Here is a 113,102-nt window from a genome sequence, read left to right as displayed (position 1 = left end):
GCATCTTCTTCTCGACATCCTTCTGGACATAGAGCACGCGCAGCGCCGAGCAGCGCTGGCCCGCACTCTGGAAGGCGGAGGCGAGGATGTCGCGCACCGCCTGTTCAGGCAGCGCCGTGGAATCGACGATCATGGCGTTCAGCCCGCCCGTCTCGGCGATCAGCATGGCGTCGGGCGGCGCGGTCTCGGCGAGTTGCTTCTCGATGAGCTTGGCGACCTCGGTCGAGCCGGTGAAGCAGACGCCGGCAATGCGCGGGTCGGCGGCGAGCGGCGCGCCGACCGAAGGGCCGTCGCCCGGCAGAAGCTGGATGACGTCCTCCGGCACGCCGGCCTCGCGCAGCATCTCGACGGCGCGGAAGGCGATCAGCGGCGTCTGCTCGGCGGGCTTGGCGATCACCGAATTGCCGGTGACGAGCGCCGCGGCGATCTGGCCGGTGAAGATCGCCAGCGGAAAATTCCACGGCGAGATGCAGACGATCGCGCCGCGCGCTTGCGTGCCCGCTTCGGCATTTGCCGCCTCGGCCGTGTAGTAGCGCAGGAAGTCGACCGCCTCGCGCACCTCGGCGACGCCGTCGGCCAGCGACTTGCCGGCCTCGCGGGTGGCTAAAGCGAAGAACTCGGCGGCATTGGCCTCGTAGAGGTCGGCGGCGCGGTTGAGGATCGCGCCGCGCTCGCCAACCGGACGTTTCGCCCAGCCCGGCTGCGCCTCGACGGCGATCCGCACGGCGGTGGCCACCTGCTTGGCCGCCGCCTCATGCACGGTGCCGACGACTTCGTCGGGCTTGGCCGGATTGACGATCTGGCGCTGCTTGCCGTAGCCGGCGGCGCGCGTGACCGGCTTGGCATGCCAGCGATCCGCCCCGGCAAATTCCGCCCTCGCCTTGTCGATGGCTGCAAGCGTGACCGGATCGGTGATGTCGAAACCCTTGGAATTGCGCCGGTTGGCGCCGAAGATCGCGGCTGGGCGCGCGATTGCCGGATTGGAGGCCGGGCCTTGTCTTTCCACCGTCTCAAGCGGGTCGCGCGCGATCTCCTCCGGCTCGACCTCCTCGTCGGTCAACTGATGGACGAAGGAGGAGTTGGCGCCGTTTTCCAGGAGCCGCCGCACCAGGTAGGCGAGTAGGTCGGAATGCGCGCCGACCGGCGCATAGATGCGGCAGCGCGTCCCTTCAGCCTTGCGCACCGTCTCGTGCAGGGATTCGCCCATGCCGTGCAGGCGCTGGAACTCGAAGGAATCGCGGTCCTTCGCCATCGACAGGATCGCCGCTACTGTATGCGCGTTGTGGGTGGCGAATTGCGGGTAGATGCGGTCGGTCATCGACAGCAGTTTTCGCGCGCAGGCGAGATACGAGACGTCGGTGTTGGTCTTGCGGGTGAAGACCGGATAGCCGGCAAGACCGAGCGTCTGCGCCCGCTTGATCTCGGTGTCCCAATAGGCGCCCTTCACCAGCCGCACCATGATCTTGCGGTCGTATTTTTTCGCCAAGGCGTGGAGCCAGTCGACGACGAAGGCCGCGCGCGGGCCATAGGCCTGGACGACGACGCCAAAACCGTCCCAGCCGGCGAGTTCCGGCTCGGCCAGCACGCGTTCGATGACGTCGAGCGACAGATCGAGCCGGTCGGCCTCCTCGGCATCGATGTTGAGGCCCATGCGCGAATGCCGCGCCGCGAGCGCCAGCGACAGGAGCCGGTCGGCCATCACCGGCAGCATCTTGTCCTTCTGCGCCACCTCGTAGCGTGGATGCAGTGCCGAAAGCTTGACCGAAATGCCGTGATTGTAGCGAATGTCGGGTCCGTTCGAGCCGGCGTCGAGCGAGGAAATCGCATCCGCGTAGGCGCGGTGGTAGCGCAATGCATCGGCCTCGGTGCGAGCCGCCTCGCCCAGCATGTCGAAGGAATAGAGATAGCCTTTCTGCGTCATCGGACGGCCGCGCTTGACCGCCTCGGCGATGGTGCGGCCGAGCACGAACTGTTCGCCCATCTCGCGCATGGCCGCCGCCACGGCCTTGCGGATGACCGGTTCGCCGAGCCTGCGCACCATGGCGCGCAGAGTGCCTTCGATGCCGCCCTCGCCTTCGTCGAGCACGCGGCCGGTCAGCATCAGCGCCCAGGTCGAGGCGTTGACGAAGATGGAGCTCGAACTGCCCGAATGCGCCGACCAGTCATGCGGCGCGATCTTGTCGGCGATGAGATCGTCCATCGTCTCGGCATCCGGCACGCGCAGCAGCGCCTCGGCGAGGCACATGAGCGCCACGCCTTCCTTGGTCGACAGGCCGTAAGCCGAGAGGAAAACCTCCATAAGCCTCGGATCGGTCGAGCCGCGCACCGCGCGCACCAGATCGGCCGCGCGGGCCGAGATCGCCTTGCGCTCCTCGGCCGAAAGCCCGGCCGCCTCGGAGAGACGCTTCACCGCCTCGTCTTCGTCGGGCAAATAATCGGCGCGGATCTGCTGGCGGATGGCATCGAGCGGCATGTCGGGTCCATGAAAGCAAGCGTTAGCGTGCGGTCTGGCGGTCACCGGACCGATTGGCGCAAGCTAGCATAGCCAGGGGCGCAGGTCGGCCCAAAGAAATCGGCAGCACAGTCCATTTGGACTATGATATAGGTCAATTCCGATCATTTTGACCACGATATCGATGACCGAAGACCAATTGGACCGCATAGATCGCAACATCCTGTCCGCGCTCGGACGCGACGGCAGGCTTTCCATGTCCGAACTGGCAGCCAAGGTCGGCCTGTCGAAGACGCCGGTGCAAGCGCGGGTGAAGCGGCTGGAGAAGGACGGCTACATAAGAGGCTATCGTGCCATCATCGACCGCGAGCGCATGGGCGAAGGCCATGTCGCCTTCGTCCAGGTGAAGCTTTCGGATACGCGCTCGGCAGCGCTCGACGCCTTCAACCGCGCCGTTCAGGGTGTGCCCGAAATCGAGCAATGCCACATGATGGCATCGAGCTTCGACTATCTGCTGAAGGTCCGGACCACCGACATCGCCGCCTATCGCCGTGTGCTGGGCGAGCGCATTTCGGCCCTTCCCCACGTAGCGCAAACCTCGACCTTCGTGGCGATGGAAACGGTGAAGGACCGCTAGATCACTCAGAAAGCGTCTTCAGGAAAGCCACCAGCGCCGCCCGCTCACGATCGGAGAGATCGAGCGGATGCACCTCCGAAACGCCCTCGACAGCAGCCGGCGCTTTCGAATAATGCGCGACCACTTCGTCGAGTGACGAAAACTGCCCGGCATGCATGTAGGGCGCACGCGTGGCCGCGCCCCGCAGCGACGGAGTCTTGTAAGCGCGCACCAGCTGCTGCCCATCTTTCACCATGAAACGCAGCTCGCGGCAGGCGCTGGCCTCGCCGTCGCGGAACTTGCCGAAGCAGTTGAACGGATCGGCCTGGACTTGAGCCACCGCATCGACACGGCCGCGATCCGGCGGCAGGTCCTTGACCGGCGGCACGCCGGTGTTGTGGAAAGCATTGTCGGTGAAGCGCGGCCCGTTGTGACAGGTCACGCAATTGGCCTTGCCGATGAACAGCTTCAGCCCGAGGGTCTCTTCTGGCGAGAAAGCGGCATCGTCTTGCGGCTCGGCGCCGGTCGCGAGGTCGATGGCGAAGCGGTCGAAACGCGTCTGTTGCGGCTCGATCGAGCGCTCGAAGGCAGCGATCGCCTTGCCGATATTGGCAAAGACGCGGTTGACATCGTCGGCCTGGCTGGCCGGCATGGCGTTCCACGCTGCTTTCTCGGCATCGGTGCCGAGCGGGCTGGCATTGGCCGGCACGGTGGAAAGATCGGGAAGCGGTCCGAAGATGCGCTCATAGCGCTCGCCGAACCGGTTCTTGATGTAATGCGCGAAAGCGGCGCGATTGCCGGCTTGCTCAAGCGGGTTTTCGAGCGGCGTCAGCGCTTGCGCCCAAAGGCTGTCGCGCCGCCCGTCCCAGAAGAACCAGGGATCGCGCGCCACGCCGGCCAAAGGCATGGTGCGACGGTTGGCGCGGCCGACGCCGACCGCCTGCGGCAGGTCGTCCTGGAACTGGCGGTCGATCTTGTGGCAGGTCGAGCAGGACACCGTGCCGTCGCGGCTCATGCCGACATCGAAGAACAGCGTCGATCCGAGCGCCGCCGCGGCCGGCACGTCGGCATATTGGTTCATGGTGTCCGCTTTAAGCGCCGGCAGCGTGTTCAGCGCCAGCGAGGCGATGTTCTTCTTCTCGGCGTCGCTGAACTGAGGCTTGCCGCAGCCGCCAAGCAAGGCGAGCGCGGCCAGAGTGGCCAGGCTTGCGACGCGGGCGAGACGCCTCATTGGCCGCTCACAGCACGATGTTGAAGACGACGGAATCGGACCCCGCCGCCGCCGAGATGGCGAAGCGCAGTTGCCACCAGCCGCTCATGGTGAATTTGACGCCGTCGATGCGATAGCGTCCGTCGCCGAGATAGTCGGTCGCCTGCGGGCTGGTCGGCAGGCCGTGATTGTGTTGCGGCATGCCGCCGAAAACGGTGATCGCAGCACCCTCCACCGGGGCGCCGGCGGCGGTTTTCAGCGTCAGCAGCCAGGACTGCAGCTCGCCTTGCCGGATGACGCCGCGTTCCGGCTCGAAGCTGGCGACGAACAGGCCGCTCGCCGTCTTCTTCGAGCGCGACATGTCGGGACCCGGCGCCGAGTGCGGCGCCGTCAGATAGACGACTGCCAGGATGCCGACCAAAAGGGCAGCGAGACCGAGACCCGCAAGAACGTAACGCCATATCGATGCCAAACCGGTTCCTCTTCGGCTGATAACGTCACGGGCTGCGCGCAGCATCCCGCCCCGCCTGTGGGAAATCGCTTCTGGCGCAAAATTCCGCCTGCGCCAAGCATGGCGCTGCCGGTTGCAAAAAGCTACAGCAGCATCGTTTCAGGAGGAACGAGCCCCATGACCGCCAATGGTATTGCTTCGATCGGCGAATGCATGCTCGAACTGTCGGGTCAGGCAGGACCGAACTGGCGCATGGGCTTCGCCGGCGACACCTTCAACACGCTATGGGCGCTGCATGCACTGAGCCCGGAGCGGCCGGCGACTTATATCTCGGCCTTCGGCGATGATCCCTTTTCGCGCGATCAGATCGATTTCTTCGCCCAGAACGGCATCGGAATCGGCAACAGCCCGGTCATTGCCGGCGCCAGGCCCGGCCTTTACGCCATCACGCTCACCGGAGCCGAACGCGCCTTCACCTATTGGCGAAGCGATGCAGCAGCGCGCCAGCTCGCCTCCGATCCGGCAGCACTCGCCAAAAGCCTTGAAAACCAGGCGCTTGTCTATTTTTCCGGAATCACCCTGGCAATTCTGGACGGGCCTGCCCGCAGGACCTTGCTCGACGCGGTCGCGAACGCCCGCGCTGCCGGCTCTCTCGTCGCCTTCGACCCGAACTACCGCCCCAGGCTCTGGCAGAGCCCAGAGGCGGCGCAGACCACGATCCTGGAGGCGCTTGCCGTCACCGACATCGCACTGCCGACCTTTCCCGACGAGCAGATGCTGTTCGCAGACGAGACACCGCAGGCGACCGCGGAAAGGCTCGGGAAGCAGGTCGGCGAGGTCGTCGTCAAGAATGGCGAAGACGCCGCGCTCGTTGCCCTCGACGGCACCGCTCAGCCGGTGCCGGCCGTGCATGTCGCCACACCGGTCGACACCACCGGCGCAGGGGATTCCTTCAACGGCGGCTATCTCGCCGCCCGGCTAGCCGGCCATGTGCCTGCCGATGCCGCTAGGCGCGCGCATCAAGTTGCTGCCGCCGTCGTGCAAGTCCGCGGTGCGCTGGCACCGTTTGAGGTACTGAGGACAGCGTTCGAAGCCTAAGCCGTTCGCAGGCCGGCCTCACCTGAATATCAACAGGGCTTAAGGCAGGCGGAACCGGTATTCCGTCACCTGATGGTAGATTTGCCCAGGCCACAGCGTGGCCTGGGGGAAATAGGGCCGGTTCGGCGCGTCCGGCCAGGCCTGCGCTTCAAGGCAAAAGCCGGAGAACGGCTTGTAGCGGCGGCCATCCAGCCCCGGCGACGACGGCGCGACATACTGGCCGATATAGAGCTGCAGGCCGGGCTCCGTCGTCCAGACTTCCATCTCGACACCCGAATTGGCCCCTTGCACCCAGGCTGCCTGGTGAAGCGGTCCACGGTTGGAGGCGAGGCAGAAATTCACGTCGTAGGGGAGTTGCTCGCCTTCCGTTTCCATGCGCAGCGGCCGCGCCTGGCGAAAGTCATAGGGCGTGCCGTCGACCGGCTTCACCACGCCAGTCGGGATCATCTCGCCATCGACCGGCGTATAGGCACCGGCATTGAGCATAAGCCGGTGGTCGAGGATGTCGCCCGCGCCGCCGTCCTCGAGGTTGAAGTAGGAGTGCTGCGCCAGGTTGCACAGCGTCGGCTCCTCGCAGGTCGCGGTCAGCTCCATGCTGAGCGTGCCGGGGATCTTCAGCCGGTAGGTGCAGGTGACGTCCAGCGCCCCTGGAAAGCCCATCGTGCCGTCCGGATCGTGCAGCGTCAGCGTCACGAAATCGCGTCCATGCAGCGAGACGGTCCACGGCCGGTGGAAATAGCCTTCCGTGCCGCCATGCAGCGTGTGCTTGCCGAGAAAATTGCGCTCCGTCTGATAGCGCTTGCCGGCGATGGTGAAGCGGCCGTCGCGAATGCGGTTGGCGAAACGGCCGACCACGGCGCCGAAATAGGCACGATCGGTTTCGTAAGGTTCGAAACGGTCGTAGCCCAGCACCAGCGGCGCGTCGTGGCCGGTGAGCCTGAGATCCTGGACGATTGCGCCGAGCCCGATGATGTTGGCGGTCAGCCCGCCGCCGCGGATGGTGAAACGGCGAACCGGCTCGCCCGCCTGCGTCGTGCCGAAGACCTCGCCATCCTTCATCGCTGTGCCCGAAACGTCAGTTCGTTGATCCGGGGACTTTGGCCGGCTTTATATCGTCCAGCAAGGCAGGCAACATGCCCGCCCTGCTCCTCGGGTAAGCTGTCAGAGGCCGAGCCCGCCGATGCAGACATATTTGGTGTCGAGGTAGTCCTCGATGCCCTGATGTCCGCCTTCCTTGCCGAGGCCCGATTCCTTGACGCCGCCGAACGGCGCCTCGGGCGTGGTGATCAGGCCCTCATTGACGCCGACCATGCCGTATTTCAGCCCTTCCATGACGCGGAAGGCGCGGCCGAGATCGCCGGTGTAGAAATAGCAGGCGAGGCCGAACTCGGTGTCGTTGGCTAAAGCGATGGCCTCTTCCTCGGTCTCGAACTTGAACACCGGCGCGACCGGCCCAAAAATCTCTTCCTTCATGAAGCGCATCTTCGGCGTCGCATTGGAAATCACGGTCGGCTGGAAGAACGAGCCGCCAAGCGCATGGCGCTTGCCGCCGGCGACGACCTTGCCGCCTTTCGACGTCGCGTCGGCGATCAGTTCCTCGACCTTCTCGACCGCCTTCTCGTCGATCAGCGGCCCCTGCTGCACGCCTTCCTCCAGGCCGGAACCGACCTTGAGGTTGTTGCTGGCGGCGGCCAGCTCCTCGACGAACTTGTCATAGACGCCCGCTTGCACCAGGAAGCGGTTGGTGCAGACGCAGGTCTGGCCGGAATTGCGGTATTTCGCGGTGATGGCGCCGGTGACGGCACGATCGATGTCGGCGTCGTCGAAGACCAGGAACGGCGCGTTGCCACCGAGCTCCATCGACACTTTCTTGACCGTCGTCGACGATTTCTGGATCAGGATCTTGCCGACCTCGGTAGAGCCGGTGAAGGTGATCTTCTTGACCAGCGGATTGGCGCAGATCTCGTCGCCAATCTCGCCGGCTGAACCGGTCAGGATGTTGATGACGCCCTTGGGGAAGCCGACCTCCTCGGCGAGCGCGCCCCAGGCGAGGCCCGAATAAGGGGTCTGCGAGGCCGGCTTGACGACGGCCGTGCAGCCCGCGGCCAACGCCGGGCCGAGCTTGCGGGCGAGCATCGAGGACGGAAAATTCCAAGGCGTGATGGCGGCGATGACGCCGACCGGCTCCTTGGTTACCAGGATACGGCGGTCGCCCCAGGGCGACGGCACGATGTCGCCATAGGTGCGGCGGCCTTCCTCGGCGAACCACAGGATATAGCTCGCGGCTGAGCCGATCTCGCCCTTGGATTCGAACAGCGACTTGCCCTGCTCGATGGTGAGCAGTTGGGCCAGCACGTCCTGATTGTCCATCATGGCGTCATGCAGCTTGCGCAACAGCTTCGAGCGCTCGAGCGCGGTGGTCTTGCGCCAGGTCTTGAAGGCTTCCTCGGCGGCCTCGATGGCGCGGCGGGTTTCGGCCTTGCCGGCCTTCGGCACGGTGCCGATCTTGAGGCCCGTGGCCGGATTGTTGACGTCGACGGTCTGGCCGCTGTCGGCCTGCACCCATTCGCCGTTGATGAGATTGGCCTGGCGCATGAAATGGCTGGTTTTCTGAAGCATGGTCTGGCCTCCGTTCGGCGCGCTGATCGGCCGTTTTTCTGGATATTCGATGGCGTGCATGGCCGCACGCCGGCGCATTGCTCTTACCTAGGGAAAGCCCGGCAAGCAATCACAAGATGGCATATAGGGGTTGGGCCAGCAAAAGCGAGCGCGGTGGCCTTGGCCGCTATCCAAAAATATGAACGACCACCGTCAGCCAGAAGGACGTGGTGAGCACCGCGCTCGCCGTGGCGATGGTCATCTGGTTCGACGCCAGCGCCTGGCCGGTGTTGAACTGGACGGCGATGAGATAGGAATTGATGCCGGACGGCAGCGCGGCAACGACCACGGCGACCTTGGCCGTCAGCGGCGGCAGGCCGAGCAGCCAGACCAGGAGAAGAACAACCGCCGGCATCAGGAAGAGCTTGAGCGCCGACAGCGCGAGCGCCGGCCGGACGTTGCCGGAAATGCCGAAGCGACGCAGGCTGAGGCCCATGGCAAACAGCGCCACCGGCCCGGCGGTATCGGCGAGCGCATCGACCAGCCGCCCGATCAGCGCCGGCAGCGGCGCACCGGTCAGGCGCCAAGCGAGCCCCGCCAATATCCCGATGATCAGCGGATTGACGAACAGCCGCCTCAGAAAATTCCTGATGACGCGCAGCGGATGCACCGGTTCGCTGCCGCCACGGCCGAACATCTCGAACAGAACGATCGAGGCCATCATCATGATCGGCAGGTGAACCGAGACCAGCAGCGACAGGACCTCGAAGCCGCTTGCGCCAAAAATGCCGAGGATGAAGGGCGCGCCGAGCAGCACGACATTGGAATAGGCAGAGGAAACGCCGCCGACGATGCCGGCGCGGGCGTCGCGGCCGAAGATGCGCGTCGTGACCAGATGGCCGGCGGCCCAGGTGATGGCCACCGCGGCGAAATAGGAGCCCCACAGCGGCCACGGCGCCACGCCGTGGAAATCCGACTTCACCATCGTCTGGAACAAAAGCAGCGGCATCGCCACGTTGACGGCGAATTCGGATATGCCCTCGCCGCTCGCCGGCTTCAGATAGCCGGTGAACCCGGCGAGATAGCCGAGCGCGACGAGACTGAAGACGAAGAGAACGGTTTCGACGAGCGGAGTCATTTTTGGGGCGGAGACATTTTTCCCGTGATAGGCGAGCCCCGATCGCCGTGCAATCTCGGCCAACGGATCGCTTGCCGCCCACTCCACCGGTCCTCTGCTTGTTTTTCAGCCCGCTTTGCGGTCCCTATATGCCAGTCATGGCCCCGGTTCTCGGGCCGCCATAGGGACTTCTCATGCTGCGACTTGCCCTGGCGCTTTTCCTGCTTGCTGCTCCGACCCTCGCCAACGCGACCGACGCGGGCTGGGCGCTGCTGCGCGATGGCGGTCACATTGTGCTGCTTCGCCACGCCTTCGTCACCGGGACGACCGACCCGGCGAATTTCGACATTGGCAACTGCGCCAGCCAGCTCAACCTTTCGGAGCGCGGCAAGCAGCAGGCGAGCCGCATCGGCGCCCTCTTCGCAGCGCGTGCCGCTCCAATCGAGCGCGTGCTGTCGAGCCGCTACTGCCGCTGCCTCGACACCGCCCGCATCGCCTTCGAGGCTGAGCCGGAACCGTTCGCGCCGCTCGATCTGCTGAAAATTGATCCGGCTGAGAAGGCCGCTCAGATGGAGGCGGTCATGAAGGAGATCCGCGGCTATTCCGGCTCCGACAATCTGGTGCTGGTCACGCATCTGGAAAACATCGAGGCGCTCACCGGCGTAGCGCCGCGCGAGGGTGAAGCCGTGGTGGTGGCGCCGGAGGGCGACGGCCTCAAGGTGCTCGGCCGCGTCACCTTCTGACAGCGCCGGCCTGTGCGTCTCAGTGCTGTGGCTGAAATGCCACAACCGAGAGAAGCCGCAAATCCGCCGCGACAATGCCGCTTGCGACAACCCGTCGCAGGGTCTATAGGCGCGCTCCCGGTCACGAAAACCGAAGCGAGCACAACGGTTGGAGCTTTCGTCTCCGCCCGCGCAGCCGGCTTTGCCGCGCTGTGTGCGGCGCCGTTTCGGGTGTTGGGACTTGCGGGTGTAGCTCATGGAGAGCGCCGGATTTGGGTCCGGAGGCAGGGTTCAATTCCCACACCCACGACACGGATAGCTCAGTTGGGTAGAGCATCAGACTCATAATCTGACGGCCGAAGGTTCGAATCCTTCTCCATTTGGCCTGATAAGCCAAGGCACCCTTTTACGGTGTTATCTGAAAAACGGTCCGGGGACCGGAATGCGAGGATTTCACGGACGGCAGGGCTTCGGCCTCGCTGGCGCGCGATGTCCTGCGCCGTCGGCTCGCGGCCAGGCCCGCGGTGACGATCAAGGCGCGGCGATGCTGGCAAAGGAGGCTTCGGCCTTCGGCGCCCGCTTCGCCGCCCCGCGATCCGCTCCCGAAGGCCCGCCGCTTGGCGATGTCACCGGTCTCCGGATCATTCGTGCCGGGAAAAGGAAACGAGCAACGAAAGGACGCTTCGACGCATGACGTGACGCCTCGCATGGGGCCATGCCCGACAGGAGTAAAGACAATGAAGACCATTCTCGAAAAGGTTCTTGGACGCCAGCGCGTCCTCGTGAAGGAAAATGAGCGTGCGGTCGCCCTCTACAAGGGCGAGATCCAGGCTGTCCTGATGCCGGGCGAACATTGGCTCGCCAGCCGACGCGGCAACCTGGAAATCTCCAGGCACGACCTGAAGAACCCGGAATTCGTTTCGGCCTACGAGAAGGCATTGTTCGACAAGCTCCCGGACGTGGCCGCGCGTCACTTCACGGTCGTTCGCACCGGGCGCACCGACATTGCCGTCATCGAGCGCGACGGCGCCCTCCATGCCGTTCTCACTCCGGACCGCAAGCTCGTGCTGTGGACGGATGCCGGCCCGTGGAAGGTGACGTCCGTCGACACGGCGGCCGATCTCGCCGTCGATCCGGCCTTGATGCGCCGGATCGGCCAGGCCCGGAAGGCGGAACATATGTTCCTGCATCCGGTCGTGGACGGCCAGGTCGGGCTGCTATTCGTAGACGGCGTCTACGCCCGCACGCTTGCCGCGGGCGTGCACGCCTTCTGGAATGTCGGGCGCATGGTCCAGGTGAAGGTCGTCGACCTCAAGCGCCAGTCGCTTGATGTTGCCGGACAGGAAATGCTGACCAAGGATCGCGTGACGATCCGCGTCAACATCGCCGCCGAATACCGGGTCGTCGATCCGGTGACGGCGGTGAGCACGGTGAAGGACTTCGCCGAAGCCCTCTACCGCGCCCTGCAGTACGCCTTCCGCAAGACGCTTGGCGCGCTCACCCTCGACCAGATCCTCGACAGGAAGGTGACGGTCGACGAGGAGGCGGCCGCCAAGGTGCGTGCCGACATGGCCGCGATCGGCCTCGAGGTCAGCGATATCGCTCTCAAGGATGTCATCCTGCCGGGCGAGATGCGCGAAATCCTCAACCAGGTGGTTTCGGCCGAGAAGCAGGCCGAGGCCAACGTCATCCGCCGCCGCGAGGAGACGAACGCCACGCGTTCGCTGCTCAACACGGCCAAGGTGATGGCCGAGAACCCGGTGATGCTGCGGCTGAAGGAGCTCGAGGCTCTCGAGGCCATCGCCGGCAAGGTCGAGCGCCTGACCGTCCACAATGGTACGGGCGGGTTGCTGAACGACCTGGTCAAGCTCCGTGAGAACTGAGCTGACGTGACGTCAAAGGGAAGGGCCACCGGTTCGTCCGGCGGCCCTTCTTGCGTCCAGAAAGCCGGCATCCCATCTGCGCCCGGCGTATCAGGCCTTTTCCTGCCCGGAAAAACCGATTAGACAGCGCCCAAACAAAGATGCGGACAGATTCCGCCCGCAACCGAAGGAAGAGCCCTTGTCCACCACATTCGAGAAAGTCGCCAAGATCATTGCCGACACCAGCGAGATCGATATCGACACCATCACGCCCGAAAGCCACACCATCGACGATCTCGGCATCGACAGCCTCGATTTCCTCGACATCGTCTTTGCGATCGACAAGGAATTCGGCATCAAGGTGCCGCTGGAGAAGTGGACGCAGGAGGTCAATGACGGCAAGGCCTCGACCGACGACTACTTCGTCATGAAGAACCTCTGCGCCAAGATCGACGCGCTGGTCGCGGCCAAGGCCGCCTGATGCCGGCTCGGTCGCGGTCTTGACGCGCCCAGCGCATGACCCCGAAAATCGGCAACGATTTTCGGAAAGGATCATCCGCAAAATCGAAAGCAACCTGACCCACAACAGGCGCTCATGAGTTCCCACGACGTCGTCATCACCGGCATCGGCCTTGTCTCCTCGCTGGGAGAGGGTCCGGATGCGCATTGGCAGAAGCTGACCCGGCCGGGCGTCGAGCCGGTGCTCGATGCGACGCGTTTCGCTCCCTACACCATCCATCCCCTGCCCGAGATCGACTGGAACCTGCAGATCGCCAAGCGCGGCGATCAGCGCCAGATGGAGACCTGGCAACGGCTCGGCACCTATGTTGCCGGGCTGGCGCTGGACGATGCCGGCATCAAGGGCAATGACGAGCTCTGCGCCACCATGGACATGGTGGTGGCTGCCGGCGGCGGCGAGCGCGACGAGGCTGTCGACACCGCGATCCTCGCGGCCTCCGAGGCCCGCAACGACCGCGACGTGCTGCTCAACGAGAAGCTGACCACGGAATTGCGGCCGACGCTGTTCCTCGCCCAGCTCTCCAACCTGCTCGCCGGCAACATCTCCATCGTGCACAAGGTCACCGGCTCGTCCCGCACCTTCATGGGCGAGGAAGGCGCTGGCGTTTCGGCGGTCGAGACGGCCGCCGCCCGCATCCGCTCCGGCCAGTCGACGCATGTCCTGGTCGGCGGCGCCTTCCAGACCGAACATTCCGACATGCTGCTCGGCTACGAGCTCGCCGGCTATCTGCATCGCGGCTCCTGGAAACCGGTGTGGCAACGGCGGGGCTCTGAAGGCGGCGGCGTGGTGACCGGCTCCGGTGGCGCTTTCCTGGTGCTCGAACAGCGCGAGCACGCACAGAGCCGCGGGCGTAAGGCCTACGCTGAACTTGGCCCAGTCGTTTCCGGCCGCGCCAGGCGTCGGCGCGGTGAGTTGAATGCCGAGATCGCGGCGCTACTGAAGCAGGCAGCGCTGCCCGCCGGCGAATTGCTGACGATTTCCGGGACCTCCGGCGCCCATGCCGCCACCGCGGCCGAGAAGGAAGCGTTCGACGCAAATCCGGCGCTTGCCGTGCGCGCCTTCTCGACGCTGACCGGCCACATGAAGGAAGCGCAGTTTCCCTTTGCGGTTGCGCTTGCGGCGCTCGCTGTCGACCGCAAGGCAAGCTACCCTGTCTATGATGCAACAGTGGAGCGAGCATTCGAAGGCGCTCCCGCCAACGTCCTTGCAACCGCCATCGGCTATCACCAATTCGAAGGCCTTGGGCTGATCAAAGCCGCTTAGAGCGAAGGCAAATAAGAAGCATGGCCAATCTCCGCGATCACATGGGCAGGCCGATCGTCGCCGTCACCGGCATCGGCGTGGTGACGTCGCTGGGTGTCGGCAAGGCCGACAACTGGGCCGCGCTGACCTCGGGCAAGTCCGGCATCCATCCGATCACGCGCTTTCCCGTCGACCACCTCAATACCCGCATCTCCGGCATGGTCGACTTTCTGCCGTCGAGCTCCAAGGGTGCCAGCCCACTCACCTACGAGCTGGCCGAGACCGCGGCCGAGGAAGCTGTGTCGGAGGCAGGCCTCGATTCCGGCGATTTCGGCGGACCGCTGTTCCTAGCCTCGCCGCCGGTCGAGCTCGACTGGGCCGACCGCTTCTCACTCTACAATTCCGACAAGCAGGAAAGCGGTTCCGAACGGCTGCTGAGGGTGGCGCGCGGGCTGAAGGAGTTCGACATCTTCGAGACCACTCAGTTCGGCTCGATCGCCGACCGATTGGCCGACCGTTTCGGCACGCGCGGCTTGCCGATCACGCTCTCGACCGCCTGCGCTTCCGGCGCTACCGCCATTCAGCTCGGCGTCGAGGCGATCCGCCGCGGCGAGTGCGACAAAGCGCTGTCGATCGGCGCCGACGGGTCGGCCACGGCCGAGGCGCTGATCCGCTTCTCGCTGCTTTCGGCGCTTTCCACCCACAACGACATTCCGGAAAAAGCGTCAAAACCCTTCTCCAAGGACCGCGACGGCTTCGTGCTGGCCGAAGGTTCGGGCGCGCTGGTGCTGGAATCGCTGGAAGCGGCCCTTGCCCGCGGCGCGACCATCCTCGGCATCATGCGCGGCTGTGGCGAAAAGGCCGACGATTTCCATCGCACTCGTTCAAAGCCCGACGGCTCGCCGGCGATCGCCGCAGTGCGAGCCGCGCTTGCCGATGCGGGCCTCAGCGAGGACGAGATCGACTACGTCAACGCGCACGGCACCTCGACGCCGGAAAACGACAAGATGGAGCATCTGTCGCTGTCGACGGTGTTCGGCGAGCGGATCGGCTCGATGCCGATCTCTTCCAACAAGTCGATGATCGGCCATACGTTGTCGGCGGCAGGCGCGGTCGAAGCCGCGTTCTCGCTGATGACGATGCGCGAAAGCGTCATCCCGCCGACGATCAACTACGACAATCCCGATCCGGCGATCGTGCTCGACGTCGTGCCCAACAAGAAGCGCAATGCCGAAGTCGGCACGGTTCTGTCGAACTCCTTCGGCTTCGGCGGCCAGAACACCTGCCTTGTCATGGCGCGGGAACCGGTCTAAGCGGACGTTTTTCCGCTTCCACAGCACCGACAGGCCAAATGCGCGCATTGCAACTTATCGAGGACCGCCGCCTTGAAACGGTGGACCTGCCGCCTCCCCCGCCGCCTTCGCTGGGCGAAGTGACTCTCCGCATCAAGGCGGTGGCGCTCAACCATATCGACGTCTGGGGCTGGCGCGGCATGGCCTTCGCCAAGCGCAAGCTGCCGCTGGTCGTCGGCGCCGAGGCCTCCGGCGAGGTCGAGGCGGTCGGATCTGGTGTTTCCAATCTCCTGCCCGGGCAGTTGGTGTCGATCTATGGCGCGCGCACCTGCGGACTCTGCCGCGCCTGCCGCGAAGGCCGAGACAATCTCTGCGAGCATGTCTCCGGCGTCCACGGCTTCCATCTCGATGGCTTCGCCCAGGAAAAGATCAACCTGCCGGCTCGCCTCCTGGTGCCCGCGCCGCCCGGCGTCACCGAGATCGGCGCCGCGGTGGCCCCCGTCACCTTCGGCACGGTCGAGCATATGCTGTTCGACAACGCGAAGCTCGAGCCCGGCGAGACCATTCTCGTCCATGCCGGCGGCTCCGGCATCGGCACCGCCGCGATCCAGTTGGCCAAGAAGATGGGCTGCACGGTCATCACCACGGTCGGATCGAACGACAAGATCGACAAGGCGAAGGCGCTTGGCGCCGACCATGTCATCAACTATCGCGAGGACCGTTTCGAAGGCGTGGTGCGCAAGCTGACCAAGAAGAAGGGCGTCGACGTCGTCTTCGAGCATGTCGGCGCCGACACCTTCGCCGGCTCGATGCTGTGCTTGAAGCGCGGCGGCCGTCTCGTCACCTGCGGCTCGACATCCGGCGTGTCGACGCAGGTCAACCTGATGCAGCTTTTCCAGCAGCAGCTGAAGCTGCTCGGCTCCTTCGGCTGCCGCATGGAGAACATGGCCAATGCCATGCAGAAGATGGCGGCCGGCCTCGTTGCTCCGGTCATCGATACCGAAGTCGGCTTCGACGACATCGACGCCGCGCTGAAGCGCATGGAAGGCCGCGACGTCTTCGGCAAGATCATCCTGCGCGTTTAAAGATGGTCGGCAAGGTGCTCAAGAAAGCCCGCCGGGACTTCATGTTCCGCTATGGCCGGCGGCTGCGCCAGATGGAGCACTGGCTGGTGGCGCGGCTGGCCATGTCGGTGATCTGGCTGCTGCGTCTTCTGCCGCCCGACAGCGCGCTCAACTTCGCCGACCGGGTCGCTCGCCGCATCGGGCCGCTGGTCGGGCGGCATCGGGTGGCCGTGAACAATCTGCGTCTCGCCTATCCGGAAAAGAGCGATGCCGAGATCGAGGCCATCGCTTCCGATATGTGGGGCAATATGGCCCGGCTGGCGGCCGAATACATCTTCCTCGACGCCCTCTTCGATTTCGACCCGAATGCCACCAAGCCGGGCCGGGTCGAGGTTCGCGGCATCGACCATTTCGTCGAGATAGCCGGCGAGAAGAAGCCGCATATCCTGTTTACCGGTCATCTCGGCAATTTCGAGCTGCTGCCGGTCGCCGCCGCCACCTTCGGCATGAACATCACCGCACTGTTCCGTCCGCCCAACAATCCTTACCTCGCCGACTACATCCACTCGACACGCCGCTCGACGATGGGAGGCTTGCTACCCTCCTCGACCGGCGCATCATTCGCGCTCGCCTCCATCCTGGAAAACGGCGGCAACATTGGTGTGCTCGTCGACCAGAAATTCACGAACGGCGTCGAGACGACCTTCTTCGGTCGCCCCTGCCAGAGCAATCCGGTGTTGGGCATGCTCGCCCGCCACTATGACTGCGATGTCTACCCGGCGCGCTGCGTCAGGCTGCCGGGAAATCGCTTCCGCCTGGAGATCGAAGACAAGCTGACCTTGCCGCGCACCGAAGGCGGCAGTGTCGATGTCCAAGCCACCACTCAGTTGCTCGCCGACGTCGTCGAACGCTGGGTGCGCGAGGATCCCGGACAGTGGATGTGGTTCCACAAGCGCTGGGAGATGAGCGGCCGCCGCCGCAAGCGCGGGCAGGCAAAAGAGGCCAGCTGAGTTTTCGAAGCGATATCTCGCTACGGCGCAGCACCAGCTCGATCGACCGGCCAACGGCGAGGCTCGAAACGCCAGAGTGCGAAATCAGGCACCTACAAAGGAAAAGCCGCGAAGATAGCTTCGCGGCTTTGACCTTGATCTGTCAGAACCGGGGTAATTCCTAGAGGAATGGCACCGAGAAGTTGGAACGATAGGTATCCATGGTGGCGCCGTTGCGGTCTTCGGAGAGCAGCGTATCCGAACCGAAGCTTGCCCGCAGCCCGATCACATATTTGTGGATGTTCACGCTGCCCGAACCTTCCGAGAATGTCAGGTGGTCCAGTTGATAGCGGCCAAACGCTGACCAAGGGGTCCCCGAGAAGCGATAGGTAGCCTGCAACGCTGCCGTGACGGTATCGAAATGCCCGCCAAAGCCGGACAGCCGCGAGAAGCCGAGTTCACCGTCGAAGCGAAGGTCATCCTGAGCAAAGTAGCGCACCACACCACGACCGCCCCAATTATCGAGATGCTCGGACTCGCCGCTTGCCCGCAATTGGCCGTAGTAGACCTGGCCGTATAGCGTCACGTTGCCGAAATAAGCCTGCGCTTCGGGACCGACCGTGAAGGTGTACAGATCCGCATCACTGATAAACTCGTCACCGCCAAATCCGGTGATCGTCGCAAATGCGCCGAGCGCATACGAGCTCGGATCGCGCCAGTAGCCATGGATCGCACCGCCGTAGCTGTAGATGTTCGTGCCTTCGATCCAGAGCGAATCGATCACCGCATCGGTCTGGATGTTCCAGCGGGCGTCGATCGGGAAATTGATTCGAGCGGCGCCACCGGCAGTCGTGCCGTCTGCGTCGTCCCCGGGAGTCGCGAAATAGATACCGCCGAGATAAACTTCGCCATAACCTGATATATGTGGCTGGGCGAGTTCCTGGTCCAGAACAACCGGCGTATCCGCAGCGAAAGCCGAAGTCGTCGTTGCCGCGATCGCGGCGCTCAAAAGAAATCGATACATCATAGTCCCCAAGCAGCCAGAATTAATGCTTCGTATTTGCCACTGCTGCGTCATACAAACCAGCTTCGGCAATGCTGTTGACAGCGTAAGCTGTTGTTTTTCGAAGCATGTGAGACATTGCTGCAACGCCCGGAAAGGACTGGCCGCAGGCAGCGATCGCTGCCTGCGGCCATCAGCGAGCCTTTTCCGGCCGTTTCAGTCGGTGACGACGATCCGCGTGTTGCCGAAGCCGACTTCCTTGACCATCGAGTAGAAAGTCGCGGCATTGGCCGTGTGCAGGCGCACGCAGCCATGCGAGGCCGGACGCCCGAGATGCTTCACGGCCCCGGTGCCATGGATGGCGTAGCCGCCACGGAAGAACACCGAATACGGCATCGGCGACATCTCGTATTTACGCGAGTACCACATCCGGGCCGTCCACTGCGGACGATAGCTGCCGCGCGGCGTGAAGTAGCCCTTGCGCGCGGTCGACACATTCCAGCGGTACAGCACCTGCCCATATTTGCTGACAGTCATCGTCTGGGTGGAAACGTCGATATTAGCCACAAGCGTAGCCGCCCGGCCTGCAAGCGATGTGCCGAGCAGCGCGGTTGCCAGCGCAGCTGCCATGAGAACGGACTTTTTCATGCGATCAAACCCCTTTTGATTGCCCCTGCCATCACGCGGTTATTTCCATCATTTTGCCGGCAGGTGAGTTAAGTACCACACACTCCTTGACGAAACCGCCAATCCGATGCGGCGAATTTGAACGATTTTCCCGCCATAGTTGCCGGTGCGATACGCACCCTCGACGGTTTAACCTGGTGGCCCTGCCCGCTTGATTGTTTGGCGACGGGCAAGAGGTGGCTTGCAAAAGCGCTGCGTTGCTTCTTCAATCCATCGGATGAATGAACGACTCCTTCGGGCCGTCGATGACCGGGCCGACGACCTGGTCGCCCTGACCGCCGACCTGATCCGCTTTCCGACAGTCAATCCGCCCGGCGAGGCCTACCGGCCATGCGCCGAATATCTTGGCGCGCGCCTCAAGAAGCTCGGCTTCGAAACCGAGTTCATTCGAGCGGAAGGCACCCCCGGCGACACCGACCGCTACCCGCGCATCAACGTCGTCGCCCGGCTCAAAGGCCGCTCGTCCGGGGCCTGCGTGCACTTCAACTCGCATATCGACGTCGTCGAGGCCGGCGAAGGCTGGACCGTCGATCCCTTCGCCGGCCTGGTGAAGGACGGCCGGGTTTACGGCCGCGGCGCCTGCGACATGAAAGGCGGGCTCGCCGCCTCGGTCATCGCCGCGGAAGCCTTCATGGAGGTCTATCCCGACTTTCCCGGCGCCATCGAGATATCTGGCACGGTCGACGAGGAGTCCGGCGGTTTCGGCGGTGTCGCCCATCTGGCGAAGCTGGGCTACTTTTCCAGGCCGAAGGTCGACCACGTCATCATTCCGGAACCGCTGAACAAGGACCGCATCTGCCTTGGCCATCGCGGCGTCTGGTGGGCCGAGATCGAAACCAAGGGCGAGATCGCGCATGGTTCGATGCCGTTCCTCGGCGACAATGCGGTGCGCCACATGGGCGCCGTGCTGCAGGCCTTCGAGGATGAGCTGTTCCCGGCGCTCGACCGCAAGGTAACGCGCATGCCGGTGGTGCCCGAGGGCGCCCGGCGCTCGACCATGAACATTAATTCCATCCACGGCGGTCAGACCGAGGATTTCCGCCCCGGCCTGCCCTCGCCCAATGTCCCTGATTGGTGCCGGCTGACCATCGACCGCCGCTTCCTGCTCGAGGAAGACATTGCGACGGTCAAGGGCGAAGTCACCGGCATCCTCGAAAGGCTGAAGCGCGAGCGTAAGAAGTTCGATTACGAAATCCGCGACCTGATGGAAGTCCTGCCGCTGATGACCGAGCGCGACGCGCCAGTGGTGAAGGCCGTCGCGAGGGGCATCATGGAAATCTTCGACCGCGCGCCGGAATACGTGATCTCGCCCGGGACCTATGACCAGAAGCACGTCGCCCGCATCGGCCACATCTACGACTGCATTGCCTATGGCCCGGGCATTCTCGATCTCGCCCACCGGCCGGACGAATGGGTGGGCATCGCCGACATGGTGGAATCGGCGAAAGTGATGGCGATCGGCCTCAACGTGCTGCTGCGCGGCACGACCGGCTGATCCGGAAAACATTTCCCATTGGCGCTGCCTGGCAGCACGAAACGCAATTTACTCGCGCACGAAATCACGCTTCTATCCGGCGGCTTGAGCATATTTTGAGCAAATGGGAGTTCAGCGATGAAATTGTGGAAGACCATTCTGGCCGCAGCCGTGCTGTCGCTTGCCGCCGCCACGTCGGCCTTTGCCGCGCGCACCGATCTCGTCATCGGCATTCCGCTCGAACCCCCGCATCTCGATCCGACCGCCGGCGCCGCGGCTGCAATCGATGAAGTGCTCTACGCCAATGTCTTCGAAGGCCTCACTCGCATCGGCCCGAACGGCGAAGTGCTGCCCGACCTCGCCGAGAGCTGGACCATCTCGGATGACGGTAAGACCTACACTTTCAAGCTGCACACCGGCGTCAAATTCCACGACGGCAGCGACTTCAGCGCGGACGACGTGAAATTCTCGCTCGACCGCGCCCGTGCAGACAATTCGGTCAATGCGCAAAAGGGCCTGTTCGCGCAGATCGACAAGGTCGACGTGGCCGATCCGGCCACCGTCAAGGTTACGCTGAAGAACCCGCAAGGCTCCTTCCTCTACAATATGGGCTGGGGCGACGCGGTGATCGTGTCGCCGAAATCGGCCGACGCCAACAAGGAAAAGCCGATCGGCACCGGCCCCTTCAAGTTCCAGAGCTGGGCCAAGGGCTCGTCGATCACGCTGGTGAAGGCCGACAATTATTGGGGCGCCCCGGTCTCCCTCGACAAGGTCGAGTTCCGCATCGTGCCTGATGCCGCCGCCGCCGTGCCGGCGCTGCTTTCCGGCGACATACAGGCATTCCCCTTCTTCGATCCCGACAGCGTCTCGCAGGTCAAGGACGACCCGCGTTTCCATGTGGTGATCGGCTCGACCGAAGGCGAGACCATTCTCTCGATCAACAACAAGAAGCCGCCCTTCGACAAGCTGCAGGTCAGGCAGGCAATCTCCTTCGCGCTCGACCGCAAGGCGATCATCGACGGCGCTTCGGCCGGTCTCGGCGTGCCGATCGGCTCGCACATGTCACCCGCCAACAAGGACTATGTCGACCTCACCGGCCTCTATCCGCACAATGTCGATAAGGCCAAGGAACTGCTGAAGGAGGCCGGTCTCGAAAAAGGCTTCAAGGCGACGCTAAAGCTGCCGCCGCCTTCGTATGCGCGGCTCGGCGGCGAGATCATCGCGTCGGAACTGCGCGATGTCGGCATCGATCTGGAAATCATCCCCGCCGAATGGGCCCAGTGGCTGGATCAGGTCTTCACCAAGAAGGACTATGACCTCACCATCGTCTCGCATACCGAGCCGAACGACATCGATATCTATTCGCGCAAGGACTATTACTTCAACTACGACAACCCGGCCTTCGACGCCATCATCGCCAAGCTCAACCTGACCTCAGACGAGGCCAAGCGGAAAGAGCTGCTGGGAGAGGCGCAGAAAATCCTCGCCGACGACGCCGTTGTTGGCTTCCTCTATGAGCTGCCGAAAGTCGGGGTCTGGGACGCGAAGCTGCAAGGCCTGTGGGAGAACGCGCCGATCCAGGCCAATGATCTGACCAAGGTGAGGTGGACGGATTGACGGCGCGATCGCCCGATCGCTTCCCATGACCGGCTACCTCCTCAAGCGCCTCATCATCGCGGCCATCACGCTGGTGCTGGCCTCGTTGGTGGTTTTCGCGGTGATGGAAATCCTGCCCGGCGACCCGGCGCGCCTGATGCTAGGCTTCAACGCCAGCGCCGATCAGGTCGAGCTGCTGCGCAACCAGATAGGGCTCAACGCGCCGCTTGTCTTGCGCTATCTGCATTGGGCCGGCGGGTTGCTCAGCCTCGATTTCGGCCGCTCCTACACCTATTCGGTTCCCGTCATCGACCTCGTGCGCGAGCGCGTCGTCGTTTCCCTGCCGCTGGCGCTGATCGCGCTGGCGCTGTCTACCGTCATCGCCATTCCGGTCGGCCTGTTCTCTGCCGGCCGGCAAGGCCGGGCTGGCGACACGCTTGCCATGGGCGCCGCCCAGCTCGGCGTCGCGGTGCCGAACTTCTGGTTCGCGCTGATGCTGATCTATCTCTTCGCCGTGTGGCTTCGGCTGGTGCCGGCCGGCGGTTTTCCAGGTTGGGGTGCAGGCATCTGGCCGGCGGTTAAGTCGTTGCTGCTGCCGGCCGTTGCGCTGGCCCTGCCGCAAGCGGCGATCCTGGCGCGCGTTGCCCGCTCGGCGCTGATCGAGGTGCTCAACGAGGACTATATCCGCACCGCCCGCGCCAAGGGCCTGCCCTATCGCGCCGTGCTCTGGCGCCATGCGCTGCGCAACGCCATGATCCCGGTGCTCACCATCCTCGGCCTGCAATTCGCTTTCCTGCTTGCCGGCACCATCATCATCGAGAATGTCTTCTATCTGCCGGGGCTTGGACGGCTGGTCTTCCAGGCGATCAACCAGCGCGATCTGATCGTCGTCGAGAGTGTCGTCATGCTGCTGGTCGCGGCCGTGATCCTTGTGAATCTGCTGGTCGATTTCTCCTACGCCGTGGTCGATCCGCGCCTGAGGGGCAGGCAATGACAATGCACGTCGACCTGCCCGAAGAAACGCTTGCCGGCGTGCTAGCCAAGGCCTTCGGCAACCGCTCGTTCCTGATCGGCTTCGTCATCACGCTGCTGGTGGCAGCGGTCGCGCTCCTTTCTTTCCTCTGGACGCCCTATGATGTCACCAAGCTGGTGATCGCCGACAAGACGCAGGCGCCGTCGGCGGCGCATTGGTTCGGCACCGATCATTTCGGCCGCGACATCCTGTCGATGATCATGGTCGGCGCCCGCAACTCGATCGCCGTGGCGCTGGTGGCGGTGGGTATCGGCATGGGCATCGGCGTGCCGCTCGGCGCCTTCGCCGCGGCGCGCGGCGGCCTTGCCGACGAGGCGCTGATGCGCGTCAACGATCTCGTCTTCGCCTTCCCGGCGCTGCTCTCGGCGATCATGATCACCGCCATCTTCGGCCCCGGCGCAGTCAACGCCATCATCGCCATCGGGATCTTCAACATTCCGGTCTTCGCCCGTGTCGCCCGCGCCGGCGCGCTGGCGATCTGGCCGCGCGAGTTCATTCTTGCCGCGCGCGCCGCCGGCAAGGGCATGACTGAGATCACGGTCGAGCACATCCTGCCCAACATCGCGACGCTGCTGCTCGTCCAGGGCACCATCCAGTTCGCGCTGGGCATCCTCGCCGAGGCCGGGCTTTCTTATGTCGGCCTGGGCGCGCAACCGCCGATGCCGAGCTGGGGCCGCATGCTGTTCGACGCGCAGACGCGCATGGTGACGGCGCCCTGGATGGCGATCTTTCCCGGCATGGCGATCGTCGTCACCGTGCTTGGGCTGAACCTGCTCGGCGACGGCATCGCCGACATCCTCGACCCGAAATCGCGGCGGCAACGATGAGCCTGCTCGAGATCGAGAACCTGTCGCTGACGATCGGCGAGACGCCGATCCTCAAAGACGTCGAGCTCGCCATCGCGCCCGGCGAAGTGGTCGGCCTGGTCGGAGAATCCGGCTCCGGCAAATCGATGACGGCGCTGACAATCATGCAGCTCCTCCCCCATCTGGCGCGCGCCGACGGTCGCGTAACTTTCGACGGCATAGACATCCTTGCCGCGACCGAGGACCAGATGTGCGCCTTGCGCGGCGACGATATCGGCATGGTGTTCCAGGAGCCGATGACGGCGCTCAATCCGGTCAAGACGATCGGCGAACAGGTCGCCGAAGGCATCCGCTGGCACACCAAGGCGGGCCGCGCCGAGGCCGAGGACCGCGCGCGTGAAATGCTCGACCGCGTCGGCCTGCCTGAGGCAAAGTTTCCGCTGTCGCGCTACCCGCACGAACTGTCAGGCGGCCAGCGCCAGCGCGTCGTCATCGCGATCGCCTGCGCGCTGAAGCCCAAGCTCTTGATCGCCGACGAGCCGACGACGGCGCTCGACGTGGTGCTGCAGGCGCAGATCCTGGATCTGTTGCGCGATCTGGTCGGCGAGAACCGCATGGGCCTGCTGCTCATCTCGCACGACCTAGCGGTGGTGACCGGGATGGCCGATCGCCTGACCATCCTGCGGCAAGGCGAGGTGATGGAGGCCGGCGATACCGCGCGCACGCTGTCGGAACAGCACCACCCATACACCCGCGCGCTGGCCCTGGCTTCGATGCATGTGCCTGCTCGACCCAAGACGCATCAAGCGGGTTCCACAAAGCCGCTGCTCGAGGTCGAAAGCGTCAGCCGGGATTATCCTGGCCGACGCAAGTCCTTGTTCCGACCAGCAGAGCCGATCCGCGCCGTCGACGATGTCTCGCTGACCATCGAGCCAGCCCAGTCTGTGGCGCTTGTCGGGCGCTCCGGCTGCGGCAAGTCCACGCTTGCTCGCATGATTTTGGCGCTGGACAGACCGACAGCCGGCGCGATCCGCTTTCGTGGCGAGACCATCACCGGCAAGGCGGAGGCGGCGTTGAAGTCAGCGCGGCGGGACATGCAGGTGGTGTTCCAGGATCCCTACGGCTCCTTCGACCCCCGCCAGAAGGTCGAGAAGCTGGTGGCCGAACCGCTGCACCTTCTGGAAAAGCAGCCGGCCAGGGCCGAGCGGCGCGAGATGGTCGCGCACGCGCTCGGCGAAGTCGGGCTCGGCCCGCGCGACATGGACAAATATCCGCATGAGTTCTCGGGCGGCCAGCGCCAGCGCCTTTCGATCGCCCGCGCCATCATCACCCGCCCGAAGCTGGTGGTGGCCGACGAGCCGGTCTCGGCGCTGGACGTCTCGATCCGCGCCCAGATCCTCGATCTCTTCGCTGAGCTCAACCAAAAGCTCGGCATCGCCTATCTCTTCATCACCCACGACCTGACGGTCGCCCGCGCCATGTCGGACGAGGTGCTGGTCATGCATGAGGGCAAGATCGTCGAGCGCGGCAAGACGAATGAGGTGCTCGACCATCCCCAATCCGAAGCGGCCAAGGCGCTCGCCACCGCTGCCCCGGACCTGCATCGGGCAATCGCTCGACGGATGCAGGAGCAGGGTTAGCGATCTCTCAGATCATCTGGAATTTACCGGTGGTCTTGAACCGGAAATAGGCGTCGATACTGCGCTCCATGTTGGGCAGCATTTCGGGCAAGCTGTCGACCGCGAACCATCCAACGGCGCTGCTCTCGTCGTCGGTGACGGCCGCCTCGCCTTCAAAGGAGCGCGTACAAAACATCAGCACGAAAAACTGAGTCCGATCACCATTCGGAAACCGGAAGGTTTCATATTGCGGGTCGCAGCCGAATCCAAACGGTTCGACATCGCTGACGACTAGGCCCGTTTCCTCGGCAGTCTCCCGGATCACCACCGCTTCCAGGTCCTCGCCTTCCTCGGCATTGCCGCCAGGCAGGCCCCACACGCCGAAATCGTTCCGCTTCTGCAGCAAGATGCAGCCGTCGGCGCGCTCGATGACAATACGCGTGCCTGGCATCAGCACGAGCCGATCCCCGATCAACGCCCGCAATCGTCCAAGATAGCTGTCAGCGAAGGCCATTTTAGACAATTCCCCCTGGCGCCACGAAGGGTTACTTGGGCAATGCCTCAGCTCTCCGTCTTAGCCAAATCGACCGGGCTGATATCGAGCAGGTCGAGCGTGCGGTGCAGAAGCTTGACCTCGCTTTCGGCGAGCTTGGCGTCTGCCTTGGCGATCTCCGCCATATGGCGTGCCAGTAGCTTGCGCCGTTCGACGTCGAGGTCGCGGAACAAGGCGATCGCCTGCGAGCCGTTGGTCTCGTAGCCAAAATCGTTGAGATATTCGATGACGCTGTCGATCGAGGTTTCGGGGATGCCGAAGGCTTCCCTGCAGATGCGCCGGAAGGCGACCATCTCGCTCTCCGAGACCGAGCCGTCGGCAAGGATCATGCGAAACAGCATCAGAAGCTCCGCCGACAGCACCGGATCGTCCGCCACCTTGCGAACGCCGGGATCGCCATCGAAGATCGAGCGTATCTGGTCCAGCAGCGCCATCGTCATAAGCCTCCCCTTGCGATTCCGCTCTGATTGTTAGCGTGGAATCGGTCTTGCGCAAACTGGTCGGGCATGATGGAAGCTGCGGCTTCCCTCGCAGAGCCCCCCGCCCGATGATCGACCTTACCTTGCAGACTGTTTTCATACTCACCGCCGCCGCTTTTGCGGCAGGCTTTGTCGACTCGATTGCTGGTGGCGGCGGCCTCATCACCATCCCTGCGCTGCTTCTGGCGGGCTTCTCCCCCGTCGCGGCCCTCGGCACCAACAAGCTGCAAGGCATGTTCGGCTCCGGTTCGGCCACCATCCACTATGCAGCCAAAGGCCAGGTCGATCTGCGCCGCCAGCTTCCGTCCGCGCTGCTGGCGCTCGTTGGCGGCGCCGTCGGCGCCCTGTTGGCGACGGTGGTGCCCGGCAACTTCCTGCGCGCTCTTTTGCCGGTTCTGTTGATCGCGATCGCGCTCTACTTCGCCTTCAAACCCAACATGAACGACGTCGACCGCGCCGAACGCCTCTCGCCGTTCCTGTTCGGCCTCATCATTCCGCCGCTGATCGGCTTCTATGACGGCCTCTTCGGCCCCGGCGCTGGCTCCTTCTACATGCTCGCCTTCGTCAGCCTTGCCGGCTACGGCGTGCTCAAGGCGACCGCCAACACCAAGCTGCTCAACTTCGCCTCCAACATCGGCGGCTTCGTCGTCTTCGCCGCTGTCGGTGTTATCGACTGGAAGATCGGCCTGATGATGGGCGTGGCGCAGTTCCTCGGCGCACGCGTCGGCGCTAGCCTTGCCATCAAGATCGGCGCGAAACTGATCAAGCCGCTGCTGGTGATCGTCTGCCTGGCGCTGGCGGCGAAGCTGCTTGCCGACCCGGCCAATCCCTTGCGCCAGCTCATTGGTATGTGACGATCCTGCTGGTAGAGTCCGTGCGTGCGAATCATGTTGGAGGGACAGACATGAATCTCAGTGCACCCACCCAGATCGTGTTCATTATTTCGTTGATCATCGCCATCATCGGCCTTCTTGCCGCTCTTGGCCTTCTTGCGTTCATTCCTCTCGCGGCGGTGTGGATTATGCTCATCGCCTATATCGTGCTTGCCGCCGGCTGCCTGATGCGCGGCGCCTGAGCACACCAAATCTCTGGCAACTCGAAGCGCCCGGCCCTGCCGGGCGCTTTTGATTTAAGGGCATGGTCTGCTAGACTCGCACCATGTCCGACGAGACAGAGCGCCATAGACAAGACAATCGGTCCCCGGCTCTCCATTTCGAGATGGTCCGGCGCAAGCCCGCCGCTTCGCTCGCGGGCATTGTCACCGATGTCTGCGGCTACCGCGAGATTTGGCTTGGCCATTTCCGCATCGTCGAATATGCCTCGCTCACCGTGCCGCTGGTGATCAGTTTTGCCGAAGCCTTCGCCATCGGGCTCGGCCGGAATCCCGGCGACAACGACCGTTTTGCCAGCTTCGCCGCCGGCCTCTATGCCGGCCCTGTCGTAATCGAATCCTTCGGCGGCTCCTGCTGCGTCCAGGTGAATTTCACGCCGCTTGGCGCCAGGCGATTCTTCGGCCTGCCGATGAGCGAATTGAAGGACCGCATGGTCGGCCTCGACGATGCGCTGGGCTTCGGGGGCATCGCATTGCGCGAACGGCTAGGCGAAGCACCGGATTGGGACACGCGCTTTGCCATTGCCGAGAGTTTCGTGACCAGCCGGCTTGCGGAAGCCAACGGGCTTTCGCCCGAAGTCGCCTGGGCCTACGGGGCTGTTATCGCGTCGGGCGGCCGCACCCGGATTTCGGCGCTTGCCGGAGAGATCGGCTGGAGCCGCAAGCATCTGGCGGCAAAATTCACCGACGCGATCGGCATCGGGCCAAAGACATTGTCGCGCATCGTGCGCTTCAACCGGGCGCTTTCGCTATCGAAGCAGCAGAATGACAACTGGGCCGGCATCGCCGCCGATTGCGGCTATGCCGATCAAGCGCATCTGGTGCGCGAGTTTCGTCAGCTCGCCGGCGAAACGCCGACCGCGCTCGCCGCACTGGCTTAGCGCCCGCTGCCGCAGGTAACATTTCTTCAAGACGCCGGAATGCTTTTGCCTGAGACTGGCTTCCATCAAGTCATCAGGGAGTTTGTCATGCCCACGGCAACGGAAGCACCTCGCATCTATCCCGCCCTGCGCTACAGGAGCGCGGCCAAGATGATCGACTGGCTGTGCGACGCCTTCGGCTTCGAGGTGCGCGCGCGCTACGGCGAAGGCGACATCGTCCATCACGCCGAGCTTACCTTCGGGTCCTCGATGATCATGCTCGGCACCGCCCGCGACGACAACTACGGCAAGATGGTCGGCGAGCCTGGCGGCGGTGGCGGCAAGTCGATCTACATTGCCGTCGATGACGCCGAGGCCGCCTATGCCAAAGCGAAGAAGGCCGGCGCCCAGATCATTCAGGAATTGGTCGACCGCGACTACAGCAGCCGCGAATTCATCTGCCTCGACCCGGAAGGCAATGTCTGGTCGTTCGGCACCTACTGGCCGAAGGCCGACGAGAAGGCTTGAAGCCCTCAGCACCGACGCTGAAGGTTGGCGAAAGCATCCCAACTTCGTCATCCACGGGCGTAGCAGGAGCGAAGCTCCGTCGCGGAGACCCGTGGATGACGACCCGATGAGCGTCTAGGCCAATCTCAACGGTGTTTAGACCTATCGGGCCAAGGCGAAAATCGAGTCGCAGTCGAGATGCCTCTCCAGTTCCGTCGCAACCTCGTCCAGCGCCTTCTCGACCTCGGCGCGGTAGTCGATGCCACCTCCTTTGACCCCCAAGCTCTCAAGATAAGCGGCACGAAAAGCGTCGGCCGAAAACAGCCCATGCAGATAGGTGCCGATCACTTTACCATCGGCGGAGACCGCGCCGTCCTCGACGCCGTTGATGATCGCCGACGGCCGCGCAGTGTCCGGGCCGGTGGTGCGGCCTAGATGGATTTCATAGCCTTCGAGCGGCAGGCCGAACTGAACCGAATGGGCGCTGGAATTGCGCACCGTCTTTTCCGGCTCCATGACCGTCTCGATATCGAGCAGGCCAAGGCCTTCCGCTTCGGTGACGCTGCCTTCGATGCCGGCGGGATCGCGCACCATGCGGCCGAGCATCTGGTAGCCGCCGCAGATGCCGGCGACATGGCCGCCGTGCTTGCGATGGGCGATGAGATCGCGGTCCCAGCCATTCTCGCGGAATTTTATCAGATCGCCGATGGTCGATTTGGAGCCGGGGATGACCACCAGCCCGGCATCCTCCGGCAGCTTCTTGCCCGGCGGCACGAACACCACCTCGACCTGCGGCTCGGCCTTGAGCGGATCGAGATCATCGAAATTGGCGATGCGCGAAAGCATCGGCACCGCCACCTTCAGCGCCCGCTTCTCGCCGGAGGCGAGGCGTTCGAGCACGACCGAATCCTCGGACGGCAGCCGCGCGGCAGCCTTCAGCCAGGGCACCACGCCAAAGCAGCGCCAGCCGGTGAATTTCTCGATCGCGCTTATGCCATCGTCGAACAGCGAGACATCGCCGCGGAACTTGTTGATGAGATAGCCGGCGATCATGCGCCGGTCTTCCTCCGGCAGGATCAGATACGTCCCGGCGACCGAGGCGATGACGCCGCCGCGGTCGATGTCGCCGACGAGCACCACCGGCACATTGACGCGCGTCGCAAAGCCCATATTGGCGATGTCGCGGTTGCGGAGATTGATCTCGGCCGGCGAGCCTGCACCTTCGACGATCACGAGATCGGCGCCCTCGCCGACTTTCGCCCAGGAATCCAGCACCGCGTCCATCAGCCTCGTTTTCATCGCCTGGTAATCGCGCGCCCGCGCCTCGCCGAACACCTTGCCCTGCACCACCACTTGCGAGCCGATGTCGCTCTGCGGCTTGAGCAGCACCGGGTTCATGTGCACCGTCGGCCGAACCCCGCAGGCCAGCGCCTGCAGCCATTGCCCACGGCCGATCTCGCCGCCACCGGCCTTGTTGTCGCCGGGGATGTCGGCGACGGCAGCGTTGTTCGACATGTTCTGCGGCTTGAAGGGCCTGACCTTCAGTCCGCGTTTCTTCGCTGCGCGGCAGAGCCCCGCCACCAGCACGGTCTTGCCGACATCGGAGCCGGTGCCCTGCAGCATGATCGCTTTTGCCATCAGTTCCTGCCCTCCGAGCCGATGGTCGACTTCTGCGCCAGCGGTCCGCCACGCCAGACATAGAGCGCCATCAATGGCTCCTTGCCGGTGCGCATGGCGTGACTGACGTCGGACGCGTGGTGGATGACCTCACCGGCCTCACGAACCTGAAAACAGCCTTCGCTCATGCGCCATTCGGTGCCGCCGGTCAGCGGAATGTAGATCTCCTCGGCGGTGTGGTGATGGTCGGGATAGACGATGTCAGGCCCGAGGATCAGCAGCCCGGCCGCGACCGCGTCGTTGCCGAAATACCCGCGCGTGCCGAACACCTCCAGCCAGCCGTAATTGTCGATGAAGGCCTGGCCGAAATCGGTGGCAGTATAAGTCTGCCCCCAGCGCAATTCCTCCCGATGGTCGGCCACGAACCGCGCCAGCAGCCTCGCCTCCTGCGGCGCAGTCTCTGCGATGCGGTCGAGATGGCGGAGGCAGCTTAGCGGACGCGGTTCGAGCGGACGGGAGGGCATGTCCCAGTCGATGCGCGCGACCGCATCCGCGACCAGCTTGCTGTCGAGGCCAGCGAGATAGCCGTGGAACCGCTCCAGCAACTGATCGAAAACTGTCGGCACGCACGGCTCCGTTGATCAATCCACGCACAGCCGGTCCGCGAGCGACCGGGTTGCGCGGCGGCATCATTGGTCTAGATTGATTGTTGCGCAAAGCCAAAAAACGACAGGCCACAAGGCCTGAAGCGACAGGGAGCACGCCATGGACGCGGCAGTCGATGCGGGCACTGGCCAATTCGAACTCACCGAGGAACAGCGCGCCATCCAGGAGATGGCAGAGGCTTTCGCGGCCGACCGCGTCGCGCCCAACGCGCTCGATTGGGATCGGGCAAAGCACTTTCCCGCCGACGTGATCCGCGAAACCGGGCCGCTCGGCCTCGGCGGCATCTATGTCAAGGACGATGTCGGCGGCTCGGCGCTCGGCCGCCTCGACGCGGTGCTGATCTTCGAGGCGTTGGCACGCGCCGATCCGGCCTTTTCCTCTTTCATTTCGATCCACAACATGGCGGCCTCGATGATCGACCGCTTCGGCAGCGATGAGCAGCGCCGGCGCTTCCTGCCGAAGCTGACCTCGATGGAATGGCTGGCGAGCTACTGCCTGACCGAGCCCGGCTCCGGCTCGGATGCCGCTGCGCTGAAGACGCGGGCGGTGAAGAGCGGCGGCGATTATGTCTTGAACGGCGCCAAGCAGTTCATCTCGGGCGCAGGCGACAGCGACCTCTACGTCGTCATGGCGCGCACCGGCGCCGACGGACCGAAAGGCATTTCGACCCTCGTTGTGCCCAAGGACGCGCCCGGCCTCTCCTTCGGCGCCAACGAGCACAAGATGGGCTGGCACATGCAGTCGACGCGCCAGGTCATCTTCGAGGATTGCAAAGTGCCTGCAGAGAACCTGCTTGCCGCCGAAGGCGCCGGCTTCGGCATCGCCATGGCCGGGCTCGACGGCGGCCGGCTCAACATTGCTGCCTGTTCGCTGGGCGGCGCGCAGTCGGCCCTCGACAAAGCGCTCGCCTACACCGCCGAGCGCAAGGCGTTCGGATCGAAGATCAACCAGTTCCAGGCGCTGCAGTTCAGGCTGGCCGACATGGAGACGGAGTTGCAGGCGGCCCGCATCTTCCTCTACGCCGCCGCTTCGAAGCTCGATCGCAAGACGCCGGATGCCGGCAAATGGTCGGCCATGGCCAAGCGCTTCGTCACCGATATCGGCTTCGACGTCGCCAACCAGGCTCTGCAACTGCATGGCGGCTACGGCTATCTGCACGACTACGGCATCGAGAAGCTGGTGCGGGACCTGCGCGTCCACCAGATCCTCGAAGGCACCAACGAGATCATGCGCGTTATCATCGCCCGCACGCTGATCGGCCGCTGACCGCGAAAATATCCGGAGGAACAGGAATGACGACGATCGCCTTCATCGGCTTGGGTAACATGGGCAATCCGATGGCCGCCAACCTCGTAAAGGCGGGGTATGCGGTGAACGGCTTCGATCTTGTTCCGGAGAACCTCGCGGTTGCTAAGGAACACGGCGTGACTGTCATGGCCAACGCTATTGCAGCGGTGAAGGAAGCCGACATCGTCATCACCATGCTGCCGGCCGGCAAGCATGTGCTGTCGGTCTATGAAGACATCGCGCCCAAGGCGAAGCAAGGCGCTTTGTTCATCGATTCCTCGACCATCGATGTCGAATCGGCGCGCAAGGCGCACGCGATTGCCGCCAAGCATGGCCTGCCGTCGATCGATGCCCCGGTTTCAGGCGGCACGGGCGGCGCCGCCGCCGGCACGCTGACCTTCATGGCCGGTGGCTCGGACGCGGCCTTTGCCACCGCCGAGCCCATCCTGAAGCCGATGGCCGGCCGCATCGTCCATTGCGGCGGCGACGGCGCCGGCCAGGCCGCCAAGATCTGCAACAACATGATCCTCGGCATCTCGATGATCGGCGTTGCCGAGGCCTTCGTGCTGGCCGAAAGGCTCGGCCTGTCGCACCAGGCGCTGTTCGACGTCGCCTCCACTTCCTCCGGTCAGTGCTGGTCGCTCACCACCTACTGCCCGGTGCCCGGCCCTGTTCCGGCCTCGCCCGCCAACCGCGACTACAAGCCAGGCTTTGCCGCAGCCCTCATGCTGAAGGATCTGAAACTGTCGCAGGAGGCCGCGCAAAGCGCCGGCGCGGTGACGCCTCTGGGCGCAGAAGCGACGCAGCTCTACGCGCTGTTCAACGCGCAAGGGAATGCCGGCGTCGATTTTTCCGGCATCATTAATTTCCTGCGCGGCGATCAAATCTAAACTGCTGCTTACAAAGAGTTATTAGCCGATTTTTTCGGCAGAAAGCCGGCAAATTTAGATTTGCTTAAGTTCTCGATAACCCACCGGTAACGATGTGTCTTTAAAACGGACTGCGAGGCGGACATCGCAACCGCCCGGCGCTCCGGATCAGGTCTCGCGTACCGGAGCCCGTAAGTTTCGCAGGTTTCTTGTAGCGAAACGCCATGCGTATCTGCAAAGCCGCGTTCCCTTTGGGGCGCGGTTTTTGCGTTTCGGATATCTGCCAACTTCGTTATCCCAGGGCGTAGCAGGAGCGAAGCTCCTTGCTCCGCCCCAGGATGACGACGGAACTAGGATGCTCGCTTATCGCTTCCGCAAATCCGCCTCGGCAAGATCGAGCGCCTTGGCGATGCGCTCGCAGGCCATGTCGATCGTGTCGCGCGTCCAGATCAGCGGCGGCGACAGGATCATCGTGTCGCCGGTGGCGCGCAGCATCATGCCTTGCGCGATCGCATGGTCGCGCACGACGACGGCGGCGCTTCCCGACGGCAAGAAGCGTTCCTTGGTCGCCTTGTCCTTGACGATCTCGATCGCGCCCATCAGGCCGATCGAGCGCACCTCGCCGACTAGCCTGTGGCCGGCGATGCGCTCCTGCAGCGCCTGCGCGAAATAGGGACCAGTGTCGTTCCTGACGCGCTCGACCAGGCCTTCCCGTTCGATGATCTCGAGGTTCTTCAGCGCCACCGCGCAGGCCACCGGATGACCGGAATAGGTGTAGCCGTGATAGAACTCGCCGCCCTTCTCGACTAGCGTCTTGCTGATGCGGTCGCCGACCAGCAGCGCCGACAGCGGCTGGTAGCCTGAAGTCAGCGCCTTGGCGGTGGTGATGGCGTCGGGCTCTACATCGAATGTCTGCGCGGCGAACCATTCGCCGGTGCGGCCATAGCCGGTGATCACCTCGTCAAGCATCAGGAGCACATCGTATTTGCGGCAGATGCGCTGCACCTCCGGCCAGTAGCTCATCGGCGGGATTTTCACCCCGCCCGCCCCCATCACCGGCTCGCCGATGAAGGCGGCGACCTTGTCGGCGCCGGCTTCGAGGATCGCGTCCTCCACCGCCTTGGCCGCGCGGATGCCGAAATCATGGTCGCTTTCGCCGGGCAGCGCGAGCTCATAGGCATAGGGCATCATCACATGGACGATGTTGGGCACCGCGCCGCCGAGCTGCTTGTGCATCGGCTCCATGCCACCGAGCGAAGTGCCGGCGATGGTCGAGCCGTGATAGCCCATCTTGCGCGAGATGATGCGGTTCTTCTCCGGCTTGCCTTCGAGCGCCCAATAGTGGCGAACGAGCCGCAGCGCCGTATCGTTGGCCTCCGAACCGGACGAGCCGTAGAAGACCTGGCCGACATGCTTGGGCGCCAGTTCGGCCAGCTTCTTCGACAAGAGCACCGGCGTCGGCGTCGAGCATTTGAAGAAGGAATTGTAGTAAGGCAGCTCCTTCATCTGGGCATAGGCGGCCTCCGCCAGCTCGTCGCGGCCATAGCCGACATTGACGCACCACAGGCCCGCCATGCCGTCGAGGATCTCCGATCCTTCCGAATCGTAGATGAACGGGCCATCGGCGCGGGTGATGATGCGCGAGCCTGCCTCGCGCAGTTCCTTGTGGTCGGTGAAGGGATGAAGGTGATGCGCGGCATCGATCTGCTGAAGCTGCTTCAGCGAATAGTTCTGATAGGTCATGGGTTTGATCTTTCCTCTTGAATCAATCCGGCAGCAGCCGGGGCGGATTCGTCAGAGGAAGGCGGGCGGCGAATAGCCGATGCGGGCGCACAGCCGCAAAAGCTCGGCACGCAGCGTGCGTGGTGACGGCGTCACCGCGACCCCGAAGGCGCCTGATGTGCTGATGCGAACCATGGCAGCACATTAAGCCGCCCATGGCCACGAATTCAAGCGACACCGCGTTTTCAGTCGAGCACCGGATTTTCCGAAAACCGGCTTCCACTTTTCGGTCCGGTGCTCAGCGCCCGCTGCAGAAAGACATAGCGCATCGCCGTCTGCGCCGCCTGCGGGCGGCGGTCGCCGCGTCCGCCATGTCCGCCTTCGGTTTCCTCGAAGAACATCGTCCTGCCGTGACAGGCAGCCTGCAGCCGCGCCGCCATCTTGCGCGCATGTCCGGGATGAACGCGGTCGTCGGCGGTCGAGGTCATCAGGAGCACGGGCGGATAGGCGGCATCCGCCGCGACATGCTGATAGGGCGAATAGGCACCGAGCCAAGCCGCCTCCTCCGGCTTCGACGGGTCGCCATATTCGGCAATCCACGAGGCGCCGGGCGGCAGTTCGGTGTAGCGCAGCATATCGAGCAGCGGCACGTCGATGATGACGGCTCCGAAAAGGTCCGGCCGCTGCGTCAGCGATACGCCGGTGAGCAGGCCGCCATTCGAGCCGCCCTGAATGCCGAGTTGCACCGCCGTGGTGATGCCGCGCCGGACCACATCCTCGGCCACCGCGGCGAAATCGTCGAAAGCATTCTGGCGCTTGCCCTTGAGCGCCGCCTGATGCCAGGCCGGACCGAACTCGCCGCCGCCGCGGATATTGGCCTGCACATAGGCGTTGCCCTTGTCCAGCCAGAGCCTGCCGCGGATGCCGGCATAGCCGGGCAAGAGCGGCACTTCGAAGCCGCCGTAGCCGTAAAGCAGCGCCGGCGCCGGCCCCGTCTGGTCCCGGCGCCGCACAACGAAATACGGGATCATCGTACCGTCCCTCGAGCGCGCCTCGAACTGCTCCGAAATGTAAGGCGAGGCATCGAAGCGCGCCGGCTGCGATTTCACCGTTTGAAGCATCTCGCCATCGTCGTCCGACCAGATAATCGAGCTCGGCGTCAGGAAATCGGTGAAAGAGAAGGAGACGCTGGAACCGAAATGCTCGGCATGGCTGATTCCGACATTGCCGTTGTCCGGAAGGCCGACCGGCTTCAGCGACCAGCCCTTGTCGGTGCGGTCGCACACAACGACCTTGCCGCGCACATTGTCCATCAGGTTGATGAACAGTCGGTCCTGCGTCCGCGCGAGGCCAGCGATGGAAACGCGAGGGGCCGGTTCAAGCACAGTCTCGAATGGTCCAAACACGCCGGTGTCGACCCAGCGGTCGAAATCCACGGAGTAGAGCCCGTCGGGCAGGCAGCGTGTGCCGTCGGGCGCCGTCCACGGACTGCGCACGCCGAAGACGAGCTGTCCCTTGAAGATCGCCGTGTCCGTGGCGTCGTCGGGCAGCGGAACGCGCCGGTTCTCGCCCGAAGCCAGCCGCAGAAAACTGTGCGAGGTGAAGAAGTCGATGGTCTTGCCGAGCAGGACATGCCGCTTGTCGCCGTCGAATTCCACGCCGCCGCCGACAGCGAGGTGCTGCTTCTCGCCTTCGAAGATCGGCCCAGCATCCTCGAGCTTTGTGCCGCGCCGCCAGAGCTTGATCACGCGCGGGTAGCCGGACTGGGTCTTGTCACCCTCCTCGAACGCGGCCGAGACGATGACCGTGTCCTTGTCCAGCCAGGAAAAGCCCGACTTCGAGACCGGGGCGCGAAAACCGTCCGCGACGAAGGATTTCGTCGCGATGTCGAACTCGCGCATCTCGCTGGCATCGCCGCCGTCCGGTGACATGGAAAGCAGGCAGCGGTCGAAATCGGGATAGAGCCGGCTCGCCCCGCCAAACACCCATTTCACGCCCTCCTTGGCCGAGAGCTGATCGAAATCGATGATCGTCTCCCATTCGGGCTTGTCGGTCTTGTAGGAAGCGACCGTTGTGCGCCGCCACAGGCCGAGCGCATGGTCTTGTCCTGCCAGAAATTATAGACATGGCCGGCGAGCGCGGCCCCGACCGGGATATTGTCCTCGGCCGTCATCAGGTCGAGCGCCGTCTCAAATGCGCCCTGATAGGAAGGATCGCCCTGCAACTCGGCGACCGTCACCGCATTCTGGCGATGAACCCAGTCGAGCGCTTCCTTGCCGTTGCGCTCCTCCAGCCAGAGGTAGGGATCCTCGGCCGCCAATTCGGCCTGGGTCTTGGTCATCGTGCTGGTCATGCAGGTCTCCGGGATTTCGTCTGGCAGGTCCTGCCTACATCGCGTTCGCCATGCGAACATTCAAGAGCCGGCTCGACGGCTTCTCAGCCTACACCACTCGCCGGCGAAAGACGGTCGTTACGGCCAATGCCGCGCAGATCGCGCCGAGCGTCACCGGAAGGCCCGCCGCGCCGATCACGTCCATCGCGCCACCGGCGAGCGGCGGCACGACGATGCCGCCGACACCCCACATCAGCGAGAAGGCGGCATTGCCGGCGACCAGCGCCGAGCCCGCAAAACGTTCGCCGAGCTCGATGATGGACATCGTGTAGATGCCGTAGGACACGGCACCCCAGATAAAGACGCAGGGCCAGATCAGCGGCGTCTCGATCAGAACCGGCAACAGCACGCAGCCTAGAACCGTCACCGAAACGCAGCCGAACCGCACCAGGCGCGCCGTCAGCCTTTCGGCGAGCAGGCCGAGCGGCACCTGCATGGCGATGTTGCCGGCAATCATCATCGAGAGCAGCGCCGACATGCGTGCCTCGGGAATGCCGTAGTGGGTGCCGTAGACGGGAAGCAACGCCAGCACCGACTGCTCGAAACCGGCGGCGACGACGACCGCCGACAGAAGCAGCCAGGCGAGCGGCATGAAGCCCAGCACCGAAACGGTCTCGCCGGCCTGATCAACCTTGGGCAGGCGTTTGACCACGACCGCCAGGCAGGCGCCGCAGAAGAGGAAGGCAAGGATACCAACCAGGAAAGGCGGCCAGCCTTCAGTGCCGACCGCCAGCAGGCAAAGCGGACCTGCCGCGAAGCCCGCCGAGATGATGGTCGAATAGATGCCCATGACGCGCCCGCGCCGCGATGGCGGCGCCAGCGCGATCACCCAGATTTCGCTGAGCACATAAAGTGGATTGGTCACCACGCCGATCAGGAAGCGCAGCGGAAACCACAAATAGAGGTCTTGCGTCCAGCCGATCAGCGCCAGCACCAGCGCCGACAGCACGGCGCAAGAGAGCGCGGTGCGCCCTGCCCCGAACCGGCGCGCCAGCCCCGGGATCAGCGGCGAGGACAGGATGAAGCCGACCGGCGTCATCGCCGCCGACAGGCCGATCACGGCCGGCGACACGCCCTGCCGCTGCAGGATGAAGCTGAGCAGCGGATAGGAGAGCCCCTGCGCGATGGCGAACACCGACACGGTCGCGATCACGCCGGTGATCGCCGCCCATTGCACCCTCTCGCCGGTCTCTGATTTCGCCAGAGCCATCATCACTGCTCCAATCGCTCGGAGGCTTAGCCGTTACGGCTGATCGGCGTAAGGCCCACCGGCGGCGAAAGCGCATGCTCCAGCCAATACTTGTCAGGAGCGCCGGCGCTGCAAGGAGCGGTAGGATGCGAAACCCACAAGCAGCGCGTCGAGCCCGGCGATCACCGCCGGCAGCCCGATCGGTCCGATCGCCTGCATCAGCGCGCCGGCGCCACGTGGGCCGACGATGCCGCCGACGCCCAACATCAAGGTGAAAGCGGCATTGCCGGCGACCAGAGCCGTGCCCTTGAAGCGGCTGCCGAGCTCGATCAGCGCCATGGTGTAGACGCCGTAGCCGACCGCGCCCATGACCACGAGCACGGGCCAGACGAACGGCGTCGCGGCAACAGGTCTGCGTGTCGTCGTCTCAACCACGCCTTATGGAAAATACCGGGCGATCGCCCCCTTCTTGCCGTCGGCATAAGGTTTAAGCCACTTGTCATCGATCGCTATTCCGTCGTCGTCCGACGGGCCTTTTCCGATCGTCCGGCGCCAGGCGCGGAATTTGTAGTGATCGAACACGTCGAGCATGTGCACCGCATACGCTGCTGCAAACGTCTTGTCGCCCTCCACGATCACCAGGTTCTCATCGTTCTCGTAGGAAGCCTTGTAGCCGAGGTTGTGGCTGCCGGTGATGACGGTGGCGTTGTCTGCCATCGGGTCGATGATAACGATCTTGTCGTGCACAATGGCGTGGCCGATAGTGAGTACCTCCGCCTGGAAATCTCTGGCGATCGAGGCGGCGGTCAGGTTCGCCGCCCTCACGATCGAGACGTTCGGCAACTCCCAGACCTTTTCCGGATAGACGAAAGGTGCCTTGCCGTCCTTGTTCGACTTGTGGGTGACCGGATCCTTTGTCGGCGCGACGTAGTTGGGCATGGCGCTTTCATCGCTGATGGCGCCCTGCACGATTAGCTTCGGATTGGCCTTGGCTGCCGCGACCGCGTGATCGATGATCGAATTGTCGCCGAGCACCGAGGGATTGAAGACCAGAAACAGCACCGCATCCTTCGCGGCCTCGATGCGGGCGAAAACATCGCCGAGGTCGACGGGCAGGACAGAGATGTCCTTCTTGTTGCGCTTGGGATCATTCGGCGAGAACCACACGGTAAGCCCATCCAACGGCGCCGTCGCGCCACTCAATGGGTTCGGAATGTGGTTTTCCGTACGAAACGGCACGCCTTGCGTCTGCGCGACATGACCGGGCGCGCCTTCATTGACCGGCGGCGGGAAGGCGTCGGCCTTTATACGCTCCCAATAGGCGTTGAACACCTCCGCCATAGCCGGATCGTCGCGGACAAAAGCATTGTTGGATTGTCCGCAAATGCCGGTCGACGTCCAGTTGGTACTGCCGGTCATGACAGCTTGCGGCTTGCCTTGGGCGTCACGGTAAACGGCGAATTTGTTGTGGCCGATATGGTTGTTGTTGAACAACCGGTCGGTGAGCGACACGCCTGCGTCACGCAGCCGCTTTCTGAACGGGGCATTGCCGGCGTCCCAGACTTCGGATTTGTCGGGCGCATCGAAAGGCCGGTCCTTGGCTGAATTGGAAAGAATAACCTCGACGAAATTCTTGGCGTCGGTGATCGCCTTGCACAATTCGTCGTCGCCCAGTTCATAAAGCGCAAGCCTGACGGTACCGCCTTCGGTCTTGGCCCGCTCCAGCAGGCTGGTCAGCACATTCGGCACGTCGCCATGAAGATAGGCCCGTATCTTGCTCGCCGGGTTCTGCAATTCCGCCCTGATCTTGTCGCGCTGCCCGACTTTGATGCCGGCTTCCGCCAGCGCATGCGACATCCATTGCGTCGACAGCACGCCATTGGTGAAGGCGACACGGGCCTTGCCGAACATCTGCCCGAGAAAGATCGGTGGGCTCGTAGCGCCCTGCCCAAGATAGCCGAGCGGCCGCGGCGCGCCTTCATATGCAGGTTTGCCGTCGACGATCTGGTCTGGGCGCACGGGCACCGGATCGAGGCCCGGTTTCATGTCGCCAACCGGCCGCACTCGATAGGCGATCCTCTCACCCTCCGGTCTTAGATCGAGGCTATCGCGGCGCCGGCGCACCGTAAGATCGCGCCAGAAGGTCTTCTGCACAGGCCACACGCCGGTGTCCTGGGGAATCCATCTTGGGTTGCGCTGTCCCTTGAACGGCACCCACGATGCCAGGCAGCGCTCCTCGCCGGTTTCCGGATAAATACGGACGATCTCGAAGCCAAGGCAGCCCGGGATCATCCCATCAATATCCCATGCCAGGAACGCGACCTCGTTGTTGGTCGCCGCGCGCACGTTGATGACATCAGGCATCGTTACCCCCTTTGATGCTCAACGCACAAGTGTAGTGGAAGTAAAAGACAGAACTGTAACGGCTCTCACATTGCAGTGCTGACGGCACCCGGCTGCCGTTCCGGCATGTCGCTTCCCTCGCCCTAGTGGTCGCCGCCTCCTTACCGGCGAGATTGCCGCCGGTCCATTATGCCGGCCACATTCGCATCCTCACGAGGCTTCTCATGACTGCCGCCCTTCATCCCGCCGAACCGGCATTGGCAACAGATCGCGCCCGCCGCGGCGGCCGTGCGGGAAAGCGCGCCGGCGGATCGGCGGCGTTCGAGCAGCCGCCGTTCCGCCAGCTCAAGAATCCGCTGGCGCCGACGAAATTTGTGTCCGACGACGAGTTGGAATCGATCCACCTCGCCTCGCTGCACGTGCTGAAGGAGATCGGCGTCGACGTTCTGCACGAGGAAGCCCGCCGCATCATGAAGGCGCATGGCGCTGACGTGCGCGAAGGCAGCGAACGCGTGCGCTTCGACAGCGACATGATCCTCGAACTGATAGCGCATTGCCCGCCCGAATTCACGCTCCACGCCCGCAATCCGGCGCATAATCTGCGCTTCGGCGGCAACAACGTCATCCTTTCGATGATGGCCTCGGCGCCCAATTGCTCCGACCTCGATGGTGGCCGGCGGCCCGGCAACCAGGCCGACTACCGCAACTTCCTACGCCTGGCGCAGATGCACAACATCCTGCAGTGCACTGGCGGCTATCCGGTCGAGCCGATCGACATCCATCCATCGGTCCGGCATCTCGAATGCATCCGCGACCTCGCCATGCTGACCGACAAGGTCTTCCACATCTATTCGCTCGGCAAGGAGCGCAATGTCGATGGCATCGAGATCGCCCGCATCGCCCGAGGCATCAGCCGCGAGCAGCTGATGCAGGAGCCGTCGGTCTTCACCATCATCAACACCAATTCGCCGCTCAAGCTCGACGTGCCGATGATGGAAGGCATTATCCAGATGTCGAGCATGGGCCAGGCGGTGATCGTCACGCCGTTCACGCTCTCCGGCGCCATGGCGCCCGTCACCATCGCCGGCGCCCTGGTGCAGCAGAACGCCGAGGCGCTCTCCGGCATCGCCTTCGCGCAGATGGTGAAGAAGGGCGCGCCTGTCGGCTATGGCGGCTTCACCTCCAATGTCGACATGAAATCCGGCGCGCCGGCCTTCGGCACGCCGGAATACATGAAGGCGCAGCTCGTCGGCGGCCAGTTGGCCCGCCGCTATCAAATTCCCTACCGCACCTCGAACACCTGCGCCGCCAACACGGTCGACGCGCAGGCGGCCTATGAGAGCGTGTTCTCGTTGTGGGGCGCCATCCAGGGCGGCGGCAATCTGATGATGCACGGGGCCGGCTGGCTTGAAGGCGGCCTGCGCTGCTCCTACGAAAAGACCATTCTCGACATCGATCTCTTGCAGATGGTGGCCGAGTTCCTCACTCCGCTCGATCTCTCGCAGGATGCGCTCGGCTTCGACGCCATCCAGTCGGTCGGCCCGGGCGGCCATTTCTTCGGCACCCAGCACACGCAGGAACGCTACAAGACCGCCTTCTACTCGCCGATCGTCTCCGACTGGCGCAATTTCGAGACCTGGACCGAGGCGGGCTCGCCGACGGCGCTGGAGCGGACCAACAAGGTGTGGAAGGAGCGCCTCGCCTCTTACGAAGAGCCCTATCTGGACCCGGCGATCCGCGAGGAACTCAACGATTTCGTCGAGAAGCGCCGCGCCGAGGGCGGCGCGCCGACCGACTTCTGATCATCTGTATTGGTTTGATGAACTGTCGACCCCCACTCCGTCGAGCTTCGCTCGCCACCTCTCCCCCGATCGACGGGGGAGAGGAAAGGCGCGGACTTATGCCGGCTGGCGCCCTTCCTCTCCCTCCGGAGGGGGGGCCCCGCTCACTCGATTCAGTCTCTTCAAAAACGGACCTATCTGTATGAAATCTCATGTAAAAGCGGTTGTCATAGGCGGCGGCGTCGTCGGCTGCTCGGTGCTCTACCACCTCGCCAAGGCCGGCTGGACAGACATCATGCTGATCGAGCGTTCGGAGCTGACCTCCGGCTCGTCCTGGCATGCGGCAGGCGGCTTCCACACGCTGAACGGCGACCCGAACGTCGCCAAGCTGCAGGCTTACACTGTCCAGCTCTACAAGGAGATCGAGGAGCTTTCCGGCCAGTCCTGCTCGCTGCATCTGACCGGCGGCGTGATGATGGCCGACACGCCGGAGCGCATGGATTTCCTGCGCCTTGCCCACGCCAAGGGCCGCTATCTCGGCATGGACACCGAACTGATCACGCCTTCGGAAGCGAAGGCGATGTTCCCGCTGATGGACGAGAAGAATTTCGTCGGCGCCATGTGGGACCCGGTCGAAGGCCATCTCGATCCGTCCGGCACCACCCACGCCTACGCCAAGGCCGCCCGCAAGCTTGGCGCCGAGATCGTGCTACGCAACCGCGTCGTCGACCTGACGCAGGAAGCCGACGGCACCTGGAACGTCGTGACCGAACAGGGCACGGTTCACGCCGAGCATGTCGTGAACTGCGGCGGCCTGTGGGCGCGCGAGATCGGCCGCATGGTCGGCGTCGAGCTGCCGGTGCTGGCAATGGAGCATATGTACCTCTTGACCGAGCCGATGCCGGAGGTCGAGGAATTCAACAAGTCGACCGGCCGCGAGATGATCGGCGTGCTCGACTTCAAGGGCGAGATCTACACCCGCCAGGAGCGCAACGGCATCCTGCTCGGCACCTATGAGAAGGCCTGCAAGCCGTGGTCGCCGGTCAACACGCCCTGGGATTTCGGCCATGAATTGCTGCAGCCCGACATCGACCGCATCGCGCCGTCGCTGGAGATCGGCTTCAAGCATTTCCCCGGCATCGAGAAGGCTGGCATCAAGCAGATCATCAACGGCCCCTTCACCTTCGCACTCGATGGCAACCCGCTGGTCGGTCCGGTCCAAGGGCTGACCAACTTCTGGTGCGCCTGCGCCGTCATGGCCGGCTTCAGCCAGGGCGGCGGCGTCGGCCTCGCGCTGTCCAACTGGATGGTGCATGGCGATCCGGGCTTCGACGTCTGGGGCATGGACGTCGCCCGCTTCGGCGAATGGGCGAGCCTGCGCTACACCAACGCCAAAGTGCGCGAGAATTATTCGCGGCGCTTCTCCATCCGCTTCCCGAACGAGGAACTGCCTGCCGCTCGGCCGGCGCAGACGACGCCGCTCTACGACACCATGCTCGCCAACAACGCGGTCATGGGCGACAGCTGGGGCCTGGAAACACCGCTCTGGTTCGCGCCGAAGGGCACCAAGCCGAAGGACATCGTCTCGTTCCATCGCTCCAACGATTTCGGTCCGATCGGCGAGGAAGTGCGTGCCACGCGTGAGAAGGTCGGCGTCACCGAGATCGCCAACTTCGCCAAATACGAGGTCTCGGGTCCCGGAGCGGAGGATTTCCTCAACCGGCTGATGACCAACCGCATGCCGAAGACCGGCCGCATCGTGCTGACCCCGATGGTCAACGAATTCGGCAAGCTGATCGGCGACTTCACCATCGCCAAGACCGGCGAGGACCGCTTCATGATCTGGGGCTCGTCGGCGGCGCAGAAATATCACATGCGCTGGTTCGAGAAGCATCTGCCGAAGGATGGTTCGGTGCGCATTCACCGTTTCGACCAGACGCTTGTCGGCCTGTCCATCGCCGGGCCGAAATCCCGCGACCTGTTGCAGAAGCTTGTCGATGTCGACGTCTCGACCAAGGCCTTCCGCTTCATGGACTTCCGCGAAATGGCGGTGGGCGGCGCACCCTGCATGGTCAACCGCATCACCTATACCGGCGACCTCGGCTACGAGATCTGGATGGCGCCCGCCTATCAGCGCCTGGTCTACAAGGCGATCAAGGAAGCCGGCGAGGAATTCGGCCTCGTCGACTTCGGCATGCGCGCGCTGCTGTCGATGCGCCTGGAAAAGAACTTCCCGACCTGGTTCCGCGAACTTCGTCCGATCTATGGTCCTTTCGAAGGCTCGATGGACCGCTTCATCAAGCTCGAGAAGAACGACTTCATCGGCCGTGAGGCGTCGGCGAAAGAACAGGCCGAGGGGCCGAAGCTGCGCCGCGTCTCCTTCATCGTCGACGCGGCCGACGCCGACGTGATGGGCGACGAGCCGATCTGGGCCAAGGTCAGCAAGGATTACGGCACGGTGGAAAAGCCGCATGGCTATGGCGCGCCGCGCTTCGATGAGACGGGCAAGGAAGTCCGCGGCTCCAAGGCCGCCGAAGGCGCCTCCGCCGTGCGCGGCATCGTCGACGGCGAGTGGCGCGTTGTCGGCTGGGTGACCTCGGGCGGCTACGCGCATTACGTGCAGAAGTCGATGGCGCAGGGCTATGTGCCCGCGGGCCTTGCCGAGGACGAAAGCGCCGGCCTGTTCGAGATCGAGATCCTCGGCCACCGCCGCCCGGCCCGCATCAATGTCGAGCCGCCCTTCGACCCGAGCGGCGAGAAGATGCGCACATAAGGACCTGCGCCACTTTCGGATCTCGTGGGTAGCCGGCTATATAGCAACCGGCCACCAACGCATTAGATGAGAAGACGACTTCCTTGCAGTTGCTAGAGAAATGGACCGACTGGCTCTGCGACGAACGGGTCGGCCCTCTCAGCGCCGCGATCGCGTTCGCCCTCGCATACTGCCTTGTCCAGATCGTGGTGATGACGCTCTCGTCCCACTTCGTCGGCACGGGTGTCGGCGTCGACGACGCCGAACAATTGATGGCGATGCGGTTCCTCGCGGCCGGCTATGGCAGCTCGCAGCCGCCTCTATACACCTGGCTCGGCATTCTCACGGCTTCGCTGGTCGGAACCAACATCCTCGCGCTCAAGATCGTCAAATACGTCCTGCTGGCCGGTGGGTTGATCTCGTGCTTCGCCGCGGTGCGCCGCCTCGGCTACTCGAACCGTGCGGCTACCGCCGCCATGTTCGGCCTGCTGCTTTTTCCGCAGATCGCGTGGGAGATGCAGCACGCCCTCACCCACTCGGTCGCGATTTTTTGTTTTTCGTCGCTGCTGCTTCTGGCGGTGGTCGAGCTGCAGAAACGGCGGTCGACAGCCGCCTATGTGCTGCTTGGCCTGGCGGCGGCTGCGGCGATGCTGTCGAAATACAATGTGGTGATCTTTCTCGCCGCGCTGTTCCTTGCGGCGCTGTCGCTTCGCGAGACGCGTGAGGCGATCTTCGACCGTCGTTTCCTGATCAGCGTGGTTGTGGCGATCCTTGCCTGTCTGCCCACATTCTACTGGAGCGCGATGCATCTGGGAGACCTGCTGGCGCACAGCGGGGGCCTGGGCGTTGCCGAGGGCGGCAGCGTAGCAAAGACCTTGTCTCGCGGCATTCGCGGCCTGGGCAATGCGATACTCAACTTCGCTGGGCTTCCGGCCACGATCTTTGCCGTCGCGTTTTTCCTGGCACGCAAAGAACCCGCACCACCGCCCGAAACCACACCTTGGTCCGAGAAGCTGGTCTGGCGGGCGATTGCCTTCGCCTTGCTGATCACGCTCGTGGTGGTGCTGGCGGCCGGCGTGACGCAGTTTCGCGATCGCTGGATGCTTCCCATGTTTGTGCTGCTGCCGGCTGCTCTTGCCATGCGCCTGGACGCCATGGGGGAAAGAGGCAGGAAGACGCAGGCGACGATCGTCTTCGTCGGCGCCGTGATCGCCATCCTGGTGCTTCCGGTAAGCTGGTACATGCACGTCCATGGCGGCGACAACCGCGGCGGCATCGTGCGGATCGACTACGCTTCGCTCCATCGTCAGCTGACCGCCGACGGGCCGGTCGGTACAGTGGTTTCAAACTGGTTCTGGATCGGCAATCTTCGCCTGGTCGATTCCGATCTCATCGTGCTTGACGACGAGATACCCGATTTCGCCAAGTCGATTCGCGAGCCTGCGGTGCTTGTCCTGGCGGATGACGAAGAACCGGCTTCTGTCATTTTCGACAGGATCGCCGAGGCCGGCTATGTGATGGACACCGTCCATCGGCGCATCGCGGTGCCTCAACTGCTTGGCAGCGCACCGGCGGCCCGCAAGGTCACGATCACCAGACTTCGCAGGATCAAGGCGCAATAGAGCGCTCGGGGGAACCGCATGGACAAACTACGCTTCGGCCGCCACCGCAAGATCATGCCGTTCGAGCCGGGTTCGGTCGACGCGCTGCGCGAGGCCTCCCGCGAGAAGGCCGCCGCGCTCAACCAGCACGTGCTGGGCTATGGCGCGCAGGCCGAAGCCGAATGGGCGGCGGCCGGCGTTGCCGCTCCCGACCTGCCGGCCATGCGAAGCTACCGGCTCGACCGCATCCGCGCCGAGCTCAAGCGCCGCGACTATGCCGGCGCCCTGCTCTACGACCCGGTCAACATCCGCTACGCGACGGACTCGACCAACATGCAGCTCTGGGTCGCGCACAACCCGACCCGCCATTGTTTCGTGGCGACGGAAGGTCCGGTGGTGCTGTTCGATTATTTCTCCTGCGAGCACTTGTCGGATCACGCCGGCGTCGTCGACGAGGTGCGCCCCACGGTATCGTGGATGTATCTCTACAGCGGCGAGCTGACCGACAAGAAAGTCCGCCGCTGGGCGACCGGAATCGCCGAGCTCCTTGCCGAGCACGGCGGGGGCAACCGGCGTATCGCCGTCGATCACATCAATCCGGAAGGCGTCGACGAGCTTGCCCGCCGCGGCATCACAGTCGGCAATGGCGAAGCGGTGATGGAGAATGCGCGCCTGATCAAATCGCTGGACGAAATCCTTGCCATGCGCCGCGCCATCGTCGCCTGCGAGGCGGCGATGGGCGAGATGGAAGCGGCGCTGAAGCCGGGCATTTCCGAGAACGAACTGTGGGCGGAACTGCATCGCGGCAACATCGCGCGCGGCGGCGAATGGATCGAGACCCGGCTTCTGTCGTCAGGACCGCGCACCAACCCCTGGTTCCAGGAATGCTCGTCACGCGTCATCGAGAACGGTGATCTCGTCGCCTTCGATACGGACCTCATCGGCCCTTATGGCTTCTGCGCCGACCTCTCGCGCACCTGGCTTTGCGGAGATGGCAGGCCGACCAACGAGCAGCGCGAGCTGTTCCGCATCGCCGCCGACCAGATCGCCCAGAACACCGAGCTGATGCGACCGGGCATCTCTTTCCGCGATCTCGCCGAGCGCTCGGCGGTGCCGCCTGGCGACTGCTTTCCGGCGCGCTACGGCGTGCTCTATCACGGCGTCGGACTGGCGGACGAATACCCGACGCTGCCGCATGCCATCGACTGGACGGACGACACGCCCGACGGCGTGCTCGAAGCCGGCATGGTGCTGTGCGCGGAAAGCTATATCGGCCGGCTGGGCGGACGCGAAGGCGTCAAGATCGAGGAGCAGATCCTGATCACCGAGACCGGCAACGAAAAGCTCTCAGCCTACCCGCTCGACGAAAGGCTGCTTGGCAACTGACCCCTCCAGGCCAAGGCCGGCGATGGCTTCCCGCATGGACGCAACGACGTCCATCGGCGTTGTCCTGGCGGTAATAAACGGCAAGCCCTTCCGCCTTGCCGTCCATCCGACCACTTTCACGCCCTGCGCCGCCGGCTCGAAACGCTGCGCCAGCGCCCAGCTCCGGCAGTCGATGGCGGCGACGTCGGCCCTGCCCTCGGCGATGGCGACGATCGACGACCGGTGGCCGCCGCTTTCGCTGCGCGAGGCGAAGATGTCGAGGCTTTCCCCGATCGCGTCCAGGTCGCGCGTCAGCCCGAGCAGCCCGGACATCGAATCCGGGCTGTTGAAGATGAAACGCTTGCCACGGATGCGATCGAACGGGATGACGGCCCTGCCGTCCTCAGGCGAGGCAACCGACGGTCCGCCATCCGCCAGCATCACCAGCGCGCTGGAATAGAGCTCGCCCTGCCCGCCTTCGAATGCATCGTAGCTTGGCTGGGCGACCACCTGCACGCGTCGGGCCAATCCAAGCTCCATCGGACCCCAGCATGTTTGCCCAAAGAGCAGCGCCGGGCTCAGCCAAAGCTGGTGGAAATCGAACTCGTCCGGTGGCAGCGTCGCCGGATCGGGCGCGATCAGCTTTCGGGCGCCGTCGCGGATGCCACCGGGCACCGGCGGCAGGTCGCGATTGCTGCGCGCCGTTGCTTCCGGCGCATCTATGCCCCTCTGCCGGAAGGCGTCGCGGAGCCGCACCCACTGCGCGTCGACCTCGCCACGCATCTCGGGCCAGTCATACATCGGCAGAGCCGCAACAAACTTACTCATGACAAATAGCTTCCAAAAACAGGCGGCCATCGGCGCCTGCGTCCCGCGGCGAAAAAGCGGTCGCGGAAAGTCGAAATTATTCCTTGGGCGGTTCAGCCGGCACTGGAGCCGTCCCAAGTCCATTCACATTACGCGCCCTGACGCGCGGCTTGAAGGCGCGGCCGGGTTCCGGCGCACGGCGCAGCGCCGGATGCACCACCGGCTCCTTGGCCTTGAAGGCAAAGGATTTGATCAGCGCGAAGTAATTCGGATAGACATAGCCGTTGTTCATCCGCAGCCATTCTTCGCGGCGATCGCGAAACATCTTCGGCAGTCGGTACCAGGCGACCGTCGGGCTCTTGTGGTGCACGAAATGCAGGTTGTTGTTGAGGAACAGGAACGAGAGCGGCGACCGCTCGACGATGATCGTGCGGCCCTCCGGATGTTCCGACCACTGATGCTCGGCATAGGTGCGCACCGAGATCAGCGACTGGCCGATCCACACCGGCACCAGAATGTAGAGCCAAAGCGGGATGCCGAAGCCGAACGTCACGATCGGCACCACAACCGCGAGGCCGATGGCGTGCAGCAGCCAGGCCTTGCGGATCGCCTTGTCGCCGGCAGCGATCTGCCTGGCGTCGTCGATGAAGAAGCCGATCGACGACAGCCATGGTCCGAGAATAAGGCGGCCGACCATGGTGTTGTTGATCTTGAGCAGGAATTTCATCGCCGGCGGCATTTCCTCATGCATCCAGAGCGCCTGATAATAGCTTTCCGGGTCGTCGAGCGGATCGGTCAGCCGCTCGTCGGCATGATGGCGAAGATGGATCGTCTTGAAGCGGCGGAACGGCCAGACCATGCCGATCGGCAGGAAGACGAAGGCTTCATTGATCCTGGCGTTGCGCGTCGGGTGCCCGTGCAGCACTTCGTGCATCAGCGAGGATTGCAGCGCCAGTATCAAGGCGAGGGCTGCGAGCGCCAGCAGCGGATGGGAGGGCCAGAGCAGCAAGCCGGTGGCGAGCCATGTGCCGTAGCAGAAAAGTGCGAGGAATACCGTCGGCCATTCCACGGCCGGTGTGCTGCTGCGTCTCTTATTAATGCTCGTCTTAATGCTCGTCATGCTATCGACCACTGCCTTCCAGTCGCCGGAACCAGTTTGATTCCTGACAACATTGTGTCAGGAGCCTGTCGTTGCCGCAACGCGACAAAGCGCACAAACTGTTGCGAATGCGCATTTTTGACGGCACATGTTATGTATTGTAAACAAACTTGGGGATTCATTTCCGCTGGCGCCGCGACTGTGATGCCAGCCGGCGCAAATTTTTCCTCTCTTGACCAGGGGCAGAGTGATGGACAAGCGTGATCTGTCGACGATCTTCCGGGAGCGTCTGAAATTGCTCTTGACACGCTCCGACTTGAACCAGTCGGCCTTCGCGACCGCCGTCGGCATCGACCGTTCGGCGCTCTCGCAGCTGCTTTCGGGCGCCTCAACCCGCCTGCCCCGCGCCGAGACGCTTCTCAACATCGCCGCCGAGTTCAAGGTGTCGCTCGACTGGCTGCTGGGCTTGAGCCATGACGAAGGCGTCACCGGCGAGATCCGCGAGAGCCTGGAGATCGAGGAAGCGCCCGACGGCTTCGACCGCACCCTGCTCGCCAAATGGCATGCCGAGGCGGCCGGCACGAAAATCCGCTACGTTCCCGCCGGCATTCCGGACCTTTTGCGCACCGAGGCGCTGGTCGACTACGAGGCCGGCATCGCCAACAAGAGCCGCGAGGCACAGGCCGGCGAAACGCAATACCGCATCGACTACAACAGGCGGCCCGAGACCGACATGGAAGTCTGCATGCCGCGCCATACGCTGGAGATCTTCGCGCGCGGACTCGGCGTCTGGGACCGCTTTCCCGAGGACGAGCGCCGCAAGCAATTGCTGCACATGGCGACCCTGCTCGACGACCTTTACCCGACCTTCCGCCTGTTCCTCTATGACGGCCGCATGCGCTATTCGATCCCCTACACGATCTTCGGGCCCTACCGCGCAGCAATCTATGTCGGCGACATGTATCTGGTGCTGAGCGCCACCCAGCCGATCCGCACCCTGACCAGCCATTTCGACAATCTGATCCGCGCCGCCGACGTCAACGCGCATGAGGCGGCGAGCTTCACGCAGAAGCTGGCCGGTATATCCTTCCCCTCAGGCTCTGTCTGAGCGCTGCCATCGTCGTCATGTTGGCATGCGGCCACCACCCTGGCCGGCGTCATCGTTTCAGGGAAATCCATGCAAGAACCAGATCGTGTTGTCGTTCCTCCGCAATCCGGCCGCTCCTTTCGCGTAAAGGCCGGCGACGTCATCCGCGTCATCGACCCCAAGGGCCAGCAGGTCTCAGATCTCTGGGCCTTCTCGACCGAAGGCAGACTCGACTGGCTGAGCACCTCCCAGACCCGCGACATCACCGAACGGCTGTTTCCGAAACCCGGCGACCATTTCTACAGCGCTGCTGGCAAGCCAATGCTGACCCTGGTCGAGGACGCCTCTCCCGGCCCGCACGACATGCTTTACCCGGCCTGTGACGCCGCGCTCTATGAACGCGCCGGATTGCCGAATCATCCGAACTGCCGCGACAATCTGATGAGGGCGCTCAGCGCAGAAGGCATCGACCTGCCCTTCGCGCCCGACCCGGTCGATCTCTTCCAGAACTCGATGCCTCAGCCGGACGGCACCCTCGTCGTCGAGGCCTCGATCAACCCACCCGGTGGCTATGTGACGTTGCGCGCGGAACAGGATCTGCTGCTCGTCGTCACCGCTTGCTCTGTCGACCATCATCCGACCAATGGCGGCGTCTGCACCGAGATCGAGGTCGAGATCGTTCCAGGACCATAAAAGACAGCCGTCCAGCATGCCTCGGCGGCCGCAATTTCGTTGACTGGATATAAAGACTTCTTTATATCGTTATCCGAATTCAGGATACGAAAGCCAAAGCCATGACCGCGACCAATCCGATCGACGCGCTGATTGCTGAAAAGGGCGTGCTGCTGGCCGACGGCGCCACCGGCACCAATCTGTTCGCGATGGGCCTCGAGGCCGGCGAAGCGCCCGAGCTGCTCAACGAGACGTCGCCCGAAACCATCGTCAGCCTGCACCAGAATTTCGTCGATGCCGGCGCCGACATCATCCTGACCAACTCCTTCGGCGGCACCCGCCACCGGCTGAAGCTGCATCACGCCCAGGACCGGGTGCGCGAGCTGAACAAGCGCGCCGCCGAGATTGCTCGGTCTGTCGCCGACAAGGCTGGCCGCAAGGTGATCGTCGCCGGCTCCGTTGGCCCGACCGGCGAGTTGCTGGTGCCGCTTGGCGCCATGACCTACGAGGATGCGGTCGATGCCTTTGCCGAGCAGATCGAAGGGCTCAAGGCCGGCGGCGCCGAAGTCGCCTGGATCGAGACCATGTCGGCGCCCGACGAGATCCGCGCCGCGGCGGAGGCGGCAATCCGCGTCGGCCTGCCCTATACCTATACCGGCTCCTTCGACACCGCCGGCCGCACCATGATGGGACTGTTGCCGAAGGACATCCACGGTGTCGCCGACGGGCTGTCGCAGGCGCCGCTCGGCGTCGGCGCCAATTGCGGTGTCGGCGCGTCCGATATCCTTTCGTCGCTGCTCGACATGACCGACGCGAAGCCGGAAGCCACCGTGATCGTCAAAGGCAATTGCGGCATCCCGGAATTCCGTGGCAGCGAGATCCATTATTCCGGCACGCCCGAGCTGATGGCCGACTATGTCCGGCTGGCGGTCGATGCCGGCGCAAAGATCGTCGGCGGTTGCTGCGGCACCTCGTTCGCCCACCTCGCCGCCATGCGCAAGGCGCTCGACGCGCATGAAAAGTCGGCGCGCCCGACCGTCGAGACGATCGTCGAGCGCATCGGCCCGATGCGCAACAAGACGGCGAGCTCAGGCGACGCAGGCGAAGGCCGCCGCGAGCGCCGGCGCAGCCGCGCCTGAAAATGGTCCTGCTTTATTCGCTGTTTTCAGCGTAGCGCGACAGCGCGGTATTGAGGTCTGTAGCGGCGCTGTCGTTGCTGTCGGCGCCCATCGTCATCAACGCGCCGGACGCGCGCGGATCGATGATCTGCTCCAGCATCACGCGGAAGCGATCGTTGTTGAGCGCGGAAAGCGCCGTGTTGCGGGCCGCGTCGACATCACTTTTGATGCGCGTGGAGTCGGCGGATGGCGCGGATGCTGCTCGCGCCGGGAGGTTGCCCGCCGTCGGTGTCGCGTTCCCAGTGATATGCAATTCCAGCCCCTCAAAGTCCTCTATCGGTTTTGACTAACAGGAGGGCATTGCGATGAGGTTCCGGAAAAGCCGTGCAATTTAACGATTGGCAAAAGGCCAGCGGATTTCTCGCCGGCCCTTTGTTCAATAGGCGGGGCTACTTGTTAGGTCCCAGCGACGACGCCAGGCGCACCAGCGACAGGAATTCGGCTCTGTAGCCGAACGGATCGGCGCCGCGGGCGGCGTTGGCGATCTCCAGGATCCGGTCGTAGCCGAAATTCGCCGTCTGATCCTCGTCGCGCAGCTTCTGCCCGAAGGCGGCGACCGCAACCGAGAAGCGCTGGTCGCTTCCTGCCTCGTCGAAGGACGACACCTCGTTGGCCGCGGTCACCGGCGTGGTGATCAGCTTCGAAATAGTCTCGTTCGGCAGCTTGTAGCGGATCTTGACGAAGGCATATTCGTCCGCGTTGGCAACGCCTCCATTGTCGACCTTCGCCTGGCCGTAGCGCAGCGGATCGACTTGTTCGGCGCCGCTGCCCTTCGGCGTGATCTCATAGACCGCCGTCACCGAATGGCCGGAGCCGATATCGCCGGCATCGACGCGGTCGTTGTTGAAATCCTCGCGCTTTAAAGCACGGGTCTCATAGCCGACAAGTCGGTACTCCGAGACCGTGGCCGGGTTGAATTCGACCTGGATCTTGACGTCCTTGGCGATGGTGAACAGCGTCGAGGACGCATCCTCGACCAGCACCTTCTCGGCCTCGGCCAGCGTATCGATATAGGCCGCCGTCCCGTTGCCGTTTTGCGCGATGGTCTGCATCATCTGGTCGTTCAGATTGCCGCGGCCGAAGCCGAACACCGAGAGAAACACGCCTGTCTTGCGCTCCCTCTCGATCAGTTGCTTGAGATCGTCGTCATCGGTCTGACCGACATTGAAATCGCCGTCGGTGGCAAGCATCACCCGGTTGATGCCGTCCTTGATGAAGGACTGCTGGGCAAGCTTGTAGGCTTCCTTGATGCCGGCCTCGCCGGCCGTCGATCCGCCGGGCGCCAGATTGTCGATGGCCGAAAGGATTTTTTCCCTCTCGGCCGCCTTGGTCGGCATCAGCACCGTGCCGGCATTGCCGGCATAGGTGACGATGGAGACGGTGTCGTCCGCTTTGAGCTTGCTGACCAACAGCCGGAAGGCGGACTTCAAGAGCGGCAGCTTGTCCGGCTCGTCCATCGAGCCCGACACGTCGATCAGGAACACCAGGTTGGCCTTGGGCTGCTCGGCCGGCTTCACGTCAAAGCCCTTGATGGCGACATGCATCAGCTTGGTACGCTCGTTCCACGGCGTCGGCATGACGGTGACGGTCGAATTGAACGGGGTTGCGGCCGAGTCCGGACCCTTCCAGTCGTAAGGGAAGTAGTTGATCATCTCCTCGACCCGAACCGTATCGGGGTCAGGCAGAGTGCCCTCTTTCAGCGAACGCCGCACGAAGGAATAGGAGGCGGTATCGACATCGATCGAGAAGGTCGAGACCGGATCCTGGGTGGTCTCGTGCACCGGATTGGTCTTGAAGGTCTCGATACGGTCGCGGTTTTCCTCCTGCGGCTGCAACTGTTCGGCCGGCATCGGCGCGGGCTGCGCCATCAGCCTGGAATCGGCGACGGCGCCGGCTGGCGCCTGGGCAGACTGCATCGCCGCTAAGGGCGCTTGAGTATTCGCGCGTCCGCCGGACGCGAGTTGACCGCTCTCCGCCGGCGCAGCCGGTGGCGCCGGCATCGCCTCGGGCGCCATCTCCTGCTTGGCCAGGCTATCGACCTCGGTCGCCGGCTTCGGCGGCGATGCGGGCGCAACCTGCGCCTCGTCTTCGACGCGCCTTTCGCTGTCGGCGTCGGTCTTCTTCTCCTTGGCGGGCGCCGCGGCCAGCGGCTCGTTGATCGCCGGCTGCTCGACCGCTGGCTTCTGCGCCACCGGCTTGTCGGCCACCGTTTCGGTGATCTTCCCGTTGCCGCCGATGACGGGCGGCTGTTCCTTCAACATCTCAAAAGCGGCATATCCGGCAATAGGCAGCGCGACCAGCGCGGTGATGGCCGGCGTGGCAATGAGTTTCCGTTGCATGATCTCTCTCCAGAGCTTTTGTGCTCGCTCCGTGAGACGAAGACCTGCTGCCGTTCCTTGGGTGGCAGTCGAATTATTTTCGTCCATGTCGAAGGCACGCATCGCGGCGGCGAAAGCGCGGGCTTTCGCCTCGCCGTCGGGCGCCGGCACCGCGAGATCGCGCAGCCTTTCGAGTTCGTTGTCGTCGACCATGGTCACACTTCCCCGGCTGAACGCATGAGCACCTTCAGCCGTTTCTTCGCTTCATGGATGTGCCAGGAAACCGTCGTTTCCGAGATCGCCATCACCTCGGCGGCCGCGGCGTGGCCGAGGCCCTCGCCATAGACGAGCAGCACCGCGTCGCGCTGCTTGTCCGGCAGCATGCGCACCGCCGCCCACAGCGCCTCGGTCGGGTCCTGGCTTTCCGCCGAACCCTCTCCCGCAATCAGCGCATAGGTGCCAAAGGCTTCGGTCTTGGCGGTATCGCGTGCGCGCTTGCGCATCATGTCGCGCGCCGCGTTCAGCGTCATGGCGTAGAGCCAGGTCGTGAAGGCGCCGTTGCCCTGATAGTCGCGGATCGCCCGGCCGAGCCGCACGCAGACATCCTGGGCGATGTCCTCGGCGTCCGCTTTCCTGCCGCACCAGCGATAGGCGGCGCGATAGACGAAGCCATAGTGCCTTTCGAGCAGTTTGCCGAAAGCCCTCCTGTCTCCGCCCCTCGCCCGCCCGATCAATTCGGCATCGGAGGCTTCGCTGTCGTCCAGCATCATCGCCGTCATTTGTCCGTTGGACGAAGGCTAATGGCGATTCCTTGGGGCTATGGAAGGATTTTTTGTGGAGACTTATCGGAGAGTTTCGCTGAAGAACGTCGTCAGCCGCTTCCAGTGACGCTCGGCGGCGGCTTCGTTGTAGACGCTATGGTCCTTGACGCACCAGCCATGGCCGACGCCGACATAATTCTCGATCGTGTGGTCGACCTCGGCGACCCTGAGCGCTTCGGCCAGCCGCGCCGATTGCTCCGGCGGAAAGCTGCGATCGACACCCGCGGTGCCGATATAGACGCGCGCCTTGATCGACGCCGCCTTGCGGTGCGGGCTGTCGGGCGCATCGCTCGCCAGATTGCCGCCGTGGAAGCTCGCCGCCGCCACGATGCGGTCGGGATGGGTTGCTGCTGCGTTGAGCGCCCGCGCGCCGCCCATGCAGTAGCCGACGACGCCGATTGGCCCGCTGATGTCCGCGGCAGTGAGCGCGTTGAGGAAGGCTCCGCTATCGCGGATGGTCATCTCCTGCGTCGTGCCGGTGACCAGCGCCATCAACTTGGTCTTGGTTTCCTCCACCGTGAAGGCGGTCTTGGCATCGAACGGACCATAGGGCGCGTTGCGATAAAAGAGATCGGGAACCAGGACGGCATAGCCGTTGCCGGCCAGCCTCTCCGCCATCTCATCGAGCACCGGGCGCGGTCCGAAAGCATCCATATAGAGGATGACACCTGCCTTGGCCGGGGAAGCCTTGGCCGAGCGGAACAAGCCCGCCTTCGCCACACCGTCATTGGTCTTGATCTCGATACTGCGTTTCGCCATGGCGGCTCCCCACTGATCGTGGCACATACATATCGGTGCCTGCAGGAAGGGCAAGGCGACGCTATCGGGCACGCCGTTCACAAAAGCGTATCGACCGACAGGACGATGCCGCAGTCAAACCCGTCCAACGGAGGTCACATGTGGCAAGCGGTTCTCTTCGCATTTTTGGCCGGCATCTTTGCCACCAATGGCATTCCGCACTTCGTCAAAGGGATAACGAAGGACTCCTATCCTTGCCTTTTCGGCAATTCCTCCGTTCCCAACTTGGTAGCCGGATGGCTGAGCTTCGCGGTGGCAATCCTGTTCGCTTATGGGACCAACATCGAGCAGTATCCCCTGGCATCCCTGGTTTCGGGTGCCGTCGGGGTGTTGCTGATGGGTCTCTTTCACGCGGCGGGACTGGCCTTCGGCCAGAAATCCTAAGCGTCGCCGGCATAGAAAAACGGCTAGCGCATGAAGCTTGCCATGTGAAAGGCCTGCACCTCCGGCGCATAGCGATAGTCCGTGCCATACGGACATGCATTGCGGTCGAGGCATCCGCCGGTCCGGCAAGGCTCACCGCGAGGTCCGCGCACATGGCCGAGGCAGGCTTGATGGCCAAAACCCTGCTCGGAATAGGCATCGACCGGACAGGATTTTAGGCAGGGTTTGTCGGCGCATGTGTCGCAAAGATGAATCGTTTGGTGAGGTTCGGGGAGGAAGATCTCCTCCTCGAACAGCAGCGCACCGCGATAGGCGTGCCAGAGCCCATACTGCGGATGCATGAGGATTCCGAGCGGCGACGGCTTCAGCCCCTCCGCCCGCATCGCCCATTGCTGGAACGGCAGATAGGGCCTGTCGGAAGGCGACACCATGCGGGCGCCGAATTCTTGCGCGACCGCGCCGATCACTGCGCGCGACCAAGTGTCGAGCGGGTTGGCAATGCCCCTCGACTGCCGCTCTAGCCAGCGCCGGAAATGCGACCAGGGCACCGCGCCCGCCTGCCCAACCAGCAGAACGGACTTCGCCGGCGCACCTGAAAGACTGGCAGGCGCGGCTTCATCGCTGGCAAAACTGAAGCCGCCGCGCAAAATCAGACCGTGCGTTGCCAGCGCGGCCGCGATTCCATCAAACGTGCCGCGCAGAAAAATCATCCCTTCCGGTCCGGGTCGGAGAACGCGCTCCGCCAGACTTCCTTATGGATGATGTTGGCGACTTTAGCCCGGCCTGACTCGGGCTCCTTTCACGTGAAAGCGTCGGGCATCGAGGCTTTCTTGTTGGCGATGAAGTCCTTCAGCGCCTCGTCGATCGCCGGATCGAGATGCGGCGCCTCGTAGCTTTCCAGCCAGCGGCGGGCGAGCTCATTGGCACGCTGCGGCGCCGTCTTCTCGCCTTCAGCCAGCCACTGCTCGTAGGAATTGTTGTCGGCGATGTTGGAGCGGTAGAAGGCGGTCTGGAAATTCGCCTGCGTGTGGTCGCAGCCGAGATAATGGCTGCCCGGCCCGACCTGGCGGATGGCATCCATCGCCTGCCCGTTTTCCGACAGATCGACGCCCTCGGAAAACTTCTGCGTCATGCCGAGCTGGTCGATATCCATCATGAATTTTTCGTAGCAGGACGCGAGGCCGCCCTCGAGCCAGCCGGCCGAATGCAGCACGAAGTTGGTGCCGGCAAGGATCGTCGAGTTCAGCGTGTTGGCGCTTTCATAGGCGGCCTGCGCATCCGGTATCTTCGACGCGCAGAGCGAGCCGCCGGTGCGGAACGGCAGGCCGAGCCGGCGCGCGAGCTGTGCGGCGCCATAAGACACCAGCGACGGCTCCGGCGTGCCGAAGGTCGGCGCGCCGGACTGCATCGAAATCGACGAGGCGAAGGTGCCGAACAGCACCGGCGCGCCCGGCCGGATCAGCTGGGTGAACGAGGCGCCGGCGAGCACTTCGGCCAAGACCTGCGTCAGCGTGCCGGCGACGGTTACCGGGCTCATCGCGCCGGCCAGGATGAAGGGGGTGACGATGCAGGCCTGGTTGTGGCGCGAATAGACCTTCAGCGCACCGAGCATGGTCTCGTCGAACACCATCGGCGAGTTGGCGTTGATCAGGCTGGTCAGCACCGTGTTGTTCTCGACGAAGTCGTCGCCGAACACGATCTTGGCCATAGCTATCGTGTCCTCGGCGCGTTCCGGCGCCGTCACCGAGCCCATGAACGGCTTATCCGAATAGCGGATGTGGCTGTAGATCATATCGAGGTGCCGCTTGTTGACCGGCACGTCGACAGGCTCGCACACCGTGCCGCCCGAGTGATGAATCGACGGGGCCATATAGGCGAGCTTCACGAAGTTCTGGAAATCCTCGATCGTCGCATAGCGGCGGTTGCCGTCGAGGTCGCGCACGAAGGGCGGGCCGTAGACCGGCGCGAACACCGTCGCGTTGCCGCCGATCTGCACCGAGCGCTCGGGGTTGCGCGCATGCTGGGTATAGATCGAGGGCGCGGTCTTGAGCAGCGAGCGGCAGAGCCCTTTCGGGAAATGCACGCGCTCGCCTTTGACATCGGCGCCGGCCTCCTTCCACAGCGCGAGCGCCTCGGCATCGTCGCGGAAGATGATGCCGATCTCTTCCAGCACCGTATCGGTGTTCTTCTCGATCAGCGCCAGACCTTCCTCATTGAGGACCTCATAGACGTTGATCTTGCGCTTGATATAGGTGAGCTGGGTGCCCGGACCGCCGCCTGAACGGGCCGCGCGTCTGGCCGCCGCGCCGCCGCTGGCGCCGCGTCCGCGTCGTCCGCCCGACGCTTCCTGCTCGACTGCCGCGTTATCGCTCATGATCGTTCTTCCTATAGATTGGCCTGAATCGGCTCGCGGCCGCTTTGGCGCCGCTTCTTGCCGGATCGTAGCCATGCACCCTATTGGAAACGGCCCGCCAGCGCCAACGCCTGTCGCAAAATCGACAAGAAAAGCGCCAACTTTTCAGTCGCTTTCCTTTTGTGGGAAGTCGCAAATCAGCTATGGCTACCTTGCCCTCGCGGGTTAGGTATTGGCGCATCGATTTTTAAGCTGCCGCAAGCATTCCGAGCAGCAAGGAGCCCGAGAAAAAATGTCCGACGACGAGATCATCCTTTCCGAGCTTTCCGACGAGGAACTCGTGCAGCAGATGCACGACGACCTTTATGACGGACTGAAGGAAGAGATCGAGGAAGGCACTCATATCCTGCTCGAGCGCAACTGGGCGCCGTACAAGGTGCTGACCGAGGCGCTGGTCGAAGGAATGCGCATCGTCGGCGAGGATTTTCGCGACGGCATCCTGTTCGTGCCGGAAGTGCTGCTCTCGGCCAACGCCATGAAGGCCGGCATGGCGATCCTGCGTCCGCTGCTCGCCGCCACCGGCGCGCCCAAGCAGGGCAAGATGGTGATCGGCACGGTCAAGGGCGACATCCACGACATCGGCAAGAACCTCGTCGGCATGATGATGGAAGGCGCCGGCTTCGACGTCATCGACCTCGGCATCAACAATGCGGTCGAGAAGTATCTGGATGCGATCGAGCAGCATCAGCCCGACATCATCGGCATGTCGGCCCTGCTCACCACTACCATGCCCTACATGAAGGTCGTCATCGACACGATGAAGGAAAAGGGCATCCGCGACGACTATGTCGTGCTGGTCGGCGGCGCGCCGCTCAACGAGGAATTCGGCAAGGCCGTCGGCGCCGACGCCTATTGCCGCGACGCGGCGGTGGCGGTCGAGACCGCCAAGGACTACATGAAGCGCAAGCACAACGTTCGCGCTTCCGCCTGACCCAGGGCATCAGGATGGACCAACAAGAAAAGCCGCGCCTTGCAGCGCGGCTTTTTTGTTCCCAGATGATGGACGAGGCTGCCGATCAGTTGACAGTGTCTTTGACCGCCCTTGCCGTCGATTTGACGTCCTTGCCGACGCCCCGGATTGTGTTGGCGCAGGCGGTGAGTGCAAGCGCGCAGGCCAGGATCGCCATCGGCGCGATGCGTAGCAGTTTCATAGACGGTGTCTCCCTCGACAGATATTAAGCCCCGCAGCGAAAGCCGGCCCGACTTGGTCAAAACGCAAAAAAAGAAACCGAATCAAATAGACAGGCTGCTCGTCATCGCCTGCGGGATGATTGCGCGCGAAGTTTTGGCCGTCAAGCAACAGCTAAAGCTCGACCATCTCGAGCTGACCTGCCTGCCGGCCGAGTTCCATTTCTATCCGGACCGAATCGCGCCGGCGATGGACAAGGCGATCGAAAAGGCCAAGGCGGAAGGCTACAAGCACATTTTCGTCGGCTATGCCGATTGCGGCACCGGCGGCTTGCTCGACCGCGTCATCGAGAAGCACGGCGTCGAGCGCATGGCCGGCCCGCACTGCTTTGCCTTCTACCAGGGCATGGACGCCTATGCGAAGGTCGCCGACGACGACATGATGTCGTTCTACATGACCGACTTCCTCTGCCGCCAGTTCGAGGCCTTCTTCATCAAGCCGCTCGGCCTCGACCGGCACCCCGAACTGATCAAGGACTATTTCGGCAATTACGAGAAGCTGATCTACCTGGCGCAAACTGACGATCCCGAGCTCGACAAGGTTGCCGAGAAAGCCGCCGCCCTGCTCGGCCTCGCCTATGAGCGCCGCTCGACTGGCTATGGCGATCTGACCGGCGAACTGGCGCACGCGGCAGCCGGCGCTTGACGGTTCTCAGGCCTCTGCCGCAAGCGCCGCAAGCACATCGGCAAAACTCGTCTTGCAGACGAACCCGAGCTTTTCCCTCGCCCGCGACGGATCGTAGACGCGGTCGATCGAGGAGAACATCGTCCAGCCCTTCCTCGCATAAAGCCTGGGATAGTCCGGGAAATAGCGCGCGACGGCGACCGGCGCATCGGCGATCAGCTCGGCGCAGTCTTCGGGTCGGAACGGCGTCGGCGCGGAGACGATGAAGATGTCGAAGCCGAGGCTCGGCGCCTTCTCCAGCGCCGCGACATGGGCTTCTGCCGCGTCCTCCACCGTCAGCCGCCGGAACAGCAATTCGTTCGCCTTCGTATAGGCGTCCGACTGCTCGATCGCATGCGCCATGTCGTCGGACTCGGGAAAGAAGCGGGCCGTGCGCAACACGACTACCGGCGCCCGTGCTCGATATGATAGAGGCGGCAGAGATGCTCGGCGGAAAGTTTCGTCACGCCGTAGATGTTGCGCGGCTCCGGCGACATCTCTTCCGTCAGCCAGGCCGCCTTGCGCGCGCCGCCCTGAAAGCCGGCGCGGATCGCTTGTGAGATCATCAGCGACGTCGTCGAGGTGAAGACGAAGCGCTGTACGCCCGTCGCCAACGCCGCGTCGAGCAGGTTGAGCGTCCCTTGCACGTTCGTCGCGACGAAGTCAGCATTCTCATAGCACTCGATATTCGGCTTGTGCAGCGCGCCGCTGTGGACGATGGCCTCGATGCCGTTTTCGCTGACCGTCCGCAGGACAAGCTCGCGATCGGCAACCGAACCGACCACCTCAGTCTGCGTCGACGGAACCGGGTCGAGGCCGGTCACTTCATGGCCGAGTGACTTCAGCCTCGGCGCCAGTGCGCTTCCCAACCAACCGGACGATCCCGTGAGCAAGATACGCATCGATCATACCGCCATTTCCGCTCTCACGCTGTTAAGCACGGATGACAGTGGCCCGCGAACGGGTAAGTTGTGCGCCAGAAGACAAAACAACTGTTCCAGCCACCAATCCGGGAATACATCATGACCCGTCGCCTGCTGCTTGCCCTTTGCCTCATCGGCTTCGCCCCGCCGGCCCATGCCGACGGCGAGGTGCAGAAGCTGATCACCGCCGCCGACAAGGCGCGGCTCGACAAATATGGCGAGACGCGCAAGGCCGCGCTCGAGGAAGCGAAGGCCGGCGATCCGGCCGAGGTCAGAGAGCTCGATGCGCTGCTTGCCAAGCCATTGGTCGCCTTCTCCGACAAGGATCTGACCGGCAACTGGAAATGCCGCACCATCAAGGCCGGTGGGATCAGCCCGCTCGTCATCTATGGCTGGTTCAAATGCAAGGTGAGCGACGATGGTTCCGGCTGGCGGCTGCAAAAGATCAGCGGCTCGCAACGCACCACGGGCCGCTTCTTCGACGACGGCGAGAAGCGCGCCATCTATCTCGGTTCGTTCTCGGTCAACGACGACAAGGCCAAGCCCTATGGCAGCGGCCCCGAAAGCGACCAGGTCGGCTACACCTTCCGCAACAGCGCCACCGAGTGGCGCATCGAATTCCCCGCGCCCTATTACGAATCGAAGCTCGACATCATGGAATTCAAGCGCTGAACACAGCCTGCATACCTGGCTAAGGTCGCGGCACACCAAGGATTAACTCACCCCGCATAGCATTCGCCCTGGTTTTGTGAGCGGGTGCTTGCCATGGCAGCGTCGGAATCCAGTCCGCGACAGATTGTGGTCGTCACCGAGGGCGGCCCGCATATCTGGGCCATCGTCAACGCGCTTGCCGATCGCGTCGGCCCCGTCAGCGTTATCCTCGAAACCCCTGAATCCAAGAAGCGTTTGCTGCTCGGCCGGGCGCGGCGCCAGGGCTGGATCTCGGCCACCGGCCAACTCGGCACCATGGTGCTGACCAGGCTCGGCAAGCGCTTCCTTGCAGCCCATGCCGCGCGTCTGATTGCCGAGGAGAAACTAGAGACGGAGCCTCGCCCAGGCCAGGCGATCGTCCATGTGCCTTCCGCCAACGGGCTGGAATGCCTCAAGGAAATTACAAACATCAAGCCGGGCGTTGTCCTGCTCGCCGGCTGCCGGCTGCTGTCGAAAGACACACTCGCGAAGATGCCCTGCCCGGTGCTCAATTATCATGCCGGCATCGCACCGAAATATCGCGGCATGAATGGCGGCTACTGGGCGCTGGCTTCCGGCGACGCGCAGAATTTCGGCACCACCGTGCACCTGGTCGATACCGGCGTCGATACGGGCGGCGTGCTGAAGCAGGCGCGTGGCAAGCCGAAACCTGGCGACACCATCGCCAGCTACGCGCTGCGGCAAGCGGCGTTCTCGCGCGACATCTGCGTCGAAGCAGTGAAGGATACTTTGGCCGGAAAGCTCACGGCGATCGATCCCCGCCTGGCGTCGAAGCAATGGTATCACCCGACGATCTGGTTCTACCTTTGGACCGGGCTGACGAGGCGCGTCTGGTAGTCAGCCGGCGACGGATTTTCAGCATTCGCTTTGCGGCCTCCGACAGCGTCGCTTTTGAAGGCGCGCGCGTCGTCCCATAACAAGCGGGCCAATGGCGCATGCGGCAATGCTCGCAGCATCAAGGAGCAAGAGTTTCATGGCCGATCTGATCGTCGTCTACTGGCGCGACATCCCCGCACAGGTCATCGTCAAGAAGGGCCGGCAGAACGCCAAGCGCGAGCTGCCGTTGCGCTTCACCGAGGCGATCGACATGTGCGCCATGCGCACCGGCGCCGGCGGCACCGACGACTACCTGGCCGAATGGCGCAAGGCCGATCCGGTTCCAGTTGGCGACGACATCGAGGCCGAGGTCGAGAAAGCCTACCAGGAACTCGACGCGAAATATGACCGCGAGCGCCTGGTCGCTCTGGTCAAGGCTGGCGGGAAAGAAAATGTCTGAGACAACTCCTGTCAAAGAAGGGGCTGCTGTTACCCAGGCCACTTTGGTCAAGAAGGCAGCGCCGAAATCCGACTACAAGCCTGCCGACGTATCGCCGCAGCGGCGCGTCCAGCGCACCTTTGCGGTGCGTCTGTGGTCGATCCGCCATTCGCGATTGCTCGAATGGTTCTACAGCAGGTTCGCCGACGTCTTCCTGCTCTTGCATCCGCTGTGGAAAGGTGTCGGCTATGGCCGCGTCGAGGCGCCGGTGAAATTCGTCGAGAAGCGCGTCAAGGGCTTCATGTTCGACTGTCGCATGTGCGGCCAATGCATCCTGTCGTCGACCGGCATGTCCTGCCCGATGAACTGCCCGAAGCAACTGCGCAACGGCCCTTGCGGCGGCGTGCGCGCCAATGGCAATTGCGAGGTCGAGCCGGACATGCCCTGCGTCTGGGTCAAGGCCTGGGAAGGCTCGCGCAACATGAAGCATGGCGACAAGATCCTCACCGTGCAGAAGCCGGTCGACCAGTCGCTGCGCGAAACCTCGGCCTGGCTGCGGGTGACCGCGCAGGCCGCCGCCGCGCGGGAAACGACCCAGAAGCCCGGAGCTTCGGCATGAACGCCCGCCAGCGCGACGAGAACCCGGCCGGCATCCACCTGCCGCTCGATCCTCTGCCCGGCCACACGTCGCGCGGCCGGCTGGAGCGCGTGCTGCGGCGCGGCGAGTTCGCGGTGACGACCGAGCTCAATCCGCCAGACAGCGCCGATCCCGAAGACGTCTACAACCGCGCCAAGATCTTCGACGGCTGGGTCGACGCGATCAACGCGGTCGATGCATCGGGCGCTAATTGCCACATGTCGTCGGTGGGTATCTGCGCGCTGCTCACCCGCATGGGGTATGCCCCGATCATGCAGATCGCCTGCCGCGACAAGAACCGCATTGCCATCCAGGGCGACGTGCTGGGCGGCGCGGCAATGGGCGTGGCCAACATGCTCTGCCTCACCGGCGACGGTGTGCAGGCCGGCGACCAGCCGGGCGCCAAGCCGGTGTTCGACCTCGATTCCATGTCGCTGCTCGAAACCATCCGCATCATGCGCGACAACGGCAAGTTCCTGTCCGGCCGCAAGCTGACCACGCCGCCGCAGGTCTTCCTGGGTGCAGCCGTCAACCCCTTCGCGCCCCCTTACGATTTCCGGCCGATCCATCTCGGCAAGAAGATAGCCGCCGGCGCGCAGTTCGTGCAGACGCAATACTGCTTCGACGTGCCGATGTTCAGAACCTTCATGCAGAGCGCGCGGAACTTGGGGCATACGGAAAAAGTCTTCGTCCTGTGCGGCGTCGGGCCGCTGGCCTCCGCAAAGACCGCGAAATGGATCCGCTCCAACGTGCCGGGCATCCACATTCCCGAAGCGGTCATCAAGCGGCTTGAAGGCGCGCAGGACCAGAAGAAGGAAGGCAAGCAGCTCTGCATCGACATCATCAACGAGGTGAAGGAAATTCCAGGCGTCGCCGGCGTCCATGTGATGGCCTACCGCCAGGAAGAGTATGTCGCTGAGATCGTCGATGAATCGGGCGTGCTGAAAGGCCGCCAGCCCTGGAAGCGGGAGATCCGCCGCGACGACCAGTTGGTCGCCGAGCGGCTCGACCACATACTGCATGACGAAATTACCGAAACCCAGGTGGACATGGTGAAGACCGCGCATTAACGGCGCGGCCGACACGCATTCGCTTGAACGAAATCAGATAACGATATAAAGAACTCTTTATATCCCGACGGAGAGATCGCATGACCCGCACCATCGTCGCCTCGGCGACCCGAGAAATCGTCATCGGCTTCGACCAGCCCTTCTGCGTGATCGGCGAGCGCATCAACCCGACCGGCCGCAAGAAGCTGGCCGCTGAGATGGTGGCCGGCAATTTCGAGACCGTCATCAAGGACGCGCTGGAACAGGCCGCCTGCGGCGCCACCATGCTCGACGTCAATGCCGGCGTCACCGCCGTCGATCCCAATGCGACCGAGCCGGCGCTTTTGGTGCAGACGCTGGAGATCGTTCAGAACCTGGTCGACCTGCCGCTGTCGATCGACTCCTCGGTTTCCGCCGCGATAGAGGCGGCGCTGAAGGTCGCAAAGGGCCGCCCGCTGGTCAACTCCGTCACCGGCGAGGAAGAGAAGCTCGAAGCCATCCTGCCGCTGGTCAAGAAATACAACGTTCCTGTCGTCGCCATCTCCAACGACGAGACCGGCATTTCGATGGATCCGGATGTCCGCTTCGCCGTCGCCAAGAAGATTGTCGAGCGCTGCGCCGACCACGGTATTCCCGCGCATGACGTCGTCGTCGACCCGCTCGTCATGCCGATCGGCGCGCTGGGCGATGCCGGCCGCCAGGTGTTCGCGCTGCTGCGCCGCCTTCGCGAAGAGCTCAAGGTCAATACCACCTGCGGCCTCTCCAACATCTCCTTCGGCCTGCCGCACCGCCACGGCATCAACGCCGCCTTCATCCCGATGGTGATCGGCGCCGGCATGACGAGCGCCATCATGAATCCGGTCCGCCCGCAGGAAATGGAAGCCGTGCGCGGCGCCAACGTTCTCAACGGCACCGACGAGAATTGCACCACCTGGATCCGCACCTACAAGGACTACAAGCCGGCCGAAGGCGGCCACGCGGTTGCCGCACCCGTGGCGGTCAACGCGCCTGGCGAAGGCGGCGGCAATGGCGGCCGCCGCCGCGGCGGACGTGAGGCCCGCATGGCGAGGGCATAAGGTAGAGATTGTGACTTTTTCGACAGAGGGAGGCATTTGCATATGAACCCTCCCCCGAACATAACCGATCCGCTCGTGCTGTTCATGCCGTCCGGCAAGCGCGGGCGGTTCCCTGTCGGCACGCCGGTGCTCGACGCCGCGCGCCAGCTCGGCGTCTATGTCGAGAGCGTGTGCGGCGGCCGCGCCACCTGCGGGCGCTGCCAGATCGAGGTGCAGGAAGGCAATTTCGCCAAGCACAAGATCGTCTCGTCCAACGACCACATCTCGCCCAAGGGCGCCAAGGAAGAGCGCTACGAGCGTGTGCGCGGCCTGCCGGAACGGCGGCGTCTCTCCTGCTCGACGCAGATCCTCGGCGATCTCGTCATCGATGTGCCGCAGGACACGGTCATCAATGCCCAGACCATCCGCAAGGATGCCGACACAAGGGTCATCGCCCGCGATACCGCGATCCGCATGTGCTATGTCGAGATCGAAGAGCCCGACATGCACAAGCCGCTCGGCGACCTCGATCGGCTCAAGATCGCCTTGATGAAGGACTGGGGCTTCAAAAACCTCGAATTCGACTTTTATCTGCTCCCGCAGGTGCAGGGCATCCTGCGCAAGGGCAACTGGACCGCCACCGCCGCCATCCACAAGGATGCCGACGCCGACATCGCGCGCGTCATCGCGCTGTGGCCCGGGCTGAAGAACGAGGCCTACGGGCTCGCTTGCGACATCGGCTCGACGACGATTGCCATGCATCTGGTGTCGCTGCTCTCGGGCCGTGTCGCTGCTTCCTCCGGCACCTCCAATCCGCAGATCCGCTTCGGCGAGGATCTGATGAGCCGTGTCTCCTACGTGATGATGAATCCGGACGGCCGCGAGGGTATGACGGTCGCCGTGCGCGAGGCCGTTTCCGGCCTCGTCGACAAGGTCTGCGCGGAAGGCAACGTCCAGCGCAATGACATCCTCGACGCGGTGTTCGTCGGCAATCCGATCATGCACCATCTCTTCCTCGGCATCGATCCGACCGAGCTCGGCGGCGCGCCGTTTGCGCTGGCGGTCTCCGGTGCTGTGCGCATCAAGGCTTCGGACCTCGGCTTGAAGCTGAACCAGGGCGCGCGCCTCTATATGCTGCCTTGCATTGCCGGCCATGTCGGCGCCGACGCCGCTGCGGTCACGCTGTCGGAAGGCCCGCACCGCCAGGACGAGATGATGCTGATCGTCGACGTCGGCACCAATGCCGAGATCGTGCTCGGCAACAGCACGCGCGTCGTGGCGGCCTCCTCCCCAACCGGCCCGGCGTTCGAAGGCGCGGAGATTTCCGGCGGCCAGCGCGCCGCACCCGGCGCCATCGAGCGCGTTCGCATCGACCCGGAAACACTTGAGCCGCGCTACCGCGTCATCGGCTCGGAGCTCTGGTCCGATCAGCCGGGCTTCGCTGAAAGCGTGCAGGCGACGGGCGTCACCGGCATTTGCGGCTCCGGCATCATCGAAGTGATCGCCGAGATGTATCTGTCGGGCATCATCTCCGAGGACGGCGTCGTCGATGGATCGCTCAGCGTGCGCTCGCCGCGCATCGTCCCCAACGGCCGCACCTTCTCCTACGTGCTGAAAGAGGGCGAGCCAAAGATCACCATCACCCAGAACGACGTGCGCGCCATCCAGCTCGCCAAGGCAGCACTCTATGCCGGCACCAAGCTATTGATGGAAAAGCAGCATACCGACCATGTCGACAGCATCCATTTCGCCGGCGCCTTCGGCTCTTTCATCGATCCGAAATACGCCATGGTGCTGGGCCTGATCCCGGACTGCGACCTCGACAAGGTCTCGGCCGTCGGCAATGCCGCAGGCGCCGGCGCGCGCATGGCGCTCTTGAACCGCGGCTATCGTCGCGAGATCGAGGAGACGGTGAGCAGGATCGAAAAGATCGAGACGGCGCTTGAGCCGAAGTTCCAGGAGCATTTCGTCTACGCCATGGCGCTGCCGAACAAGGTCGACCCGTTCCCGAAGCTGGCGGCCGCGGTGAAGCTGCCGCCGCGCAAGGCGACGAGCGAGGATGGGGTCGCCGGCGATGCCACCCCGCGCCGGCGCTCGCGTGAGGAACGCGCGGCACGGCGCGGGCGCGAATAGGCCTGCTTCTCGCCGACACGCTTTCGATTTCATTTGCATGCAAATGTTTCCGGATCGGCCCGATCCGGAAACCGAAACGCTGTTTTCGTGAAATCCGCTGGAAACATGTCGGGCGCATTTAGCCCGCCATCGAAGGGCTGGCATGGAATGTCTTCAGGCCGGCGCGACCTTCCGGAGGAACCACAATGTCGATGTTCGATAATCTCGGCCGCTTTGGCGTCACCATCAGGCAGGCCCACGCCCGCAACAAGGCGATCCGCGCGCTCAACGACCTGCCGGCGCATGTCCAGAAAGATATTGGCTGGCCGGCCTCGCCGCCGAGCGACCCGCAGGCAGCCCTTCATGCGCTGCTTCTGGGCACGCCGCGCTGATGACCTTCACCGACAAATGCAAGCTGCTCGGCAGGCGCCGGGGCCGACAGGCGGCCTCGGCGACCGACGACAACAAGCTGCGCGCCGCGCTGCTGCCGGGTCGACAGCGAGGCGGCCCCCCGTTGCATCACGTTGATGTGCCCGCGACGAACCTTGACATTTTTAACTGAGGTACAATCTTCGATTAGTCGGGGAACTCTCTTAGTCGGCTCTGCCGAAGTCCGTGTATCCGCATGCCCAGTTTGAAAAGCCACGTCGTCTCGTTCATTCTCAGGCACAGCCGCAAGAAAGCCTTTTCCAGTCCCGAAAATCTGCAGCGCTGGATCGCCTACGCGCGCAAGACCGAGGACTTTCATCCGCCCGCCCTGCTGAAGGCTCGGCTGGGCATCGCCGAGACCAGCATCGATGGCTTTCCCGTCTATGAGATCGCGCCGAAGGCTGGCGAGCGCCGGCGCATCCTCTATATGCATGGCGGCGCCTTCGTCTTTCAGATCACGTCCTATCACTGGGTGCTGATCGCCGAGATGGCGGAGCGGCTGGGCTTCGGCATAACCGTGCCGATCTATCCGATCGCGCCGGAGCACAATTTCCATGACATGTTCGGAATGGTCGGCGACGTCTATCGGCGCATGCTCGAAGAGACCGATGCCGAGGACATCGTCTTCATGGGCGATTCCGCCGGCGGCAACATGGCCGTCGTGCTCACCATGATGGCTGCCGAGAAAGGCCTGCCTTCACCGTCGCGCCATGTGCTGATCTCGCCCGGCCTCGACATGTCGCTTTCCAACCCGGAGGTATTCGAGGCGGAGCGCAACGATCCCTGGCTCGGCATTGCCGGCGGGCTCGAGGCGATCCGGCTCTACAGCGCCGGCATCGATCGCTCCGACTGGCGTATCAGCCCGCTCTATGGGGATCTCGCCGTGCTGCCGAAGACGCTGCTGCTCACCGGCTCGCATGACATGCTGAGCCCCGACAATCTGATCTTCGCCAAAAGGGCGCGCGCCGCCGGCGTCGAGGTCGATGTCGTCTATGAGGAAGGCATGTTCCACGTCTGGCCGCTGATCGACATGCCGGAAGCACGCCGCGCGCGCGACAGCATCGTCGACTTCCTCACACGCGAACCGGCACCAGCGCGCGTCCGCGCGCCGCGCCGGACCGATGCTGCCTACGCCACACGGCCTGCATCGGCGGCCGAATAGATCAGAACTTGCCGGTTTCCCGGAACAGTTCGAAGGTCGCGCGGATGTGGTCGGCGACGGCCTTCACCGGCGCGCTGGCATCGGGCGCCACCACCATGGCGAGGTTGTAGGTGCCGATATCCGGCATGCCGTCTCTCGCACCAAGCGAGACCATCTCGTCGCCGAGGAAGGATTTTGGCAGCGGCGCGACAGCGAGATCGGCCATGATCGCGGCGCGCTGGCCGGCCGTATGCGCGCTCATATAGGCGATGCGATAGTTGCGGCCTTCCCGGCCGAGCGCCTCCAGGGCCCCTGCCCGCCAGGCACAGCCTTCTTCCCATAGCGACACCGGCAGCGGCTCGCGCAGATGCGCGCAGCCGCCCTTGGCGCCGGCCCAGACGATCGGCTCGGTGAGCAGCACCTCGGCGCCGACCGCGCTGGTCTTGTAGGAATTGGTGAGCAGCGTGATGTCGAGCGCGCGGTCGTCCATCCGGCGGCGCAGATTGACGCTCTGGTCGATGGTGACGTCCACGGCGATCGACGGATGCGATTGCGCGAAGCGCTTCAACACGTGAGGCAGCACGCGCTCGCCATAATCGTCCGGGGAACCTAGACGCACCACGCCGACAATGTCGGGAATGATGAACTTCGACACCACCTCGCGGTTGATCGACAAAAGCCGCCGCGCATAGCCGAGCAGCATCTCGCCATCGGTGGTCAGCGTCACCGAGCGCGCGTCGCGCGCGAAAACGGAGCGGCCGAGAATGTCTTCCAGCTTCTTGATCTGCATGGAGACGGCCGACGGCGTGCGGAATACCGCATTGGCGGCGGTGGTGAAGCTGCCGGTCTCGGCAATCGCCACGAAGGTGCGCAGCACATCGAGATCGAGCAGCGGCAGTGGATGGTTGAGTGGGGCGTTCATCGGGGTTTGCCTTCAATTTTTCTGATGCAAACGATCATTCCATTTCGTTTGATTGAACACCACTTCAGGCGCATAGTCAACTCCATCGATGCAGGATGCTGCCAAAACCAGCCATGAAACGACCCGACACAGATCTGCAATCGACATGAAATGTAGCTGAAACAGACCTGACGTAACCCATTGCCGGGCGCCTCCCTGCCCGAATCGAGGAGAAAGAAAATGTTTATCCTGTCGTCTATCGGTCGGCTCGCGACCGAATTCAGTGCGGCTCGCGCCCGCTACCAGACCGAACGCGCAATCCATTCGCTGCCCATCGAACTGCAGAAGGATATCGGCTGGCCGGAAGCCGCCGATGCCAAGGCTGGTTTGCACTACGGCGTAGGAACCTGGGCCGGAGCAAAGTAGATAAAGTGTGTATCAAGTACTAAAGGCCTGCCGAGGTGTCAGACCGGCAGGCCTTTTTGTTTGTATTCAAACAACTTTCCAGCCATGCTGGTAGCGCATGACGCATATGAACCACTCGCATAGCGTAGCGATCTTCCACTTAACGCCTTGTAAAAAATGATAAATTTCGGGCACGCCGCCCAAAAATGCCGCAAAAAATGTCGCTTTTCATAACAAGGGCTTCGTTTTTGCGATTTAGTTTTGGCTGAAGCAAGCCTATATCACTGCCAGCCAAAACGAGCTGCCCCACTCCATTAAGCGAAGGCGACCCGTCTGAGCAACCAAATGGAGATGATGATGAAGCTCTTTGCCCGCCTGTTCACCCGCCGCGAAATGAACCTGACGACCGCTCTCGAGCGTCAGCGTCTTGCCAAGACCATGCCCGGCCAGACCGGCGCCATGGCCGCCGCTCGCCTCGGCTTCGTTGCCTGAGACAGCCGCTTTCTGGCGGTATTTGCTGCCGTCGCGCTGAAGGAATTCAACGCCGCCCGGCCTTGCCGAGGCGGCGTTTTCATTTTCATCGGGCTTTCGTTGCATTGATTGACGCGCCGGCCTCGGACCAATTGCCCATTTGCGACCCGTGTCGCAAATTTAATCTTCACTTAGCCGCCTACCCGATTGACAGGAATGGTTTTTCCTGATGACGCTATGCTGTTCGCGACATTCTGTTCGCGTCATGGCTGCGTGAGGTTTCCCGTGAATGCCGTAAAGCATCCGATCAAGAGATCGTTTGTGTTCTTCCTCGTCCCCGATTTCACCATGATCGCCTTTGCGACGGCGCTCGATCCGCTGCGTTCCGCAAACCGGATGCTCGGCTACGAGGCCTATTGCTGGCGCCTGGCCAGCATCGACGGCAAGCCGGTGCGCGCCTCGAATGGCGTCGAATGCGCTGTCAACACCTCGCTGGAGGAAGAGCGCAGGAAGATGGCCGGGCCGGACAGGCCGAACATGGCGATCGTCTGCAGCGGCATCAATGTCGAGCGCTACCACAACAAGTCGGCCTTCGCCTGGCTGCGTGAGGAGTACAACCGCGGCGTCGCCGTGGGCGGCTTGTGCACCGGCGCCCATATCCTGGCCGCCGCGGGCCTCCTTTCCAACAAGCGCTGCGCCATCCATTGGGAGAACCTGCCGGGCTTTTCGGAGGCCTTCCCGAAGGCCAATGTCTTTGCCGACCTCTTCGAGGTCGACCAGAACGTCTACACCTGCGCCGGCGGCACAGCCGCCCTTGACATGATGCTGAAGCTGATCGGCGACGACTTCGACGAAAGCCTCGTCAACCGCGTCTGCGAGCAGGTGCTGACCGACCGCGTGCGCAGTCCGACCGATCGCCAGCGCCTGCCGTTGCGGGCGCGCCTGGGTGTGCAGAATTCCAAAGTGCTGACCATCATCGAACTGATGGAGGCGAACCTTTCCGAGCCGCTGTCGCTGATCGAGATCGCCGATCATGTCGATCTGTCGCGCCGGCAGATCGAGCGCCTGTTCCGCACCGAAATGGGCCGCTCCCCTGCCCGCTACTATCTCGAGATCCGACTCGACCGCGCCAGACATCTGCTCATCCAGTCGTCGATGCCCGTGGTGGAAGTGGCGGTGGCCTGCGGTTTCGTTTCGGCCTCGCACTTCTCCAAATGCTACCGCGAGCTCTATGCCCGCTCGCCGCAGCAGGAACGCTTCGACCGCAAGCAATTGCTGGCCGCGTAAGCGCGCAGACCCAGCCCTCTAAGCCGATTGCGTTTGCGCCGTCCGCATCGCCTCGATGCGGATATCTTCAGTGAGTTGCGCCTTGAGCGCCGAGAATTCGGGGCTGGTCTTCAGTGTGTAGTGGCGCGGATGCGGCAGGTCGACCGGCACGTCGGATTTGATGCGGCCGGGCCGTGCCGTCATCACGATCGCGCGCGAGGCCATGAAGATCGCCTCTTCGATGTCGTGGGTGACGAACAGCACCGTCTTCTTGCGCCGCTCCCAGATGCCGAGCAGCAATTCCTGCATCAGCCCGCGGGTCTGGTTGTCCAGCGCGCCGAACGGTTCGTCGAGCAAAAGGATCGCTGGGTCGTTGGCTAAAGCGCGCGCAATCGCCGTACGCTGCTGCATGCCGCCCGAAAGCTGTTTCGGCCAATGGTTCTCGAAGCCTTTCAGCCCGACGAGGTCGATATAGGAAGCAACGATCTCGTTGCGCTCACGCTCGGGCATGCCCCGCTCGCGCAAGCCGAAGCCGATGTTTTCGGCGACCGTCAGCCAGGGGAACAGCGTGTAGGACTGGAAGACCATGCCGCGATCCGGCCCCGGCCGGGTGACGGCCTTGCCGTCGAGCAGCACGCGGCCGGTGCTCGGCGCCTCCAACCCGGCGACGATCCTGAGCAAGGTCGATTTTCCGCAGCCGGACGGGCCGAGGATGGTGATGAAATCATTGGCCGCGACCGCGAGGTCGACAGGCTGCAGCGCCTGCACCGGCTGGCCGCCCCCCCCGGCAAAGGTCCGGGAAACGCTCTCGATCAGAAGCCTGCTCACGCCAGGCTCCAAGGATAGAGCCGGCGGTTGAGCGCCTTGAAGGCGAAGTCGGACAAAAGCCCGATCAGGCCGATGACGATGATGCCGAAGATGATCTGCCCGGTCGCCAGCCGCGACTGGCTGTTGATGATCATATAGCCGATGCCGGATGACGAGCCGATCAGCTCGGCGACGATGACATAGGTCCATGCCCAACCCAGCACGAGCCGCAGCGTCTCGGCGATTTCGGGTGCATTGGCCGGCATGATTACGCGCTTGACGATGCCGTTGTCGGTCGCGCCCAGCGTATAGGCCGCCTCGACCAGGTCGCGACGAGTGCTGCCGACCTTGACCGCAATGATCAGGATGATCTGGAAGACCGAGCCGACGAAGATCACCAGGAGCTTTTCCAACTCGCCGATGCCGGCCCACAGGATAAGCAGCGGGATGAAGGCGGATGCCGGCAGGTAGCGTGCGAAGGACACGAACGGCTCCAGGAATGCCTCGATCGGCTTCCAGGCGCCCATGGCTATGCCGATCGGCACGGCGACGATCGAGGCCAGCACGAAGCCGCCGAAGACGCGCCAGATGGTGATCAGGATATCGAGCCAGAAACGGTCCTCGACCAGAAGCCGCCAGCCATCGCGGAGCATCGACAGCGGATCGGCAAGGAAGATTCGGTTCACATGGCCGCCAAGCGTGATCCAGGTCCAGAACGCGACGAAGAGCACGAAGAAGGCGATGCCGAGCACGGTCCGGGTGCCCGGCGGAACGGGATGCAAGGGACGCAGCATCAGGCACTGTCCTTGAGGGGGAAGAACGGCGGCGGCCTGTCGCCGCCGTCGATCGGGGAATGCGCGATCAGTTGGTCACCGCGCTGGTGTCGGCGAGCGTCGTCACGTCAGGCGCTTCCTTGATCAATCCCATCTGCAGCAACAGCTCCGCCGCGGTCTTGGAAAAGTCCTGGAAATCCTTGGTGAAGAACTGCTTGTTCTCCTCGCGGTCGGCCCATTTCAGGTATTTGGCCGAATCCTCGAACTCCTTGGCCGACTGCTTCACGTCGGCGCCCATGATCTCGTAGGATTTCTGCGGCTCCTTCTTGATCATGTCGAGCGCATCGAAATAGCTGTCGGCCAGCGCCTTGGCCGCATCGGGATTGGCCTTGAGGAAGTCCGGCGTGCAGCCGACCGTGTCCATCACCATCGGATAGTCGAGCGTGGTCGCCAGGATATGACCCTGGTCAGACTTGTCGCGCACCGCCGAGATGAAGGGCTCGTAGGTGACGGCGGCATCGTTCTGGCCGGCAAGGAAGGCCTGCGCCGCCGCATCCGGCTCCAGATTGACGACCGTCACGTCCTTGGTCGACATGCCGTTCTTGTTGAGCACCCAAGCTAGCAGGAAATAGGGCGAGGTGCCCGGAGCGGACGACGCCACGTTCTTGCCCTTGAGGTCGGCGACCGCCTTGATGTCGTTGCGCACGACGATGCCGTCGGCGCCGTAGGATTTGTCGAGCTGGAAGATCTGCTTGGTGGTGACGCCGCTGGCGTTCCACACCATCCAGGTCTCGACCGTGGTCGCCGCGCATTGCAGGTCGCCGCTGGCAATCGCCAGCGGCCGGCTTGCCTGCGGAACCTTCTTCAGCGTGACGTTCAACCCATGTTTCTCGAAAATGCCGGCCTGCTTGGCTAAAGTCAGCGGCGCGAAGCCGGTCCAGCCGCTGATGCCGATGGTGAGCGACGTGACGGCCATGGCCGGCGCCGACAATCCGACAACAGCCGTCAGAGCCGCCGCGAAAATGGTGGTCCTGTTCATCATGGTTCCCCTTTTATGTAGCGAGAGGAAATTGTCTCACAGAGCCCAAAAGGCTTGTCAATGAAGCAGGACCGGTCATCGACCATGGTCTAACTGAGTGCGGGGAAGCGTCTTGCGCGCAGGACCGGTTGCTGCCGCGCGCTAGGAACGACGCCGGCTTCAATATCGGTCGCAATAGCACTCGGCCGACGAGATGCGGTCGTTCCAGCCGGAGTCTCCGAAACCGCGGACCCTGCGGTTGAGCTCGATCGAGCGGCCGCGCCTCCCTGCATTCTCATAGGCAACGAGTGTGCAGCCCCGGCGCACGAGCACCGAGGAGACGCGATCGTTCCAAAACCCGCCCCGGAAATTGACGGCGTCGTCGGGGCCCATTTCGAGCGAGCGTCCGCGGAAGTTTGCATTCTCGAACAGCACGCAGGCCGCTTCGCCGTAAAATTGGGCGCTGGCGCTGCCGGCAAATATTGTCGACGCAAGTGCCGTCAGGATGGCCAAACGTTTCATGTGATGTTTCCTCATTTGATCGCGTTGCGCGATGGCGCCGGCCCCTTCACATTTTGCCATTGTGCCGCGCGAGGAAGCAAGTCCACGCCGCCGCTCTGGTCGCCCCCCTCTGGTCGGCCATTGCCGGCGGTCAGCGGCTGTCCAGCATCCAGCCGCGATTGCGCCACATCTTTTCGCCGGCCAGGCAATCGGCGGCCGGCCTGTCGTCGGCGAGCACGACCGGCGGGTGAGCCGCCTCTTCCGCCGCCCATTGTGGCGAGGCCGGACCGGCGAGCTCGAGCACCAGCTTGCGGCGGATCGCTTCCGGGAATTGCGTCCAGTCATTGACCGGGATCATGAAGGCGCCGGGGCCGCCGATGACGCAGTCGCTGTAGTAGCGGTCGAGATTGTCGACGTCGAAGGCGCCGCTGAAACCGCCCCTTGTCATCAGCGGCAGTCCGTTGATGGTGATGCCCTGCTTCACGACCTCGTCGCGCGTAATATCGACCGGCGCGCCCTGGTTGTTGGGTCCGTCGCCCGAAACGTCGATGACGCGTTTGGTGCCCTGAAAGCCGCTTTCGGCAAAAAGGTCGCTGCCGAATGTCAGCGCGCCGGAGATTGAGGTACGTCGCGCGCTGTCCGGCGGACGCGCATTGAGCTGCGCGACGACCCGTTCGGCATCGGCGCGATTGGTGATCACCGTCCACGGCACGACGACCCGCTGCCATCTGGTGCCGGCCCACTCGACATAGGTGACCGCGATCTTGCCATAGACGCCGTCGGCGATGGCCTTGAGCACGTTGTCATGCGTCAGTGCCGCCGCATAGCCATGACGCTGGATCTCGAGTTCGGCCGGCGACATGGAGAGCGAGACATCGACCGCCAGCACCAGCTCGACGTCAACGGACTCCACGGCGGTCGATCGCGAGGTCAGGCCGAGGAGCAGCGCCAGCGCGGCGGCGCCGGAAAGCCAACGCCCTGTTCGGCGGGATGCGGACATGACGCAAGGGTAGGCGATAATCGTGCATGAACAAAGTAAAAAGGCCCGGCGTCGACCGGACCTTTTTGCGTATTCAGACGAGAACGCGCTCAGCTGCGCGGCTTGAGGTTCTCCGGGTCGTAGAGCGGCTTGTAGCCGACGCCGGCGACCTCGACCGGATAGGTCTCGCCGAAATATTCCACATTGAGTTTGCGACCCTCCCGGGCGTAGGCCCAGGGCAGATAGGCGAGCGCGATGTTCCTGCCGATCGTCGGACCATAGGCGACCGAGGTGGTGAAGGAGCGGCGGCCAAGCTCATCGACTAGCGTCTCGCCGGTTGCCGGATCGAGCACGGGCATGGTGCCGACCGGATAGCGGGCGACGCCCTTGGCATCGGTGTTCTCGGTCATCACCAGCGTGCAGAGCATCGCCGGCTGGCGCTCGCGGGCGCGGTATTCCAGATGCTTGGCCTTGCCGCAGAAGTCGTTTTCCTTAACCTTCGGACGGGCAAGATCGGCTTCGAGCAGATTGTATTCGGTCAGGAGATCGGCATTCTGCAGCCGCAGGCTCTTTTCCATCCGACGCGTGTTGGCATAGGTCTCTACACCGAAAGGCATGACGCCGGTGGAGCGCAGCGCGTCCCAGACGGCGAGCCCGTCCTCGTAACGCATGTGCAGTTCCCAACCCTGCTCGCCGACATAGGAGATGCGGAAGGCGGTGACGTCCTTGCCGGCGATGCGGATCGGCTTGATTGCGGCGAAGGGGAAATTCTCCGGCGTCAGCCCGTTCGGATCCTCGACCACCTTCTGCAGGGTCGTGCGCGCATTCGGGCCCCAGATGCCTATGGTGACATATTTCTCGGTCACATCGGTAACGGTGACGTCAAAACCTTTGTCCTGCGCGGTGCGCTGCATGTAGCGGAAGTCGCGCGGGCCGGCATCGGCGCCGTCGATCACCCGACACCGGTCGGCCATGCGGATCACCGTGAAATCGGCGCGCACCATGCCTTCCTCGTCGAGGAAGTGGGTGTAGATGCCTTTGCCGATATTGTTGTCGCCGCCGATCTTGGCCGCACACAGCCATTCCAGCAGCGCGACATGGTCGGGCCCTTCGACGTCGTACATGGAGAAATGCGACAGGTTGACGATGCCGCAATCCTCGCTCATCGCCAGGTGCTCGGCATTGGAGACGCGCCAGAAATGGCGGTTGTCCCACTCGTTCTCGCGCACTGGCACGCGGTTGCCGTATTTTTCAAGCAGATGCTCGTTGGCGGCATAGCCGTGGGCGCGCTCCCAGCCGCCCAACTCCATGAAATAGCCGCCGAGCTCCTTTTCCCGCTCCCAGAAAGGCGAGCGGCGGATGTTGCGGCCCTTGGAGAAGGGCTCGCGCGGATGGACCGCCGGATTGTAGACCTTCATCGCCGTCTCGGTGCAGCGATCCCAGATAAACTCTTCCTTCGTCTGGTGCGGGTAGAAGCGCGAATAGTCGATCGCGTGATGGTCGATCGAGGTGCGGCCGTCGGTAATCCAGTCGGCAATGAGCTTGCCCATGCCCGGGCCGTCCTTGACCCAGATGGCCACGGCATACCACAGCCCCCTCACCTTCTGGCTCTCGCCCATCGACGGGCCGCCGTCGGTGGTCACCTGCAGCAAACCGTTGAAGGAATGGCCTTCGTTGTAGCCGAGTTCGCCGAGAATCGGCGTCAGCTCCATGGCGCGCTCGAGCGGCGCCATGATCTGCTCCATGTCGAGATCGCGCTGTGACGGCGACAGCCGCGCCTGGTCCTTCTCGAGCAGGTCGCGCGGGTGGCAGAGACGCGGATTGGTCTCCTCGTAATAGCCCCACTCGATCTGCCCGCCCTCGGCGGTCTTGGGATCGCCGGTGTCGCGCATATAGGCCGAATTGCCCTGATCGCGCAGCAGCGGCCAGCCGATCTCCTTGCCGGTGCCGGCGAACTCGTTGTAGGGGCCGAAGAAGGTCAACGGATGGTCGATCGGCATGACCGGCAGGTCCTCGCCGACCAGTGCTGCAGTCAAGCGGCCCCATATGCCGGTACAGACGACCACATAGTCTGCCTCGATCGTGCCGCGCTCGGTCACCACGCCCTTGATGCGGCCATCCTCGACGATCAGCGACTTGGCCGAGGTATTGGCGAAGGCATTGAGCTTGCCGGAGGCGACACCCTGGTCGACAAGCTTGCCGGCCACCGTCTGCGAGCGCGGGATGACGAGGCCGGCATCCGGGTCCCACAGGCCGCCCTGCACCAGATGCTCCTCGATCAGCGGGAACTTCTTCTTGATCTCGGCCGGCTCGATCAGGCGCGCGCGGGTTCCGAAGGCCTTGGCCGAAGCGATCTTGCGCTTGATCTCGTCCATGCGGCCATCGTCGCCGACGCGCGCGACTTCGAGGCCGCCGATACGCGCGTAGTGGCCCATCTTCTCGTAGAAATCGATGGAGTAGAGCGTCGTCCAGCAGGATAGAAAATCGTGGCTGGTCGTGTAGCAGAAGTCCGAAGCGTGCGCGGTCGAGCCGATATCGGTCGGGATGCCCGACTTGTCGATGCCGACGATATCGTTCCAGCCGCGCTCGATCAGGTGATGGGCGACCGACGCGCCGACAATACCGCCCAGCCCGACGATGACGACCTTCGCCTTTTTCGGAAACTCTGCCATGGCCCGCGACTCCAAAGTGAAAAAGCGGGCGGACTATAGGGCCGAGCGGTGGGGGGATTGAAGCCTGTTTGCGACATTGCGAAAGAGCCGAGCGACCCTGACGAACGAACGCGCTTCCCCAGGTGCCACCAATTGGAAGTTTCTTTGCGCCGGAACTAAAGCGCGTCGCGCAGAAACGAATTCAGGCGACGCGCTTTTAAGTCTTTGTTGTGATGCATGTCGTTCTCCCAAAACTGCTGCGCTCTTTTGGGCGACATGCATTAGGCGGAAGCCTCCATGAGCTTCTCGAAGACACGCTGCTTGGCTCCGCGCACGCTGTCCTCAAGCAACTTCGCCTTAGCCAGATGCGCGGCGATCGCGCTGGCCAGCATGCAGCCGGTTCCGCGCATCGATCCGGCAAGCCGGGGCATTTCGAAGCGGACAGGTTCCCGGTCGGGGCTCAACAGAATATCCGTTGATATAGGCCCTCCCGCGTGACCGCCCTTGATGAGCAGCGCCCGCGGCCCGGCCGCAAGCAATCGCCTTCCCTGCCGCAGCACGTCTTCGTCGCTCACGGCCAATTCCGAACCTGTCAGCACCGCCAGTTCCACAAGATTCGGCGTAACCAGACGGCAAAGCGGCATGAGGTCACGCTTCATGACGTCGATGGCATTCGGTTCCACCAGCGGCCTGCCTGACGAGGAGGCCAGTACTGGATCCAGCACTGCCGGTATCCGCGCATTTTCGCTCAGCACCGCAGCAACGGCCAGGATGACCCGCCCGGCTGGCATCATACCGATTTTGATGGCCGAGACCTCGTTGGTCCGCAACGCTGCGCGCATCTGGTCGGCGACCAGGCCGGGCTGCAGATGATGAATTGCCGTCACAGCTTGGTGCGTCTGCACCGTCACCGCGGTAACGGCGAGACAGGTCCGCAGGCCGATCGAGGAGATCGTCTCGATATCGCGTGCAATCCCGGCGCCCCCGCTGGAATCCGATCCGCCGACGACAAGCACATGCGGGTCCCGGTTCAGCGCCATTGATACGTCTTTTCGATCCATTCTCGGGTGCGCGCCTCAGGATCGGAATTCAACGTTATGTCGGTGACCACCGCTGCGCTGTCGGCGCCGGCTGCGAAAACGCCGTCGAGCCGCTCGGGATTGAGACCGCCGATGGCGACCAGTGGGAGAGGCGCGACCCGTTCCTTCCACGCACGGATCCGTTCCAGCCCCTGCGGCGGCCATTTCATCTTCTTCAGGATAGTGGGATAGACAGGGCCGAGCGCGACGTAGTGAGGCTCCGCCGCAACGGCCGTTTCCAGCTCGGCATCATCATGCGTGCTCAGTCCGAGCCTGACGCCGGCTGCCCGTATCTCCGGGAGGCTGGCGGTTTTCAGATCCTCCTGGCCGAGGTGGATGAAGTCGCAGCCCTCCTCGATCGCCAGACGCCAATGATCATTGATGATGAGCTGGCAATGGTGTCGGGCGCACAAGGCTTTCGCCTTGCGGATTTCCACGCGCAGGCCGTCCTCGTTCATGTCTTTGACGCGGAGCTGCACCAGCCTCACGCCAAGCGGCACCAGCCGCTCGATCCAGGCGGCGCTGTCGACGATCAGATAGAACGGATCGATCTTCATGAAAAAACCGCCCTGCCGAATGTCGGCGTCGACGGCACGGCGACATCGCGCGGCTCGAGCAATCCCGAACCGAACGCCTCGCGGCCGGCATCGACCGCCTTGCTGAACGCGCGCGCCATGCCGACCGGATCGGCCGCCTTGGCGATCGCGGTGTTCAGGAGCACAGCGTCAAAGCCGAGTTCCATGACGGTTGCCGCGTGCGACGGCCGTCCGAGCCCCGCATCCACAATCAGCGGAACGTCGGGGAAATGTCCGCGCATCGAGCGCAGCGCCATGATGTTGATGGGCCCGAGCGCCGAGCCGATCGGCGCGCACCACGGCATCAGAACCTTGCAGCCCGCGCCGAGCAGACGCTCGGCGACGACGAGATCGTCGGTCGTATACGGGAACACCGTAAAACCGTCTTCGCACAGGATGCGAGCGGCTTCGACCAGGCCGAACACGTCCGGCTGGAGCGTGTCATGGTTGCCGATCACTTCGAGCTTGATCCAGGACGTGCCAAAAACCTCGCGCGCCATCTTCGCGGTCGTCACGGCTTCCTTCACGGAATGACAGCCGGCGGTGTTGGGCAGGATTCTCACGCCGAGCGAGTTGACCAGCGACCAGAATTTCTCGCCGCCCCTGCCGCCAGCCATTTCACGGCGCAGCGAGACGGTCACCACCGAGGCGCGCGACGCCTTGACCGCTTCGGCCAGGATGGCCGGCGAAGGATACTGGGCAGTGCCGAGAAGCAGGCGCGAAGGCAGCGCAGTTCCGAAAAGGTCGAACATGGCTAGCCTCCCTGCATTGGCGAAAGGATTTCGATCCGGTCGCCGTCGTTCAATCGGAATTCCGCCCGGTTGGCTTTGTGCACGAGGTCGCTGTTGACGGCCGTCGCCAGCCAATCGCCTTCATAGTCAAGCTCGGCAAGCAGCGCCGCCAGCGTTGCCGCGGCACTGTCCAGCGCTTCTCCGTTGACGATCAGTTTCATGCGCAAGCTCCCACGCGCTTGTCGGGATTGAAGAGGATGTCGGCCGCCTGCCGCGCCATAGCGGGGGCAAGCAGGAAGCCATGGCGATAGAAGCCGTTGATCGCGACGCCGTTTGCGAGCGATTCGATGCGTGGCAAATTGTCGGCAAAGGCTGGACGGACCCCGGCGTTCGCTTCGACGATCGTCGCCTCGCCGAAGGCCGGATGGAGCGCGCAAGCCGCGCCGACCAGTTCCATCATGGAGCGGACGGTGACCGGGCCGGCCTCGTCGCTCTCGATCATCGTCGCGCCGGCCATGAAATGGTGATCGGCGCGCGGCACGATGTAGAGCGGAAAGCGCGGATGCAGCAGCCGGACGGGGCGAGACAGCGAGATATCCGGCGTACGCAATATCAGCATTTCGCCGCGAACGCCGCGCAGCGCCGCGTCGTCCGCCGCGATCCCCCGGCAGTCGACCTCGCATTCGAAGCCTGGAAGACCTTGCCCGTCTGTTGCGAAGCGGAAGTCGACGCCCATGGCGACGAGCTTGTCATGAAGAGCCGCCATCGCCTGGCGCGGGTCGAGATGGGCTTCGCCGGGGAAGAACAGCGCGCGCTTGAAACGGCCGGCAAGGTCCGGCTCCAGTTCGGCGATGTCCTCCTCGCCGAGCCAGCGATGGCCCGAGGTGCGGCCTGCGAAGCGGTCGAGCTCACCCGCATCGCGCGGCGCAGCCACGACGAGCGTTCCCGCCCGCGTCGCCTGGCCGGGCAAAACAGCGTCCCACCAGTCTGCGGCGCCGCGTCCGAGATCCAGCACCGGCTGCTCCGCGCTCTCGCGCTCGCACCATGGCGCCAGCATGCCGCCTGCGGCCCATGACGCATTGCCGCCCAGCTGAGGCCGGAGTTCGGCGACAGTGACCGACGCGCCGCGGTCGGCAAGCTCGAACGCCGCGGTGAGGCCGGCTACGCCGGCCCCTTTGACCAGCACTCTCATCACGACTCGGCCGTGCTGGACGCGGCTTCGCCAACAGGCATGTAGAGGTCGCCGCCCGAACGATATTTCTCCGCCATCGCCGCCATGCCTTCCTTCTGCGCCTCGGCCCGGATGTCATGGGAGATGCGCATGGAGCAGAATTTCGGTCCGCACATGGAGCAGAAATGCGCCACCTTGTGCGCTTCCTTGGGCAAGGTCTCGTCGTGGAACTCGCGCGCCGTTTCGGGATCGAGCGACAGGTTGAACTGATCTTCCCAGCGGAACTCGAACCGCGCCCGCGACAGCGCGTCGTCGCGGATCTTCGCCGCCGGATGCCCCTTGGCGAGATCGGCTGCATGCGCGGCGATCTTGTAGGTGATCACCCCGGTCTTGACGTCATTGCGATCCGGCAGGCCGAGATGTTCCTTCGGCGTCACATAGCAAAGCATGGCCGTGCCGAACCAGCCGATCATGGCGGCACCGATGCCGGAGGTGATGTGGTCGTAGCCCGGTGCGATGTCCGTGGTCAGCGGCCCGAGCGTGTAGAACGGCGCCTCGCCGCAGACGGCGAGTTGCTTGTCCATGTTCTGCTTGATCTTGTGCATGGGAACATGGCCGGGCCCTTCGATCATCACCTGGCAGTCTTTCGCCCAGGCGATCTTCGTCAGTTCGCCGAGCGTTTCCAGCTCGGCGAACTGCGCCGCGTCATTGGCATCGGCGATCGAGCCGGGACGAAGGCCGTCGCCGAGCGAGAAGGAGACGTCATAGGCTCTGGCGATGTCGCAGATTTCCTCGAAATGCTCGTAAAGGAAGCTCTCCCGGTGATGGTGCAGGCACCATTTGGCCATGATCGACCCGCCACGCGAGACGATGCCCGTGACCCGGTCAACGGTCAGCGGGATGTAGTGCAGGCGCACCCCGGCGTGGATGGTGAAATAGTCGACGCCCTGTTCGGCCTGCTCGATCAGCGTGTCGCGATAGACCTCCCAGGTCAGGTCCTCGGCAATGCCGCCAACCTTCTCGAGCGCCTGGTAGAGCGGCACGGTGCCGATCGGCACCGGCGCGTTGCGCACGATCCATTCGCGGATGTTGTGGATGTTGCGGCCGGTCGATAGGTCCATCACCGTGTCGGCGCCCCAGCGGATCGCCCAAACCATCTTTTCGACCTCTTCGGCCATCGAGGAGGTGACGGCGGAATTGCCGATATTGGCATTGATCTTCACCAGGAAATTGCGGCCGATGATCATCGGCTCGCTCTCCGGATGGTTGATGTTGGCGGGGATGATCGCGCGGCCGCGCGCCACCTCGTCGCGCACGAATTCGGGCGTGACGAAATCCGGGATCGACGCGCCGAACGCTTCCCCGTCCTGTTGCAGCTTGCCACGCAGCATCTCGCGGCCAAGGTTCTCGCGGATGGTCACGAATTCCATCTCGGGCGTGATGATCCCTGCGCGCGCATAGGCAAGCTGCGTCACCGCCTTGCCGGCTTTCGCCCGCAACGGGCGGTTGCGGATGGGGAATTCCGGCGTCAGCCGTTCGCCGGTCGCAAATCCGTTGTCCTCCGGCCTCACATGGCGGCCGTCATAGGCTTCGACATCGCCGCGCGCCGCGATCCAGTCCCGGCGAAGCCGGACAAGTCCCTTTTCAATGTTCGTTTCGATCGCCGGATCGGTATACGGGCCTGATGGATCGTAGACCGTCACTGGCGGCTCGCCGGCGGTCGGGTGAACGGCGATCTCGCGCATCGGCACCCTGATCTGCGGATGGATAATGCCTGTCTTGTGGATCTTGCGTGACGCCGGCAGCGGTCCGGTCGAAACGGTGGGGGTCAAGGCATTCATTTGAGGCTCCTTTGCTCAACTGCATTGGAGACCCAGTTCTGTGCCGGAAGGATGTAGGACGCTTTGGTCTGCCTGCTCGACACAGGTCTTCGGGCATGGAGTCCCGCAAAGCGCTTGCACCGTCCCTACGCCAGTATGAACTGGATCAGGTTCAACGGGTCACTGCGCCGCGAAAGCCAGCAGTATCTCAGCCCCTTGCCGGGACTCCCCTGGTGAATGCTTCAAGTTGAACGGGCCCGCGCCGTCTTGTCAAGCGCGTTCGGCCGGCAATTGCGGCTCAACACCGTCGTGGATGGAAGGTGGCGATCGAGCGGCCCCGCAAAGCCAGGCGAAAGAAACACGCGCTAGGCTGGAACCGGATTCATGACTCGTCTCCGGGAATGACTTGCAGCGCGCGGCGACCGCCCTTGGCTGCCGATGCCCAAAGCGCCATCAGCGGCGCGGCCAGCAGCAGGAAGGGCGGCAGAAGGTTGGGGAAATAGATGCGGGTATCGTGGATCGGAAAGACCGTGAATTTGGCCAGCACGCCGAGCACCAATGCCGCGAGCAGGATGCCGGCACGGCGGTCGAGCCGCAAGCCAGCGCGGTCGAGCCCATACCAGCCGGCTAAAGCCAGCACCGACACGCCGACCCACGTGTTGACGTTGACGGCGCGCACCACCGAGGCGGCAAAGGCCTTGAGATAGGCCGCCGCCGAGAACGGCGGCTTGAAGCCGTCCATGTTGTAGTGCTGCTCGATGCTGGAGAACCACAGGTGCGGCCACCAGCCGGGATGCTGCGCCCAGTGCGAAATGGCGAAATAGGCGATGAAAGAGGCGGCGAAACCGGCGAGCGCGCCCCATGCCTTCTGCCGGAAGGCGACCAAAAGCACGGCGAAGATGGCGAGGAAAACGATGTTGTCCGGACGCGCCATGAAGGCCAGGAAAAGCAGGATCGCCGTCGCCACCTCGCGTTTGCGCACAAAGGCAAACAGCCCGCCGAGGAACAGTGCCGAGCACAACAGGTCCGGCGTCGAGGCCCGCGCGGCGTCGCCGAGATCGGCCATGATCAGGACGGCGCCGGCGACCGGCGCCAGTGCCAGCGCGCCCTCCGCGCGCAGCCAGAGCAGCGTGATGATGCCGAACAACAGCACCGAAAACACCTGCACCAGCCGCATCGCCTCGACCGGCGATACGACATGGCTGAGGCTCGACAGGATTTCGGCATAGAGGAACTTAATCCGGTACATGCCGAGCAGCGAATGGAAGTCGGCGGCATTCTCCGTCATGTGGCTGCGGAAGCCGCCGCCATCATCGGTCAGCGTCTTGTAATCGCCCGCCGATACGCCTTCCTTGACCGTGCTGTAGGCATAATCATGTAGCGCCTGCGGGTCGGGATAGGTGCCTTCTTCGGCGATCGCCAGATAAGGCAGCATGTCCCAGTTGGCGTCCGGCATGAACCAGGCCGTCACAGCAGTGAGCAGGATGTAGAGCGAGAAAGCGGCCGCACCGATCGGCGCGGCCCATCTCGCGTAAACCCCCTCGCCCCAGGCAAGACCGGCTTCAGTCAGCCGGTCGAGCGGATTGGCGGGAGCGGCTGGCGGCCTGGTCAGCATCGTCTGTCTCAGCGGACCTGGCTTTTCACGAAATCCTTCACGATGGCCACGATGCCGCGCGAGAGCAGGCTGTCGAAGGCATCGACGAAGCGGTCGACATGCTCGCGCTGGCAGATCAGCGGCGGCTCGAGCCGGATGACGTTGCGGTTGTATTCGGTGAAAGCGACGAGCACGTCGTAGTCGCGCAACAAGAGCGCGCCGACGAAGCCCGACAGCGAGCCCTTCAGTTTGTCGTCGAGCACGCTGACCACTGGACGCAGCACCATCGGCAGGGTCTGCGAGAAATCGTGGAACTCGAGCCCGATCATAAAGCCCTTGCCCCGCACGTCCTTGATGATCTTCGGATGCTTTTCCTTCAGCATCCGCAGCCGCTGCAAAAGGTACTCGCCGGTCGAGGCGGCGTTGTCGATCAAGCCCTCATCATAGAGCGCGTTCAGCGCCTCGATCGCGGTGACACAGGCCTCGCCCATGCCGCCGAAGGTCGCCATGGCATGGATCATCGCCGTCTTCGGCGTGCCGTAGGCCTTCATATAGACCTCGCGCCTGGCGATCATGGCGCCGACCGCGGCCTTGCCGCCGCCGAGCGATTTGGCCAGCGCCGTCACGTCCGGCACGACGCCATAATGCTCGAAGGCGTAGAAACGACCGGAGCGGCCATAGCCACACTGAACCTCGTCTGCGACCCACAGCACGCCATACTGGTCGCAAAGCGCGCGCAGTTTCCGCCAATATTCGGCCGGCGCCTGGATGATACCGCCGCCGCCCTGGATGGTTTCGAGCACGATGACGCCGATAGCGGAATCGCTCTTGAACAGGCGTTCGACGGCGTCGATGTCGGCGAAGGGGATGCGCACGACATTGTCCGCCACCCTGAACTCGGCGCGATAGAGCTGGCCGTCGGTGATCGCCAGCACGCCCTTGGTCTTGCCGTGGAAGGAATTCTCGGCATAGACAACCTTGGGCCGCTTCGGGCCTGCGGCGCGCTCGGCGAGCTTCACCGCCGCTTCCATGGCTTCCGAGCCGGATGAGCCGAGGAACACCATGTCGAGGTCGCCGGGCGAACATTTGGCGATGTTGTGCGCCAGTGCCGCCGCATATTGCGACATGAAGGCGATGGCGATCTCCTGGCGCTTCTCCTCCTGGAATTTCTTGCGCGCCTCCAGGATGCGTGGGTGGTTGTGACCGAAGGCCAACGAGCCGAAGCCGCCGAAAAAGTCGAGGATCTCGCGGCCGTTCTGGTCGATGTAGAACATGCCCTCGGCACGCTCGATCTTGACCTTGTGGAAGCCGAGCAGCTTCATGAAATGTAGCTGGCCCGGGTTGAGGTGCGCCTTGAACAGGTCGGTGATGCGGGCGACATCCATCACCTTGGCCTGTTCGACGCTGATCAGGTCGGGCTTGGCGATGGTGGCGGGCAACAGCGCCGGCGCATCGACCAGCGCGCGCACGCCCGGTTCGGGTTTGGCAAGGACCGTCATCTCGAAAAATCTCCCCCTTCGTCGCCTTTATTCGGCAGGCACATGTTCGGTGGCGACGGCGTGGCCGTCCTTCTTGGCGCGGTATTCGCTGTAGGCGGCGATCAGCATGTCCTCGTCGCGGTATTGCGGCACCCAGCCGAGCTGACGCTCGGCCTTGGACACGTCGAGCACGCACTCTTCATCGGCGATCAGATACTGCTCCGGATCCATGATCGGCATGTTGAAGAGGTCGAGCAGGTCGAGCGTGCGCTTGACCGCCCAGCCCGGAGTCGGCAGCAGGATCGACTTAGAGCCGGCATGCTTGATCAGGTCCCCGAGCAGTTTTCTCACCGGCGGCGGATTGAGCGAACCGAGATTATAGGCTTCGTTCGGCACGCCGGCCTTCCAGGCCGCGCGGGCGGCTTCCGCACAGTCGAAGACCGAGATGAACTGGTATGGATTCCTGCCCGAGCCGATCATTGGCACCGGCAAATTCCAGTCGATCAGCTTGAAGAGCTTTTCCAGGATGCCGAGGCGGCCGGGGCCGATGATCAGGCGCGGCCGGAACAGCGAGATCGACATGCCGCGCCTGCGCCAATCGGCGGCGAGCTCCTCGGTCCTGAGCTTCGACAGACCGTATTCGCCGAGCGGCGCGACAGGATGATCCTCGGTCATCGGCAGCACCACCGTGTGGCCGTAGATCATGTCGGTCGTGTAGTGGACCAGCTTTGAGGCGCCGGCCTTGTCCATCGCCTGGATGATGTGCTCGGTGCCGTGGAAATTCACCGGGAAGAAGAAGTCGTGCCGCTTGGCGCGGACCTGGATCGGCGACAGCATCTTGGCCGACAAATTGTACACCATGTCGTCGGCCTTGAGCCCGACCGCCGCGACCGACGCCGGATTGGTGACGTCGCAAGTGATGAAGCGCACCGAACGATAGTGCGGCAGGTCGCTCTTGACGATGTCGGCGACGACGACGTTCTCGCCGTCGGCGGCGAGCTTGGGCGCAAGATGACGACCGACGAAACCGTCGCCGCCGAAAATCACATGTCTCATCGAAGGATCTCGCTTGTGCCGACCTTGTCGGAGGTGATGGAAGCGGTGTGGTCCTCATGCCCTCGCCCACTTTGCGCGATCAGAATTGTACCGACGCAGATGCAGGCGATGCCGGCGATGCGCCAGCCGTTGAGGTCCTCGCGGAAGACGAAATAGGCAAAGACGGCGACAGCGACATAGGCGAGGCTGAGGAACGGATAGGCGAAGCTGAGCTCGACCTTCGACAGCACGTAGAGATGCGAGGCCATCGAGATGACGAAGGTGCACAGCCCGAGGAAAACCCACGGGCTGAAGACGATCTGCAGCAGCTTGACGAGCGGATTGACGCCGTCGAACGAGATCGGTCCCAGCGACATCATGCCTTGCTTCAGCATGAGCTGCGCAGCGGCATTGGTCATGACCGTGAAGAGAATGAAGACGATGTATTTCATTGTTGCCACCCCGCCCCTGAGCGGTCCTACTACAAACCTGCAAATATTTCGTGAAATCACATGTCTATTTCCGATAAACCTCGATATTAACGCTTAATTTACCAAGATTTACTCGAATTTTATCTATTCCGCTGCCTCCGCGATATCGCGCCTCACACCCAGTTTTTTCGCTGTCCGCGCCCAGAAACTCGACATGAAGGCGGGATCGCGAAGCGCCTCCAGCCGCTGCCATTGCGGGAAGGATGCCGCGAAGGTTTCGGCACCCATGCGCGCGTCCTTGTAGGGGTTGACGGCCCCGCCGGCCTCGACCGTGATGTGGTCGAGTTCGGCGAGCAGCTTCAATGTCCTTTCCCCACTGTTGGGGAAATCGAGCGTCAGCGTGTAGCCCGGCCGCGGGAACGACAGCAGCGCCGGCGAACGGACGTCGCCAAATCGCTTCAGCACCGTGAGAAACGAGCCCTGCCCGGCCCGCCGCGCCACTTCGAGCAGTGCCGGAACGGTGCGGCGCGCGTCAGCCTCGGGAACCACGCTCTGGTGCTGGAAGAGCCCATGCGGGCCATAGAGCCGGTTCCAGTCGCGAACGCCGTCGAGCGGAAAGAAGAAGCCCTGGTAGCCCGCATGACGCGCATCGGACGAGCGGCCCTTCTTCCACCGATAGGCAGCGTTGAAGACGGTCAGGAACGGGCGGTTGAGCACGTTGAAGGGTGGCTGCACGGCCACCGAAAGCCGGCCGCCCGCCTGCAAGGCGGCATGCGAGCCGTGCTCGGCGTGGTTGCCGGTGAACAAAAGGCCCCGGCCTCGCGCGTGGCCGCCCGCAAGCTGATCGATCCAGGCAACGGCATATTCGTTAGCCTGGTCGGCTGCGCCGGCAAGATCGAAGAACTCGCCGAGATCGCGGAACCGCGTCACTTTTTCGACGATGTCGAGCGAGGGCACGCGCATCAGCCGGATCGATGCCGACAGGATCAGCCCGGTCAGCCCCATGCCGCCGATCGTCGCGTGGAACAGACGCACGTTCTCCGCATCGGAGCAGCGATAGGTGCGGCCGTCGGACCGCAGCAGCGTGAACGCCTCGACATGACAGCCGAATGTGCCGCGCCGATGATGGTTCTTGCCGTGGACATCGTTGGCGATGGCGCCGCCGAGCGTCACGAACTGCGTGCCTGGAACCACGGCCGGAAAGAAGCCGTAGGGAGCGGAGTGCGCAATGATGTCGCAAAGCAGCACCCCGGCATCGGCCTCGATCACGCCGGTCTCGGCGTTGAACGAACGGATACGGTTGAGCGGCCGCATGTCGACCACCGTGCCGGCGTCGTTCTGGCAGCTGTCGCCATAGGAGCGGCCATTGCCGTAGCCGATGAGCGAGTCCAGCTTGCACGCGCCGCTCTTCAGCAGCGCAATGGCCTCGTCGGCCGGGATCGCCCGGCGTGCCGGCGGCGTCGCCAGCCCGAAGCTGCCGAAGCGTTCGCTGCCCATCCTCACCAGCCCCAGCCCCCGGCAACGAGAAGCGCCGAGCCGATGGCAACGACGATCTGGCTTCGCCAGTCGCGGATGATGAAGACGACCGGATCGTCATGCATTTCGTCGCGGCGGGCGAGGATCCAGACGCGCATGGTCAGGTAAAGCACGATCGGCGCCAAAGGCCACATCACCCACGGATGCGGATAGAGCTCGCGCACCGCGACGCTGTCCATGTAAAGTGCCAGCACCAGGGCCGAGGAGAAGGCCGAGGCCATGCCCGCCTGGGCGACGATCTCCTGGTCTTCGGTGCGGTAACCGCGTCCGGCGATGCGCTCGCCGGCCGGGATGGTGGTCGTGCGCAATTCGACGAAGCGCTTCACCAGCGCCAGCGACAGGAAGAAGAAGATCGAGAAGGCGAGCAGCCAGAAGGAAACGTCGACGCCGGTGGCCGCCGCACCTGCCAGCACTCGGATCGTGTAGAGGCCGGCGAGCGTCAGCACGTCGATCAGCAACATGCGCTTGAAAGACAGCGAATAGGCCGTGGTGACGATCATGTAGCCGCAAAGCACGCCGAGGAACTCGATCGGCAGCAGGCAGCCGATGGCGATGCCGATCGCGAGCAGCACAAGGATGGCGCCGAGGCCGAACGGGATCGACAGCGCACCGCTGGCAAAGGGCCTGTCGCGCTTGGTCGGATGCTTGCGGTCGAGCGCAAGGTCGAAGAAGTCGTTGACGATGTAGATGGCGGAGGCCACGGCGCTGAAGGAAACGAACGCCAGAGCGCACTGCCAGATCATATTGACGTTGAAATACTCATGCGACAGCACCATCGGCACCGCGATCAGCGAATTCTTCAGCCACTGATGGACCCTCAGCATCTTGACGTAGGTCTTGAGCGTCGGCTTCGGCGCCGGCATGGTCTCGGCGCCGTGCGCCGCCTGCCAGCGTTGGGCGCTGCGGTCCGGCGCCACCACGATGGCGTTGCGCGCTGCGTCGAACACCTTGAGATCGTGGCGGCTGTTGCCCGCATAGTCGAAGCCGGCATCGCCATAAGCCGCGACCAGCGACGCCCGCTTTCTGCCCGAGGTCAGATTGTGCGGCCCGTCCGTTGCTAGCACGCGGTCGAAGATGCCGAGATAGACGGCGATCGTCTCGGCGAATTTGCGCGGCGTACCGGTCGCCAGCACGATCTTGCGGCCGTCCTCATGCTCGGCGCGAAGCCGCTCCAGCAATTCAATCCGGTAGGGCAGCGAGGCCGGATCGATGTCGATGCGCCGGGCGATTTCCTGCTTGAGCCGCGCCGGGCCGCCGGTCAGCCAGAGCGGAACCAAAAAAAGATAGAGCGGGTTCTTCTTGAGCAGAACGAACAGGCCTTCCCACAGAAGATCCGTTGCAATCAGCGTGCCATCGAGATCGACCGCAAGCGGAATTGCGTTCCTGTCCGACCGCGCGTCCATTGCCCTGCCCTGCTCACCCCACGCCGTATTTCGGCGTCTTCGCAATGGATATAACGGGGGATGACGGAGCGAACGTTAAAACGCCCGGTTGCAGCGCGCTGTGCTGGGGTATTTCCGGTGTTATCGTTAAGCAGCGGCTGTCGGAAACGATAAAAGGCCGGACATTCGCCCGGCCTTTGCCGATCATGTCTGAGGGTTTTTACTTGATCCGGGCAACGCCGCCCGAGATTTCGACCGTTTCGGAGCCGGTCAGCGCTTCGAGGTCACCATTGGGCAGGGTGACGAAGCAGCCATTCGGGCAGAACTCCACCGTCTCGCCGGCGGCCAGCGCCAGCTCGGTCTTGCCGCCGCCTTCGGTCACGATCAACGTCCGCGTCTGGGCGTCCTTGTTGACCGCGCTGGCGGCAAAAGCCGAACCGCCCAGGGCCAGAAAAGCGATGGCGGCAACGACAGACTTCCACATTGCAATATCCGGTGTTTCCACACCGCCTCTGTTCAATTTCGCAAGGCATTCTCGCCCTTTGCGTGAGAGCTTATATGAGATGCAAGCTGAACCGCAACTGAATGCCGCATTCATGCCACAATTGGTTTCGGCAGCCGTTCATTTGAGCGAGGTTCACCGTTCGTTTCCGTGAAATCGGCGCAAACGCCGGGGATTAGCAGAAACCTCCCAACCTCGTCATCCCAGGGCGAGGCAGGAGCGAAGCTCCGTCGCGGAGACCCTGGGATCCACGCCATGACCTCGATCGAAGGGTGCAGCGGAGCAGAATTCTGCACCGTTGTACCGCTCATATGTAACGGAATGGATCCTTGGGTCTGCGCGGTACGCTTCCCGCTCCGCCCGAGGATGACGATCGCGATGGGTGTTTCGGCCAATCTCCGACGCATGGGCGCCGCCAACCGAAACATTTCCGACCGGGCCAAAATTCCCGTGCTGGTGAGCCTAGCCTCAGCCCGGATCGGGCTTGCGGCCCCTCCGCTTCATCTTCGCGAGCCGTGCCTGCTCGGCTGCGGCCTCCGCCTCCAGCCGCTCGCGCTCGGCAAATTCCGCCTCGATCTTGTCGTCGTCGATCGGCCACGATACGTGCTTCTTCGTCTCGACAACGGCGCGTGGCGTCGACGGGATTTCGATGTGCTCGTCCTCGAAGATATCGAAGATCGCGAAGCGGACGTCGTTTTGGACTATGCTGCCGTTCATCACATCAGCCACGAATACCCGTATCTCGAATTCGAGCGCCGCTGGCCCGAAACTGGCGAAGAGCACGAAGGGCTCGGGGTTCTTGAGCACCATCGGATGGGCCCGGGCAATGTCGAGCAGAAGGGCATGAACGCGCTTGACGTCGCTGCCATAGGCGACGCCGACCTTGATGTCGACGCGGCCGAGCTTATTGCGATGCGTCCAGTTGCCGACCGCGTTGTTGATGAGGTTCGAGTTGGGCAGGATCACCGACTGCCGCTGGAACGTCTCGATCTCCGTCGCGCGCACGCTGATCTTTCTGACCGTGCCGCTGATGTCGCCGGCGACGATCCAGTCGCCGACCTTGAACGGGCGCTCGGCAAGCAGGATCAGGCCTGAGACGAAGTTCGAGACCACGTTCTGCAGGCCGAAGCCGATACCCAGCGAAAGCGCGCCGGCGACCAGCGCCAGATTGGAAAGATCGATGCCCGCCGCCGATATGCCGACCAGTGCCGCGAGCGCGACGCCGGCATAGCCCACCGCCAGCCGGATCGAGTTGCGCACGCCGGTGTCGACCTTGCCGCGCGCCATGACCGAGCCGTCGAGCCAGCCCTGGAACCAGCGCGTCAGGAAATAGCCGATGAAGAAGACGACGATGCCGGTGAGGATGCCGAGGAACGAGATCGTGACGGAGCCGATCGTGACGCCCGTCGCCAGCTTGTAGGCCCAGGCCTCGATGTCGCCGGGCTGGAAGCCCCACATCAAAAGGATCAGCGGCAGGAACACCAGCACGATCATCAGGTTGATGGCGATGCTGACTACCAGGCCGAGTTGGTCGAGCGCGGTGTCCTCATAGCTGGAATTGGCCGACAGCCAGCGCCCGACCGAAGTGTCGGCGAAGCCGCCCTCCTCGCCGATCGCCCGCGCCGACAGGAAGCCGATATAGGCGGTGACCAGGGTGGTGCCGGTGACCACGACCTGGATCGAGACAAAAAGCGCAAGACCGATATAGCCAAGCAGCGCCGCTGCGATGGTGAACAGGCCGAGCCCGATGGCAATCAGGCGAAGCCATGCCGGCCACGGTCGCCACGAGCCATCTTGCGCTTTGAAAGGCCTCAGCACTCCCATCAGGATCAGGATGACGCCGACGATGACGGTAGCGACGAAGCTTCGCGCGATCGTCAGCGACAGCGGCGAACCCATCTTCTCGTTGACGACCGACAGAAAGTAATTGAAGCCGAGAACCACGGCCATGGCCGTGGTCAGCCGCACCAGCCAGCGCGCCGGACCGGTCTCCACCGGAATAAGCCGCCAGTTCGGCAGCCGCGGCTCGAGTGCCGCATTGGTCAGCCGGTTGACGCAGAACACCACCGCGATGACTGCGAGCAGCGCGTTGAGGAATTCGCCGATGTCGCCGCGCAGCACGTTGTAATAGTTGAAGAAGAACACAGTCGAGGCGAGGAACGCGCCGAGCGCCACGGTCGGCAGCAACGTCGACCAGAACGCCACCGAAAGCCGGCTGAGGTAGGACGGCTCTTCGACCGAAGGATCGGCCTCGAAGATGCGGCCGAACAGGCGCCTGCCGCCGATCAGCAGCACCGCCGCGAGCGCCAGCGCCATCAGCGTCGCCGCAAGCATGGCTTGGAACTTGAACTTCAACGCGAAGCTGAGCCAGGACGCCACCGCTTTGTAGAGGCCGGTGAACTGCTCGTGCGCATCGGAAAAGGCCTGCGGGCTCAGCGCATCGGTCAATTCATAGCGTTTCGTCAGAACGCTGCGGAAAAGCTCGCTGCGCATGGTGGCGATCTTGTCGACCAGCCCGCTGATGCGGATCGACAGGTTCTGCGCGCTGGCCACCACCGCATTGATCTCGGCCTTCTCGGCCGAGAGCGCTGCGCGCTCGTTGGCGACGACCGCGGGCTCCGGCGGCTGGCCTTGCGCCGGCGGCGGCCCCAACACCTCGATGCGACTGTTGATGTCGTTGAGGCGCGAGCGGAACGCGAGCGCGCTGTTCAGCGCCGCCCGCGAAATATCCTCGAGCTGCAAGCGGATATCGACAAGGCCGGCATCGTCCTGGTCGGGGGCGCTTATTTTCGTCTCCAGGCCGTCGGTCTTCGCCGTCAGGTCCTGGATAGCCTTGGTCTGGTCGGCGATGAGCTGCGCGGAGCCCTGGCCGATCGCCTGCGCCATCGCGCCGGACGACGGCTGCGCCGCGGCGACGACAATGGCGACCAGGATCAGGCGTAGCAGTCGGAAAATCATGACGTGACGGGCGACTCGCGGCCGAAAAATCTTCGAAAATTCTGCCCTTGATAAAGACCGCCATACCGGGCGGCAAGCCGTCTCCGTCCGCGGACCGATGCCGAGGATCGGAGTCGGCCTGTCGAAAAGCGATGGCGTAATCTTGGCTTTGCGCTTCCCGCCTGCTCTATAGTCTGCCGCCTCGCACCAAAAGGACGACAGGAAGAATGGCGGAATATTCAGCCTTTTCGCTGCTCAAGAACGCTCTGACCGGCAACCAGGATTGGAAGCCGGCCTGGCGCAAGCCGGATCCCAAGGCGTCCTATGACGTGATCGTCATCGGCGGCGGTGGCCACGGGCTCTCGACCGCCTATTACCTCGCCAGGGAACACGGCATCACCAATGTCGCGGTGCTGGAAAAAGGCTGGCTGGGTTCAGGCAATGTCGGCCGCAACACCACGGCAGTGCGCTCCAACTATCTCCTGCCGCAGAACACCCGCTTCTACGAGCATTCGATGAAGCTGTGGGAGAACCTGTCGCACGACCTCAACTACAACGTCATGTTCTCGCAGCGCGGCTGCCTCAACCTCGCGCACACACCTGCCCAGCTCGACGATTACGCCCGGCGCGGCAACGCCATGCGCCATCTCGGCGTCGATGCGGAACTGATGAGTGTCGACCAGATCAAGCGGCTTGTTCCGGCGCTGGACGTCTCGGGTTCGGCGCGCTTTCCCGTCCTCGGCGGACTGATGCAGCCGCGCGCCGGCACCGCCCGCCACGACGCGGTCGCCTGGGGCTATGCGCGCGGCGCCGACCGGCGCGGCGTCGACATCATCGAGAATTGCGAGGTCACCGGCTTCCTGCGCGACGGCGACAAGGTCATTGGCGTGACGACGACACGCGGCGAGATCCGCGCCAAGAAGGTAGCGCTTGCGGTTGCCGGCAGCACCGGCAGCGTTATGCAGCTGGCTGGCATTTCGCATATGCCGATCGAAAGCCACGTGCTGCAGGCCTTCGTCACGGAATCGCTGAAGCCGATCGTCGACACCGTTCTCACCTTCGGCATGGGACACTTCTACATCTCGCAGTCCGACAAGGGCGGCCTTGTCTATGGCGGCGATCTGGACGGCTACAACAGCTACGCCCAACGCGGCAGCCTGCCGGTCGTCGACGAGGTGATGAGCGAGATGCTGGCGCTGTTCCCGGGTCTGGCGCGCGTGCGCATGCTGCGCTCCTGGGGCGGGCTTTGCGACATGACGATGGACGGGTCGCCGATCATCACCACCGGACCGCTGCCCGGCATGTATCTCAATTGCGGCTGGTGCTATGGCGGCTTCAAGGCCACCCCGGCGTCCGGCTGGTGCTTCGCCTGGACCATCGCCAAGGACGAGCCGCACGAGTTCAACGCGCCTTTCACGCTCGATCGTTTTTATCGTGGCGTTGTCATCGACGACAAAGGCCAGGGCGCGACGCCTCGGCTGCACTAGGGTTGAAATCAAGATGCTGATCACTTGTCCCTATTGCGGCCCACGCGACGTCATCGAATTCACTTATCAGGGCGACGGCAACCGCGAGCGGCCGCAGGCCGCCTCGCAGGATCTCGACGCCTGGAACGCCTATGTTTACGACCGGCTGAACCCGGCCGGCGATCACAATGAGATCTGGCAGCATTCTGGCGGCTGCCGCGCGCATCTCAGGGTCGTGCGCAACACCATCACGCATGAAATCTCAAGCACCGCCTTCGCCCGTGGCGGACACAAATCCGCCGGCCACAAGACGGAGGGCCGCTCGTGAGCCCGCGCCGGACAGAGACCGGCGGCCGCATCGACCGGCTGCGCACCATCCGCTTCACCTTCGACGGCGCACCCTATACCGGCCATGCCGGCGACACGCTCGCATCGGCGCTGCTCGCCAATGGCGTGACGCTGTTCGGCCGCTCATTCAAATACCACCGTCCGCGCGGCCTGCTTGCCGCCGGCGTCGAGGAACCGAACGCGCTGGTGACGGTGCTGCGCGGCGACGTGCGCGAGCCGAACATCCCCGCCACCATGGTCGAGATCTATGACGGCCTCGTCGCCGTCAGCCAAAACCGCTCGCCCTCGCTCGCCTGGGATATCGGCGCGCTCAACCAGCTCGGCGGCAAGATCCTGTCGGCCGGCTTCTACTACAAGACCTTCATGGGGCCGGTGATCGGCCCGCTGAAGGGCACGCGCTTTTGGATGTTCTGCGAGCAATTCATCCGCCGCGCCGCCGGGCTCGGCAAGGCGGGCACCGCGCCTGACACCTCACGCTACGAGCGCATGAACGCCTTTTGCGACGTGCTGGTGGTCGGTTCTGGCCCGGCCGGGCTGATGGCGGCGAAGGCCGCAGCAGACCAGGGCGCCCGCGTCATCCTGGCCGACCTCGAAGCGAATTTCGGCGGCTCGGCCAACTGGTCGCGTGAAACCATCGATGGCGCGCCGGCCGCCGACTGGGCGGGGCGCATCGTCGGCCAGCTCGAAGGCAATGACAATGTCCGCTTGCTGCCGCGCACGACGGTCTGGGGCTATTACGACGGCAACATGCTCGCCGCGCTCGAACGCGTAACCGACCACAAGGAGGTGGCGGCCAAGGGCGAGCCGCGCCAGCGCTATTGGGCGATCCGCGCCAAGACCGTGGTTCTCGCCACCGGTTCCTTCGAGCGACCGCTGGTATTTCCCGGCAACGACTGTCCGGGTGTCATGCTGGCGCATGCGGCCGAACGCTACGCCAATGAATATGGCGTGCTGCCCGGCCAGCGGATCGCGCTGTTCACCAACAATGACAGCGCCTATCGCTCAGCCGTCGCCCTGAAGAAGGCAGGTGCCGCTGTCGTCGCCATCGTCGATGTCCGCAGCGACGTGTCGAACGAGATGCGCAGACTGGCCAGCGAAGCCGAGGCCGAGCTGCTTGCCGGCCATGCCGTGATCGCCACCGAAGGCGGCAAGGCGCTCACCGGCCTCAAGGTGCAGCGCTTCGATGTGATGAGCGGCGCGCTCAGCGGCGATGAGCGCAGCATTCATGCCGATTGTCTGCTGATGTCGGGCGGCTGGTCGCCGACCATCCATCTCGCCAGCCAGGCCGGGGCGAAAGCTGAGTGGGATCCGGGCAGGCAGGCCTTCCTGCCGCCGCGGCCGACGCAGCGCTGGATCGGTGCCGGCGCCTTCACCGGCTCCTTCTCGACCGCGGAAGCCATCGCCGAGGGCCGCGCGGCCGGCCTTGAGGCCGCCGGCGAAAGTGCATCCTCCGCCCCCCTGCCCGTTGTGGAAGCGGCCCCCGGCGATCCCGATCCGGCGCCGGTCTTCGAGATCAAGGCCAAGGGCAAGAGCTTTGTCGACTTCCAGCACGACGTGACCGCCGAGGACGTGCGGCTCGCGCACCGCGAGGGCTTCGTCTCGGTCGAGCATCTGAAGCGCTACACCACCCTCGGCATGGCGACCGACCAGGGCAAGAATTCCAACGTGCCGGGCCTCGCCATTATGGCCGAAGCGCTCGGCAAGCCGATCTCCGAAGTTGGCACGACGCGCTTCCGCCCGCCCTACACTGCGGTATCGATCGGCTCGCTGGCGGCCGAACGCTTTGGCGATTTGAAGCCCGAGCGGCTGACGCCGATGCATGACTGGCACCTCGACAATGGCGCGACCATGTATTCGGCCGGCCTGTGGTATCGCCCGATGATCTACGGCCTTGCCGGCGAGACGGTCGAGCAGGCCTATGTCCGCGAGGCCAAGGCGACGCGCGAGAGCGCCGGCATTGTCGATGTCTCGACGCTCGGCAAGATTGCGGTACAAGGGCCGGATGCGGCGGAATTCCTCGACCGCGTCTACACCAACATGTTTTCGACTTTAGCCGTCGGCAAGGCCCGCTACGGCCTGATGCTGCGCGAGGACGGCCTTGCCTTCGACGACGGCACCACCTGGCGGCTCGGCGAGCAGGACTTCCTGATGACCACCACCACCGCCAATGCCGGCAAGGTGATGCAGCATCTCGAATATTTCCTCGATGTCATCTGGCCCGGGTTGAAGGTCACCGTCACCTCCGTCACCGACGAATGGGCGGGTGCGGCGATCGGCGGACCGAAAGCCAGGACAATCCTCGCTTCTTGCGTCACCGGCACCGCCGTCGACAATGCGACCCTCCCCTTCATGGGCATCGTCCATGGTGAGATCGCCGGCGTGCCGGTGATGATCTGCCGCCTGTCTTTCTCCGGCGAGATGGCCTTCGAGGTCTACTCCGGCGCCGGCTACGGCACGCGGGTGTGGGAAGCTCTCATCGAGGCAGGCAAGCCGTTCGGCCTGGTCACCTACGGCCTCGAAGCGCTAGGTACCATGCGCATCGAGAAGGGCCACGTCACCGGCGCCGAGATCGACGGCCGCACCACCGCTCGCGACCTGCATCTCGACTGGATGCTGTCGAAGAAGAAGCCCTTCATCGGCTCAGCCATGATGGACCGCGAAGGCCTGATCGCTCCCGACCGGCTGGAGTTGGTCGGGGTGATTGCGCTCGACAACCGGGCGCTGAACGGTGGCGGACATATCGTCGAGGAGCTGGATGAAGCCAATCCGCACGATTCGATCGGCCATATCACCGCCTGCTGCTATTCGCCGGCGCTCGGCAAATATATCGCGCTGGCCCTGGTCAAGGATGGCAAGGTGCGCCACGGCACGCGCGCCTTCGTCTCCGACCCCCTGCGCAACCGGTTCGGGCCGATCGAAATCGTCTCCAACCATTTCTACGATCCGGACGGGAGCCGCATGCATGGTTGATCGTCAATCGCCGCTTGAGCCAGACTACCATACGGGCTCGCACGGCAATTTCGAACATGGCGTCGACGTCATCCTGTCCGAGACGCGGCCAGGCTCGATCCTGCAACTCGCGGCCTGGCCGGGCGAAGAGAAAAAGCTGATCGACGCCATCCGCAAGGTCACAGGGCTCGCCCTGCCCGACGGCGCTGGCGGCGGAATAACCAACGGCGGTCGCGCCGCTTTTGGCTTCGCGCCCGGAAAATTCACCGTGGTCGACGAGGCCGAAGGCCTGGCTCAGGCCTTCGCCGGCGTGATCACGCCGGCGATCGGCACGATCACCGATCTCTCGCATGGCCGCACCGCGATGCGAATCGCCGGGCCGAAAGCGGAGTGGGTGCTGGCGAAATTCTTCGCCATCGACTTCGCCTTGCCGGCTTTCCCGCTCGGTGCCGGCCGCTCGACCAACCATCACGATGTCTTTGCCCAGATCCAGCGCAGCGGCGCCGATCAGTTCGACATCTATGTGTTCCGCTCCTTCGCGCGCTCGTTCTGGAAGGCCTTGTGCCACGCCAGCGAGGAAGTCGGTTACGAAGTGCACTAACGCTATTCCAGCAACGCTGCGCAGCGGTTTTCCGTCCGGAATTGGGTCAAGAGAAGGAGGGCCAGGGATTTGGCCCGGCCTGTGTCTGGCACTATCGACGACCACAACTGCTGCTTGAGCCTTGGGCTAGCGGCGACGATAGATAAGGAATCACGGGCTCTTGTCGGAGCCTGCTCAGGCAACCAGTTCGACCATACCCTTCCATGACTGCAGAGACTTCGGCGATGGCCACGACCCGCTTTGCTCCGGCGGGCGAGCCGTCGATGCTGTTGCCGGCAACCGTCGCCTGCGGCGTGTTCATGACCAGCCTCGACCAGAATGTCGTGGTGACCGCGCTGCCCGGGATCGGCGAAAGCCTCGATCGCCCGCCTGGCCAACTCGGCCTTTTGATCACCGTCTATGTCGCCAGCCTCATCGTCACGATGCCGCTGGGGGGCTGGCTGGCCGATCGCTTCGGGCTGCGCAACGTCTATTGCTTTGCCTTGTTGGTTTTTGCCAGCGCCTCGGCGCTCTGCGGTCTGTCGGAAAACATGTGGATGCTGGTCGCCTCGCGCGCGCTGCAGGGTTTTGGCGGCGCACTGATGGGCACGCTCGGTCAGGTCGTGATCCTGTCGAGTTTCCCGCGCGACCGCACGCTCAAGATCAACATGTACATCTCGCTCGCCGGCCAGTCCGGGCCGCTGGTTGGGCCGCTCGTCGGCGGCGCGCTCGCCACTTACGTTTCCTGGCGCTGGATCTTCTACATCAACATACCGATCGCGCTGACCGCCACGCTGCTCGCGGCCTCGCTGTTCCCCACGACCACCAAGCCGGTCCGCACGCCTTTCGACGTTCCGGGCTTCCTGCTCGTCGGCAGCGGCATGGCGCTGCTCGTCTTCGGTATGGACTCGCTCGCCGCGAAGGATGCAGCGGCCGCCCGCATCGCCATGGAACTCGTCCTAGCGATGGCCATCCTCACCGTCGCGGCCTTCTATTGCCTGCGCGCCCGCAATCCTCTGCTCGACCTCAATCTCTTACGCATCCGCACCTTCCGCATCAGCTTCCTGACCGGCGGGCTCGACACGATCGGCCTGAGTTCGGTGGTTTTCCTTTTGCCGCTGATGTTCCAGCTCGGCTTCGGCATGAGCGCGGTGCAGGCCGGATCGCTGACCTTTGTCGCCGCGATCGGGTCGCTGCTGATGCGTTTCTTCATGCCGCGCCTCCTCAACCGCTTCGGCTTCAAGCGCGTTCTGGTCGTCAACACGCCGATCGCCGCCTTGCTGGTCGCCGGCTTCGCGTTGATGCAGGAAAGCACGCCCGCCTGGATCGTGCTCACCTACATCTTCGTCTTCGGCCTCTTCCGCTCCGTGCAGTGGGCCTCGACCGGCAATCTCGCCTATTCGGACATCGCACCGGAGCAGCTCGCGCGCTTCAGCGCGCTTTATTACATCCTGTGGCAGCTGGCGGTGGCGATCAGCGTCGGCCTGGCGGCGGCGCTGCTGTCGCTGCTTGCCGGCGGTGACCAGGCCAGCGTCAACGACTACCGCATTCTGTTTGTCGTCGAAGGCCTGATCACGCTTTGCGCGCTGTTGGCCTATCTCAGGCTCACACCGCGGGACGGCGCGCATGTCAGCGGCCATGGCCAGCCGCTCTCTACCGAATAGTCGTCACGAAAGCGGGCGACGCCGGCGGACGTGCAAACCGACACGCCAGCCGCGCCTCGTTGCCACAGCAACTACATGCCCGCGACCTCGATCTGATCGGCCTGCTTGTCGCCGAAGAGAAAATCGTGGCGCGCAACTACTTTGGGCCAGAGCCGCCGAACCTCCACATCGCGAATGCCAAAAACCCTGTCGAGGGCTTCAGCGAGTTCGTCTGGTGAGTCCACCAAACGCTTCGAAACCCCATCAGTCGATTTGACCCGCAGAACGCGGCCGGTAAGGCAAGTGACGGCCTCAAGGGCCATGATTTGGCAAATGAGATTCTGCACGAAGGTCGATTCAGGCGCTTTCTGCAACGCGGCGCATCTTGCCGCGAGCAAGGGCTCGTCGGCGTATTCATCCCTGAAATCGAAAGTCGGCGGATACCCAAAGGAATGGCTGTGAAAACGCCAGTAGCCATCGCCCGTTTTCGCCAACCTGAACGTCAATGGACCTTGTCGATACGTGCCGGCCATCAAGGGTATCGGCTCGCGAATGCCGTCGCCAAGCCCTTGGTCGACAAGATAGGTTTGGTTGAGCCGGACCAGCAAAATGAGATGGTTTCCCAAGGCGGTATCCCCGCGCTGATCCCGCAGGACGCCAGCCGAGGCACGCATGACATCGAATCCTATTTCCGACAGTGCCCATCCGAGCAGGGCGTTGAGCTCATAGCACCAGCCGCCTCTTCGCCTGACGACGACTTTTTCGAAGATTCTTTCAATATCCCCGTCGACGGGGACTCCAAGCTGCACATCGATATTCTCATAGGGAATGCTCAGGACCTGACGAAGATGGATTTGTCGCAGACATTCCAGCGTCGGCCCGACCGGACCTTGATAGCCGATGCGATCCAGATAGGCCCGAAGCAGCATTGGTTCCCCGCCATCGCGGGTATCAATAGCACAGGCGGCGCATTGTCCGCCACGATCGGACTTATCCGCTGAACGTCACCCAGTCTTCGAGTGGGGCGCGGTCGGTGCGGAATTCATTCTCGGGCTTCGAGTTGTCCTCGTAGCCAAGCGCCATGCCGCAGACGACGACCTCCTCGTCGGGAATGTTGAGCACCGGGCGGATCTGCCGGTGGTACGGCGCGAACGCCGCTTGCGGGCAGGTATGCAGCCCCCTGCCCCGCGCCGCGACCATGATGTTCTGCAGGAACATGCCGTAGTCGATCCACGATCCCTTGTTGAGCCGCCGGTCGACCGTGAAGATCATGCCGACCGGCGCGTCGAAGAAGACGAAGTTGCGGTCGTGCTGCGCGCGCATCTTGTCGACTTCGCGCCGGCCGATGCCGATCGCGCCGTAGAGGCCGAAACCGTTGGCGCGACGCCGGCTGAGATAGGGCTCGAAGAACTGGTCGGGATAGTAGCGGTACTCGTCCCATTCCGCCTTCTCGGCGCGGATGCCGGAATTGAGGATGGCGTCGCTGATGCGCTGCTTCACCTCGCCCTTGGTCACATAGACCCGCCAAGGCTGCATGTTGGTGCCCGACGGCGCCCGCGCCGCAACCGTCAGGATGGCGCGGATCGTCTCATCGTCGACCATGTCGGGCAAAAAGGCGCGCACGGACCGGCGCGAAATGATCGCCTCGTCGACGATCGCCGCATCCTCGGCGATCCGGCTATTCTTCTCCAGCATGGGCCGTCCCTTCACGCATGGCCGGAACCAGCAACCGGTTTCCGAAACGACCATCCGCAGACACTAATAACTAACTGGTCCCCGACCTGACGTCCCCACTCGCCGTTCGTCGGCGAGCCTTTGCATCAACCGCCAAAATCGTGCAAGCAAATCTTCTTGGTTCATGAAAATCCACTTGATTTTTTCATGAGCTTGCTGTCTCATGAAATTTATTCGGTTTTTTTCACGCCAGATTTCTGACGGAGAGACGATTGGCTTCGACCGCTGTCAGACCGGAGCAGGATAATGGCGAGCGGCTGCTGGCCGGTGACATCCGTGCGCTGCGCAAGGCGCGCGGTCTGACGCTCGCGGAGATCGCGCTGAAGCTCGGCCGCTCTGTCGGCTGGGTCAGCCAGGTCGAGCGCGGCCTGTCGGTTCCTTCGCTCGGCGACCTGCGGGCCTTCGCCGAACTCTTCGGCGTGCCGGTCAGCCTGTTCTTCAGCCATGACGTGCCAGTCGAGAAGGAACGCGGCGTGGTTGTGCGCGCCGGCAGCCGCCGCTCGCTTGGCACAAGCGAATCCGGCCTGGTGGAGGAGCTTCTGTCGCCCGACCTCGGCGGTAGCTTCGAGATGCTGCGCTCGGTCTTCGCGCCGGGCGCAGAGCTGATGACCGAAGCGCGCCGTCCGACCGAGGAAGCGGGCTACGTAGCGTCGGGCGTTTTCGAGATCGAGATCGGCGGCGTCTGGCACCGACTCGGTGAAGGCGACAGCTTTCGTTTCGAAGGCAAGCCGTTTCGCTGGCGCAATCCTGGCGCCGAGCCGGCAGTCGTCATCTGGGTGGTTTCGCCGCCGGTATATTGAACAATGCATGTCACCCAAAATGCGAAGCGGGTTTGGGATAACGACATGCATCAAAACAAAAATCGAAGCGCGAAGCGCTGAGACTTTGGAGGAGAAACATGGCCGGTTTGCCGACCACGGCACGCGTGGTGATCATCGGAGGCGGTGTCGTCGGCGCCTCCTCTCTCTACCACCTCTGCAAGGCGGGCTGGACCGACAGCGTGCTCTTGGAAAAGAACGAGCTGACCTCCGGCTCGACCTGGCATGCCGCCGGCAACGTGCCGACCTTCTCCTCGTCATGGTCGCTGATGAACATGCAGCGCTATTCGACCGAGCTCTACCGGGGCCTCGCCGAAGCGGTCGACTATCCGATGAACTACCACGTCACCGGCTCGCTGAGATTGGCCCACACCAAGGAGCGCATGCAGGAGTTCCAGCGCGCCAAGGGCATGGGCCGCTACCAGGGCATGGATATCGATGTCGTCGGTCTCGACGAGATCAAGCGCCGCTATCCTTTCATTGAGACGCATGAGCTGAAAGGCGCCCTCTACGATCCGAGCGACGGCGACATCGATCCGGCACAGTTGACCCAGGCGCTCGCCAAGGGCGCGCGCGACATGGGCGCGAAAATCATCCGCTTCTGCCCGGTCACCGGCGTTCGCCGCGAGAATGGCGAATGGGTGGTTGCGACGCCGCAAGGTGAGATCCGTTGCGAGATCGTCGTCAACGCCGCCGGCTACCGCGCTGCCGAGGTTGGAAAAATGTTCGGCCGCGAAGTACCGATGATGGTGATGAGCCATCAATACATATTGTTCGAGGAAATCCCCGAGCTCGCCGCGTGGACCAAGAAACAGGGCAAGAAACTGCCGCTGCTGCGCGACGTCGACACGTCCTATTACCTGCGCCAGGAAAAGACCGGCATGAATCTCGGCCCCTATGAGCGCAACTGCCGCGCGCATTGGGCGACCCACAACGATCCGATGCCGGAGGACTTTTCCTTCCAGCTGTTCCCTGACGACCTCGACCGGCTGGAGCATTACCTGGCCGATGCGGTCGCCCGTGTGCCGATCCTGGGAACCGCCGGCCTGTCGAAAGTCATCAACGGGCCGATCCCTTATGCGCCGGACGGCAACCCGCTGATCGGGCCGATGCCTGGGATGCCCAATGCCTTCGAGGCTTGCGTCTTCACCTTCGGCATCGCGCAAGGGGGCGGCGCCGGCAAGGTGCTCGCCGAATGGGTGACCGAGGGCCAGACCGAATGGGACATGTGGTCCTGCGATCCGCGCCGCTTCACTTCCTTCGCATCCGCGCCGGATTATTGCGTCGCCAAGGGCATGGAGATCTACGGCAACGAATACGCCATCCAGTTCCCGCGCCACGCCTGGCCGGCCGGACGCGACCGCAAGCACTCGCCGCTGCACGATCGCATCAAGGCGCTAGGCGGCCAGTTCGACGCCTATAACGGCTGGGAGCGTGCCACCTGGTACGCGACGCCCGACGACGACATTTCCGAGGAAGCGACACTCACCTTCCGCCGCGACGGGCCGTGGCAACACCGCGTGCGCGAGGAGTGCCTGGCCGTGCGCGATGCCGCCGGTATCCTCGACCTGCCCGGCTTCTCGCGCTTCAACCTCGAAGGTCCGGGCGCCGCCGAATGGCTGGCGCTGCAGGTCACCGGCCTGGTGCCGAAGCCCGGCCGCATCGGCCTCGTCTATTTCGCCGACGACAAGGGCCGCATCGTCACCGAGATGTCGGTCGTGCGTCACAGCGAGGACCTGATGACGCTGATCACCGCGGCGGTCGCGCAATGGCACGATTTCGAATGGCTGAAGTCGCGCATGCCGGCCAATGCTGCCTTCACCGTGACCGACCGCACGGAGGAATATTCAACGCAAATCCTCGCCGGCCCGAACTCGCGCGCTATCCTTGCCGAGGTCTGCGATGCGGATCTCTCGCTGCCTTGGCTGACGCATCAGGAAACGACCATTGCCGGGCGCTGGGCGAAGCTGGTGCGCGTCTCCTTCGCCGGCGAGCTTGGCTGGGAAATCCACACCAAGGTCGCCGATACTTCGACGGTCTTCGACGCCGTCTGGGCGGCGGGACAGAAGCATGGCCTGAAACCCTTCGGCATGTATGCGCTGGATTCGCTGCGGCTGGAGAAGGGCTACCGCGCCTGGAAAGGCGACCTGTCGACCGACTATTCGATCCTGCAGGGCGGATTGGAGCGCTTCGTCAAATGGGACAAGCCAGATTTCCGTGGCAAGGCAGCACTGCTCAATGAAAAGCAGCAGGGCGTGAAGAAGCGCTTCGTCACGCTCGTCGTCGAGAACCCCGGCGACTGCGATGCGCCCTATATGTCGACGCTCTGGCACGACGGGAAAATCGTCGGCGAGACGACTTCGGGCGGCTGGGGCCATCGCATCGGCAAATCGATCGCGCTCGGCATGTTGCGTTCTGACCTGACCGAGCCCGGAACGGCGGTCGAGGTCGAGATCTTCGGTGACCGCTTCAAGGCGGTGGTGCAGAAGGACGAGCCGCTCTGGGATCCGAAGAATGAAAGGTTGAGAGCCTGATGCCGAAACCATCAAAGCGCATTACCGGCATCGTGCCTTCAGGCAAGGATGGCTGGGAAGTCCACTTCGCCGCCTGGACCCGCAGGGCCGCGGGCGAGGACATCACCGTGCTCTCGGTCGGCGACCATGATTTCGACACGCCTTCGCAAACGATCGAGGCCTGCGTCAACGCCGTCCGCGGCAGCAATCATCACTACACGCCGCTTCCCGGCCTGCCGCGACTGCGCAAGGCCATGGCGGCGGCCGCCACTGCTTGCACGGGCATCCTGACGGAACCGGACGAGATCATCGCCACGTCAGGCGGCCAGGCGGCGCTCTATGCCGCAGTGCAGGGCGTGCTCGACCCCGGCGATCACGCCATCGTCGTCGCGCCCTATTACGCCACCTACCCCAACACGTTCAGCGCCGCTGGCGCCAGCTTCACCGTTGTCGAGACGCCGGCCGAAGACGGCTTCCAGCCGCGCGCCGACATGATCCGCGCGGCGCTCAAGCCCAACACGCGCGCCATCCTGATCAACACGCCGAACAACCCGACGGGTGCCGTCTATTCGCGCGAACGGCTCGAACAGCTGGCCGAGATCTGCAAGGAGCACGATCTCTGGCTGCTGTCGGACGAGGTCTACTGGACGCTCGGCGGCGGCGAGCACATCTCGCCGCGCTCGCTGCCCGGCATGGCCGAGCGTACGCTGGTCATCAACTCGATGTCGAAGAGTCACGGCATGACCGGCTGGCGCATGGGCTGGCTGACCGGCCCGAAGGCGATGATCGCGCTGATGACCGACCTCAACCTGGTGACCACCTACGGCCTGCCGGCCTTCATCTCGATCGCCTGCGCCGAAGCGCTGGAAAACCACTATGGCGTAAAAGAAATCGCCGAGCGCTACGCCGCGCGACGCACCGTCTTCCTCGATGCCATACGCGGCGCGAACGAGGTCACCGTACGCGGCTCCGAAGGCGGTATGTATGTCATGCTCGATGTCTCGGCCGTCGAGCCCGACGACGAAAAATTCGCCTGGGCGCTGCTCGACAAGGAAAAGGTCGGCGTCATGCCCGGCTCAAGCTTCGGCGAAGCCGCCGCCGGCCATATCCGCATCAGCCTCTGCCAGCCCGAGCCTATCCTTAAGGAAGCAGCACTTCGCGTGCGCCGCTTCGCTTCCAACTATCGCCGCGAGGCCGCATGACCAAGACCATCCCCACCAAAGCCCGCGCGGTCATCATCGGCGGCGGCGTCTCCGGCTGCTCGGTCGCCTATCACTTGGCCAAGCTCGGCTGGACCGACATCGTGCTGCTCGAGCGCAAGCAACTCACCTCAGGCACCACCTGGCACGCCGCCGGCCTGATCGGCCAGTTGCGCGGCTCGCAGAACATGACGCGGCTGGCGAAATATTCGGCCGACCTCTACGTCAAGCTCGAAGCCGAGACCGACGTCGGCACCGGCATGCGCCAGGTCGGCTCGATCACCGTGGCGCTGACCGAGGAGCGCAAGCACGAGATCTACCGGCAGGCCTCGCTGGCCCGCGCCTTCGACGTCGACGTGCGCGAGATTTCGCCGAGCGAAGTCAAGGAGATGTATCCGCATCTCAATGTATCGGACGTGGTCGGCGCCGTGCACCTGCCGCTCGACGGACAGTGCGATCCCGCCAACATCGCCATGGCGCTTGCCAAGGGCGCGCGCCAGCGCGGTGCGAGCGTCATCGAAAACGTCAAAGTCACCAAGGTCCACACCAGGAACGGCCGTGTCAGCGGCGTCTCCTGGGCGCAGGGCGAGCACCAGGGCACGATCGAAACCGATATCGTCGTCAACTGCGCCGGTATGTGGGCGCGCGAGCTTGGGCGCCAGAACGGCGTCACCATTCCGCTGCACGCCTGCGAGCATTTCTATCTCGTCACCGAGCCGATCCCAGGGCTTGCCCGCCTGCCGGTGCTGCGCGTGCCCGACGAGTGCGCCTACTACAAGGAGGACGCCGGCAAGATGATGCTGGGCGCCTTCGAGCCGGTGGCAAAACCCTGGGGCATGGACGGCATCCGCGAGGATTTCTGCTTCGACCAGTTGCCCGAGGACATGGACCATTTCGAGCCGATCCTCGAAATGGGCGTCAACCGCATGCCGATGCTGGGCACCGCCGGCATCCATACCTTCTTCAACGGCCCCGAGAGTTTCACGCCCGACGACCGCTATTATCTCGGCGAGGCGCCGGAACTCTCCGGCTACTGGATGGCGACCGGCTACAATTCGATCGGCATCGTTTCATCCGGCGGCGCCGGCATGGCGCTGGCACAGTGGATCAACGACGGCGAGGCGCCCTTCGACCTTTGGGAAGTCGACATCCGCCGCGCCCAGCCCTTCCAGAAGAACCGCCGGTATCTGAAAGAGCGTGTCTCGGAAACGCTCGGCCTGCTCTATGCCGACCACTTCCCCTATCGCCAGATGGCGACCTCGCGCGGCGTGCGCCGCTCGCCTTTGCATGAGCATCTGAAAGCGCGCGGCGCCGTCTTCGGCGAGGTGGCGGGCTGGGAGCGCGCCAACTGGTTCGCCCGCGAAGGCCAGGAGCGCGAATACCGCTATTCCTGGAAGCGGCAGAACTGGTTCGACAACCAGCGCGAGGAGCACCTCGCGGTGCGCAACGGCGTCGGCCTGTTCGACATGACCTCCTTCGGCAAGATCCGCGTCGAGGGCCGTGATGCTCAGCAGTTCCTGCAGCGGCTCTGCGCCAACGACATGGACGTCGCGCCGGGAAGGATCGTCTACACGCAGATGCTCAATGCCAAGGGCGGCATCGAGAGCGACCTCACGGTAACGCGTCTGTCCGAGACGGCCTATTTCCTCGTCGTGCCCGGCGCCACCTTGCAGCGCGACCTCGCCTGGCTGAGGCGGCATGTCGCCGACGAGTTCGTTGTCATCACCGACGTGACCGCGGCCGAAGCCGTCATCTGCCTGATGGGTCCGGATGCGCGAAAACTGATCCAGAAGGTGAGCCCGAACGACTTCTCCAACGAGGCCAATCCGTTCGGCACCTTCCAGCAGATCGAGATCGGCATGGGTCTCGCCCGCGCCCACCGCGTCACCTATGTCGGCGAGCTCGGCTGGGAGCTCTATGTCTCGACCGAGCAGGCGGCGCATGTCTTCGAGGCGATCACTGAACGCGGCGCCGATGTCGGCCTGAAGCTCTGCGGCCTGCACACGCTGGATTCCTGCCGTATCGAAAAGGCCTTCCGCCATTTCGGCCACGACATCACCGACGAGGACAATGTGCTGGAGGCCGGCCTCGGCTTCGCGGTGAAGACGAGCAAAGCTAACTTCATCGGCCGCGACGCGGTGCTGCGGAAAAAGGAAGCCGGCCTGTCACGCCGGCTGGTGCAGGTCCGCCTGAAAGACCCGCAGCCCCTGCTCTTCCACAACGAGGCGATCCTGCGCGACGGCAAGATCGTCGGGCCGATCACCTCCGGCAATTACGGCCACCATCTCGGCGGCGCGACCGGTCTCGGCTATGTGCCGTGCGCGGGCGAGAGCGAGGCGGAGGTGCTTGGCTCATCCTACGAGGTCGAGATCGCCGGCGAGCGTTTTGCCGCGGAAGCATCGCTGAAGCCGATGTATGATCCGAAGGCGGAGAGGGTGAGGATGTAGCGCAGTTCTCCCCTTCTCCCCTTTGTTTGGACCGGGGACATCGCGAACAGGTGTGCGAGGACATCGCGAACAGTTT

At 63.7% G+C, this 113,102-nt stretch carries 102 protein-coding genes, 1 tRNA gene, 2 pseudogenes and 1 riboswitch (1 of these 106 running past the window's edge); of the genes and pseudogenes, 52 read left to right on the top strand and 53 right to left on the bottom strand.

All coding sequences use genetic code 11. The features are described from left to right. Window positions 1–2,473: the 5' portion of a bifunctional proline dehydrogenase/L-glutamate gamma-semialdehyde dehydrogenase PutA gene (gene putA / locus RFM40_RS18970; protein ID WP_320226974.1), read on the bottom strand. It extends 1,136 nt beyond the left edge of the window; 2,473 of the gene's 3,609 nt are visible here — the first part of the coding sequence; it begins with the start codon at window positions 2,471–2,473; the stop codon falls past the left edge of the window. A 163-nt stretch (window positions 2,474–2,636) separates the two neighbouring features. On the opposite strand from putA, the gene RFM40_RS18965 reads away from it, so the two are divergent. Further along, complete coding sequence (locus RFM40_RS18965; RefSeq protein ID WP_320226973.1) at window positions 2,637–3,089, top strand: Lrp/AsnC family transcriptional regulator; 453 nt, start codon at window positions 2,637–2,639, stop codon at window positions 3,087–3,089. Between the two features lies 1 nt (window position 3,090). Here RFM40_RS18965 and RFM40_RS18960 read toward each other — a convergent pair whose 3' ends face one another. Together RFM40_RS18960 and RFM40_RS18955 are read right to left on the bottom strand one after the other, a co-directional pair. Continuing rightward, window positions 3,091–4,299, bottom strand: a complete 1,209-nt coding sequence (locus RFM40_RS18960) for a cytochrome-c peroxidase (RefSeq protein WP_320278013.1) — start codon at window positions 4,297–4,299, stop codon at window positions 3,091–3,093. 7 nt (window positions 4,300–4,306) lie between these two features. Beyond that, window positions 4,307–4,750 (bottom strand): FixH family protein, encoded by a 444-nt coding sequence (locus tag RFM40_RS18955; protein ID WP_320226971.1) that lies wholly within the window; start codon window positions 4,748–4,750, stop codon window positions 4,307–4,309. A gap of 156 nt (window positions 4,751–4,906) precedes the next feature. Between RFM40_RS18955 and RFM40_RS18950 the strand changes: the two genes are divergently transcribed. After that, window positions 4,907–5,827: a sugar kinase gene (locus tag RFM40_RS18950; protein WP_320278012.1), complete on the top strand. Its 921-nt coding sequence runs from the start codon at window positions 4,907–4,909 to the stop codon at window positions 5,825–5,827. Window positions 5,828–5,866: 39 nt separating this feature from the next. Here the strand turns inward: RFM40_RS18950 and RFM40_RS18945 are convergent, their stop codons facing one another. From RFM40_RS18945 to RFM40_RS18935, 3 genes are all read right to left on the bottom strand, one after another. After that, complete coding sequence (locus RFM40_RS18945; protein ID WP_320226969.1) at window positions 5,867–6,886, bottom strand: aldose epimerase family protein; 1,020 nt, start codon at window positions 6,884–6,886, stop codon at window positions 5,867–5,869. 102 nt (window positions 6,887–6,988) lie between these two features. After that, on the bottom strand, window positions 6,989–8,446 hold the full coding sequence (locus tag RFM40_RS18940; RefSeq protein ID WP_320226968.1) for an NAD-dependent succinate-semialdehyde dehydrogenase: 1,458 nt from the start codon (window positions 8,444–8,446) through the stop codon (window positions 6,989–6,991). A 166-nt stretch (window positions 8,447–8,612) separates the two neighbouring features. Then, window positions 8,613–9,563, bottom strand: coding sequence for an AEC family transporter (locus tag RFM40_RS18935; RefSeq protein WP_320226967.1), 951 nt, complete (start codon window positions 9,561–9,563; stop codon window positions 8,613–8,615). 173 nt (window positions 9,564–9,736) lie between these two features. Between RFM40_RS18935 and RFM40_RS18930 the strand changes: the two genes are divergently transcribed. The 8 genes from RFM40_RS18930 (at window position 9,737) to RFM40_RS18895 (ending at window position 17,254) form a co-directional block, all read left to right on the top strand. Continuing rightward, window positions 9,737–10,285 (top strand): histidine phosphatase family protein, encoded by a 549-nt coding sequence (locus tag RFM40_RS18930; protein WP_320226966.1) that lies wholly within the window; start codon window positions 9,737–9,739, stop codon window positions 10,283–10,285. 292 nt (window positions 10,286–10,577) lie between these two features. After that, window positions 10,578–10,643 (top strand) — tRNA-Ile (locus RFM40_RS18925). A gap of 358 nt (window positions 10,644–11,001) precedes the next feature. Then, window positions 11,002–12,147, top strand: a complete 1,146-nt coding sequence (locus tag RFM40_RS18920) for a slipin family protein (protein WP_320278011.1) — start codon at window positions 11,002–11,004, stop codon at window positions 12,145–12,147. A 178-nt stretch (window positions 12,148–12,325) separates the two neighbouring features. Next, entirely contained in the window at window positions 12,326–12,607 is a 282-nt protein-coding gene (locus tag RFM40_RS18915; protein WP_027167184.1) for an acyl carrier protein, read from the top strand. 114 nt (window positions 12,608–12,721) lie between these two features. After that, window positions 12,722–13,909 carry a beta-ketoacyl-ACP synthase gene (locus RFM40_RS18910; RefSeq protein WP_320226964.1) on the top strand — a complete coding sequence of 396 codons (1,188 nt, stop codon included), beginning with the start codon at window positions 12,722–12,724 and terminating at the stop codon, window positions 13,907–13,909. A 20-nt stretch (window positions 13,910–13,929) separates the two neighbouring features. Further along, window positions 13,930–15,201 (top strand): beta-ketoacyl-ACP synthase, encoded by a 1,272-nt coding sequence (locus tag RFM40_RS18905; protein WP_320226963.1) that lies wholly within the window; start codon window positions 13,930–13,932, stop codon window positions 15,199–15,201. A gap of 38 nt (window positions 15,202–15,239) precedes the next feature. Then, entirely contained in the window at window positions 15,240–16,265 is a 1,026-nt protein-coding gene (locus RFM40_RS18900) for a zinc-binding dehydrogenase (protein WP_320226962.1), read from the top strand. A 2-nt stretch (window positions 16,266–16,267) separates the two neighbouring features. After that, on the top strand, window positions 16,268–17,254 hold the full coding sequence (locus RFM40_RS18895) for a lipid A biosynthesis lauroyl acyltransferase (protein WP_320226961.1): 987 nt from the start codon (window positions 16,268–16,270) through the stop codon (window positions 17,252–17,254). 160 nt (window positions 17,255–17,414) lie between these two features. On the opposite strand, the gene RFM40_RS18890 is transcribed toward RFM40_RS18895, so the two are convergent. Both RFM40_RS18890 and RFM40_RS18885 read right to left on the bottom strand, forming a co-directional pair. Further along, on the bottom strand, window positions 17,415–18,257 hold the full coding sequence (locus RFM40_RS18890; protein ID WP_320226960.1) for a hypothetical protein: 843 nt from the start codon (window positions 18,255–18,257) through the stop codon (window positions 17,415–17,417). 195 nt (window positions 18,258–18,452) lie between these two features. Then, window positions 18,453–18,884, bottom strand: a complete 432-nt coding sequence (locus RFM40_RS18885; RefSeq protein WP_320226959.1) for a L,D-transpeptidase — start codon at window positions 18,882–18,884, stop codon at window positions 18,453–18,455. Between the two features lie 256 nt (window positions 18,885–19,140). Here RFM40_RS18885 and RFM40_RS18880 point away from each other — a divergent pair, with 256 nt between their 5' ends. The 5 genes from RFM40_RS18880 (at window position 19,141) to RFM40_RS18860 (ending at window position 25,472) form a co-directional block, all read left to right on the top strand. Beyond that, window positions 19,141–20,418, top strand: coding sequence for an acetylornithine deacetylase/succinyl-diaminopimelate desuccinylase family protein (locus RFM40_RS18880; RefSeq protein WP_320226958.1), 1,278 nt, complete (start codon window positions 19,141–19,143; stop codon window positions 20,416–20,418). 117 nt (window positions 20,419–20,535) lie between these two features. Next, complete coding sequence (locus RFM40_RS18875; RefSeq protein ID WP_320226957.1) at window positions 20,536–22,014, top strand: ABC transporter substrate-binding protein; 1,479 nt, start codon at window positions 20,536–20,538, stop codon at window positions 22,012–22,014. Window positions 22,015–22,039: 25 nt separating this feature from the next. Then, the gene (locus RFM40_RS18870) at window positions 22,040–22,987 is read left to right on the top strand and encodes an ABC transporter permease (RefSeq protein WP_320278010.1); all 948 of its coding nucleotides are present in this window, start codon (window positions 22,040–22,042) and stop codon (window positions 22,985–22,987) included. Further along, on the top strand, window positions 22,984–23,853 hold the full coding sequence (locus tag RFM40_RS18865; RefSeq protein ID WP_320226955.1) for an ABC transporter permease: 870 nt from the start codon (window positions 22,984–22,986) through the stop codon (window positions 23,851–23,853). The genes RFM40_RS18870 and RFM40_RS18865 overlap by 4 nt, the downstream gene beginning before the upstream one ends. Next, a complete protein-coding gene (locus RFM40_RS18860; protein ID WP_320278009.1) occupies window positions 23,850–25,472 on the top strand; it encodes an ABC transporter ATP-binding protein in 1,623 nt (540 codons plus the stop codon). Before RFM40_RS18865 ends, RFM40_RS18860 begins: the two co-directional genes overlap by 4 nt. A 7-nt stretch (window positions 25,473–25,479) precedes the next feature. On the opposite strand, the gene RFM40_RS18855 is transcribed toward RFM40_RS18860, so the two are convergent. Both RFM40_RS18855 and RFM40_RS18850 read right to left on the bottom strand, forming a co-directional pair. After that, window positions 25,480–25,965: an NUDIX domain-containing protein gene (locus RFM40_RS18855; RefSeq protein ID WP_320278008.1), complete on the bottom strand. Its 486-nt coding sequence runs from the start codon at window positions 25,963–25,965 to the stop codon at window positions 25,480–25,482. A gap of 47 nt (window positions 25,966–26,012) precedes the next feature. Beyond that, on the bottom strand, window positions 26,013–26,444 hold the full coding sequence (locus RFM40_RS18850; RefSeq protein WP_320278007.1) for a tellurite resistance TerB family protein: 432 nt from the start codon (window positions 26,442–26,444) through the stop codon (window positions 26,013–26,015). A 107-nt stretch (window positions 26,445–26,551) separates the two neighbouring features. On the opposite strand from RFM40_RS18850, the gene RFM40_RS18845 reads away from it, so the two are divergent. From RFM40_RS18845 to RFM40_RS18830, 4 genes are all read left to right on the top strand, one after another. Then, entirely contained in the window at window positions 26,552–27,337 is a 786-nt protein-coding gene (locus RFM40_RS18845; RefSeq protein ID WP_320278006.1) for a TSUP family transporter, read from the top strand. 50 nt (window positions 27,338–27,387) lie between these two features. After that, window positions 27,388–27,558 (top strand): hypothetical protein, encoded by a 171-nt coding sequence (locus RFM40_RS18840; protein WP_320272014.1) that lies wholly within the window; start codon window positions 27,388–27,390, stop codon window positions 27,556–27,558. A gap of 83 nt (window positions 27,559–27,641) precedes the next feature. Next, a complete protein-coding gene (locus RFM40_RS18835) occupies window positions 27,642–28,475 on the top strand; it encodes a helix-turn-helix domain-containing protein (RefSeq protein ID WP_320278005.1) in 834 nt (277 codons plus the stop codon). A gap of 87 nt (window positions 28,476–28,562) precedes the next feature. Beyond that, window positions 28,563–28,982 (top strand): VOC family protein, encoded by a 420-nt coding sequence (locus tag RFM40_RS18830; RefSeq protein ID WP_320226948.1) that lies wholly within the window; start codon window positions 28,563–28,565, stop codon window positions 28,980–28,982. A gap of 141 nt (window positions 28,983–29,123) precedes the next feature. On the opposite strand, the gene RFM40_RS18825 is transcribed toward RFM40_RS18830, so the two are convergent. Both RFM40_RS18825 and RFM40_RS18820 read right to left on the bottom strand, forming a co-directional pair. Beyond that, a complete protein-coding gene (locus RFM40_RS18825) occupies window positions 29,124–30,599 on the bottom strand; it encodes a cobyric acid synthase (RefSeq protein ID WP_320278004.1) in 1,476 nt (491 codons plus the stop codon). Next, the gene (locus RFM40_RS18820) at window positions 30,599–31,204 is read right to left on the bottom strand and encodes a dimethylsulfonioproprionate lyase family protein (RefSeq protein ID WP_320226946.1); all 606 of its coding nucleotides are present in this window, start codon (window positions 31,202–31,204) and stop codon (window positions 30,599–30,601) included. The genes RFM40_RS18825 and RFM40_RS18820 overlap by 1 nt, the downstream gene beginning before the upstream one ends. Window positions 31,205–31,343: 139 nt before the next feature. On the opposite strand from RFM40_RS18820, the gene RFM40_RS18815 reads away from it, so the two are divergent. Together RFM40_RS18815 and mmsB are read left to right on the top strand one after the other, a co-directional pair. After that, on the top strand, window positions 31,344–32,510 hold the full coding sequence (locus RFM40_RS18815) for an isobutyryl-CoA dehydrogenase (protein ID WP_320226945.1): 1,167 nt from the start codon (window positions 31,344–31,346) through the stop codon (window positions 32,508–32,510). Between the two features lie 26 nt (window positions 32,511–32,536). Continuing rightward, a complete protein-coding gene (gene mmsB / locus RFM40_RS18810) occupies window positions 32,537–33,421 on the top strand; it encodes a 3-hydroxyisobutyrate dehydrogenase (RefSeq protein ID WP_320226944.1) in 885 nt (294 codons plus the stop codon). 342 nt (window positions 33,422–33,763) lie between these two features. Here the strand turns inward: mmsB and RFM40_RS18805 are convergent, their stop codons facing one another. The 6 genes and pseudogenes from RFM40_RS18805 to RFM40_RS18780 all read right to left on the bottom strand — a co-directional run bounded on the left by RFM40_RS18805 (window position 33,764) and on the right by RFM40_RS18780 (window position 41,067). Further along, window positions 33,764–35,143 (bottom strand): aspartate aminotransferase family protein, encoded by a 1,380-nt coding sequence (locus RFM40_RS18805; protein ID WP_320278003.1) that lies wholly within the window; start codon window positions 35,141–35,143, stop codon window positions 33,764–33,766. Window positions 35,144–35,194: 51 nt separating this feature from the next. Next, complete coding sequence (locus tag RFM40_RS18800; RefSeq protein ID WP_126088701.1) at window positions 35,195–35,317, bottom strand: capsid protein; 123 nt, start codon at window positions 35,315–35,317, stop codon at window positions 35,195–35,197. Between the two features lie 50 nt (window positions 35,318–35,367). Further along, a pseudogene (locus tag RFM40_RS18795) lies at window positions 35,368–37,475 on the bottom strand (prolyl oligopeptidase family serine peptidase). An 88-nt stretch (window positions 37,476–37,563) separates the two neighbouring features. After that, window positions 37,564–38,724, bottom strand: a complete 1,161-nt coding sequence (locus tag RFM40_RS18790) for an MFS transporter (RefSeq protein WP_320278002.1) — start codon at window positions 38,722–38,724, stop codon at window positions 37,564–37,566. A gap of 93 nt (window positions 38,725–38,817) precedes the next feature. Continuing rightward, window positions 38,818–39,138: an MFS transporter gene (locus RFM40_RS18785; RefSeq protein ID WP_430691704.1), complete on the bottom strand. Its 321-nt coding sequence runs from the start codon at window positions 39,136–39,138 to the stop codon at window positions 38,818–38,820. A 3-nt stretch (window positions 39,139–39,141) separates the two neighbouring features. After that, window positions 39,142–41,067 carry a phospholipase D-like domain-containing protein gene (locus RFM40_RS18780; protein WP_320278001.1) on the bottom strand — a complete coding sequence of 642 codons (1,926 nt, stop codon included), beginning with the start codon at window positions 41,065–41,067 and terminating at the stop codon, window positions 39,142–39,144. 203 nt (window positions 41,068–41,270) lie between these two features. Between RFM40_RS18780 and RFM40_RS18775 the strand changes: the two genes are divergently transcribed. The 4 genes from RFM40_RS18775 (at window position 41,271) to RFM40_RS18760 (ending at window position 48,566) form a co-directional block, all read left to right on the top strand. Further along, window positions 41,271–42,848, top strand: a complete 1,578-nt coding sequence (locus RFM40_RS18775) for a trimethylamine methyltransferase family protein (RefSeq protein WP_320278000.1) — start codon at window positions 41,271–41,273, stop codon at window positions 42,846–42,848. Between the two features lie 181 nt (window positions 42,849–43,029). Next, a complete protein-coding gene (locus tag RFM40_RS18770; protein ID WP_320277999.1) occupies window positions 43,030–45,600 on the top strand; it encodes a GcvT family protein in 2,571 nt (856 codons plus the stop codon). 83 nt (window positions 45,601–45,683) lie between these two features. After that, window positions 45,684–47,201 carry an ArnT family glycosyltransferase gene (locus RFM40_RS18765; protein WP_320277998.1) on the top strand — a complete coding sequence of 506 codons (1,518 nt, stop codon included), beginning with the start codon at window positions 45,684–45,686 and terminating at the stop codon, window positions 47,199–47,201. Window positions 47,202–47,219: 18 nt separating this feature from the next. Then, window positions 47,220–48,566, top strand: a complete 1,347-nt coding sequence (locus tag RFM40_RS18760) for a M24 family metallopeptidase (protein ID WP_320277997.1) — start codon at window positions 47,220–47,222, stop codon at window positions 48,564–48,566. On the opposite strand, the gene RFM40_RS18755 is transcribed toward RFM40_RS18760, so the two are convergent. Continuing rightward, entirely contained in the window at window positions 48,528–49,373 is an 846-nt protein-coding gene (locus tag RFM40_RS18755; protein WP_320272030.1) for a phosphate/phosphite/phosphonate ABC transporter substrate-binding protein, read from the bottom strand. The genes RFM40_RS18760 and RFM40_RS18755 overlap by 39 nt on opposite strands. Before the next feature lie 76 nt (window positions 49,374–49,449). Further along, window positions 49,450–50,472 (bottom strand): fatty acid desaturase, encoded by a 1,023-nt coding sequence (locus RFM40_RS18750; RefSeq protein WP_320277996.1) that lies wholly within the window; start codon window positions 50,470–50,472, stop codon window positions 49,450–49,452. A 229-nt stretch (window positions 50,473–50,701) separates the two neighbouring features. On the opposite strand from RFM40_RS18750, the gene RFM40_RS18745 reads away from it, so the two are divergent. The 3 genes from RFM40_RS18745 (at window position 50,702) to bmt (ending at window position 53,349) form a co-directional block, all read left to right on the top strand. Further along, complete coding sequence (locus tag RFM40_RS18745; RefSeq protein ID WP_320277995.1) at window positions 50,702–51,559, top strand: helix-turn-helix domain-containing protein; 858 nt, start codon at window positions 50,702–50,704, stop codon at window positions 51,557–51,559. Window positions 51,560–51,628: 69 nt separating this feature from the next. Continuing rightward, on the top strand, window positions 51,629–52,231 hold the full coding sequence (locus RFM40_RS18740; protein ID WP_320277994.1) for an urea carboxylase-associated family protein: 603 nt from the start codon (window positions 51,629–51,631) through the stop codon (window positions 52,229–52,231). 101 nt (window positions 52,232–52,332) lie between these two features. After that, window positions 52,333–53,349 carry a betaine--homocysteine S-methyltransferase gene (bmt, locus tag RFM40_RS18735; protein ID WP_320277993.1) on the top strand — a complete coding sequence of 339 codons (1,017 nt, stop codon included), beginning with the start codon at window positions 52,333–52,335 and terminating at the stop codon, window positions 53,347–53,349. Window positions 53,350–53,362: 13 nt separating this feature from the next. Here the strand turns inward: bmt and RFM40_RS18730 are convergent, their stop codons facing one another. The 4 genes from RFM40_RS18730 to RFM40_RS18715 all read right to left on the bottom strand — a co-directional run bounded on the left by RFM40_RS18730 (window position 53,363) and on the right by RFM40_RS18715 (window position 57,286). Further along, window positions 53,363–53,641 (bottom strand): hypothetical protein, encoded by a 279-nt coding sequence (locus tag RFM40_RS18730; protein ID WP_320277992.1) that lies wholly within the window; start codon window positions 53,639–53,641, stop codon window positions 53,363–53,365. A 136-nt stretch (window positions 53,642–53,777) separates the two neighbouring features. Then, window positions 53,778–55,919 carry a vWA domain-containing protein gene (locus RFM40_RS18725; protein WP_320277991.1) on the bottom strand — a complete coding sequence of 714 codons (2,142 nt, stop codon included), beginning with the start codon at window positions 55,917–55,919 and terminating at the stop codon, window positions 53,778–53,780. Window positions 55,920–55,921: 2 nt separating this feature from the next. Next, window positions 55,922–56,485: an RNA polymerase sigma factor gene (locus tag RFM40_RS18720; RefSeq protein ID WP_320277990.1), complete on the bottom strand. Its 564-nt coding sequence runs from the start codon at window positions 56,483–56,485 to the stop codon at window positions 55,922–55,924. Window positions 56,486–56,548: 63 nt separating this feature from the next. Continuing rightward, the gene (locus tag RFM40_RS18715) at window positions 56,549–57,286 is read right to left on the bottom strand and encodes a dienelactone hydrolase family protein (RefSeq protein WP_320277989.1); all 738 of its coding nucleotides are present in this window, start codon (window positions 57,284–57,286) and stop codon (window positions 56,549–56,551) included. Window positions 57,287–57,424: 138 nt separating this feature from the next. Here RFM40_RS18715 and RFM40_RS18710 point away from each other — a divergent pair, with 138 nt between their 5' ends. After that, window positions 57,425–57,709, top strand: coding sequence for a hypothetical protein (locus RFM40_RS18710; protein WP_320277988.1), 285 nt, complete (start codon window positions 57,425–57,427; stop codon window positions 57,707–57,709). A 23-nt stretch (window positions 57,710–57,732) separates the two neighbouring features. Here RFM40_RS18710 and RFM40_RS18705 read toward each other — a convergent pair whose 3' ends face one another. After that, window positions 57,733–58,419: a hypothetical protein gene (locus RFM40_RS18705; protein WP_430691703.1), complete on the bottom strand. Its 687-nt coding sequence runs from the start codon at window positions 58,417–58,419 to the stop codon at window positions 57,733–57,735. Between the two features lie 89 nt (window positions 58,420–58,508). Beyond that, a complete protein-coding gene (locus tag RFM40_RS18700; protein ID WP_320226861.1) occupies window positions 58,509–60,083 on the bottom strand; it encodes a trimethylamine methyltransferase family protein in 1,575 nt (524 codons plus the stop codon). 271 nt (window positions 60,084–60,354) lie between these two features. On the opposite strand from RFM40_RS18700, the gene RFM40_RS18695 reads away from it, so the two are divergent. Further along, window positions 60,355–61,053: a corrinoid protein gene (locus RFM40_RS18695; protein ID WP_224581288.1), complete on the top strand. Its 699-nt coding sequence runs from the start codon at window positions 60,355–60,357 to the stop codon at window positions 61,051–61,053. Window positions 61,054–61,138: 85 nt separating this feature from the next. Here the strand turns inward: RFM40_RS18695 and RFM40_RS18690 are convergent, their stop codons facing one another. Continuing rightward, on the bottom strand, window positions 61,139–61,273 hold the full coding sequence (locus RFM40_RS18690) for an entericidin A/B family lipoprotein (protein ID WP_036258641.1): 135 nt from the start codon (window positions 61,271–61,273) through the stop codon (window positions 61,139–61,141). A 53-nt stretch (window positions 61,274–61,326) separates the two neighbouring features. Between RFM40_RS18690 and RFM40_RS18685 the strand changes: the two genes are divergently transcribed. After that, window positions 61,327–61,956, top strand: coding sequence for a DUF1638 domain-containing protein (locus RFM40_RS18685; protein ID WP_320226860.1), 630 nt, complete (start codon window positions 61,327–61,329; stop codon window positions 61,954–61,956). A 6-nt stretch (window positions 61,957–61,962) separates the two neighbouring features. Here the strand turns inward: RFM40_RS18685 and RFM40_RS18680 are convergent, their stop codons facing one another. Together RFM40_RS18680 and RFM40_RS18675 are read right to left on the bottom strand one after the other, a co-directional pair. Further along, a complete protein-coding gene (locus RFM40_RS18680; protein WP_320277987.1) occupies window positions 61,963–62,376 on the bottom strand; it encodes an NAD-dependent epimerase/dehydratase family protein in 414 nt (137 codons plus the stop codon). Between the two features lie 2 nt (window positions 62,377–62,378). Beyond that, window positions 62,379–62,876, bottom strand: a complete 498-nt coding sequence (locus RFM40_RS18675) for an NAD-dependent epimerase/dehydratase family protein (RefSeq protein ID WP_320277986.1) — start codon at window positions 62,874–62,876, stop codon at window positions 62,379–62,381. Between the two features lie 120 nt (window positions 62,877–62,996). Between RFM40_RS18675 and RFM40_RS18670 the strand changes: the two genes are divergently transcribed. The 10 genes and pseudogenes from RFM40_RS18670 (at window position 62,997) to RFM40_RS18625 (ending at window position 71,307) form a co-directional block, all read left to right on the top strand. Then, window positions 62,997–63,569: a DUF4893 domain-containing protein gene (locus RFM40_RS18670; protein ID WP_320226858.1), complete on the top strand. Its 573-nt coding sequence runs from the start codon at window positions 62,997–62,999 to the stop codon at window positions 63,567–63,569. A 93-nt stretch (window positions 63,570–63,662) separates the two neighbouring features. Continuing rightward, window positions 63,663–64,445 carry a formyl transferase gene (locus tag RFM40_RS18665; protein WP_320277985.1) on the top strand — a complete coding sequence of 261 codons (783 nt, stop codon included), beginning with the start codon at window positions 63,663–63,665 and terminating at the stop codon, window positions 64,443–64,445. A 136-nt stretch (window positions 64,446–64,581) separates the two neighbouring features. Continuing rightward, complete coding sequence (locus tag RFM40_RS18660) at window positions 64,582–64,884, top strand: virulence factor (protein ID WP_041003951.1); 303 nt, start codon at window positions 64,582–64,584, stop codon at window positions 64,882–64,884. After that, the gene (locus RFM40_RS18655) at window positions 64,877–65,482 is read left to right on the top strand and encodes a methylenetetrahydrofolate reductase C-terminal domain-containing protein (RefSeq protein ID WP_320226855.1); all 606 of its coding nucleotides are present in this window, start codon (window positions 64,877–64,879) and stop codon (window positions 65,480–65,482) included. The genes RFM40_RS18660 and RFM40_RS18655 overlap by 8 nt, the downstream gene beginning before the upstream one ends. Next, window positions 65,479–66,570, top strand: a complete 1,092-nt coding sequence (locus RFM40_RS18650) for a methylenetetrahydrofolate reductase (protein WP_320277984.1) — start codon at window positions 65,479–65,481, stop codon at window positions 66,568–66,570. The genes RFM40_RS18655 and RFM40_RS18650 overlap by 4 nt, the downstream gene beginning before the upstream one ends. Window positions 66,571–66,650: 80 nt before the next feature. Further along, entirely contained in the window at window positions 66,651–67,625 is a 975-nt protein-coding gene (locus RFM40_RS18645) for a methyltetrahydrofolate cobalamin methyltransferase (RefSeq protein WP_320277983.1), read from the top strand. After that, window positions 67,576–69,737, top strand: a pseudogene (locus RFM40_RS18640) (ASKHA domain-containing protein). The gene RFM40_RS18645 and the pseudogene RFM40_RS18640 overlap by 50 nt, the downstream one beginning before the upstream one ends. Before the next feature lie 185 nt (window positions 69,738–69,922). Then, a complete protein-coding gene (locus RFM40_RS18635; RefSeq protein ID WP_059187048.1) occupies window positions 69,923–70,108 on the top strand; it encodes a hypothetical protein in 186 nt (61 codons plus the stop codon). Continuing rightward, entirely contained in the window at window positions 70,108–70,278 is a 171-nt protein-coding gene (locus RFM40_RS18630) for a hypothetical protein (protein WP_320277982.1), read from the top strand. The genes RFM40_RS18635 and RFM40_RS18630 overlap by 1 nt, the downstream gene beginning before the upstream one ends. A gap of 63 nt (window positions 70,279–70,341) precedes the next feature. Beyond that, on the top strand, window positions 70,342–71,307 hold the full coding sequence (locus RFM40_RS18625) for an alpha/beta hydrolase (RefSeq protein WP_320277981.1): 966 nt from the start codon (window positions 70,342–70,344) through the stop codon (window positions 71,305–71,307). 1 nt (window position 71,308) lies between these two features. Here the strand turns inward: RFM40_RS18625 and RFM40_RS18620 are convergent, their stop codons facing one another. Further along, a complete protein-coding gene (locus tag RFM40_RS18620; protein WP_320226850.1) occupies window positions 71,309–72,208 on the bottom strand; it encodes a LysR substrate-binding domain-containing protein in 900 nt (299 codons plus the stop codon). Window positions 72,209–72,427: 219 nt separating this feature from the next. On the opposite strand from RFM40_RS18620, the gene RFM40_RS18615 reads away from it, so the two are divergent. Beyond that, a complete protein-coding gene (locus RFM40_RS18615; protein WP_320277980.1) occupies window positions 72,428–72,613 on the top strand; it encodes a hypothetical protein in 186 nt (61 codons plus the stop codon). A gap of 255 nt (window positions 72,614–72,868) precedes the next feature. Here the strand turns inward: RFM40_RS18615 and RFM40_RS18610 are convergent, their stop codons facing one another. Then, window positions 72,869–73,189: a hypothetical protein gene (locus tag RFM40_RS18610; protein ID WP_320226986.1), complete on the bottom strand. Its 321-nt coding sequence runs from the start codon at window positions 73,187–73,189 to the stop codon at window positions 72,869–72,871. Window positions 73,190–73,411: 222 nt separating this feature from the next. Between RFM40_RS18610 and RFM40_RS18605 the strand changes: the two genes are divergently transcribed. Further along, window positions 73,412–74,350 carry a GlxA family transcriptional regulator gene (locus tag RFM40_RS18605; protein WP_430691705.1) on the top strand — a complete coding sequence of 313 codons (939 nt, stop codon included), beginning with the start codon at window positions 73,412–73,414 and terminating at the stop codon, window positions 74,348–74,350. 18 nt (window positions 74,351–74,368) lie between these two features. Here the strand turns inward: RFM40_RS18605 and RFM40_RS18600 are convergent, their stop codons facing one another. The 20 genes from RFM40_RS18600 to RFM40_RS18505 form a co-directional block, all read right to left on the bottom strand. Next, window positions 74,369–75,157, bottom strand: coding sequence for an ABC transporter ATP-binding protein (locus tag RFM40_RS18600; RefSeq protein ID WP_320277979.1), 789 nt, complete (start codon window positions 75,155–75,157; stop codon window positions 74,369–74,371). Continuing rightward, a complete protein-coding gene (locus RFM40_RS18595; protein ID WP_430691702.1) occupies window positions 75,154–75,930 on the bottom strand; it encodes an ABC transporter permease in 777 nt (258 codons plus the stop codon). The genes RFM40_RS18600 and RFM40_RS18595 overlap by 4 nt, the downstream gene beginning before the upstream one ends. Window positions 75,931–75,997: 67 nt before the next feature. Next, the gene (locus tag RFM40_RS18590; protein ID WP_320226846.1) at window positions 75,998–76,948 is read right to left on the bottom strand and encodes an ABC transporter substrate-binding protein; all 951 of its coding nucleotides are present in this window, start codon (window positions 76,946–76,948) and stop codon (window positions 75,998–76,000) included. A gap of 159 nt (window positions 76,949–77,107) precedes the next feature. Further along, window positions 77,108–77,449, bottom strand: a complete 342-nt coding sequence (locus tag RFM40_RS18585) for a beta/gamma crystallin-related protein (RefSeq protein ID WP_320226845.1) — start codon at window positions 77,447–77,449, stop codon at window positions 77,108–77,110. Window positions 77,450–77,579: 130 nt separating this feature from the next. After that, window positions 77,580–78,428 carry a DUF1194 domain-containing protein gene (locus RFM40_RS18580; protein ID WP_320226844.1) on the bottom strand — a complete coding sequence of 283 codons (849 nt, stop codon included), beginning with the start codon at window positions 78,426–78,428 and terminating at the stop codon, window positions 77,580–77,582. Window positions 78,429–78,517: 89 nt separating this feature from the next. Further along, window positions 78,518–81,079, bottom strand: a complete 2,562-nt coding sequence (locus RFM40_RS18575; protein ID WP_320277978.1) for a GcvT family protein — start codon at window positions 81,077–81,079, stop codon at window positions 78,518–78,520. Window positions 81,080–81,339: 260 nt separating this feature from the next. Next, a complete protein-coding gene (locus RFM40_RS18570; RefSeq protein WP_320277977.1) occupies window positions 81,340–82,098 on the bottom strand; it encodes a hydroxymethylpyrimidine/phosphomethylpyrimidine kinase in 759 nt (252 codons plus the stop codon). After that, window positions 82,089–82,694, bottom strand: coding sequence for a thiamine phosphate synthase (locus tag RFM40_RS18565; protein ID WP_320272051.1), 606 nt, complete (start codon window positions 82,692–82,694; stop codon window positions 82,089–82,091). The genes RFM40_RS18570 and RFM40_RS18565 overlap by 10 nt, the downstream gene beginning before the upstream one ends. Further along, entirely contained in the window at window positions 82,691–83,464 is a 774-nt protein-coding gene (locus RFM40_RS18560) for a thiazole synthase (protein ID WP_320277976.1), read from the bottom strand. Before RFM40_RS18560 ends, RFM40_RS18565 begins: the two co-directional genes overlap by 4 nt. 2 nt (window positions 83,465–83,466) lie before the next feature. Next, window positions 83,467–83,664, bottom strand: a complete 198-nt coding sequence (gene thiS / locus RFM40_RS18555) for a sulfur carrier protein ThiS (RefSeq protein WP_320222905.1) — start codon at window positions 83,662–83,664, stop codon at window positions 83,467–83,469. Next, window positions 83,661–84,635, bottom strand: a complete 975-nt coding sequence (gene thiO / locus RFM40_RS18550) for a glycine oxidase ThiO (protein ID WP_320226839.1) — start codon at window positions 84,633–84,635, stop codon at window positions 83,661–83,663. The genes thiS and thiO overlap by 4 nt, the downstream gene beginning before the upstream one ends. Beyond that, window positions 84,635–86,455, bottom strand: coding sequence for a phosphomethylpyrimidine synthase ThiC (thiC, locus tag RFM40_RS18545; protein ID WP_320277975.1), 1,821 nt, complete (start codon window positions 86,453–86,455; stop codon window positions 84,635–84,637). The genes thiO and thiC overlap by 1 nt, the downstream gene beginning before the upstream one ends. A 104-nt stretch (window positions 86,456–86,559) precedes the next feature. After that, a riboswitch (TPP riboswitch) is annotated at window positions 86,560–86,676 on the bottom strand. A 140-nt stretch (window positions 86,677–86,816) separates the two neighbouring features. Continuing rightward, window positions 86,817–88,049 carry a hypothetical protein gene (locus RFM40_RS18540; protein ID WP_320277974.1) on the bottom strand — a complete coding sequence of 411 codons (1,233 nt, stop codon included), beginning with the start codon at window positions 88,047–88,049 and terminating at the stop codon, window positions 86,817–86,819. 8 nt (window positions 88,050–88,057) lie between these two features. After that, on the bottom strand, window positions 88,058–89,527 hold the full coding sequence (locus RFM40_RS18535) for an aspartate aminotransferase family protein (protein ID WP_320277973.1): 1,470 nt from the start codon (window positions 89,525–89,527) through the stop codon (window positions 88,058–88,060). A gap of 27 nt (window positions 89,528–89,554) precedes the next feature. Next, window positions 89,555–90,562 carry an NAD-dependent epimerase/dehydratase family protein gene (locus RFM40_RS18530; RefSeq protein WP_320226835.1) on the bottom strand — a complete coding sequence of 336 codons (1,008 nt, stop codon included), beginning with the start codon at window positions 90,560–90,562 and terminating at the stop codon, window positions 89,555–89,557. Beyond that, window positions 90,559–90,993, bottom strand: a complete 435-nt coding sequence (locus RFM40_RS18525; protein WP_320226834.1) for an EamA family transporter — start codon at window positions 90,991–90,993, stop codon at window positions 90,559–90,561. Before RFM40_RS18525 ends, RFM40_RS18530 begins: the two co-directional genes overlap by 4 nt. A gap of 123 nt (window positions 90,994–91,116) precedes the next feature. Next, window positions 91,117–92,469 carry an FAD-binding oxidoreductase gene (locus RFM40_RS18520; protein ID WP_320226833.1) on the bottom strand — a complete coding sequence of 451 codons (1,353 nt, stop codon included), beginning with the start codon at window positions 92,467–92,469 and terminating at the stop codon, window positions 91,117–91,119. A 2-nt stretch (window positions 92,470–92,471) separates the two neighbouring features. Continuing rightward, window positions 92,472–93,911 (bottom strand): UbiA family prenyltransferase, encoded by a 1,440-nt coding sequence (locus tag RFM40_RS18515; protein ID WP_320226832.1) that lies wholly within the window; start codon window positions 93,909–93,911, stop codon window positions 92,472–92,474. 199 nt (window positions 93,912–94,110) lie between these two features. Then, on the bottom strand, window positions 94,111–94,374 hold the full coding sequence (locus RFM40_RS18510; RefSeq protein ID WP_059187066.1) for a hypothetical protein: 264 nt from the start codon (window positions 94,372–94,374) through the stop codon (window positions 94,111–94,113). Window positions 94,375–94,860: 486 nt separating this feature from the next. Continuing rightward, the gene (locus tag RFM40_RS18505; protein WP_320229925.1) at window positions 94,861–97,350 is read right to left on the bottom strand and encodes a mechanosensitive ion channel family protein; all 2,490 of its coding nucleotides are present in this window, start codon (window positions 97,348–97,350) and stop codon (window positions 94,861–94,863) included. 206 nt (window positions 97,351–97,556) lie between these two features. On the opposite strand from RFM40_RS18505, the gene RFM40_RS18500 reads away from it, so the two are divergent. The 5 genes from RFM40_RS18500 (at window position 97,557) to RFM40_RS18480 (ending at window position 104,336) form a co-directional block, all read left to right on the top strand. Further along, window positions 97,557–98,816, top strand: a complete 1,260-nt coding sequence (locus RFM40_RS18500; RefSeq protein WP_320229924.1) for a sarcosine oxidase subunit beta — start codon at window positions 97,557–97,559, stop codon at window positions 98,814–98,816. 13 nt (window positions 98,817–98,829) lie between these two features. Continuing rightward, entirely contained in the window at window positions 98,830–99,123 is a 294-nt protein-coding gene (locus tag RFM40_RS18495; protein WP_320229923.1) for a sarcosine oxidase subunit delta, read from the top strand. Further along, a complete protein-coding gene (locus RFM40_RS18490) occupies window positions 99,120–102,113 on the top strand; it encodes a sarcosine oxidase subunit alpha (protein WP_320229922.1) in 2,994 nt (997 codons plus the stop codon). Before RFM40_RS18495 ends, RFM40_RS18490 begins: the two co-directional genes overlap by 4 nt. Continuing rightward, the gene (locus RFM40_RS18485; protein ID WP_320229921.1) at window positions 102,106–102,693 is read left to right on the top strand and encodes a sarcosine oxidase subunit gamma; all 588 of its coding nucleotides are present in this window, start codon (window positions 102,106–102,108) and stop codon (window positions 102,691–102,693) included. The genes RFM40_RS18490 and RFM40_RS18485 overlap by 8 nt, the downstream gene beginning before the upstream one ends. A 224-nt stretch (window positions 102,694–102,917) precedes the next feature. After that, window positions 102,918–104,336 (top strand): MFS transporter, encoded by a 1,419-nt coding sequence (locus RFM40_RS18480; protein WP_320277972.1) that lies wholly within the window; start codon window positions 102,918–102,920, stop codon window positions 104,334–104,336. 71 nt (window positions 104,337–104,407) lie between these two features. Here RFM40_RS18480 and RFM40_RS18475 read toward each other — a convergent pair whose 3' ends face one another. Then, window positions 104,408–105,244: an arylamine N-acetyltransferase family protein gene (locus RFM40_RS18475; protein WP_320229919.1), complete on the bottom strand. Its 837-nt coding sequence runs from the start codon at window positions 105,242–105,244 to the stop codon at window positions 104,408–104,410. 61 nt (window positions 105,245–105,305) lie between these two features. Continuing rightward, window positions 105,306–106,010, bottom strand: coding sequence for a nitroreductase (locus RFM40_RS18470; protein ID WP_320277971.1), 705 nt, complete (start codon window positions 106,008–106,010; stop codon window positions 105,306–105,308). Window positions 106,011–106,261: 251 nt separating this feature from the next. Here RFM40_RS18470 and RFM40_RS18465 point away from each other — a divergent pair, with 251 nt between their 5' ends. From RFM40_RS18465 to RFM40_RS18450, 4 genes are all read left to right on the top strand, one after another. Next, window positions 106,262–106,849 carry a helix-turn-helix domain-containing protein gene (locus RFM40_RS18465; RefSeq protein ID WP_320277970.1) on the top strand — a complete coding sequence of 196 codons (588 nt, stop codon included), beginning with the start codon at window positions 106,262–106,264 and terminating at the stop codon, window positions 106,847–106,849. A gap of 98 nt (window positions 106,850–106,947) precedes the next feature. Beyond that, entirely contained in the window at window positions 106,948–109,401 is a 2,454-nt protein-coding gene (locus tag RFM40_RS18460) for a GcvT family protein (protein ID WP_320277969.1), read from the top strand. Then, window positions 109,401–110,582: a pyridoxal phosphate-dependent aminotransferase gene (locus tag RFM40_RS18455; RefSeq protein WP_320277968.1), complete on the top strand. Its 1,182-nt coding sequence runs from the start codon at window positions 109,401–109,403 to the stop codon at window positions 110,580–110,582. Before RFM40_RS18460 ends, RFM40_RS18455 begins: the two co-directional genes overlap by 1 nt. Beyond that, entirely contained in the window at window positions 110,579–113,026 is a 2,448-nt protein-coding gene (locus RFM40_RS18450) for a GcvT family protein (RefSeq protein WP_320277967.1), read from the top strand. The genes RFM40_RS18455 and RFM40_RS18450 overlap by 4 nt, the downstream gene beginning before the upstream one ends. Window positions 113,027–113,102: the final 76 nt, after the last annotated feature.

Source organism: Mesorhizobium captivum (genome assembly GCF_033977165.1).
Lineage (GTDB): Bacteria > Pseudomonadota > Alphaproteobacteria > Rhizobiales > Rhizobiaceae > Mesorhizobium > Mesorhizobium captivum.
Note: the sequence above shows the minus strand (reverse complement) of the source record. Positions and strands in the feature narration are given on the sequence as shown.

Excerpts from the sequence above, each read along its gene's own strand:
- RFM40_RS18710 (WP_320277988.1), top strand. The coding sequence starts at position 57,425 with ATGTGGCAAGCGGTTCTCTTCGCATTTTTGGCCGGCATCTTTGCCACC.
- RFM40_RS18905 (WP_320226963.1), top strand. The coding sequence starts at position 13,930 with ATGGCCAATCTCCGCGATCACATGGGCAGGCCGATCGTCGCCGTCACC.
- bmt (WP_320277993.1), top strand. The coding sequence starts at position 52,333 with ATGACCGCGACCAATCCGATCGACGCGCTGATTGCTGAAAAGGGCGTG.
- RFM40_RS18470 (WP_320277971.1), bottom strand. The coding sequence starts at position 106,010 with ATGCTGGAGAAGAATAGCCGGATCGCCGAGGATGCGGCGATCGTCGAC.
- RFM40_RS18800 (WP_126088701.1), bottom strand. The coding sequence starts at position 35,317 with ATGGTTCGCATCAGCACATCAGGCGCCTTCGGGGTCGCGGTGACGCCG.
- RFM40_RS18645 (WP_320277983.1), top strand. The coding sequence starts at position 66,651 with ATGACCCGCACCATCGTCGCCTCGGCGACCCGAGAAATCGTCATCGGC.
- thiS (WP_320222905.1), bottom strand. The coding sequence starts at position 83,664 with ATGAAACTGATCGTCAACGGAGAAGCGCTGGACAGTGCCGCGGCAACG.
- RFM40_RS18450 (WP_320277967.1), top strand. The coding sequence starts at position 110,579 with ATGACCAAGACCATCCCCACCAAAGCCCGCGCGGTCATCATCGGCGGC.
- RFM40_RS18565 (WP_320272051.1), bottom strand. The coding sequence starts at position 82,694 with ATGAAGATCGATCCGTTCTATCTGATCGTCGACAGCGCCGCCTGGATC.
- RFM40_RS18950 (WP_320278012.1), top strand. The coding sequence starts at position 4,907 with ATGACCGCCAATGGTATTGCTTCGATCGGCGAATGCATGCTCGAACTG.
- RFM40_RS18515 (WP_320226832.1), bottom strand. The coding sequence starts at position 93,911 with ATGGACGCGCGGTCGGACAGGAACGCAATTCCGCTTGCGGTCGATCTC.
- RFM40_RS18570 (WP_320277977.1), bottom strand. The coding sequence starts at position 82,098 with ATGGCGCTGAACCGGGACCCGCATGTGCTTGTCGTCGGCGGATCGGAT.
- RFM40_RS18665 (WP_320277985.1), top strand. The coding sequence starts at position 63,663 with ATGGCAGCGTCGGAATCCAGTCCGCGACAGATTGTGGTCGTCACCGAG.
- RFM40_RS18630 (WP_320277982.1), top strand. The coding sequence starts at position 70,108 with ATGACCTTCACCGACAAATGCAAGCTGCTCGGCAGGCGCCGGGGCCGA.
- RFM40_RS18620 (WP_320226850.1), bottom strand. The coding sequence starts at position 72,208 with ATGAACGCCCCACTCAACCATCCACTGCCGCTGCTCGATCTCGATGTG.
- RFM40_RS18605 (WP_430691705.1), top strand. The coding sequence starts at position 73,412 with ATGATCGCCTTTGCGACGGCGCTCGATCCGCTGCGTTCCGCAAACCGG.
- RFM40_RS18930 (WP_320226966.1), top strand. The coding sequence starts at position 9,737 with ATGCTGCGACTTGCCCTGGCGCTTTTCCTGCTTGCTGCTCCGACCCTC.
- thiC (WP_320277975.1), bottom strand. The coding sequence starts at position 86,455 with ATGAATGCCTTGACCCCCACCGTTTCGACCGGACCGCTGCCGGCGTCA.
- RFM40_RS18520 (WP_320226833.1), bottom strand. The coding sequence starts at position 92,469 with ATGGGCAGCGAACGCTTCGGCAGCTTCGGGCTGGCGACGCCGCCGGCA.
- RFM40_RS18610 (WP_320226986.1), bottom strand. The coding sequence starts at position 73,189 with ATGCAACGAAAGCCCGATGAAAATGAAAACGCCGCCTCGGCAAGGCCG.
- RFM40_RS18485 (WP_320229921.1), top strand. The coding sequence starts at position 102,106 with ATGGTTGATCGTCAATCGCCGCTTGAGCCAGACTACCATACGGGCTCG.
- RFM40_RS18695 (WP_224581288.1), top strand. The coding sequence starts at position 60,355 with ATGTCCGACGACGAGATCATCCTTTCCGAGCTTTCCGACGAGGAACTC.
- RFM40_RS18875 (WP_320226957.1), top strand. The coding sequence starts at position 20,536 with ATGAAATTGTGGAAGACCATTCTGGCCGCAGCCGTGCTGTCGCTTGCC.
- RFM40_RS18575 (WP_320277978.1), bottom strand. The coding sequence starts at position 81,079 with ATGGCAGAGTTTCCGAAAAAGGCGAAGGTCGTCATCGTCGGGCTGGGC.
- RFM40_RS18775 (WP_320278000.1), top strand. The coding sequence starts at position 41,271 with ATGACTGCCGCCCTTCATCCCGCCGAACCGGCATTGGCAACAGATCGC.
- RFM40_RS18650 (WP_320277984.1), top strand. The coding sequence starts at position 65,479 with ATGAACGCCCGCCAGCGCGACGAGAACCCGGCCGGCATCCACCTGCCG.
- RFM40_RS18615 (WP_320277980.1), top strand. The coding sequence starts at position 72,428 with ATGTTTATCCTGTCGTCTATCGGTCGGCTCGCGACCGAATTCAGTGCG.
- RFM40_RS18855 (WP_320278008.1), bottom strand. The coding sequence starts at position 25,965 with ATGGCCTTCGCTGACAGCTATCTTGGACGATTGCGGGCGTTGATCGGG.
- RFM40_RS18580 (WP_320226844.1), bottom strand. The coding sequence starts at position 78,428 with ATGTCCGCATCCCGCCGAACAGGGCGTTGGCTTTCCGGCGCCGCCGCG.
- RFM40_RS18825 (WP_320278004.1), bottom strand. The coding sequence starts at position 30,599 with ATGGCAAAAGCGATCATGCTGCAGGGCACCGGCTCCGATGTCGGCAAG.
- RFM40_RS18740 (WP_320277994.1), top strand. The coding sequence starts at position 51,629 with ATGCAAGAACCAGATCGTGTTGTCGTTCCTCCGCAATCCGGCCGCTCC.
- RFM40_RS18920 (WP_320278011.1), top strand. The coding sequence starts at position 11,002 with ATGAAGACCATTCTCGAAAAGGTTCTTGGACGCCAGCGCGTCCTCGTG.
- RFM40_RS18725 (WP_320277991.1), bottom strand. The coding sequence starts at position 55,919 with ATGGTCGACGACAACGAACTCGAAAGGCTGCGCGATCTCGCGGTGCCG.
- RFM40_RS18790 (WP_320278002.1), bottom strand. The coding sequence starts at position 38,724 with ATGGCTCTGGCGAAATCAGAGACCGGCGAGAGGGTGCAATGGGCGGCG.
- RFM40_RS18700 (WP_320226861.1), bottom strand. The coding sequence starts at position 60,083 with ATGAGCGATAACGCGGCAGTCGAGCAGGAAGCGTCGGGCGGACGACGC.
- RFM40_RS18535 (WP_320277973.1), bottom strand. The coding sequence starts at position 89,527 with ATGACGGTCCTTGCCAAACCCGAACCGGGCGTGCGCGCGCTGGTCGAT.
- RFM40_RS18720 (WP_320277990.1), bottom strand. The coding sequence starts at position 56,485 with ATGACGGCGATGATGCTGGACGACAGCGAAGCCTCCGATGCCGAATTG.
- RFM40_RS18830 (WP_320226948.1), top strand. The coding sequence starts at position 28,563 with ATGCCCACGGCAACGGAAGCACCTCGCATCTATCCCGCCCTGCGCTAC.
- RFM40_RS18525 (WP_320226834.1), bottom strand. The coding sequence starts at position 90,993 with ATGAAATACATCGTCTTCATTCTCTTCACGGTCATGACCAATGCCGCT.
- RFM40_RS18745 (WP_320277995.1), top strand. The coding sequence starts at position 50,702 with ATGGACAAGCGTGATCTGTCGACGATCTTCCGGGAGCGTCTGAAATTG.
- RFM40_RS18895 (WP_320226961.1), top strand. The coding sequence starts at position 16,268 with ATGGTCGGCAAGGTGCTCAAGAAAGCCCGCCGGGACTTCATGTTCCGC.
- RFM40_RS18500 (WP_320229924.1), top strand. The coding sequence starts at position 97,557 with ATGGCGGAATATTCAGCCTTTTCGCTGCTCAAGAACGCTCTGACCGGC.
- mmsB (WP_320226944.1), top strand. The coding sequence starts at position 32,537 with ATGACGACGATCGCCTTCATCGGCTTGGGTAACATGGGCAATCCGATG.
- RFM40_RS18840 (WP_320272014.1), top strand. The coding sequence starts at position 27,388 with ATGAATCTCAGTGCACCCACCCAGATCGTGTTCATTATTTCGTTGATC.
- RFM40_RS18670 (WP_320226858.1), top strand. The coding sequence starts at position 62,997 with ATGACCCGTCGCCTGCTGCTTGCCCTTTGCCTCATCGGCTTCGCCCCG.
- RFM40_RS18870 (WP_320278010.1), top strand. The coding sequence starts at position 22,040 with ATGACCGGCTACCTCCTCAAGCGCCTCATCATCGCGGCCATCACGCTG.
- RFM40_RS18780 (WP_320278001.1), bottom strand. The coding sequence starts at position 41,067 with ATGCCTGATGTCATCAACGTGCGCGCGGCGACCAACAACGAGGTCGCG.
- RFM40_RS18705 (WP_430691703.1), bottom strand. The coding sequence starts at position 58,419 with ATGATTTTTCTGCGCGGCACGTTTGATGGAATCGCGGCCGCGCTGGCA.
- RFM40_RS18625 (WP_320277981.1), top strand. The coding sequence starts at position 70,342 with ATGCCCAGTTTGAAAAGCCACGTCGTCTCGTTCATTCTCAGGCACAGC.
- RFM40_RS18750 (WP_320277996.1), bottom strand. The coding sequence starts at position 50,472 with ATGACGAGCATTAAGACGAGCATTAATAAGAGACGCAGCAGCACACCG.
- RFM40_RS18480 (WP_320277972.1), top strand. The coding sequence starts at position 102,918 with ATGGCCACGACCCGCTTTGCTCCGGCGGGCGAGCCGTCGATGCTGTTG.
- RFM40_RS18660 (WP_041003951.1), top strand. The coding sequence starts at position 64,582 with ATGGCCGATCTGATCGTCGTCTACTGGCGCGACATCCCCGCACAGGTC.
- RFM40_RS18960 (WP_320278013.1), bottom strand. The coding sequence starts at position 4,299 with ATGAGGCGTCTCGCCCGCGTCGCAAGCCTGGCCACTCTGGCCGCGCTC.
- RFM40_RS18475 (WP_320229919.1), bottom strand. The coding sequence starts at position 105,244 with ATGCTGCTTCGGGCCTATCTGGATCGCATCGGCTATCAAGGTCCGGTC.
- RFM40_RS18805 (WP_320278003.1), bottom strand. The coding sequence starts at position 35,143 with ATGACCTATCAGAACTATTCGCTGAAGCAGCTTCAGCAGATCGATGCC.
- RFM40_RS18755 (WP_320272030.1), bottom strand. The coding sequence starts at position 49,373 with ATGAGTAAGTTTGTTGCGGCTCTGCCGATGTATGACTGGCCCGAGATG.
- RFM40_RS18595 (WP_430691702.1), bottom strand. The coding sequence starts at position 75,930 with ATGCTGCGTCCCTTGCATCCCGTTCCGCCGGGCACCCGGACCGTGCTC.
- RFM40_RS18590 (WP_320226846.1), bottom strand. The coding sequence starts at position 76,948 with ATGAACAGGACCACCATTTTCGCGGCGGCTCTGACGGCTGTTGTCGGA.
- RFM40_RS18890 (WP_320226960.1), bottom strand. The coding sequence starts at position 18,257 with ATGTATCGATTTCTTTTGAGCGCCGCGATCGCGGCAACGACGACTTCG.
- RFM40_RS18510 (WP_059187066.1), bottom strand. The coding sequence starts at position 94,374 with ATGTGGAAGTCTGTCGTTGCCGCCATCGCTTTTCTGGCCCTGGGCGGT.
- RFM40_RS18860 (WP_320278009.1), top strand. The coding sequence starts at position 23,850 with ATGAGCCTGCTCGAGATCGAGAACCTGTCGCTGACGATCGGCGAGACG.
- RFM40_RS18880 (WP_320226958.1), top strand. The coding sequence starts at position 19,141 with ATGAATGAACGACTCCTTCGGGCCGTCGATGACCGGGCCGACGACCTG.
- RFM40_RS18850 (WP_320278007.1), bottom strand. The coding sequence starts at position 26,444 with ATGACGATGGCGCTGCTGGACCAGATACGCTCGATCTTCGATGGCGAT.
- RFM40_RS18540 (WP_320277974.1), bottom strand. The coding sequence starts at position 88,049 with ATGCTGACCAGGCCGCCAGCCGCTCCCGCCAATCCGCTCGACCGGCTG.
- RFM40_RS18530 (WP_320226835.1), bottom strand. The coding sequence starts at position 90,562 with ATGAGACATGTGATTTTCGGCGGCGACGGTTTCGTCGGTCGTCATCTT.
- RFM40_RS18675 (WP_320277986.1), bottom strand. The coding sequence starts at position 62,876 with ATGCGTATCTTGCTCACGGGATCGTCCGGTTGGTTGGGAAGCGCACTG.
- RFM40_RS18770 (WP_320277999.1), top strand. The coding sequence starts at position 43,030 with ATGAAATCTCATGTAAAAGCGGTTGTCATAGGCGGCGGCGTCGTCGGC.
- RFM40_RS18690 (WP_036258641.1), bottom strand. The coding sequence starts at position 61,273 with ATGAAACTGCTACGCATCGCGCCGATGGCGATCCTGGCCTGCGCGCTT.
- RFM40_RS18865 (WP_320226955.1), top strand. The coding sequence starts at position 22,984 with ATGACAATGCACGTCGACCTGCCCGAAGAAACGCTTGCCGGCGTGCTA.
- RFM40_RS18560 (WP_320277976.1), bottom strand. The coding sequence starts at position 83,464 with ATGTTCGACCTTTTCGGAACTGCGCTGCCTTCGCGCCTGCTTCTCGGC.
- RFM40_RS18935 (WP_320226967.1), bottom strand. The coding sequence starts at position 9,563 with ATGACTCCGCTCGTCGAAACCGTTCTCTTCGTCTTCAGTCTCGTCGCG.
- RFM40_RS18635 (WP_059187048.1), top strand. The coding sequence starts at position 69,923 with ATGTCGATGTTCGATAATCTCGGCCGCTTTGGCGTCACCATCAGGCAG.
- RFM40_RS18845 (WP_320278006.1), top strand. The coding sequence starts at position 26,552 with ATGATCGACCTTACCTTGCAGACTGTTTTCATACTCACCGCCGCCGCT.
- RFM40_RS18715 (WP_320277989.1), bottom strand. The coding sequence starts at position 57,286 with ATGGCGAAACGCAGTATCGAGATCAAGACCAATGACGGTGTGGCGAAG.
- RFM40_RS18815 (WP_320226945.1), top strand. The coding sequence starts at position 31,344 with ATGGACGCGGCAGTCGATGCGGGCACTGGCCAATTCGAACTCACCGAG.
- thiO (WP_320226839.1), bottom strand. The coding sequence starts at position 84,635 with ATGAGAGTGCTGGTCAAAGGGGCCGGCGTAGCCGGCCTCACCGCGGCG.
- RFM40_RS18455 (WP_320277968.1), top strand. The coding sequence starts at position 109,401 with ATGCCGAAACCATCAAAGCGCATTACCGGCATCGTGCCTTCAGGCAAG.
- RFM40_RS18505 (WP_320229925.1), bottom strand. The coding sequence starts at position 97,350 with ATGATTTTCCGACTGCTACGCCTGATCCTGGTCGCCATTGTCGTCGCC.
- RFM40_RS18910 (WP_320226964.1), top strand. The coding sequence starts at position 12,722 with ATGAGTTCCCACGACGTCGTCATCACCGGCATCGGCCTTGTCTCCTCG.
- RFM40_RS18495 (WP_320229923.1), top strand. The coding sequence starts at position 98,830 with ATGCTGATCACTTGTCCCTATTGCGGCCCACGCGACGTCATCGAATTC.
- RFM40_RS18655 (WP_320226855.1), top strand. The coding sequence starts at position 64,877 with ATGTCTGAGACAACTCCTGTCAAAGAAGGGGCTGCTGTTACCCAGGCC.
- RFM40_RS18835 (WP_320278005.1), top strand. The coding sequence starts at position 27,642 with ATGTCCGACGAGACAGAGCGCCATAGACAAGACAATCGGTCCCCGGCT.
- RFM40_RS18900 (WP_320226962.1), top strand. The coding sequence starts at position 15,240 with ATGCGCGCATTGCAACTTATCGAGGACCGCCGCCTTGAAACGGTGGAC.
- RFM40_RS18940 (WP_320226968.1), bottom strand. The coding sequence starts at position 8,446 with ATGCTTCAGAAAACCAGCCATTTCATGCGCCAGGCCAATCTCATCAAC.
- RFM40_RS18460 (WP_320277969.1), top strand. The coding sequence starts at position 106,948 with ATGGCCGGTTTGCCGACCACGGCACGCGTGGTGATCATCGGAGGCGGT.
- RFM40_RS18760 (WP_320277997.1), top strand. The coding sequence starts at position 47,220 with ATGGACAAACTACGCTTCGGCCGCCACCGCAAGATCATGCCGTTCGAG.
- RFM40_RS18885 (WP_320226959.1), bottom strand. The coding sequence starts at position 18,884 with ATGAAAAAGTCCGTTCTCATGGCAGCTGCGCTGGCAACCGCGCTGCTC.
- RFM40_RS18965 (WP_320226973.1), top strand. The coding sequence starts at position 2,637 with ATGACCGAAGACCAATTGGACCGCATAGATCGCAACATCCTGTCCGCG.
- RFM40_RS18945 (WP_320226969.1), bottom strand. The coding sequence starts at position 6,886 with ATGAAGGATGGCGAGGTCTTCGGCACGACGCAGGCGGGCGAGCCGGTT.
- RFM40_RS18585 (WP_320226845.1), bottom strand. The coding sequence starts at position 77,449 with ATGAAACGTTTGGCCATCCTGACGGCACTTGCGTCGACAATATTTGCC.